General features: G+C 56.9%; 112 protein-coding genes, 3 tRNA genes and 2 pseudogenes (1 of these 117 running past the window's edge). 69 read left to right on the forward strand and 48 right to left on the reverse strand.

Annotated features, from left to right (window positions below):
* Positions 1-458: 458 nt before the first annotated feature.
* From trxB to B5F98_RS03980, 3 genes are all read right to left on the reverse strand, one after another.
* Positions 459-1388 carry a thioredoxin-disulfide reductase gene (gene trxB, locus B5F98_RS03970; RefSeq protein WP_087369734.1) on the reverse strand — a complete coding sequence of 310 codons (930 nt, stop codon included), beginning with the start codon at positions 1386-1388 and terminating at the stop codon, positions 459-461.
* 13 nt (positions 1389-1401) lie between these two features.
* Positions 1402-1725, reverse strand: a complete 324-nt coding sequence (gene trxA / locus B5F98_RS03975) for a thioredoxin (RefSeq protein ID WP_087369736.1) — start codon at positions 1723-1725, stop codon at positions 1402-1404.
* A gap of 168 nt (positions 1726-1893) precedes the next feature.
* On the reverse strand, positions 1894-2502 hold the full coding sequence (locus B5F98_RS03980; RefSeq protein ID WP_087232417.1) for an LPXTG cell wall anchor domain-containing protein: 609 nt from the start codon (positions 2500-2502) through the stop codon (positions 1894-1896).
* A gap of 122 nt (positions 2503-2624) precedes the next feature.
* On the opposite strand from B5F98_RS03980, the gene B5F98_RS03985 reads away from it, so the two are divergent.
* The 4 genes from B5F98_RS03985 (at position 2625) to B5F98_RS04000 (ending at position 5785) form a co-directional block, all read left to right on the forward strand.
* Positions 2625-3323 (forward strand): 4Fe-4S binding protein, encoded by a 699-nt coding sequence (locus B5F98_RS03985; protein WP_343219391.1) that lies wholly within the window; start codon positions 2625-2627, stop codon positions 3321-3323.
* A 169-nt stretch (positions 3324-3492) separates the two neighbouring features.
* Positions 3493-4029, forward strand: a complete 537-nt coding sequence (locus B5F98_RS03990; protein ID WP_087369740.1) for a flavodoxin family protein — start codon at positions 3493-3495, stop codon at positions 4027-4029.
* Positions 4030-4043: 14 nt separating this feature from the next.
* A complete protein-coding gene (locus tag B5F98_RS03995) occupies positions 4044-5018 on the forward strand; it encodes an alpha/beta hydrolase (RefSeq protein ID WP_087369742.1) in 975 nt (324 codons plus the stop codon).
* Positions 5019-5032: 14 nt separating this feature from the next.
* Positions 5033-5785 carry a carboxymuconolactone decarboxylase family protein gene (locus B5F98_RS04000; RefSeq protein ID WP_087369744.1) on the forward strand — a complete coding sequence of 251 codons (753 nt, stop codon included), beginning with the start codon at positions 5033-5035 and terminating at the stop codon, positions 5783-5785.
* 48 nt (positions 5786-5833) lie between these two features.
* Here B5F98_RS04000 and B5F98_RS04005 read toward each other — a convergent pair whose 3' ends face one another.
* Positions 5834-6349 (reverse strand): YcxB family protein, encoded by a 516-nt coding sequence (locus B5F98_RS04005; protein ID WP_087369746.1) that lies wholly within the window; start codon positions 6347-6349, stop codon positions 5834-5836.
* A 185-nt stretch (positions 6350-6534) separates the two neighbouring features.
* Between B5F98_RS04005 and B5F98_RS04010 the strand changes: the two genes are divergently transcribed.
* Positions 6535-6611: transfer RNA gene (locus B5F98_RS04010), tRNA-Pro, on the forward strand.
* Between the two features lie 230 nt (positions 6612-6841).
* Here B5F98_RS04010 and B5F98_RS04015 read toward each other — a convergent pair.
* Positions 6842-7648: a DUF4368 domain-containing protein gene (locus B5F98_RS04015; protein ID WP_242961591.1), complete on the reverse strand. Its 807-nt coding sequence runs from the start codon at positions 7646-7648 to the stop codon at positions 6842-6844.
* Between the two features lie 4 nt (positions 7649-7652).
* On the opposite strand from B5F98_RS04015, the gene B5F98_RS04020 reads away from it, so the two are divergent.
* The 4 genes from B5F98_RS04020 to B5F98_RS04030 all read left to right on the forward strand — a co-directional run bounded on the left by B5F98_RS04020 (position 7653) and on the right by B5F98_RS04030 (position 10261).
* On the forward strand, positions 7653-8375 hold the full coding sequence (locus B5F98_RS04020) for an alpha-amylase family glycosyl hydrolase (protein ID WP_242961592.1): 723 nt from the start codon (positions 7653-7655) through the stop codon (positions 8373-8375).
* Positions 8336-8536, forward strand: a complete 201-nt coding sequence (locus B5F98_RS13225) for a hypothetical protein (RefSeq protein WP_242961593.1) — start codon at positions 8336-8338, stop codon at positions 8534-8536. The genes B5F98_RS04020 and B5F98_RS13225 overlap by 40 nt, the downstream gene beginning before the upstream one ends.
* Positions 8537-8840: 304 nt before the next feature.
* Positions 8841-9761: a hypothetical protein gene (locus tag B5F98_RS04025; protein ID WP_143482732.1), complete on the forward strand. Its 921-nt coding sequence runs from the start codon at positions 8841-8843 to the stop codon at positions 9759-9761.
* A 113-nt stretch (positions 9762-9874) separates the two neighbouring features.
* On the forward strand, positions 9875-10261 hold the full coding sequence (locus B5F98_RS04030; RefSeq protein ID WP_087369750.1) for a hypothetical protein: 387 nt from the start codon (positions 9875-9877) through the stop codon (positions 10259-10261).
* Between the two features lie 51 nt (positions 10262-10312).
* Here B5F98_RS04030 and B5F98_RS04035 read toward each other — a convergent pair whose 3' ends face one another.
* The 8 genes and pseudogenes from B5F98_RS04035 to B5F98_RS04070 all read right to left on the reverse strand — a co-directional run.
* A complete protein-coding gene (locus B5F98_RS04035) occupies positions 10313-11044 on the reverse strand; it encodes an ATP-binding cassette domain-containing protein (RefSeq protein WP_087232452.1) in 732 nt (243 codons plus the stop codon).
* Positions 11037-11843, reverse strand: coding sequence for an ABC transporter ATP-binding protein (locus B5F98_RS04040; protein ID WP_087369753.1), 807 nt, complete (start codon positions 11841-11843; stop codon positions 11037-11039). Before B5F98_RS04040 ends, B5F98_RS04035 begins: the two co-directional genes overlap by 8 nt.
* Positions 11843-12643, reverse strand: a complete 801-nt coding sequence (locus B5F98_RS04045) for an ABC transporter permease (RefSeq protein WP_087369755.1) — start codon at positions 12641-12643, stop codon at positions 11843-11845. The genes B5F98_RS04040 and B5F98_RS04045 overlap by 1 nt, the downstream gene beginning before the upstream one ends.
* A gap of 6 nt (positions 12644-12649) precedes the next feature.
* On the reverse strand, positions 12650-13594 hold the full coding sequence (locus B5F98_RS04050; protein WP_343219392.1) for an ABC transporter permease: 945 nt from the start codon (positions 13592-13594) through the stop codon (positions 12650-12652).
* 57 nt (positions 13595-13651) lie between these two features.
* Positions 13652-15205: an ABC transporter substrate-binding protein gene (locus B5F98_RS04055; protein WP_087369757.1), complete on the reverse strand. Its 1554-nt coding sequence runs from the start codon at positions 15203-15205 to the stop codon at positions 13652-13654.
* Between the two features lie 142 nt (positions 15206-15347).
* Entirely contained in the window at positions 15348-16700 is a 1353-nt protein-coding gene (locus B5F98_RS04060; RefSeq protein WP_087369759.1) for a PH domain-containing protein, read from the reverse strand.
* 2 nt (positions 16701-16702) lie between these two features.
* Positions 16703-17071: a GntR family transcriptional regulator gene (locus tag B5F98_RS04065; protein WP_087369761.1), complete on the reverse strand. Its 369-nt coding sequence runs from the start codon at positions 17069-17071 to the stop codon at positions 16703-16705.
* A 171-nt stretch (positions 17072-17242) separates the two neighbouring features.
* Positions 17243-17758: pseudogene (locus B5F98_RS04070) on the reverse strand (recombinase family protein); the annotation flags it as partial.
* 148 nt (positions 17759-17906) lie between these two features.
* Here B5F98_RS04070 and B5F98_RS04075 point away from each other — a divergent pair.
* From B5F98_RS04075 to B5F98_RS04090, 4 genes are read left to right on the forward strand one after another with little or no spacing between them, the layout of a single operon-like run.
* Positions 17907-18860: an alpha/beta hydrolase gene (locus B5F98_RS04075; RefSeq protein WP_242955048.1), complete on the forward strand. Its 954-nt coding sequence runs from the start codon at positions 17907-17909 to the stop codon at positions 18858-18860.
* Positions 18861-18894: 34 nt separating this feature from the next.
* Positions 18895-19695: a helix-turn-helix transcriptional regulator gene (locus B5F98_RS04080; RefSeq protein ID WP_087369764.1), complete on the forward strand. Its 801-nt coding sequence runs from the start codon at positions 18895-18897 to the stop codon at positions 19693-19695.
* Between the two features lie 50 nt (positions 19696-19745).
* Complete coding sequence (locus B5F98_RS04085) at positions 19746-20477, forward strand: CPBP family intramembrane glutamic endopeptidase (RefSeq protein ID WP_087369766.1); 732 nt, start codon at positions 19746-19748, stop codon at positions 20475-20477.
* A 28-nt stretch (positions 20478-20505) separates the two neighbouring features.
* Positions 20506-21033, forward strand: a complete 528-nt coding sequence (locus tag B5F98_RS04090) for a hypothetical protein (protein WP_087172014.1) — start codon at positions 20506-20508, stop codon at positions 21031-21033.
* 632 nt (positions 21034-21665) lie between these two features.
* Here the strand turns inward: B5F98_RS04090 and B5F98_RS04105 are convergent.
* Both B5F98_RS04105 and ruvX read right to left on the reverse strand, forming a co-directional pair.
* A complete protein-coding gene (locus B5F98_RS04105; RefSeq protein ID WP_087369770.1) occupies positions 21666-22619 on the reverse strand; it encodes a TIR domain-containing protein in 954 nt (317 codons plus the stop codon).
* A 74-nt stretch (positions 22620-22693) separates the two neighbouring features.
* Positions 22694-23110, reverse strand: a complete 417-nt coding sequence (gene ruvX / locus B5F98_RS04110; protein WP_087369772.1) for a Holliday junction resolvase RuvX — start codon at positions 23108-23110, stop codon at positions 22694-22696.
* Between the two features lie 298 nt (positions 23111-23408).
* Here ruvX and rpmG point away from each other — a divergent pair, with 298 nt between their 5' ends.
* The 15 genes from rpmG (at position 23409) to B5F98_RS04185 (ending at position 38910) form a co-directional block, all read left to right on the forward strand.
* Positions 23409-23573 carry a 50S ribosomal protein L33 gene (gene rpmG / locus B5F98_RS04115; RefSeq protein WP_087232476.1) on the forward strand — a complete coding sequence of 55 codons (165 nt, stop codon included), beginning with the start codon at positions 23409-23411 and terminating at the stop codon, positions 23571-23573.
* 33 nt (positions 23574-23606) lie between these two features.
* Positions 23607-23900, forward strand: a complete 294-nt coding sequence (secE, locus tag B5F98_RS04120; RefSeq protein ID WP_087232479.1) for a preprotein translocase subunit SecE — start codon at positions 23607-23609, stop codon at positions 23898-23900.
* 12 nt (positions 23901-23912) lie between these two features.
* Positions 23913-24434 (forward strand): transcription termination/antitermination protein NusG, encoded by a 522-nt coding sequence (nusG, locus tag B5F98_RS04125; RefSeq protein ID WP_087232482.1) that lies wholly within the window; start codon positions 23913-23915, stop codon positions 24432-24434.
* Positions 24435-24517: 83 nt separating this feature from the next.
* A complete protein-coding gene (gene rplK / locus B5F98_RS04130) occupies positions 24518-24943 on the forward strand; it encodes a 50S ribosomal protein L11 (RefSeq protein ID WP_087232485.1) in 426 nt (141 codons plus the stop codon).
* Between the two features lie 20 nt (positions 24944-24963).
* Complete coding sequence (gene rplA / locus B5F98_RS04135; protein WP_087232488.1) at positions 24964-25662, forward strand: 50S ribosomal protein L1; 699 nt, start codon at positions 24964-24966, stop codon at positions 25660-25662.
* A 278-nt stretch (positions 25663-25940) separates the two neighbouring features.
* Positions 25941-26474 carry a 50S ribosomal protein L10 gene (gene rplJ / locus B5F98_RS04140; RefSeq protein WP_087232491.1) on the forward strand — a complete coding sequence of 178 codons (534 nt, stop codon included), beginning with the start codon at positions 25941-25943 and terminating at the stop codon, positions 26472-26474.
* 70 nt (positions 26475-26544) lie between these two features.
* Positions 26545-26916, forward strand: coding sequence for a 50S ribosomal protein L7/L12 (rplL, locus tag B5F98_RS04145; protein WP_087232494.1), 372 nt, complete (start codon positions 26545-26547; stop codon positions 26914-26916).
* A 198-nt stretch (positions 26917-27114) separates the two neighbouring features.
* Positions 27115-28293 carry a MalY/PatB family protein gene (locus tag B5F98_RS04150; protein ID WP_087369774.1) on the forward strand — a complete coding sequence of 393 codons (1179 nt, stop codon included), beginning with the start codon at positions 27115-27117 and terminating at the stop codon, positions 28291-28293.
* Positions 28294-28337: 44 nt separating this feature from the next.
* Positions 28338-29723: a Trk system potassium transporter TrkA gene (gene trkA / locus B5F98_RS04155; RefSeq protein WP_087369776.1), complete on the forward strand. Its 1386-nt coding sequence runs from the start codon at positions 28338-28340 to the stop codon at positions 29721-29723.
* Entirely contained in the window at positions 29720-31159 is a 1440-nt protein-coding gene (locus tag B5F98_RS04160) for a TrkH family potassium uptake protein (RefSeq protein ID WP_087369778.1), read from the forward strand. The genes trkA and B5F98_RS04160 overlap by 4 nt, the downstream gene beginning before the upstream one ends.
* A gap of 125 nt (positions 31160-31284) precedes the next feature.
* Positions 31285-33411, forward strand: coding sequence for a sodium-translocating pyrophosphatase (locus B5F98_RS04165; RefSeq protein ID WP_087369780.1), 2127 nt, complete (start codon positions 31285-31287; stop codon positions 33409-33411).
* 353 nt (positions 33412-33764) lie between these two features.
* Positions 33765-34256, forward strand: a complete 492-nt coding sequence (locus tag B5F98_RS04170) for a sigma-70 family RNA polymerase sigma factor (RefSeq protein ID WP_087369782.1) — start codon at positions 33765-33767, stop codon at positions 34254-34256.
* Complete coding sequence (locus B5F98_RS04175) at positions 34240-35532, forward strand: zf-HC2 domain-containing protein (protein ID WP_087369784.1); 1293 nt, start codon at positions 34240-34242, stop codon at positions 35530-35532. The genes B5F98_RS04170 and B5F98_RS04175 overlap by 17 nt, the downstream gene beginning before the upstream one ends.
* A 154-nt stretch (positions 35533-35686) precedes the next feature.
* Complete coding sequence (locus tag B5F98_RS04180) at positions 35687-37882, forward strand: hydratase (protein WP_242961597.1); 2196 nt, start codon at positions 35687-35689, stop codon at positions 37880-37882.
* Positions 37883-38121: 239 nt separating this feature from the next.
* Positions 38122-38910, forward strand: a complete 789-nt coding sequence (locus B5F98_RS04185; protein ID WP_087369788.1) for a class I SAM-dependent methyltransferase — start codon at positions 38122-38124, stop codon at positions 38908-38910.
* Between the two features lie 19 nt (positions 38911-38929).
* Here B5F98_RS04185 and B5F98_RS04190 read toward each other — a convergent pair whose 3' ends face one another.
* Entirely contained in the window at positions 38930-39781 is an 852-nt protein-coding gene (locus B5F98_RS04190) for a DMT family transporter (RefSeq protein ID WP_087369791.1), read from the reverse strand.
* A 162-nt stretch (positions 39782-39943) separates the two neighbouring features.
* Here B5F98_RS04190 and B5F98_RS04195 point away from each other — a divergent pair, with 162 nt between their 5' ends.
* Positions 39944-40498 (forward strand): TetR/AcrR family transcriptional regulator, encoded by a 555-nt coding sequence (locus B5F98_RS04195; RefSeq protein ID WP_087369792.1) that lies wholly within the window; start codon positions 39944-39946, stop codon positions 40496-40498.
* A gap of 14 nt (positions 40499-40512) precedes the next feature.
* On the opposite strand, the gene B5F98_RS04200 is transcribed toward B5F98_RS04195, so the two are convergent.
* A complete protein-coding gene (locus tag B5F98_RS04200; protein WP_087369794.1) occupies positions 40513-41070 on the reverse strand; it encodes a biotin transporter BioY in 558 nt (185 codons plus the stop codon).
* 137 nt (positions 41071-41207) lie between these two features.
* Here B5F98_RS04200 and B5F98_RS04205 point away from each other — a divergent pair, with 137 nt between their 5' ends.
* Positions 41208-41783: a sugar-transfer associated ATP-grasp domain-containing protein gene (locus B5F98_RS04205; RefSeq protein WP_158099774.1), complete on the forward strand. Its 576-nt coding sequence runs from the start codon at positions 41208-41210 to the stop codon at positions 41781-41783.
* Positions 41784-42074: 291 nt separating this feature from the next.
* Here B5F98_RS04205 and B5F98_RS04210 read toward each other — a convergent pair whose 3' ends face one another.
* Genes B5F98_RS04210 through B5F98_RS04220 form a run of 3 tightly spaced genes read right to left on the reverse strand, consistent with a single transcriptional unit; the run spans position 42075 to position 46485 of the window.
* Complete coding sequence (locus tag B5F98_RS04210) at positions 42075-42572, reverse strand: N-acetyltransferase (protein ID WP_242961594.1); 498 nt, start codon at positions 42570-42572, stop codon at positions 42075-42077.
* 2 nt (positions 42573-42574) lie between these two features.
* The gene (locus tag B5F98_RS04215; RefSeq protein ID WP_087232520.1) at positions 42575-45790 is read right to left on the reverse strand and encodes an ABC transporter permease; all 3216 of its coding nucleotides are present in this window, start codon (positions 45788-45790) and stop codon (positions 42575-42577) included.
* Positions 45784-46485, reverse strand: a complete 702-nt coding sequence (locus B5F98_RS04220) for an ABC transporter ATP-binding protein (protein ID WP_204210512.1) — start codon at positions 46483-46485, stop codon at positions 45784-45786. The genes B5F98_RS04215 and B5F98_RS04220 overlap by 7 nt, the downstream gene beginning before the upstream one ends.
* Before the next feature lie 327 nt (positions 46486-46812).
* On the opposite strand from B5F98_RS04220, the gene B5F98_RS04225 reads away from it, so the two are divergent.
* Together B5F98_RS04225 and B5F98_RS04230 are read left to right on the forward strand one after the other, a co-directional pair.
* Positions 46813-47379, forward strand: coding sequence for a manganese efflux pump MntP family protein (locus B5F98_RS04225; protein ID WP_087369911.1), 567 nt, complete (start codon positions 46813-46815; stop codon positions 47377-47379).
* Positions 47380-47446: 67 nt separating this feature from the next.
* Positions 47447-48484, forward strand: coding sequence for an aldose epimerase family protein (locus B5F98_RS04230; RefSeq protein WP_087232523.1), 1038 nt, complete (start codon positions 47447-47449; stop codon positions 48482-48484).
* Positions 48485-49215: 731 nt separating this feature from the next.
* Here the strand turns inward: B5F98_RS04230 and pgsA are convergent.
* The 9 genes from pgsA to B5F98_RS04275 all read right to left on the reverse strand — a co-directional run bounded on the left by pgsA (position 49216) and on the right by B5F98_RS04275 (position 58417).
* Positions 49216-49737 (reverse strand): CDP-diacylglycerol--glycerol-3-phosphate 3-phosphatidyltransferase, encoded by a 522-nt coding sequence (gene pgsA, locus B5F98_RS04235; protein ID WP_087232527.1) that lies wholly within the window; start codon positions 49735-49737, stop codon positions 49216-49218.
* Positions 49738-49742: 5 nt separating this feature from the next.
* The gene (gene rimO, locus B5F98_RS04240; RefSeq protein WP_087369798.1) at positions 49743-51068 is read right to left on the reverse strand and encodes a 30S ribosomal protein S12 methylthiotransferase RimO; all 1326 of its coding nucleotides are present in this window, start codon (positions 51066-51068) and stop codon (positions 49743-49745) included.
* 13 nt (positions 51069-51081) lie between these two features.
* Positions 51082-51738: a regulatory protein RecX gene (locus B5F98_RS04245; protein ID WP_087369800.1), complete on the reverse strand. Its 657-nt coding sequence runs from the start codon at positions 51736-51738 to the stop codon at positions 51082-51084.
* Positions 51735-52835 carry a recombinase RecA gene (gene recA, locus B5F98_RS04250; RefSeq protein ID WP_087232536.1) on the reverse strand — a complete coding sequence of 367 codons (1101 nt, stop codon included), beginning with the start codon at positions 52833-52835 and terminating at the stop codon, positions 51735-51737. The genes B5F98_RS04245 and recA overlap by 4 nt, the downstream gene beginning before the upstream one ends.
* 3 nt (positions 52836-52838) lie before the next feature.
* Positions 52839-53732, reverse strand: coding sequence for a peptide chain release factor N(5)-glutamine methyltransferase (prmC, locus tag B5F98_RS04255; protein ID WP_087369802.1), 894 nt, complete (start codon positions 53730-53732; stop codon positions 52839-52841).
* Between the two features lie 25 nt (positions 53733-53757).
* Positions 53758-54765, reverse strand: coding sequence for a DUF1385 domain-containing protein (locus B5F98_RS04260; RefSeq protein ID WP_242961595.1), 1008 nt, complete (start codon positions 54763-54765; stop codon positions 53758-53760).
* Between the two features lie 76 nt (positions 54766-54841).
* A complete protein-coding gene (locus B5F98_RS04265; RefSeq protein WP_087369806.1) occupies positions 54842-56311 on the reverse strand; it encodes a HAMP domain-containing sensor histidine kinase in 1470 nt (489 codons plus the stop codon).
* A gap of 31 nt (positions 56312-56342) precedes the next feature.
* On the reverse strand, positions 56343-57032 hold the full coding sequence (locus B5F98_RS04270) for a response regulator transcription factor (RefSeq protein ID WP_087232548.1): 690 nt from the start codon (positions 57030-57032) through the stop codon (positions 56343-56345).
* A gap of 14 nt (positions 57033-57046) precedes the next feature.
* The gene (locus B5F98_RS04275; protein ID WP_143482170.1) at positions 57047-58417 is read right to left on the reverse strand and encodes a VCBS repeat-containing protein; all 1371 of its coding nucleotides are present in this window, start codon (positions 58415-58417) and stop codon (positions 57047-57049) included.
* 194 nt (positions 58418-58611) lie between these two features.
* Between B5F98_RS04275 and B5F98_RS04280 the strand changes: the two genes are divergently transcribed.
* The 10 genes and pseudogenes from B5F98_RS04280 to B5F98_RS04325 form a co-directional block, all read left to right on the forward strand.
* A tRNA-Arg gene (locus tag B5F98_RS04280) sits at positions 58612-58688 on the forward strand.
* 551 nt (positions 58689-59239) lie between these two features.
* Positions 59240-59632 carry a transcriptional repressor gene (locus B5F98_RS04285; RefSeq protein ID WP_087369809.1) on the forward strand — a complete coding sequence of 131 codons (393 nt, stop codon included), beginning with the start codon at positions 59240-59242 and terminating at the stop codon, positions 59630-59632.
* Positions 59633-59646: 14 nt separating this feature from the next.
* Positions 59647-60234: an NADH peroxidase gene (locus B5F98_RS04290; RefSeq protein ID WP_087233982.1), complete on the forward strand. Its 588-nt coding sequence runs from the start codon at positions 59647-59649 to the stop codon at positions 60232-60234.
* Positions 60235-61391: 1157 nt separating this feature from the next.
* Positions 61392-62561 carry a cation diffusion facilitator family transporter gene (locus B5F98_RS04295; RefSeq protein WP_087369811.1) on the forward strand — a complete coding sequence of 390 codons (1170 nt, stop codon included), beginning with the start codon at positions 61392-61394 and terminating at the stop codon, positions 62559-62561.
* Positions 62562-62666: 105 nt separating this feature from the next.
* Positions 62667-63350 (forward strand): response regulator transcription factor, encoded by a 684-nt coding sequence (locus tag B5F98_RS04300; protein WP_087233978.1) that lies wholly within the window; start codon positions 62667-62669, stop codon positions 63348-63350.
* A 27-nt stretch (positions 63351-63377) separates the two neighbouring features.
* Positions 63378-64802 (forward strand): HAMP domain-containing sensor histidine kinase, encoded by a 1425-nt coding sequence (locus tag B5F98_RS04305; RefSeq protein WP_087369813.1) that lies wholly within the window; start codon positions 63378-63380, stop codon positions 64800-64802.
* Between the two features lie 23 nt (positions 64803-64825).
* Positions 64826-66037, forward strand: a complete 1212-nt coding sequence (locus B5F98_RS04310; RefSeq protein ID WP_206418084.1) for a trypsin-like peptidase domain-containing protein — start codon at positions 64826-64828, stop codon at positions 66035-66037.
* A gap of 14 nt (positions 66038-66051) precedes the next feature.
* Positions 66052-67038, forward strand: coding sequence for a biotin--[acetyl-CoA-carboxylase] ligase (locus B5F98_RS04315; RefSeq protein WP_087369817.1), 987 nt, complete (start codon positions 66052-66054; stop codon positions 67036-67038).
* A 14-nt stretch (positions 67039-67052) separates the two neighbouring features.
* Entirely contained in the window at positions 67053-67565 is a 513-nt protein-coding gene (locus B5F98_RS04320; RefSeq protein ID WP_087233970.1) for a transcription repressor NadR, read from the forward strand.
* Between the two features lie 53 nt (positions 67566-67618).
* Positions 67619-68218 (forward strand): annotated as a pseudogene (locus B5F98_RS04325) (zinc metallopeptidase); the annotation flags it as partial.
* Between the two features lie 66 nt (positions 68219-68284).
* On the opposite strand, the gene B5F98_RS04330 reads toward B5F98_RS04325, so the two are convergent.
* From B5F98_RS04330 to B5F98_RS04360, 8 genes are all read right to left on the reverse strand, one after another.
* A complete protein-coding gene (locus B5F98_RS04330) occupies positions 68285-68986 on the reverse strand; it encodes a response regulator transcription factor (RefSeq protein ID WP_087369819.1) in 702 nt (233 codons plus the stop codon).
* Positions 68979-71621, reverse strand: a complete 2643-nt coding sequence (locus tag B5F98_RS04335) for a sensor histidine kinase KdpD (protein ID WP_087369821.1) — start codon at positions 71619-71621, stop codon at positions 68979-68981. The genes B5F98_RS04330 and B5F98_RS04335 overlap by 8 nt, the downstream gene beginning before the upstream one ends.
* A 74-nt stretch (positions 71622-71695) precedes the next feature.
* Positions 71696-71818: a hypothetical protein gene (locus B5F98_RS13440; RefSeq protein WP_275532474.1), complete on the reverse strand. Its 123-nt coding sequence runs from the start codon at positions 71816-71818 to the stop codon at positions 71696-71698.
* 45 nt (positions 71819-71863) lie between these two features.
* Positions 71864-72514 carry a TrkA family potassium uptake protein gene (locus B5F98_RS04340; protein WP_087369823.1) on the reverse strand — a complete coding sequence of 217 codons (651 nt, stop codon included), beginning with the start codon at positions 72512-72514 and terminating at the stop codon, positions 71864-71866.
* 18 nt (positions 72515-72532) lie between these two features.
* Positions 72533-73867 carry a potassium transporter TrkG gene (locus B5F98_RS04345; protein ID WP_087369825.1) on the reverse strand — a complete coding sequence of 445 codons (1335 nt, stop codon included), beginning with the start codon at positions 73865-73867 and terminating at the stop codon, positions 72533-72535.
* 635 nt (positions 73868-74502) lie between these two features.
* On the reverse strand, positions 74503-76794 hold the full coding sequence (locus B5F98_RS04350; RefSeq protein WP_158099775.1) for an AAA family ATPase: 2292 nt from the start codon (positions 76792-76794) through the stop codon (positions 74503-74505).
* Positions 76795-76796: 2 nt separating this feature from the next.
* A complete protein-coding gene (locus tag B5F98_RS04355; RefSeq protein WP_087369829.1) occupies positions 76797-77525 on the reverse strand; it encodes an ABC-three component system middle component 1 in 729 nt (242 codons plus the stop codon).
* Complete coding sequence (locus B5F98_RS04360) at positions 77512-78780, reverse strand: dsDNA nuclease domain-containing protein (protein ID WP_087369831.1); 1269 nt, start codon at positions 78778-78780, stop codon at positions 77512-77514. Before B5F98_RS04360 ends, B5F98_RS04355 begins: the two co-directional genes overlap by 14 nt.
* A gap of 491 nt (positions 78781-79271) precedes the next feature.
* On the opposite strand from B5F98_RS04360, the gene B5F98_RS12915 reads away from it, so the two are divergent.
* Complete coding sequence (locus tag B5F98_RS12915; protein WP_158099776.1) at positions 79272-79436, forward strand: hypothetical protein; 165 nt, start codon at positions 79272-79274, stop codon at positions 79434-79436.
* An 11-nt stretch (positions 79437-79447) separates the two neighbouring features.
* Positions 79448-80491, forward strand: coding sequence for a virulence RhuM family protein (locus B5F98_RS04365; RefSeq protein ID WP_087369833.1), 1044 nt, complete (start codon positions 79448-79450; stop codon positions 80489-80491).
* Between the two features lie 181 nt (positions 80492-80672).
* Here the strand turns inward: B5F98_RS04365 and B5F98_RS04370 are convergent, their stop codons facing one another.
* On the reverse strand, positions 80673-81479 hold the full coding sequence (locus B5F98_RS04370; protein ID WP_143482733.1) for a hypothetical protein: 807 nt from the start codon (positions 81477-81479) through the stop codon (positions 80673-80675).
* 12 nt (positions 81480-81491) lie between these two features.
* Here B5F98_RS04370 and B5F98_RS04375 point away from each other — a divergent pair, with 12 nt between their 5' ends.
* A complete protein-coding gene (locus tag B5F98_RS04375; protein WP_206418089.1) occupies positions 81492-81812 on the forward strand; it encodes a hypothetical protein in 321 nt (106 codons plus the stop codon).
* A gap of 60 nt (positions 81813-81872) precedes the next feature.
* On the opposite strand, the gene B5F98_RS04380 is transcribed toward B5F98_RS04375, so the two are convergent.
* The 3 genes from B5F98_RS04380 to B5F98_RS04390 all read right to left on the reverse strand — a co-directional run bounded on the left by B5F98_RS04380 (position 81873) and on the right by B5F98_RS04390 (position 82745).
* On the reverse strand, positions 81873-82169 hold the full coding sequence (locus tag B5F98_RS04380) for a DUF2442 domain-containing protein (RefSeq protein WP_087257302.1): 297 nt from the start codon (positions 82167-82169) through the stop codon (positions 81873-81875).
* 14 nt (positions 82170-82183) lie between these two features.
* Complete coding sequence (locus B5F98_RS04385) at positions 82184-82444, reverse strand: DUF4160 domain-containing protein (RefSeq protein WP_087369837.1); 261 nt, start codon at positions 82442-82444, stop codon at positions 82184-82186.
* A 224-nt stretch (positions 82445-82668) separates the two neighbouring features.
* Positions 82669-82745 (reverse strand) — tRNA-Val (locus B5F98_RS04390).
* 100 nt (positions 82746-82845) lie between these two features.
* Between B5F98_RS04390 and fabG the strand changes: the two genes are divergently transcribed.
* The 10 genes from fabG (at position 82846) to B5F98_RS04440 (ending at position 92690) form a co-directional block, all read left to right on the forward strand.
* Positions 82846-83577 (forward strand): 3-oxoacyl-ACP reductase FabG, encoded by a 732-nt coding sequence (gene fabG / locus B5F98_RS04395; protein WP_087369839.1) that lies wholly within the window; start codon positions 82846-82848, stop codon positions 83575-83577.
* 158 nt (positions 83578-83735) lie between these two features.
* On the forward strand, positions 83736-84905 hold the full coding sequence (locus B5F98_RS04400) for an ABC transporter substrate-binding protein (protein WP_087369841.1): 1170 nt from the start codon (positions 83736-83738) through the stop codon (positions 84903-84905).
* A 142-nt stretch (positions 84906-85047) separates the two neighbouring features.
* Positions 85048-85968 (forward strand): branched-chain amino acid ABC transporter permease, encoded by a 921-nt coding sequence (locus tag B5F98_RS04405; RefSeq protein WP_087369842.1) that lies wholly within the window; start codon positions 85048-85050, stop codon positions 85966-85968.
* A gap of 10 nt (positions 85969-85978) precedes the next feature.
* Positions 85979-87058: a branched-chain amino acid ABC transporter permease gene (locus tag B5F98_RS04410; RefSeq protein ID WP_087369844.1), complete on the forward strand. Its 1080-nt coding sequence runs from the start codon at positions 85979-85981 to the stop codon at positions 87056-87058.
* Between the two features lie 22 nt (positions 87059-87080).
* Positions 87081-87902 carry an ABC transporter ATP-binding protein gene (locus tag B5F98_RS04415; RefSeq protein ID WP_242954919.1) on the forward strand — a complete coding sequence of 274 codons (822 nt, stop codon included), beginning with the start codon at positions 87081-87083 and terminating at the stop codon, positions 87900-87902.
* A gap of 4 nt (positions 87903-87906) precedes the next feature.
* Positions 87907-88608 (forward strand): ABC transporter ATP-binding protein, encoded by a 702-nt coding sequence (locus B5F98_RS04420; RefSeq protein WP_087369846.1) that lies wholly within the window; start codon positions 87907-87909, stop codon positions 88606-88608.
* Between the two features lie 634 nt (positions 88609-89242).
* Positions 89243-89827, forward strand: coding sequence for a hypothetical protein (locus B5F98_RS04425; protein WP_087369849.1), 585 nt, complete (start codon positions 89243-89245; stop codon positions 89825-89827).
* Between the two features lies 1 nt (position 89828).
* Positions 89829-90941: an ABC transporter permease gene (locus B5F98_RS04430; RefSeq protein ID WP_087369851.1), complete on the forward strand. Its 1113-nt coding sequence runs from the start codon at positions 89829-89831 to the stop codon at positions 90939-90941.
* A gap of 4 nt (positions 90942-90945) precedes the next feature.
* Entirely contained in the window at positions 90946-92007 is a 1062-nt protein-coding gene (locus B5F98_RS04435; RefSeq protein WP_087232650.1) for a hypothetical protein, read from the forward strand.
* Positions 91998-92690 carry an ABC transporter ATP-binding protein gene (locus B5F98_RS04440; protein ID WP_087232647.1) on the forward strand — a complete coding sequence of 231 codons (693 nt, stop codon included), beginning with the start codon at positions 91998-92000 and terminating at the stop codon, positions 92688-92690. The genes B5F98_RS04435 and B5F98_RS04440 overlap by 10 nt, the downstream gene beginning before the upstream one ends.
* Positions 92691-92766: 76 nt before the next feature.
* On the opposite strand, the gene B5F98_RS04445 is transcribed toward B5F98_RS04440, so the two are convergent.
* The 4 genes from B5F98_RS04445 to B5F98_RS04460 form a co-directional block, all read right to left on the reverse strand.
* Positions 92767-93036 (reverse strand): HAMP domain-containing histidine kinase, encoded by a 270-nt coding sequence (locus B5F98_RS04445; protein WP_206418091.1) that lies wholly within the window; start codon positions 93034-93036, stop codon positions 92767-92769.
* A gap of 105 nt (positions 93037-93141) precedes the next feature.
* A complete protein-coding gene (locus tag B5F98_RS04450; protein ID WP_087369855.1) occupies positions 93142-94257 on the reverse strand; it encodes a DHHW family protein in 1116 nt (371 codons plus the stop codon).
* A 14-nt stretch (positions 94258-94271) separates the two neighbouring features.
* Positions 94272-95672 (reverse strand): MBOAT family protein, encoded by a 1401-nt coding sequence (locus tag B5F98_RS04455; RefSeq protein WP_087369857.1) that lies wholly within the window; start codon positions 95670-95672, stop codon positions 94272-94274.
* Between the two features lie 151 nt (positions 95673-95823).
* Positions 95824-96324 carry a DUF4358 domain-containing protein gene (locus tag B5F98_RS04460; RefSeq protein WP_087369859.1) on the reverse strand — a complete coding sequence of 167 codons (501 nt, stop codon included), beginning with the start codon at positions 96322-96324 and terminating at the stop codon, positions 95824-95826.
* A gap of 348 nt (positions 96325-96672) precedes the next feature.
* On the opposite strand from B5F98_RS04460, the gene B5F98_RS04465 reads away from it, so the two are divergent.
* From B5F98_RS04465 to eno, 5 genes are all read left to right on the forward strand, one after another.
* Positions 96673-97161 (forward strand): tRNA (cytidine(34)-2'-O)-methyltransferase, encoded by a 489-nt coding sequence (locus tag B5F98_RS04465; RefSeq protein ID WP_204210533.1) that lies wholly within the window; start codon positions 96673-96675, stop codon positions 97159-97161.
* Positions 97162-97443: 282 nt separating this feature from the next.
* Positions 97444-98637: a phosphoglycerate kinase gene (locus B5F98_RS04470; RefSeq protein ID WP_087232633.1), complete on the forward strand. Its 1194-nt coding sequence runs from the start codon at positions 97444-97446 to the stop codon at positions 98635-98637.
* Positions 98638-98821: 184 nt separating this feature from the next.
* Positions 98822-99598: a triose-phosphate isomerase gene (tpiA, locus tag B5F98_RS04475; protein ID WP_087232630.1), complete on the forward strand. Its 777-nt coding sequence runs from the start codon at positions 98822-98824 to the stop codon at positions 99596-99598.
* A gap of 330 nt (positions 99599-99928) precedes the next feature.
* Complete coding sequence (gene gpmI, locus B5F98_RS04480) at positions 99929-101452, forward strand: 2,3-bisphosphoglycerate-independent phosphoglycerate mutase (RefSeq protein ID WP_087369861.1); 1524 nt, start codon at positions 99929-99931, stop codon at positions 101450-101452.
* Positions 101453-101545: 93 nt separating this feature from the next.
* Positions 101546-102847, forward strand: a complete 1302-nt coding sequence (eno, locus tag B5F98_RS04485) for a phosphopyruvate hydratase (protein ID WP_087369863.1) — start codon at positions 101546-101548, stop codon at positions 102845-102847.
* 476 nt (positions 102848-103323) lie between these two features.
* Here eno and B5F98_RS04490 read toward each other — a convergent pair whose 3' ends face one another.
* Positions 103324-104763 (reverse strand): trypsin-like peptidase domain-containing protein, encoded by a 1440-nt coding sequence (locus B5F98_RS04490; protein ID WP_087369865.1) that lies wholly within the window; start codon positions 104761-104763, stop codon positions 103324-103326.
* A 399-nt stretch (positions 104764-105162) separates the two neighbouring features.
* Here B5F98_RS04490 and B5F98_RS04495 point away from each other — a divergent pair, with 399 nt between their 5' ends.
* The gene (locus B5F98_RS04495; RefSeq protein WP_087369867.1) at positions 105163-105438 is read left to right on the forward strand and encodes a helix-turn-helix transcriptional regulator; all 276 of its coding nucleotides are present in this window, start codon (positions 105163-105165) and stop codon (positions 105436-105438) included.
* A gap of 63 nt (positions 105439-105501) precedes the next feature.
* On the opposite strand, the gene ytvI is transcribed toward B5F98_RS04495, so the two are convergent.
* The gene (gene ytvI, locus B5F98_RS04500; RefSeq protein WP_158099778.1) at positions 105502-106662 is read right to left on the reverse strand and encodes a sporulation integral membrane protein YtvI; all 1161 of its coding nucleotides are present in this window, start codon (positions 106660-106662) and stop codon (positions 105502-105504) included.
* Between the two features lie 174 nt (positions 106663-106836).
* Here ytvI and B5F98_RS04505 point away from each other — a divergent pair, with 174 nt between their 5' ends.
* From B5F98_RS04505 to B5F98_RS04525, 6 genes are all read left to right on the forward strand, one after another.
* On the forward strand, positions 106837-108576 hold the full coding sequence (locus tag B5F98_RS04505) for an ABC transporter ATP-binding protein (protein ID WP_087232688.1): 1740 nt from the start codon (positions 106837-106839) through the stop codon (positions 108574-108576).
* Positions 108573-109364, forward strand: coding sequence for a YlmH/Sll1252 family protein (locus tag B5F98_RS04510; protein ID WP_087369871.1), 792 nt, complete (start codon positions 108573-108575; stop codon positions 109362-109364). Before B5F98_RS04505 ends, B5F98_RS04510 begins: the two co-directional genes overlap by 4 nt.
* 21 nt (positions 109365-109385) lie before the next feature.
* Positions 109386-109592, forward strand: coding sequence for a DUF896 domain-containing protein (locus B5F98_RS04515; protein ID WP_087369873.1), 207 nt, complete (start codon positions 109386-109388; stop codon positions 109590-109592).
* Positions 109593-109751: 159 nt separating this feature from the next.
* Positions 109752-110291 (forward strand): hypothetical protein, encoded by a 540-nt coding sequence (locus B5F98_RS04520; protein ID WP_087369875.1) that lies wholly within the window; start codon positions 109752-109754, stop codon positions 110289-110291.
* Positions 110239-110490: a hypothetical protein gene (locus tag B5F98_RS12920; RefSeq protein WP_158099779.1), complete on the forward strand. Its 252-nt coding sequence runs from the start codon at positions 110239-110241 to the stop codon at positions 110488-110490. The genes B5F98_RS04520 and B5F98_RS12920 overlap by 53 nt, the downstream gene beginning before the upstream one ends.
* Before the next feature lie 14 nt (positions 110491-110504).
* The gene (locus tag B5F98_RS04525; RefSeq protein WP_158099780.1) at positions 110505-110924 is read left to right on the forward strand and encodes a protein-export chaperone SecB; all 420 of its coding nucleotides are present in this window, start codon (positions 110505-110507) and stop codon (positions 110922-110924) included.
* Positions 110925-111012: 88 nt separating this feature from the next.
* Here B5F98_RS04525 and B5F98_RS04530 read toward each other — a convergent pair whose 3' ends face one another.
* Complete coding sequence (locus B5F98_RS04530; RefSeq protein WP_087232605.1) at positions 111013-111228, reverse strand: cold-shock protein; 216 nt, start codon at positions 111226-111228, stop codon at positions 111013-111015.
* 276 nt (positions 111229-111504) lie between these two features.
* Here B5F98_RS04530 and B5F98_RS04535 point away from each other — a divergent pair, with 276 nt between their 5' ends.
* Together B5F98_RS04535 and B5F98_RS04540 are read left to right on the forward strand one after the other, a co-directional pair.
* A complete protein-coding gene (locus B5F98_RS04535) occupies positions 111505-112641 on the forward strand; it encodes a cysteine desulfurase family protein (RefSeq protein ID WP_087369879.1) in 1137 nt (378 codons plus the stop codon).
* A 24-nt stretch (positions 112642-112665) separates the two neighbouring features.
* Positions 112666-113309, forward strand: partial view of an MATE family efflux transporter gene (locus B5F98_RS04540; protein ID WP_087369881.1) — the 5' end (the start) only. 748 nt of this gene lie beyond the right edge of the window; 644 of the gene's 1392 nt are visible here — the first part of the coding sequence; its start codon is at positions 112666-112668; the stop codon falls past the right edge of the window.

Here is a 113309-nt window from a genome sequence, read left to right on the forward strand (position 1 = left end):
GCCCGCAATTCCTGTGTGGAAGTAAAACCGGTAGATCGTTCCACCTGGGCCTTTACTTTGGCCAGGTGCTTCTCCACGCTTTTGCGCCACACAAAGGTATAGCGGCCTGCACGGCTTTCAATCTTTGTTCCATGAACATCACCCGTGGTTCCACTGCCGATTTCCGTCCTCTGGACGAATAGGTGCGATACAGTTTCCTGTAATCCAGTTCCTCAAGCTGGGCACTTGCCAGTCGGACGGGTGCGTTCTCCGGTAATATTTTTTGTGAGTTCAATGCAAATACCAGTTGACCGTGGCACTCATATACGGTACACTGATCTTGCTTGTTATAATTTGTCTGCATAAACAAATTGTACAGCAAATGAAACGAGAGGCCAACCCCCAAAAAGGTTAGCCTCTCGTTTTGTTGTTCTGGCCTATTTTGCAACAGGCCCTTGTTTTTTGCACAAAACACACGTTTAGTTGGTGGCGGCCAAATATTCCTCGGCCATGTGCACGGCTACTGCGCCGTCTGCCACTGCCGTCACCACCTGGCGCAGCAGCTTGGTGCGCACATCGCCCACGGCAAACACCCCAGGGAGGTTGGTGGCGGTGGTCTCATCCGCCACCACATAGCCCCCGCGGTCCAGCTCCAGCTGTCCCTGCACCAATTCGGTGGCGGGCTTTCTGCCCACGCTGATAAATACCCCGTCGCAGGGCACCGTGGTCTCCGCTCCGGTGTTCACGTCCCGGAGCCGCACTCCGGTGACCTTGTCCTCGTGCAGCAACTCCACCACCGTGCTGTTCCACCGGAACTCCACGTTTTCCGCCTCCATCAGAGGCTGGTGGTACACCTTGGTGGCCCGCAGAGTGTCTCTGCGGTGCACCAAAATCACCTTCCGAGCCACTCGGCTGAGGAGAAGGGCGTCCTCGGCGGCGGAATTTCCGCCGCCCACCACAACCACCGTCTTATCCCGGTACCGCATGCCATCACAGGCGGCGCAGTAGGCCACGCCTTTCCCCACCAGAGCCGCCTCCTGGTCCAGGCCCAGCTCCCGGGGGTTGGCCCCGGTGGCCAGAACCACGGTTCTGGCGTAGAAGGTCCCCTCGTTGGTCTCCAGCTCCTTGGGCGCCCCGGTGAGATTCATGCGCAAAACCTGGGCGTACTCCGTCTTAGCTCCAAATCGCTCCGCCTGATGCTGCATATTCTCCGCCAGGGTAAAGCCGTCCACCCCGTCCTCAAAGCCGGGATAGTTGTCAATGTCCTGGGTCAGGGCCATCTGCCCCCCGGCGGACAGCTTTTCCAGCACCAGAGTATCCAGCCCAGCTCTGGCCCCGTACAGGGCGGCGGTGTAACCGGCCGGCCCGCCGCCCACGATGATCATATCATAGATGTGGTGTTCGCCCATGACCGTCCCCTCCTCACTGCTCCAACGCTTGGCGGATGAACTGGTCAATCATGGCCTTAGACTCGGGAGCCACGATGGAGGAGATGGCCTCCCCGTTTCGGTACAGCACCAGGGTGGGAATCACCTCAATCTGTTGCTCCTGGGCCAGCTGGGCCTCCTCGTCGATGTTCACCTTGGCCACCACCAGCTGCTGGCCATACTCTTCTGCAATCTTTTCAAATGCGGGGCCAATCCGGCGGCAGTAGCCGCACCAGGGTGCCCAAAAATCCACCAGCACGGGCTGATCGCCCTGGGTCAGTTGTTGAAATTGTTCCTTATTTATATTGATCGCCGCCATTTGGGTCAGCTCCTTTCCTTTGTCTGAGGTTAGTATACCCAAACTGTGAGATTTCTTCTGTGACCACATCACCAAACACGGCCCATCCTTGGACACTGAAAAGCAGGTCGCAGCCCAATGACTGCGACCTGCTTTGTTTCTACTCTGTGTGATGCTCTATGGATCCGCTTAGCCGTTGCGGCGCTTGCGGGCAATGGCCACGCCGCCCAAAGCGGTGGCACTGCTCATCAGCACGCCCACCATGGCAGCCAGCTGGCTGGCATCCCCCGTCTGGGGCACGTTGGTCTCGGGTTTCTCAGACACCACAGGCTTCTGAGTGGCCTCGGGGGTCTGGCTGGCCTCAGGGGTCTGAGTGGGCTGGGGAGTGGTCTCAGCAGTGAGTCCGTTCATGGCGGAGGCCAGCGCTTCCACAGCGGCGTCCACCGCGTCCTGATCCTCCACGCTGAGGGTCTCGTCCGCCATCACCGCCTGAGCCTCAGCCAATGCAGCCTGGAACACGGCCACGCTCTGGGCGGTATAACCGGAGAGGTCCACAGCCTGAGCCTGGTTCAGAATATCCTCCAGGTTCTCCTTGTTGGCCTTGTAGCGCTGGGCCAGAATGGCGTTCAACAGTGCTTCGCTGGCCTCTCCCACATCCCCTGCCAAAGCATTGCCGCTGTCTTCCAGCAGCTCCTGGGCCTGGGCCAAAGCGTCCACCAGCTGCTGCCAATCGGTCTGCACGTACTTGTCCTGCTCGGCCACCATGGCCTCGGCCTTTGCCACCAGCTGCTCCAGCATGCCTCTGCCTTGTATTTTTCCCACTGACGTGGTAGCATGAAGGAAAAGGAGATGGAACCATAAAACTTTACAAAATCACCTTCAGCCCCACAGGCGGCACCCAAAAGGCCGCTGACCTGCTGGTGGAGAACTGGAAGGCCCAGTCCATTTCGCTGGACCTCACTGACCCCAATGCCCACTTCTCAGATGTCTCCCTAACCGCAGAAGATGTGGCTGTCATTGCCGTGCCCTCCTACGCTGGCCGGGTCCCCGCCCCCGCCGTCCAGCGTCTAACCGCCATGCAGGGCAACGGCGCCCGGGCGGTGCTGGTGTGCGTGTATGGCAACCGGGCCTATGAGGACACTCTGGTGGAGTTGGAGGACGCCGCCGTCCAGGCGGGCTTCCAGGTGGTGGCCGGAGTGGCCGCCATTGCCGAACACTCCATCGCCCACCAGTATGCCGCCGGACGTCCAGACAGCCAGGACAAGCAGCAATTGCAGGACTTTGGACAAAAAATTTGGGATAAGCTGCAAGCCGGAGATCACTCCCAGCCCGCGCTGCCCGGCAACCGCCCCTACAAAAAGGCGGGCGGAGTCGGCATGGTGCCCAAGCCCTCCAAGGACTGCAACCGCTGCGGCCTGTGTGCCCAGCAGTGCCCCGTCCAGGCCATTGACCCCGCCGACCCCAGCCGCACCGACAAGGAGCTGTGTATTTCCTGCATGCGCTGTGTGGCCGTGTGCCCCAAGGGTGCCCGGAAGGTAAACCCCGTCATGCTCACCGCCGCACAGGTGGCCTTGAAGAAGGTTTGCTCGGATCGGAAAGAGGGAGAGCTGTTCCTGTAACCGTACCGCAAAGAGGTGTTGGCCCCCGTTGGATGGAGGCCAACACCTCTTTCCTTTCCTCAAGTATAGGTTTTAAGCATGGTGATGCATTCTGTATAAGTATTGGTGATTCTATCTCTGGAGTGTTAGAATCAGAATCAAAGATCCACTCACATAAGGAGGAACCCATATGAGGAAACACGTTTTGGTCATCTCCACCAGCCTGCGCTCCCGCAGCAATTCCCATCTGCTGGCCCAGCAGTTCGCCCAGGGCGCTCAGGAAGCCGGTCACCAGGTGGAGCTTGTCTCCCTGCAAGGGAAACAGCTGCACTTCTGCAACGGCTGCATGGCCTGTCTGGAGGCCCATCGGTGTGTCATTGAGGACGACGCCAACGCCATTGTGGAGAAGATGGGGGCGGCAGATGTCATCTGTTTTGCCACTCCGGTCTACTATTATGAGATGGCCGGTCAGATGAAGACCCTGCTGGACCGGGCCAACTCCCTGTATGACTCCGCCTACGCCTTCCGGGACATCTATCTGCTCACCGCCTCCGCCGAGGAGGAGGACAGCGCCTCGGATGGACCTGTTCACGGCCTCAACGGCTGGATTGCCTGCTTTGAACGGGCCCGACTGGCGGGCGTGGTCCGGGGCGGCGGCGCCAACGACCCCGGCGAGATGGGCCAGGACAAGCTGGCCGCTGCCTACCAGATGGGCAAGAACCTGTAAGGAGGGAATACGCCATGGAATCCAAGTACAACGGTTATTCCTTCCCCCTCCGGGACACCGTGCGCCGGGAGAAGGTGAAGTTCCACAACCGCTACGGCATTGAGCTGGCGGGAGACCTGTACCTGCCCCAGGATGCAACGGGTAAGCTGGCCGCTGTGGCGGTGTCCGGCCCCTTCGGAGCGGTAAAGGAGCAGTGCTCCGGGCTGTACGCCGAAGAGCTGGCCAGCCGTGGCTTTGCCGCTCTGGCCTTTGACCCCTCCTTTATCGGAGAGAGCGGCGGGGCGGTGCGCAACGTGGCCTCCCCCGACATCAACACCGAGGACTTCTCCGCCGCCGTGGACTTTTTGGCCACCCGAGACTTTGTGGATGGGGAGAAGATCGGCATTCTGGGTATCTGCGGCTTTGGCGGCATGGCCCTCAACGCCGCCGCCATGGACACCCGCATCAAGGCCACCGTCACCTCCACCATGTACGACATGAGCCGGGTCAACGCCAAGGGCTACTTTGACTCCACCGACAGCGCTGACGCCCGGTACGAGATGAAACAAGCCCTCAACGCCCAGCGCACCCAGGACTACCAGTCCGGCACCTACGCCCGGGCCGGGGGTGTGGTGGACCCGCTGCCCGAGGACGCCCCCTTCTTCCTCAAGGACTACTACGACTACTACAAGACCCAGCGGGGGTACACCGAGCGGTCCCTCAACTCCAATGACGGCTGGAACGTGACCTCTTCCCTGTCCTTTGTCAACATGCCCATTCTGCACTACACCAATGAGATTCGCAGTGCCGTTCTAATGCTCCACGGGGAAAAGGCCCACTCCTGCTATTTCAGCCGGGACGCCTTCGCCCACATGGTGGAAGGCAACCCCTACACCGCCAACAAGGAGTTGCTCATCATCCCCGACGCCGTCCACACCGATCTATATGACCGGAAGGACATCATTCCCTTTGACAAGATCACAAGTTTCTTCCACGCGTATTTGGTATAAAGGAGACCTTTAACATGGCAGTAAAGCAGACCGCAGGCCGGGACGCTCTGGGTAAGTTTGCCCCCAAGTTTGCCCAGTTGAATGACGATGTATTGTTCGGAGAGGTGTGGAGCCGGGAAGACAAACTCTCCCTTCGGGACCGCTCCCTGGTCACCGTGGTGGCCCTCATGGCCCAGGGGCTGGTGGACAGCTCCTTCCAGTATCACCTGACCACCGCCAAGCAAAACGGCATCACCCGACAGGAAATTTCCGAGATTCTCACCCACGCCGCCTTCTACGCTGGCTGGCCCAAAGCCTGGGCCGCCTTCCGCATGGCCAAAGAGGTGTGGGCGGAGGAAGATGACGCGGACGGCAAAGCCCAGCATCAGCAGGAGATGGTCTTCCCCATCGGCGCGCCCAACGATGGCTTTGCCCAGTATTTCGTGGGCCAAAGCTACCTGCACCCCCTGTCCACCAGCCAGGTGGGGGTGTTCAATGTGACCTTTGAGCCCGGTTGCCGCAACAACTGGCACATCCACCACGCCACCCAGGGCGGCGGTCAAATGCTGATCTGTGTGGCCGGGCGTGGCTACTATCAGGAGTGGGGCAAGGAGGCCCAGGAGCTGCACCCCGGGGATGTGGTAAACATCCCCACTGGGGTCAAGCACTGGCACGGGGCCGCCCCCGACAGCTGGTTCTCTCACTTGGCTCTGGAGGTTCCCGGTGAGAACAGCTCCAACGAATGGCTGGAGGCCGTCTCCGACAAGGAGTACAACAAACTCAAGTAAACAATGAGGGGGTGACGAAACCGTCACCCCCTTTTGTCATCTGTTTGGTTATCCGCCGATCTTTTCCACGGGTTTTCCCACCTTATGCTCCAGGAAGCTGCGGAAGGAGTCCACCGTGCCCCCCTTCAACTCTCGCTTGGCAAATGCCTGGGCGTGGTTTTTGCCCAGCACAAAGACAAGATAGTCCCGGGTCTCCGCGATGGCCAGGATGTTCCCATACTCCCAGCTGGTGGTGGCGCCGGAGATTTTGCACTCATAGTGGTCCCCATAGAAGCTGCTGCTGCACAGCTCACTCCCCGGCAACATGCGGCGTTGGGCCATCAGGGCGTTGAGGCCGTCGCCCCAGCCCTGCACCACAAACAGGCACACCACCGCCACCAGGATCACGGCTTTGAACCACAGCCGTTCGCCGGGCTCCAACAGGAGGGACAGCCCCAAAACCAGGAGCAGACATCCCGCCATCCACCACCGACGGGCGGTCTTCTTCCGAACGGTTTTCCGCAGCGCTCGGGACATGTCGGCCAGAGTGTGGCGGTCATAGATGGTATAGCAGCTATATTCCATAGAGATTCCCTCCTAACTTGGCGTGGTTGTTTCTTTTACAGTATAGCAAACCCGCAGTGGAAAATGCAAGATTTCCACTTACCAGATGGAGCCCTGGAAATGGCCGAAAATTTTTTCAACTTTTTTTGATTTCCCTCTTGCAATCTGAAAAACAATGTGCTATTATGTCATAGTTCGGTTCAGATCCGGGTGTGGCGAAGTTTGGTATCGCGCTTGACTGGGGGTCAAGAGGCCGCAGGTTCAAGTCCTGTCACTCGGACCAAAAGAGAAGAGCACTGTCAACATCAGTTGGCAGTGCTCTTCTCTTTTGATTTGTACGGGGTGGTGAACCTGCGGCCTCTTGGTGCCGTCAGGCACATAAAATCCGCCGCCCTATGGCCTCTAGAGCGTCAGCTCTGGGGGCCATAGGTTCAAGTCCTGTCACTCGGACCATGACGAGTGTTCTTATAGCATTTGAAAAGCTGTAAGAACACTCGTCTTTTTCTTTTGTTTTCATCCGGCGATGGTGGATGGGGCGTAGTTGACGACTACGCCCTTTCTTGTGTTTACGGACACCTCCGGGGCGGGCAGCGGGATGAGGTCGGGGATCTCGATGGCACCCACGCAGTTGTAGTGGATACGGAGCCGCTGCTCCCACACTCCGTCTACCTTCTCGGCGTTGAATACCTCGATCTTCTCGATGAGCTCGTTGAGCATCCGGGGCGTCAGCTTACGGGCGCGGGTGTATTTGCGGACCAGGGAGATGAACATATCCGTGGTCATGGACTGGCTGTTCTGCTTGTCGATCTCGGCGCGGAGCGCCTTGATCTTCTCCGCCAATTCCTTCTGCTCCTCCTCATACCGCCTCGACATTCTGGCGAAACGGTCATCGGAGAGTTTGCCGGAAGCATTGTCCTCATAGATCCTCTCGAACAGGCCATCCAGTTCCTCATCGCGGGCTTGCAGGGCTTTCAGCTCCTTCTCCTTCAGCTTTCGGTCGGTGGCCTCCGCCTGCTGGGAATGGCCGATCACAGCCTTCACGAACTCATCCTCAAACTGGCTGGCGAACTTGGTCAGCCGCCGGATCTCGCCCAGCACTACCTGCTCCAGGAAGTCCACGCGGACATAATGGGTGGAAGTGCAGCTCCCACGATTGCCCTTGTAGTTGGAGCAGTTGAAATACTTGATGTCGGGGTTGCCCTGATTGAAATGGAAGTGCAGGTTGTGTCCGCAATCGGCACAGACCAGAAGGCCGGAGAACATATTGCGCTCCCCCTCATGGGTGCGGCGCTTGCGGATCTTGCCCCGCTTGTCCTCCACCTCTATGGAGAACTGCTTCCGCTACGCCGGGGCAGACTGCGGCGAGCTGTCCATGGTCTTCTCCTTCCACCACCTGAAGGTGGACTTCATGGGCAACGACAAGTGGGTGCTGGTGCCCACCGACTTCGGCAAGCTCAAGGACATTCTCTTCTCCTGGCAGGAGGGCATGGCCGCCCACAACGCCTGGAACGCCGTGTTCTGGTGCAACCACGACCAGCCCCGGGTGGTGTCCCGGTTCGGCGACGAGGGGGCGTACTGGAAGGAGTCCGCCAAGATGCTGGCCAACATCGTCCACGCCATGCGGGGCACCCCCTACGTCTACCAGGGGGAGGAGCTGGGCATGACCAACGCCAACTTCACCAGTCTGGACCAGTACCGGGATGTGGAGAGCCTCAACCACTTCCAGATTCTCCGGGACAAGGGCATGAGCGAGGAGAGCGTGTACAACATCCTCAAGGTCCACTCCCGGGACAACAGCCGCACCCCCATGCAGTGGGACGCCACCGCCCAGGGCGGCTTTACCACCGGGGAGCCCTGGATTTCCGTCAATCCCAACACCGCCACCATTACCAGGTGGAGGACAAAGACTCCATCTTCGCCCACTATCAGGCCCTCATCCGCCTGCGCCACGAGTACGACGTGTTCGCTCAGGGGGACTTCACCCCCCTCACCCCGGGCCACCCCGCCGTGCTGGCCTATCAGCGCAAGTACCAGGGCCAGGAGCTGATCTGTGTCAGCAACTTCTACCGCAAAGAGTGCGTGTGGACGGCTCCCGTGGCGCTGGGTGGATACCGGGTCCTGCTGTCCAACTACTCGGACAGTGAGCCCAAAGCCCAGTGGACGCTGCGGCCCTATGAGTCGGTGCTGCTGCTGAAAGAGTCCCGCTGAGACCATCTTCCATATGACTTGATTTTAACCCCTTTCCTTGGTATCACAATGATTCTAAGGAAAGGGGTTAAAACCATCTAAGGCAATTTTAAACGAATATATTTTTGATAATAATCTCGTTTTTAAGAAGTGATTAAGACACTATTGACAATATCACGGTAAATAGCTTATATTATACATATATTTTTCCATAAATTACATACCGCTACTCTTCAAAATCAAAATATATCTTGCGCCAATAGCTTATAAATCGAAATATATGGTTAAAGGACAGTGATATGAATTGGAGATTACTAGAAAAGACTTGACGAAATATGTATCCACTATTTTGACATTGGAAACCCACAAGCGCACACTACGAACTACAGAATCCTATTTAAAGAGGGAAATAAATCGGCTGGCAAACACCAGCACAATCCCCCTTCCAGAGAAAGAACAGGTTAGAGTAGAGGTAGCCCCCAATAATCCGAGCAACTCTTTTGCAAACGTTTGCTATGGGTTTCTTATAGTGATGGGCGCATTGATTTTATTTCTCGGTTTCGATCAGCAGGAAGTAGCTCCGCTGGTCATCGGTCTGTTAATTGCAGGCGCAGGCGTAATGGGAACGCTTCATACATCTTCCAAAAAAGAACGCGAATATGATGAACGCTTGAAAAAAGCAAAGCAGGAAGCAGAACTTAAATTCTCCCAGGCGTGTGAAGAATATCAGAAAAAGCGAGACCTGGAACGGGAGATGTCAGAGCGTAGAATTGCCGAAATAGAACCTGATCTGGCAACAATACATCAACTTAGAGTGAAAACAGAGTCTTTACTTAAAAAATATTACGGATTAAATATTATTCATAAATCCTATCGTGATATCATTCCAATCGCCTCGTTCTATCATTATTTAAGCACAGGGATGTGCAGTGAACTAGAGGGTCCAGATGGATGTTACCGCCTTTACGAATGGGAAGTATTCCAAAAAATGATCATCGCAAAGTTGGATCAGGTTATCGAACAGCTAGAGATATTGAATGAACGGCAAGCTGAATTGAAGCAAGCGTTAATGGATTCCAACGCTGCGATCAAGGAGCTTACTAGTTATGTTTGCGGCATTGGAAATGAAAATCGCCAGCATCATGCAATTATGCAATACAACCAACAACGTATTGAAGAAGAGATACGTTTTCAAAATCAGTATAATCGCATGAAGGATTGGTTGGACTCCAGACCACATCGCTGAAAGAGACCCGCTAAAGACCACCTATCCCGTCCAGCCGTCCACCTATCCCATAGCTCTATACAGCCCCCTTTCCCTCTGGTATTCTAAAGATACCAAGGAAAGGGGGCATCGTTATGAAAACCTGGAATCCCAACACCAACCGCATATTGTTCCGGCTGCTCTGGGTGACGGCGGCGGTATATGCCGTGGTCTTTGTCGCCGCCTTTTGGCACTTACCCATCCATGTATACATCTGGCACCAGGGCCTGCTGTTCTATTTCCATTTCATCCCCATGTTTCTGTTGCAGCTGGTGCTGTGCCGCACCCGCTCCACCCCGGTGTGCATCCTCCTCCCCCTGGGCATCCTGGCCGGAGTGGGTCTGGTGTGGCTCTGTCTCACTGAATGGACGGTCATGGGCCTGGTCCTCTTTGGCTACTGGTGCATTGCCCCGGTGATGGGCTGCGCCCTGGCCTGGGTGGTCTACTTTGCAGGGTATCTGCTGGGGTACCGACGGGTCTAACCACACAAAACGCATGGGCGGACGGCCTCGAAAGGCCGTCCGCCCATGCGTTTATTCTTCCAGAGCCAGAGAGGCCTGGAGCAATTTCTTGGTGTAGTCGTGCTGGGGGTTGTCGTAGATGGTGTCCACGTCCCCCTGTTCCACAATCTCCCCCTGGTACATCACCGCCACCCGGTCGCAGATCTGATAGACCACCGCCAGGTCGTGGGAGATGAACAGGTAGGACAGGCGGAACTTGGCCTTCAAGTCCACCAGCAGCTGGAGGATTTGGGCCTGCATGGTCACGTCCAAAGCGGACACCGGCTCGTCCAGCACAATGAGGCGGCTGCCCCCGATGAGGGCGGCGGCGATGGCCACCCGCTGACGCTGACCGCCGGAGAGCTGGGAGGGGCGGCGGGAATAGTGCTCCTCCCCCAGGCCCACCTGCTGCAGCATGTCAATGGCCTGGGCCTTCCGCTCCTTCTTGTCCTTCACCCCTAGCACCCGCAGGGGCTCCTCCAGAAACCAGCCCACCGACTTGGCGGGGTTGAGGGAGCCGTAGGGGTCCTGGAACACCATCTGAGGCCGGAAGGCGTTGACCTCCAAGGTACCCTCGGTGTCCTTCACCACCCCCAACAGACACTTGGCCAGGGTGGATTTACCGGAGCCGGACTCTCCCACAATGCCCAGCACCTCGCCGGGGTCCAGGGTGAGGGAGACGTTGCGCAGCACCTGCTTGCGCTCCTTGCCCTTTCCATAGTAGCTGTTGAGGCCCTGGATGTTTACCATTGGTTTCTCAGCCATGGCTGCCACCTGCTTTCAGTTTGGTTCGGGTGGGGCGGGAGGCGATGAGCCGCTGAGTATACGCCTGCTGCGGGTGGTGGAACACCTGCTCCACGTCCCCTGCCTCCACGATCTCCCCCTGCTGCATCACCACCACGTGGTGGCACAGGGCCCGGATGACACCCAGGTCGTGGGAGATGAACAAAATGGCGATGCCCTCTTTCCGGTTGATCTCCTTGAGGGTGTCCAGAATCTGTGCCTGGATGGTGACATCCAGGGCGGTGGTGGGCTCATCGGCGATGAGCAGCTTGGGCCGCAGCACCAGGGCGGCGGCAATCATCACCCGCTGGCGCATACCGCCAGACAGCTGGTGGGGGTACTGGTGGTACAGCTGCTCCCCATTGGGCAGCCCGGCCAGGGCCATGGCCTCCAGAGCCCGCTGTTTGCGCTCCTTGGGAGGCATCTTGGTGTGAATGCGCAGGGCCTCCTCCACCTGGGGTCCAATCTTCATGGTGGGGTTGAGGCTGGTCATGGGCTCCTGGAAGATGATGGACAGGTCCTTGCCCTGATAGCTGCGCATCTGGCTTCGGGTGAGGTCCAGCAGTTCCACCCCCTCAAAGCGGATGGAGCCGGAGACCTGGACGCTCTTGCGGTCCAGCAGGCCCATAATGGCGTGGGCGGTCATGGACTTGCCTGAGCCGGACTCTCCCACAATGCCGATGACTTGGCCCTCCTCCACATGGAGGGAGAAGTCCTTCACCGCCTCGAAATGACCCTTGGGGTTGGGAAATGCAATTTTCAAATGTTCAATCTGTAACATCATGCCGCCATCCTTTCCCGCAGGCCCTCACCCAGCAAACTCACGCCCAGGATGGTGAGCACCACCACCAGGGCAGGACAGAGCATACACCAGGGGGCGGTGGACCACACCGCCTGGGCCTCGTTGAGCATCCGTCCCAGGCTCACGTCGGGGGCGGTGACGCCAATGCTCAGATAGCTCATGGACGCCTCGGAGAGCACCGCATTGTTAAAGCCGATGGTGAGCCCCGACAACAGGGTGGGCCAGGTGTTGGGCAGGATGTGGACAAAGAGGATGCGTCCATTGTACACCCCCATGAGCCGGGCCGAGCGCACAAAGTCCCGGTCCCGGACCTTGAGGAACTCCCCCCGCACCAGGCGGGCAAAGCTGGGGATGAAGAGAATGCCCAAAGCTCCGATGACGTTATACTTGCCCGGGCCAATCACCGCCAACACCACCAGAGCCAGCAGAATGCTGGGGAAGGCGGCCAGGGCGTCACAAATTCGCATGACCAGGGCGTCCACCACGCCTCCGAAGTAGCCGCAGAAGGCGCCGATGAGCAGTCCGGCCACAAAGCCGATGGCCAACACGGCCAGGGCAATCATCAGGGTGCTGCCCGCTCCCTCCATGGTGCGGGACAGGATGTCCCGGCCCAGCTGATCGCAGCCGAAGGGGTGGGCCAGAGAGGGGGCGGCATACCGGTCCGCTCCCACCATGGCGGTGGGCTCATAGGGGGTCCAGAACATACCCACCCCGGCAAAGCCCACCATGAGCACGGTGAGCACCAGGCCCAGCCGTCCATACCAGTTGCGTGTTGTCATCTCGCCTCACCGTCCTCTCAGTCTGGGGTCCATGACCCGGTAGAGCAAGTCGGCGGCGAAGTTGCACACCACCACCACTGTGGCGATGAGCACCACAATGGCCTGCACCACCGGATAGTCCCGGTTGCCGATGGAGGTCACCAGCATCTTGCCCAGGCCGGGGATGCCGAAGACCTGCTCCACCACAATGGAACCGGCCATAATGTCCGCCACCGTCATGGCCAGGAAGGTGACCACGGGAATCATGGCGTTGCGCAGCACATGCCGCCACAGGGCCGAGGTCTTGGAGTTGCCCTTGCTGTACGCCGTGCGGATGTAGTCCTGGCCCAGCTCGCTGAGGATGGAGCCCCGCAGCATTTTCACGGTCATGGCCGACCGGGGCAGGGCCACCGCCAGGGCGGGAAAGAGCATGTACCACAGATAGGGGCCCCAGCCGGCCTGGGGGGTGACAATGGCCCCGGGCTGGAACAGGCGCAGCACCAGTCCGAACACATACACCAGCAAGATACCCGCCACAAAGTTGGGCACCGACATGGTGATCTGGTTGAGGATGGTGAGCACCCGGTCCACCACGCCCCCCTCATACCGGGCAGCGATGATACCCAGGGGCAGAGAGATGGCCACAATGAGCACAAAGGCCAGCACCGCCAGGGTGAGGGTGTGGGTGACGCAGGTGGACAGCAGCTGAGCCACCGGCATGCCGTAGTTGTAGGACTCCCCCAGATTCCCGGTGAGCAGGCCCCCCAGCCAGTGGAGGTACCGCTGCCAGATGGGCAAATCCAGCCCCAGCCGCTCTCGGAGGGCTGCGATCTGTTCCGGGGTGGCCTCCACCCCCAGGATGGAGGAGGTGGGGTCGCCGGGAATGATGGAGAAGGCCACAAAGGCCAGGATGGTCACCAGCAGCAGGGTGGCAATCAGCAGCAGCACCCGCTTGACCAGGGTTTTCATCATACATCTCACCTCTTGCAATTTGGGGGCCGCAGGTGCGGCCCCCAAAGCGTTGGTCTCTTATTTATAGTGGATGGTGCTCATGTCCAACACATAGGTGGCATAGAAGGTCACGCCATCCAGGGCGGGATTCATCACCACCAGGTCGCACAGGTCCTGAATCCACAGGCTGGCGGCCTCCTCGTTGAGGATGGTCTGTGCCTGCTTGTAAAGCTGGGTCTGCTCGCCCTGGTCCAGAGTGGTCAGGGCCTTCTCCATCACCTGGTCATACTCCTCCGAGTTGAAGTTGATGAAGTTCTTCTGGTTGTCGCTGACGTAGCGCTCCAGCATCTCCCGGCCGGTCATGTCGCTGGCGGCGATGCCCACCACGGTGGACTCAAAGTCGCGGCCACGGTACACATCGCTGACCCAGCTCTCCCACTCGATGGGGTTGAGGTTGGCGGTGATGCCCACCTGAGCCAGCTGCTGGGAGACCACCTCAGCGGTCTCCACGTGCTGGGTGTAGTTGGAGGGCACAGTGATGGTCATGGTAAAGCCATCGGGATAACCGGCCTCAGCCAGCAGCTGCTTGGCCTTTTCCAGGTCCTGCTGGTAGTTTTCCGCCAGCTCGGGCATGAAATACTTGGTGTAGGCGGGGTACATGCTGGTACCAGTGGCCACGCCGTCCCCGTTACACACAAATTCGATGATCTCAGGGACATTGATGGCGTAGTACATGGCCTGACGCACCCGCACGTCGTCAAAGGGCTTGACGTCGTTGTTCAGGTACAGGGCCTGCACCAGCTTCATGGTGTCCTGAAGCACGGTGAACTGCTTCTCCACCTCCTTGCGCACCGAGTTGGGCAGGTGGATGACCATGTCCAGAGTGCCGCCCTGCAAGCCCATCACCAGGGTATTCACATCGGTGATGATGCGGAAGGTCACCTGGTCCAGCTGGGCGGGCTCGCCCCAGTAGCCGTCAAACTTCTTCATCTCCATGCTCTGCTGGGGGGTGTAGGAGGTGAAGGCGAAGGGACCGGTGCCGACGGGAGTGGTGGCAATGGTGTCGCTGGAATTTGCAGGGATGATGGCGGCAGTCATGGAGTTGATAAACTCCAGATTGGGCTCTTTGAGGGTGAGCACCACATGGGTGTCGTCGGTGGCCTCCATGCTGGTGACATTAGAAAACGCCGAAATCAGAGGCGTTCCATCGTTCTCTGACCCGGCGCAGCGTTCCAAGGAGTATAGTACATCTTCCATGGTGACTGCGTTGCCGTTGTGGAACTTCACGCCCTCCCGCAGGGTAAAGGTGTACTGAAGTCCGTCGTCGGAAACTGTGTAGTCACTGGCAACAGCGGGAATGACGCCGCCGTCGGGACTGGCTTTCATCAGTCCTTCGAAGATGTTGAACAGCACTTCACTGGTCCCCGCGGCTACCGCCTTGTGGGGGTCCAGGCTGTCCAAATCCTGTGCGATACCTACCGTGACTGAGTTTCCTTTGGATAACTCGCCCGTTTGTGCAGAGGCTGTGGGGGTGGCGCTATTGTTCGTGCCTCCTGTACATCCGTACAGTGAAGCCGAGAGCATGACCCCGGCCAGCAGCAGCAAAAGGGCCCGTTTCGTGAACTTGGGCATTTTGCTTCTTCCTTTCGTTTCTGCTTTTCTCGCAACTGTATTCAGTTGTCCGGTCTATTCTAACACACAGGAGCAGAATTGCAAGGTATTTCTTGCACAATTTGTGTGGCGCAGGGAGGCTCCCTGCGCCACACTTTGCCACTTATTTCAATTGCTCATACAGGCCCGCCATGTCCTCTGCCCCGTCCCCTACCAGATAGACGGTGCCGTCGTCCATGGTGATGAGCAGCCAGGGCCCCTCCTGGGGGTCCATGCACACGGTGATTTTGTCGTACTCGTCGCTCTGGTAGCGGCCCTTATATACGTTGTCCATGGCCGTACCAGCAATGCGCCGCAGCCCCTCCGGCTCCTCTTGCAGCAGCTGCACCTGGTCCACGTCCGCCAGGGGAATCTCATAGTGATCCCAGCCGTGCTCTGCCACCAGGGCGGTATCGGTGAGGGTGAGGGTCACAGGCGCCCGCTCCTCCGCCATCAGCCACACACCGAACAGGGGCATCAGGAGCATCAGAACCGCTGTAGCTCCCATGATGACCCGGCCGCTTTTCTTGGCCAGGTTCACGGTGGTGTTCATGCCGATGCGGTTGTTGACCACCAAGTGGGTGTCGTTGGGGTCATAGTAGAACATGCCCCAAATCCACTTTTCGTCCTCGTCCACATAGTAGGTCTGGCCGCTCTGGGCGGTGAGCCGCTCCTGCTGGTGGCGCAGGTGGAACTCCAGCCCCACCGCCAGCACCAGAAAGAGGACGGTGAGGGCCAACATCACCACCAGGCCCCAAACCGGGTGGGACAGGGACAACCACATGGCCAGGTTGACCCCCGCCATAAACCAGCTGCCCCACACCCAGCTCCGCCGCCAGGCTCTCCGGCGGATGCGGGTGAGGGTCTGGGTGAGGCTCTCATTTTCGTCCACCGTCTCCGCCCGCCGCCGCATGGCCCACTGATACAGGGCCCAGAACAGCAGCACACACACCGGCCCGGTGAGAAACAGGGCGGTCATCAGCCAATCCTGCTGCACGATGCCCCACACCAGAGGCGCCAAACTCACCACCAGGGGAAGCAAAAACTGAACGGGCGAGATGGGCTTCTCCGCCTGAGCCGCGGCGGTGAGGTTCACCACATGGGTGCGGGGCACCTCCGGGTACCAGCCCTGTTCCTGTTTCAGCGCCTTGAGCTTTTTGTGGTACTTCACATAGGGGATAAAGGGCAGCACCATGGCCACATCAATCCAAATCAGCCACACGGTCAGGGACAGCCCCGTGGACATGGGCAAAAGCACTAACACCACCACCGATACCAGCAAGCCCAGACAGATCCACCGCAGAATACGGCGGAACCGGTTCAGCAGCTCCACGGTCTGGGGGTGGGTGCGGCCCACATAGGGCAGCGTGACCCCTAGGGCAATGTTCTTTTTAAACTTGGTCTCGTTGTTGAGCTGCCAAAACATCAGCGGTATGATGATAATTCCACACGCCCAAAGAATCAACCGAACGATCATAGTCACCCCTCCTGTTCATATAGCTTCTGGCACAGTTCCAGCACCTGCTCCTTCTGCCACCCGGCCACCCGCAGCTCGGACACGGCCAGCTTCAACCGCCCAACCGTCTGCTCCGGCACGGTCTGGGCCCCCTCTCGGGCACTGACCACAGTCCCGCTTCTCCGGTCGGTGGTGATGTACCCCTCCTGTTTCAGAAGCTGGTAGGCCTTGCTCACCGTCATCATGTTCACCCCGGCCTCATCGGCCAGAGCCCGCACCGTGGGCAGCTTCTCCCCCGGGGATAAGACCCCCTGGGCAATGCCCACCACAATCTGGTCCCGAATCTGTTGGTAAATGGGTCGCTCACTGTTGAAATCCAATTGCAGCAGCATGAGGGTTCACCGTCCTCTCTTTGTCTTGTTTGTATTATGGATTATAATACAATAGATATAAAAAGTCAACCCCTCGCGGGGTTGACTTTTACGTTATTTCTTATATAGAGGCAAAGTACAGTTTACAAGGAACTACACAGGGTAATGGTCTGACGGGAGGTGTGCCGCCCGTCAGATTTTCCATGTAATGTTCAAGCTGTCGCTTGTGGCGGCAACGGTGGTAATCATCAAATCCACCACCCGCCGCTTGTCATCAAAGGATACATTGTCCCATGTGTCGAGGTAGCCGGAAATCTGATTGACCTGTTCCGGGCTGATGGCTCCCACCGTCAACTCGGCTATCTGCTTCACAAGTTCCTGTTTGCGTCCGTCCAGTTCCGCTATCTTCACATTCACATAGGAGAGCAGGACATTGTTTGCGCCCGTCAGACTGTCCACCAGCTTTTCAATCTCGCTGTCCACATGGAGAAGCTCCACTTGCAGGGCGGCGATTTTGGGATTGGCCTTTACCGCTTTCTTCCTGCCCGTCAGCGTCTTGTGCTTTTCCAGCTTCTTCACCATCTGCTGGTAAACCACCGCTTCCAGTTCGGAAGTGATGATTTTCCCACAGCCCGGACAGCTTTTATTGTCCAGCCGTTTTGTGCAGCGGAGATATTGCCTGCCGGACGGATTGAAGATACTCATAAGTCTACACCTAAATGACCGCCCGTCCCGTATATCCGAAAGGTGGGAAACCGGCTTAAAAAATAGGCTATTTCCACGCTCTCGGAATTGTGGTATAAGTACAAAGAGACAAAGCGGGATTTAGTGAAAGAAAGCAGAGATGAGGAATACTATGAGAAAGAGAAAAAGAGTTATGAAAATATTTTTTACTGTGATTGTTGCAATGCTTATATTGCTGCTTATTATATACATCAATCATCAAATCCATTTAAAAGGAGAAAATGAATTGCGTTTGCCGTTAGGAAAGATGGTTGAAGTTGATGGACACAATATGAGCGTCTATATTGAAGGCACAGGTGATACAACGCTTGTTTTTATGTCGGGTGGGGGGACTTGTTCTCCCATACTGGATTTCAAATCTCTCTATTCTCTTTTAAGTGATAAATATCAGATTGCCGTTGTAGAAAAATTTGGATATGGTTTCAGTGATGTTGTCGATAAAAACAGAGATATTGATTCCATACTTGAAGATACAAGGGCAGCGCTTACATCAGCGGGATTAACCGCACCTTATATCCTATGCCCGCACTCTATGTCAGGGCTTGAAGCATTATATTGGGCGCAAAAATATCCTGATGAGGTGTCTGCAATTATTGGGCTTGATATGGCAGTTCCAGAGTATTATGGAAGCATGAACATAAATATTCCGCTTATGCGTATTGCAAGTTGGGCGGCAAACATAGGTGCCACTCGTTTTATTCCTGGGCTTTCGGACAGCGATGCCGTAAAGTACGGCACATTATCGGAGAAAGAAAAAGAAATCTATAAAGCAGTTTTCTACAGTCGGACGGCAACTGTAACTATGATAAATGAAACTGAATGGGTGAAGGAAAACGCTGAAACAGTGCATAACATGGGAACCCCGCAGCTTCCAATGCTGTTATTTATTTCGGACGGTTCTGGCGGAACGGGATTCGATAAAGAAACATGGCGGGAAATCCCTATAGAATATATATCACAGATTGATGAAGGGGAATATATAGAATTAAACTGCCCGCATTATGTTCACGACTACGAATACAAAGCAATAAGTGAAAGTATCATTGAATTTCTATCGAAACATTAACTTCCCATTTATCGGGCAGACAAGGAGGGAGAGCATGGAACTATCCATACAAGAACGGCTGAAAGGCCTGCGTGTGGAGCGTGGCTTGACGCTGGAGCAGCTTGCGGAGCAGACCCATCTCTCCAAGTCTGCTTTGGGCAGTTATGAGGGGGACAAGTTCAAAGACATCAGCCACTATGCCCTTATCCAGCTCGCAAAGTTTTACGAAGTGACCGTTGATTATCTGCTGTGCCGTTCTGAGACAAAAAATCACCCAAACGCCGATTTTGCAGACCTGCGTTTGAGTGATGACACGATAGAACTATTGAAAAGCGGGCTGGTGGACAATTCTCTTTTGTGTGAGCTGGCGACACACCCGGATTTTCCCCGGCTCATGGCCGACCTTGAAATCTATGTGAACGGCATAGCGGGAAAGCAGGTGCAGAGCGCAAACGCCATTGTGGACGCTGTGAGCGCAACGATTATGAAACAGCACAATCCCGGCTTGACTGACCCGCAGTTAAGGCAGCTTATCGCCGCCCATATTGACGACGACAGCTTTGACCGCTATGTGATACAGCAGGACATAAACAAGATAGCCCTCGACCTGCGGGAAGCCCATAAGGACGATTTTTTCAGCGTCCCGGAGGACAACCCACTGGAAGATTTCTTGCAGACCGCAGAGGAAACCACCAGAGAGGACAGCGACCCGGAGCAGGCGGCGATGGCCTTTATCTGCAAGCGGCTCAAACTGAACTATGGGAAACTGCCAGAGGAAGAAAAGAAGTGGCTGAAAAAGATTGCGCAGAAGTCGGATTTGCTGAAAAATCCAAACCCGCAGCGGGGGAGAAAGTAAGAGAGCGACAAATTCTAATTTGTAGGACTCAATAGAAAAGGAAATTAATTATGAAATATAAAGTGTTGGCGATATGTAAATCATTATTATGGTGTTTTGTGGTTTTGTTATTTCCAATTGCATCAGGAACAATATCGGTAATTTTAGCTTTAGATACTGTTACAACACTATTTTTACAAGGAACTTTTATGGCATTAGCTTTAATTCCCCCTACTATTTTTGTTTTTAGAGGTAAGTGGCAATGGAGAGAGGTTGGATTTGCAAAGTTTGATTTTAAAGGTTGCAAAAGAGTGTTATTTTTTATCCCTCTTCTTGTTATTTTTCTTCCAGTAGCCATTAAAGGATTCTATGTAAAATCAATTGGATACGTGATAGGAAGTTTGTTTCTGTACCTGTTTGTAGGAATATCGGAGGAAGTATACTTCAGAGGGATAATACCCCGATATCTAAAAGAAGAATTTTCGACGAAAGGAATTGTGTTATGGTCTACGCTTATTTTTGGCATTGGGCATGTTGCTACCGCATTCACAGGAAGTAATGTATTTGAGATTGCTTTAACCGTACTGAATGCTTTTATTTTTGGTTGGCTTGCAATGGAGATGACTATAATATCCTCCAATATCATTCCTGTATTTCTGGTGCATTTTCTCTTTGATTTTGAAACTAAAATCGTAGTGATGAACGGCAAAGAATTGTTGATTGCGGAGATTGTTCGAGGAATAATGATGTTCATTATAGCCAGTTGGTTTGCTGTTGTTATATATAAGCAAAGAAAGCGTTAAATTTGAATTTGTGGAGGAAAAACGTGTTATGAATTTAGAGGATTTAAGAATAGATTGTGCTATCAAGCAAAAGAGAGGTATTCATTTTATTTCAGCTTCTATTGTGATTTGGCTTTTGGTGATGATGGTACAATTCTTAGATTTACCGATTCTTACCAAGAATTTGCTAACATTTTGTTGTACCGCACCACTATTGCCTTTAGCATTTTTGATGTCCAAATTATTAAAGATCCAATTTCAGGACAAAAGCAATCCACTGAATAATCTAGGTATATTATTTTCGATAAATCAAATCTTATATTTATTGATTGCAATGTGGATTTATCCAACAGTACCAGAAAAAATGCTAATGGTTATTGCTATGATTTTTGGGGCGCATTTGTTACCATATAGCTGGTTATATAAATCAAAAACTTACATGATTATGTCAGTTCTTATCCCTATAGCTTCATTGATTGTTGGATGTAATTCTACACGTTTGATATTAGCGTTAATGATGCTTGTTTTTGAAATTATATTTACAGCATTGCTCATAATAGAAAATAGAAAAATATAATGTCTTGCACAACAACTCCCAGTTTATCGGGGAAATAGCAAAGCCACAAAAGGGCTTCCCGCCCATTTCAATTTTGAGGAAAAGAATGCTCCAAAATGAAAGAGAGTGCGGCCAAGCACTTTGAGGGATTGGCCGCCTTGTCTGCTTGTTCAGCGGGACAGTGGGCAGCGGTCAAGGCCGGGTGTAAACCCGTTCATTTCAGCCTTGACGGTTGCCCGCTGTCCTGCTACTTTTCCGGGAGTGTGGCCACAACTTCGGGACACTTTGTCCACAAGTCGGAGCGTAGGACGAGGGGGGGCTTTCATATACCTGCCGCCGTTCTTTAAAAACAGCCCGGCTTTTCGCTCATTCCCATTCGCGAAAATTCAGCCTGTTTTCCTGCCGGAGCAAACGGGGCGCATAAAGCACCGCACCCCGTTTCCCCCGTCAGCCACGCCAGCAGGTATAACACACTACACTTTGCAAGCAAAGTCGTGTGCCAAAGGGAGAACCCCTTTGGAAACCCCAGACAACAAAACAGGCGGTATGCTGCCCTCTCCGGGAGCATACCGCCGTTTGTTGTCAGCAACCCGTTTCACGGTCTGCGTGTAGTTCCTTGTAAACTGAACTAAACTAAATGCGAAACTAGTTTTTCAAAAATGGGCATTCACCATAGATATCTCAACAATCTCAGATAAATATGCATCTTTTTTTATTAAATTCTTCAATGTTGCGCAAAAATTTCTTACTTCATTTTCCTTAGCCAATTGTGCTACTTCATCTTCTCCGAGATAATCTTGCCCCAATACCAAATCTACCGCTGCAAAAGAGGCACGGAGCGTCTGTGGAACATCCATAACTCTCAAAACTCCAGTTGCATCAAATGTATCTTTATCCATTAAAATACCCATTGTCCGTGTACTTCCATTAAATGACACCCTGCACAATCCATTGTGTTTGGCATATCTATCTGCCCAGCTCTGCCAGTCTACATAAACATCATCCGGAAGTACAACTTCAATGCGCAGATTTTTCTTCTTTTCATCATAACTCCACCCATCTATGAAGTTGTCTTTCCTATCGAGTACAGCATTTTTTATTTGACACAAAAAGTTAGTATAATATCCCATAGCTAAGCTTGTAGATGGAAGAAGCTGAATGCGGTTTTTCCGGCATTCTCTCTCAATTGAGCGATCCACCTGTTTACAGCAAGCCTGAATAGATTTTTTATCATGAAACAGAGCTACTGTTACTCCTAATAAATCTGTAGCAATTCTGCACTCCTTGTGAACTAAGAAAAAACTTCTAGCTGGGGAAAGAATCCCAGCATATAGGCCAAATTCCAGATAAACATTATCACGTGGTGCATACTTGGTGCTTCCATCTTGCTTGCGTATGACAAAGTCATCTTTTCCGCCAATATAAACTGCGTAATCGAAAATTATCGCCTTTCTAGCCAAGGTCTCATAGGTCGTTGCATTTAAGTCAAAGAAACAATTTGACCACACAACACACTCATATTTTCGACCTAAATAGCGAGAAACCACCTCTGCAAATTCCTTGCTTTCTGCAGAGGAACCAATAAAAATTCGTGGCTTCACATTCATTACATTTTCTCCCAAACCGCAAAATTAAATATTCAGAATAAACACTACTCTAACTTTACTTATTTCTTATCAAATCATTTGCGCCGCAGCTTATTGAGATACCCCTCTAATATTAAGGTAGCGGCCACGGCGTCCACATTCTTTTTGTGCTGTTTCATCTTCTTCCCCGAGGCGTGGAGAATCTGGTGGGCCTCAATGGTGGTGCGCCGCTCGTCCCACAGGTGTACCTCCATCCCCGTCACCTCCTGAAGCTGCTGGGCAAAGGCCCGGTACAGCTCTGCCCGGGGGCCCTCCGTGCCGTCCATGTTCCGGGGAAAGCCCATGACCAGCTCCTCCACCCGGTGCTCGCTTACCAGCTTGCCGATCTCCTGGGCCACCTGGTCCGCCTTCCGGCTGTGAATCACCGTGGTGAATCCCGCCAGCATCCCCAAGGCATCGGAAATGGCCACCCCGGTCCGGGCGTCTCCGTAGTCCACCGCCATCACTCGCATAGGTTCGTCCTCCTGATTGTTTGGTAAAACGATTATAAAGGATAAATTTTCTCTTGACAACCCCTCACCCCTGTGATATGCTGGATGCACCTGTGAGCAGGGCTTTCTTTTTGTGCGCATTTTTACGGGATGAACACAAAAACCCTCTCCCCTCACCGATAGGGTCACAGGGAGGCAAAGGCCGGTTTCCCGTAGCAGATGTAGGGTGCCCCGGCACCCTTTTGAAGCGCTGGAATTGGCCATGGCCGTTCCGGCGTTTTTTGTTGCCGGGCGGCAAATTCAAAAGGAGGTGCCGAGAATGGCGAAAGCCGGTAGCCGTGTGAAGATTACCCTGCGTTGTTCTGAGTGCAAGCAGCGTAACTACAACACCAACAAAAACAAGCGCAACACCACTGAGCGTCTGGAGCTCAACAAGTACTGCCCCTTCTGCAGAAAGCACACTCTGCACACCGAAACCAAGTAATGAGCCCTCGCTCAAAGAAAGAAGGGTACAAGAATGTCTGAACTGAACAAGCGTGATGAGGTCGTCGCTGGCAAGGAGTCCGTAAGCTCCGCCGACAAGAAGGCCAAGACTGCTGCGAAGAAGAAGGACAAAAAGCCGAACCGTCTCGCCCGTTGGGTGAAGGACTTGAAGGGTGAGCTGAAGAAGGTCACTTGGCCCTCCGGCAAGGATACCCTGAAGAACGTAGGCACCGTGATTGTCTGCGTGCTCCTGGTCGGCGTGTTCATCTGGGTCTTCGACTGGATTGCTCGCCAGGTGGTTGAAGCTCTGCTCAAGCTCTTCGCTTAAGAGGTCAACACAATGGCTGAGGAAATGAAATGGTATGTGGCCCACACCTACTCTGGCTATGAGAACACCGTAGCCGTCTCCATTGAGCAGGCCGTGGAAAACCGCAACATGCACGACGTCATTGCCGAGGTCTCCATCCCCATGGAGACCGTCACTGAGATCACCGACAACGGCCCCAAGACCGTGGAGCGCAAAGTGTTCCCCGGCTATGTGCTGGTCAAAATGGTCATGACCGATGAGACCTGGCACCTGGTGCGCAACATCCGTGGCGTCACCGGATTCGTGGGCTCTGCCAACAAGGCTATCCCCCTCACCGACGAGGAAATCGCCGCTCTGGGTGTGGAGAAGCGTGAGGTCATGGTGTCCTATGCCGTGGGTGACAACGTGAAAATTACCGATGGTGCCTTGGAATCCTTCATTGGCACCGTGGAGGAAATCGACACCGAGCGCAGCAAGGTTCGGGTGGTCGTGTCCATGTTCGGACGGGAGACTCCCGTGGAACTGGAACTGGATCAGGTCGAGCCTCTCAACTGACGGAACGCTTCCGTCGCAAACCGTGGGAGGAGCACAAAGCGGCTCCGTCACCACCACATTTTATGTAGGAGGTGCTGTTTCAAATGGCACAGAAAGTTACTGGATATGTAAAGCTTCAGATCCCCGCCGGTCAGGCAACTCCCGCCCCCCCTGTTGGTCCTGCTCTGGGTCAGCACGGCGTGAACATCGCCGCGTTCACCAAGGAGTTCAACGAGCGCACCAAGAAGGACATGGGCCTGATCATCCCCGTGGTCATCACCGTGTATGCCGACCGTTCCTTCACCTTCGTGACCAAGACCCCCCCCGCCCCCGTGCTCATCAAGAAGGCCTGTGGCATTGAGTCCGGCTCCGGCGTGCCCAACAAGACCAAGGTGGCTACCCTGAGCAAGGCCGATCTGCAGAAGATCGCCGAGACCAAGATGCCCGACCTGAACGCCTCCAGCCTGGAGAGCGCCATGAGCATGATCGCCGGCACTGCCCGTTCCATGGGCGTTCTGGTGGAAGAGTAAGGGAAAGGAGGACATAAGCAATGGCAACTAAGGGTAAGAAGTATGTGGACAGCGCCAAGCTCATCGACCGCGCTGCTCAGTATGATGTGAACGAGGCCATGGAGCTGGTCATCAAGACCGCCACCGCCAAGTTCGACGAGACCGTGGAGCTGCACGTGAAGTTGGGCGTTGACTCCCGTCACGCTGACCAGCAGGTGCGCGGCGCCATCGTTCTCCCCCACGGCACCGGCAAGACTGCCCGCGTGCTGGTCTTCGCCAAGGGCGACAAGGCCGAGGAGGCCCGTGCCGCTGGCGCCGACTTCGTGGGCGATATGGACATGGTGGAGAAGATCCAGAAGGAAAACTGGTTCGACTTCGACGTGGTCGTGGCTACCCCCGACATGATGGGCGTGGTTGGCCGTCTGGGTAAGGTTCTGGGCCCCAAGGGCCTGATGCCCTCCCCCAAGGCTGGCACCGTGACCCCCAACGTGACCCAGGCTGTCAACGAGATCAAGGCCGGTAAGGTGGAGTACCGTCTGGACAAGACCAACATCATCCACTGCCCCATCGGCAAGGTCTCCTTCGGCGCTGAGAAGCTCTCTGACAACCTCAACGCTCTGATGACCGCCATCGTCAAGGCTAAGCCCGCCGCCGCTAAGGGCCAGTACGTGAAGAGCTGTGTGGCTGCTTCCACCATGGGCCCCGGCGTGAAGGTCAGCGCCGCCAAGTTCGGCAACTAATGTTCGATCCCTGCCCCGTGTCCATACCAAGGTATGGGCACGGGCCGGGAATTTCCCCAAAATTATATCCAATTCGGGCGATTTTTGCTTGACAAATCCCTCCCGGGTTGATATAATATACTTCGTGTTCGGAGACAGTAGGTGGCGCAAGCCGTAAGCCCTACCGAGAATGCAGCTCATAACGATATGTTTGCGCTGTTTTCGTCTTGACACGAAAGCGGCGTTTTTGCTTATTTGGCAAAGACCGCTGCACTAAATTTTCCGGAGGTGAATTCCAAATGCCTAACGCAAAGGTTCTCAGTGAAAAGCAAGCCATCGTGGCCTCTCTGACCGAGACCCTGCAGAGCGCTTCTTCCGGTGTGCTGGTGGACTACAAGGGTATCACCGTGGCCGAGGACACTGCTCTGCGTGCTGAACTGAGAGAGAATGGTGTGGAATATTCCGTCGTGAAGAACACCCTGCTGCGCCGCGCTGCCGACAACGTCGGTCTCGGTGAGCTGGATGAAGTGCTCAACGGTACTACTTCCATCGCCATCTCTAAGGACGACCCCATCGCTCCCATGCGTATTGTCAACAAGTACGCCAAGCAGATGGGCGATCGTTTCAACATCAAGGCCGGCTTCATGGACGGCAAGGTGATCCCCCTGGAGGACATCGCCGCTCTGGCCGAGCTGCCCTCTAAGGATGGCCTGGTGGCTCAGCTGCTCGGCATGATGCTGGCTCCCATTACCAGCCTGGCTATCGTCCTGAAGGCCATCGCCGAGAAGGACGGCGAGCCCGCTGCTGCTGCTGAGGAGACTGCCGCTGAATAATTCAGCATCGGGTCAACCCTGACCCGCCCACATTCTACTTTATATTATTTATTTAAGGAGGTATTTCATCATGGCTAGCGAGAAGATTACTGCTATGATCGAAGAGGTTAAGTCCCTGACCGTTCTGGAGCTCAACGAGCTCGTCAAGGCCCTGGAGGAGGAGTTCGGCGTTTCCGCCGCCGCCATGGCCGCTCCCGCCGCTGGCGCTGCTGCTGCTCCCGCTGAGGAGAAGACCGAGTTCGACGTGGTGCTGACTGAGGTTGGCTCCGAGAAGATCAAGGTCATCAAGGTTGTCCGCGAGATCACCGGCCTGGGCCTGGCTGACGCCAAGGGTCTGGTTGAGTCCGCTCCCAAGGCTCTGAAGGAGGGCATCTCCAAGGAGGACGCCGAGGCTCTGAAGGCCAAGCTGGAAGAGGTTGGCGCCAAGGTGGAGCTGAAGTAAGTTACTTCCCCACAGTCTTTTTCAGAAGGGCTTGTCGCAGTTCACACTGCGGCAAGTCCTTCTGTGTTTTTTTACTTCCCTGTCACATTCTTCCTGTCTTGTGATTCTGCCAACATTTTGCAGGTCAGACCTTGCGACAGTTGTGCAGTTGTGATATGATTTTAGAAAATACCGCTATCATTGTGAGGAGTGTCTCCCGTGAATCAATTCTTCGACCTGCCCATTCCCCCCCGCGTCGGCGTGGAGGTGGAGAAGTGGGACCTGATGGGCCCCAATCCCCAGCCCGGTGTGGTGCCTCTGTCCGTGGCGGACATGGAATTCCGCTCTCCCCCTGCCATTGTCCAGGCCCTGGAGGAAATGGCCCGCTCTGGGCTGTGGGGCTATGCGGGCTGGAGCGACCGCTACTATAACGCCATCCGCTCCTGGGTGTCCCGCCGCTACGGCTGGGAGATCCAGCGGGACTGGATTATCCGCACCACCGGTGTGGTCCACGGCATCAACGCCGCCGTCCGGGCCTTCACCCAGCCCGGGGACGGCATCGTCATCCAGACTCCCGTCTATCCCCCCTTCTACCGGGCGGTGCGGGAGAACGGGCGCACCCTTCTGGAAAATCCCCTGAAGCTGGTGGACGGCCACTATGAGATGGACTTTGACGACCTGGAGGACAAGCTGTCCCGGCCCACCACCACCGCCATGATTCTCTGCTCCCCCCACAATCCCGTGGGGCGGGTGTGGACCCGAGCCGAGCTGCAGCGGGTGGGCGACCTGTGTCTGGCCCACGGGGTGTTCCTAATCAGCGACGAAATCCACTGTGACCTATGCCAGCCGGAGCACCCCCACACGGTGTATGCCTCTCTGGGGGAGGAGTACGCCAAGCACTGTGTCATCGGCATGGCCGCCAGCAAGACCTTCTCCCTGGCCGGACTGGCCTGCGGCAATATGATCGTGCCCGATGGGGACAACAAGGCCAAACTGGAAGCCGAGGTGGCCCGCTCTGGGGCCTACTCCAACTCCTCCTTTGGCACCTTGGCCCTGGAGGTAGGATATGAGCAGTGTGAGCCCTGGGTGGAGCAGCTGGTGGACTATCTCAAGGAGAATGACCGCTACCTCCGGGACTTCATGGCCCAGCATTTCCCCAAGGTCTGGATTGCCCCCCTGGAGGGCACCTATCTGTCCTGGATAGACTTCTCCAGCTTCGGGCTGGACGACAAGGCCCTGGCCGACTTCATGGAGCAGGAGGCCCAGCTGTACCTCAGCCACGGCATCAACTACGGCGGGTCCGGATTTATGCGCCTGAACTTGGCCTGTTCCCGGGACGTACTGGCCGCCGCCCTGGAGCGACTGCTGGCGGCTGCCCAGCGGCGCGGCCTGGTGTAAACCATCCCCAACCCATCTAGAAGAGAGAAACGAGAGGATTCATTTTGAATATTATCATAGCCGGAGCCGGAAAGGTGGGCGCCACCGTCGCCCACCACCTGGCCGCGGAGCACCACAACATCACCGTGGTGGACATCTCCGAAGATACCTTGACCCGCATCTCCAACCAGTTGGACGTGATGTGCATCAAGGGCAGTTGTGCCTCCCGCACCGTGCTGGAGGACGCAGGGGCTGAGGATGCGGACGTTGTCGTCGCCGCCACCAGCTCGGACGAAATCAACCTGCTGTGCGGTCACACCGCCAAGCGCCTGGGCGTGCCCTACACCGTGGCCCGGGTGCGCAACCGGGACTACCTGGCCGATCTGGACAACCTGCGCCGGGACCTGGGCATCACCAAGCTCATCAACCCTGAGTCCGCCGCCGCCATGGACATCTCCCGGATGATTCGCCTGCCCAATGCCGCTGACGTGGACACCTTTGCCAAGGGCAAGGCGGAGATCATCTCCTTCCACGTCCAGCCCGGGGACCATATGGCCGATCAGCCCCTGTCCCACCTGGCCACCAAAATCAAGAATCTGCCCATCCTCTTCTGTGCCGTGGAGCGCGGTGCAGAGGTGATGATTCCCAACGGCTCCTTCGTCCCTCAGGTGGGGGACAAGGTCTATGTGGCGGGCACCCCCAGCGGGGTGAGCCAGTTCTTCAAGGTGCTGGGCCGTCACAGCCACCGGGTCCGCTCCGCTTTCATCATCGGCGGCGGACGGGTCACCTACTACCTGCTCCAGCAGCTGGAGAAGCTGGGCATCCAGTGCAAGGTGGTGGAGAAAAACGAGGCCCGGTGCAGACAGCTGGCCGAGTGGTTCCCCAACGCCCTCATTCTCCACGGAGACGGCACCGACCCGGAGCTGCTCACGGAGGAGTGTATGCCCGCCAGTGACGTGTTCATCGCCCTCACCGACCGGGACGAGGACAACCTGATTATCTCCCTCTACGCCCACCAGTGCGGCGTACACAAGATCATTGCCAAGTCCAACCGGCAGAACTACTCCCTTATCGCCCGCTCCGCCGGGGTGGAGTCGGTGGTGTCTCCCAAACTCACCACCGCCTACCAGATTCTCCGCATGGTGCGTGGCATTCAAAACTCCAAGGGCAGCCGTATGACCGCCCTGCACCACATCGCCAACGGACAGGCAGAGGCCATGGAGTTTGTGGTCTGCTCTTCCACCCGCAACCTGGGCACCCCCCTGAAGGATTTGAAGCTGAAAAACGGTGTCCTCATTGCCGGCATTGTCCGGGGCGACCAGGTCATCATCCCCGAGGGCAACAGCTACCTCCAGGTGGATGACATTGTCATCGTCATTGCCAAGGACAGCGGCATTGTAGACCTCAACGACATCTATGCCGACTCCTTCGGCCTGCGAGGCGCCCTATGAATTTTAAAACCGTATTTCGCGTGGCAGGGTTCACCCTGCTGGTGGAGGCGGCGGCCATGCTGCTGCCCATGGGCGTGGCCCTGTACTACGGGGAGGACCCCTCTCCCTTCCTGAAAACCATCGGTATCATGGTGGTGCTGGGGATGTTGTCCGTGTTCGCCCTGCGGGGGCAGCGGAAGTTCTTTGCCCGGGAGGGATTCTTCTCTGTGGGTCTCATCTGGGTGCTGTCCGGCGTGTTCGGCGCCCTGCCCTTCTGGTTCTCCGGCCAGTTTGGCTCCTATGTGGACTGCTTCTTTGAGACCATCTCGGGCTTTACCACCACCGGCTCCTCCATTCTCACTGCGGTGGAGGGCCTGCCCCTGGGCCTGGTGTTCTGGCGCTCCTTCACCCACTGGCTGGGCGGCATGGGCGTGCTCATTCTCACCACCGCCCTGCTCCCCTTCCTGGGCATCAACTCCACCCACCTCATCCGGGCGGAGAGCCCCGGCCCAGTGAAGAGCAAGCTGGTGCCCCGGGCCTCCCAGTCCTCCAAAATTCTCTACGCCATCTACCTGGCGCTGACTGTCATCCAGGTGTTCTGCCTGCGGATCGCGGGAATGCCCTGGTATGACTCCTTCATCCACGCCTTTGGCACCGCCGGTACCGGTGGCTTCTCCAACCGCAATCTGTCGGTGGGCGCCTACGGCAACCCCACCTTTGAGATCATCATCACCATTTTCATGATCCTGTTCTCTCTGAACTTTGCTTTGTACTTCCTGGTCCTCACGGGCAAGATCAAACAGGCACTGAAAAGCGATGAGCTGCGGTTCTTCCTGGCGGTCACTGCCATTGCCACCGCCATCATTTCCATAAACATAGCGGCCAGCATGCCCACATATGCTGATGCTGTACGCACCGCCGCCTTCCAGGTGGCCTCGGTGACCTCCACCACCGGCTTTGCCACGGCGGACTTCAACCGATGGCCGGAACTGTCCCGGATGCTGCTGGTGATTTTGATGTTCATTGGCGCCTGCGCCGGGTCCACCGGCGGTGGTATGAAATGCTCCCGCATTCTGGTCATTCTGCGCACCATCAAGGCCCAGGTACGCTCCATCATCCACCCCCGGGCGGTGTCCGTGGTGAAACTGGACGGAGCGCCTCTGTCCGACTCCACCGTGCGCACCATCTACACCTACTTCGCCACCTATATTTTCATCACCTTTCTCTCCGCTCTGGTGGTGGGATTGGACAACTTCTCCTTCGGCACCACCCTCACCGCCGTCATCACCTGCATCAGCAACGTGGGACCTGGTTTGGAGGCCGTGGGACCCATGGGCAACTTTGCCGCCTTCTCCCCCCTGAGCAAAATTATTCTCAGCTTTGATATGATTATCGGGCGTCTGGAGATCTTCCCCATTCTGGTGCTCTTCAGCCGCAGCGCCTGGAAGCGCTCGTAAGTTCCCTTTCACAATCGAATACAAGTCCCCTCAGCTCTTTGCTCTTGAAGTCCCTGCCACCCCTGGGAGGGGTGTTATGAGTGTTCACCCATTGGCAAAATTCAGAAAAAGGAGTTGTAGTTCTCATGACGGAAAACCTGTTTTGGCTGGGCATTTTAGGTGCCATTCTGGCTCTGCTCTTTGCCTTTGCGCAAAGCCGCAAGGTGCTGGCCTACTCAGAAGGCAGCGACACCATGCAGAAAATTGCGTCAGCCATTCGCAAGGGCGCAAATGCCTATCTGCGACATCAGTACGCCACCGTGTTCAAGGTCTTCGCAGTGGTCTTTGTCATCCTGCTGGTGTTATGCAAGTTTGGGCTTCTGGACAACTGGTTTATCCCCTTTGCCTTCCTCACCGGCGGCATCTACTCCGCCATTTCCGGGTTTGTGGGCATGAGAATCGCCACCTCCTCCAACGCCCGCACGGCGCAGGCGGCCTCGGAGAGTCTGAACAAGGGACTGAACGTGGCCTTCTCCTCCGGTGCCGTCATGGGCTTCACCGTGGTGGGTCTGGGCCTGTTTGACATCTCGGTGTGGTTCCACATCCTCAGGTACATCGCCCACTATGACGCCGCTCGCATCGCCCAGACCATGGTGATGTTCGGCATGGGCGCCTCCTTCATGGCCCTCTTCGCCCGTGTGGGCGGCGGCATCTTCACCAAGGCCGCCGACGTGGGTGCGGACCTAGTGGGCAAGGTGGAGGCGGGCATCCCCGAGGATGACCCCCGCAACCCCGCCACCATCGCCGACAACGTGGGCGACAACGTGGGTGACGTGGCCGGTATGGGCGCCGACCTGTACGAGTCCTACGTGGGCTCCATCCTGGCCACCTTTGCTCTGGGCGTCACCGCCTATTCGTCTCAGGGCAAATCCTGGGAGGCCATGCTGCTGCCCATCGCCCTGGCCGTGGTAGGCATTCTGTGCTCCATCATCGGCTCCTTCCTCATCCGCACCAAAGAGGGCGCCACCCAGCGGGAGCTGCTGGCCACCCTGCGCCGGGGCACCTACACCGCCGCCGTGCTGGCCGCCGTCATCGCCGCCCCCCTCACCTACTTCCTGTTGGGCAGCTGGGGCGTGTACGTGGCCATCCTCTGTGGTCTGGTAGGCGGCTGTGCCATCGGCTATTTCACCGAATATTACACCTCGGATACCTACAAGCCCACCCGTGAGTTGGCTGAGGCCACCGAGACCGGGGCCGGCACCACCATCATCGGCGGTCTGTCCCTGGGTATGCTCTCCACCATCGCCCCCATCCTCATTGTGGGTGTAGCGGTCATCGTCTCCTTCGTGGCCGCTGGCGGCACTCTGACCACCAGCGCCGACAACTACACCGAACTGTTCTCCAAGGGCCTCTACGGCATCGGCATCGCCGCTGTGGGTATGCTCTCCACCCTGGGCATCACCCTGGCCACCGACGCCTACGGCCCCGTGGCGGACAACGCCGGCGGTATCGCCGAGATGTCCGGCCTGGGCGAGGAAGTGCGCAACCGCACCGACGCCCTGGACTCCCTGGGCAATACCACCGCCGCCACCGGCAAGGGCTTTGCCATTGGCTCCGCCGCCCTCACCGCTCTGGCTCTGCTGGTGTCCTATGTGGACATTGTGTCCGTGAAGCTGGAGGCCAAGGGCCTGGCCATTGACCTGTCCCTCACCAACCCCGCCGTACTGGTGGGCCTGTTTGTGGGCGCCATGCTCACCTTCGTCTTTGCCGCTCTCACCATGAGCGCCGTGCAGCGGGCAGCCCAATCCATCGTCATGGAAGTGCGCCGCCAGTTCCGGGAAATCCGGGGCATCATGGAAGGCACCGCTGACCCCGACTACGCCGCATGCGTGGGTCTGTGCACCAAGGGCGCTCTGAAAGAGATGGTGGCTCCCTCCCTGCTGGCCATCGTAATCCCCATCCTCACCGGCCTGATTCTGGGCCCTGAGGGCGTGGTGGGTCTGCTGGGCGGCGTGTCCGTCACCGGCTTTGCCATGGCCGTGTTCATGTCCAACGCCGGCGGCGCCTGGGACAACGCCAAGAAGTACATCGAGGCCGGACACCACGGCGGCAAGGGCTCCGACTGCCACAAGGCCGCTGTCATCGGCGACACCGTGGGCGACCCCTTCAAGGACACCTCCGGCCCCTCTCTGAACATTTTGATCAAGCTGGTGTCCACCGTGTCCATCGTGTTCTCTGGCCTCATCGTGGCCGTCCAGGCGTTTATGAGCTAACGCTTCTCAAAAATGCCAGCATTTTTGAGAGGATTGCAGCCCGCTGCATGCATCCTTGGGTCAAAGGGCAACCCAAGGCCACACTAGCGGGCTGAGAAGTGTTTTTCCCGATGCGCATGTCCCCGGGAAAAACGGATTTCAATTTATTTTCCCGCCCTTGGCGGGAAAACTCTGCCGAGGGCTTTCCTTCCGGGAAATTTTCACATATCTTTAGGCTCTTATCATTGTCTCAGCCTCCCTGAACTTCGGTTCGGGGAGGTCTTTTTCTCCCTTGGCATTCGTGGTACAATTTTTTTAAATTCTTTGCAACGTTTTCCAAGCTTCCCAGTCTTATGGGTGAAGGGGGTGATGGTGTGGCAGATTTTGAGCGGATATACACCGACCATTTTCCCAGCGTGTATAAATACATCTTTTCCCTGTGTCGGAACCCGGCGATTGCCGAAGAAGTGACCCAAGAGGCCTTCTACAAGGCCATGATGCACATGGACCAATTTGACGGCACCTGTCAGCTGTATGTCTGGCTGTGTCAAATCGCGAAAAACACCTATTTCACCTACCACCAAAAGCAAAAACGCCATGTGCCGGAGACGGAATCCAACTTATCCCACCAGCCTGCCCCAGATTTTGAACGGGATTTGATGGATCAGGAGACTGCCCGCAAGCTCCATGTACTGCTGCACCAGCTCCCGGAGCCCTACAAGGAGGTCTTTTCCCTGCGGGTCTTTGGCGAGCTGCCCTTTGCCCAAATCGGGGAACTGTTTGGCAAGACGGACAGCTGGGCCAGAGTCATCTTCTACCGGGCCAAAACCAAGCTGAGGAGGGATTTCGATGAAAACACCGTGTAACGTCATCCGGGACCTGCTCCCCCTGTACCAGGACAGCGTGTGCAGCCCAGAGAGCCGTCAGCTGGTGGCCGAGCACCTGGAGGAATGTGAGACCTGCCGGGCAGAGTGGGAGCGTATGAGTGCCCCCATTCCCACCGCTCACCCTCAAGTGGAGGAGCGCACCGTGGCCCAGGCGGCCTCCTCTGCCTGGAAGCGGGGGCGGCGGCGGGCCTTTTCCAAGGGCTTTGTCATTGCCGCTGTGCTGGTGGCGGTGATCAGCAGCCTCATCGGCCTGTGGTTTTTGTTCCACACCCCTCCCCGAGAGTTGACCGGAAGAATCGTGGAGACCCATGTAAACAACACCACCGGAGAGGTGTCCTATGTGGTGTATACTTCCCGAGGAGAGCAGTTTGGGCTGATCATGGAGGAGTACACCAAAGTTATATCCTTCTTTGATGCCTATACCGACCAGGACTTCCTGGATGGAGCCATCTACGACGGTCTGCGCATTTACGCCGAACTGGGCAACTCCAAAGAGTCCATCAGCAACCGGGATGGGAAGAAACTCCCCACTTATTCCGCCCAACTGGTGGAAATCAACGCCTATCAAAAGCCTGACCCCATTCTCTTGCAGGATGGCACCCAGGTGGAGGTGTGGCAGAAAAACGGAGGCGTGTTGTACGCTCTTCCCAAAGGCCCAGAGCTGCTGGACGTGCATACCCCCTATCCTCCCGACATCGCTTTGGACGGTGTCCAGGGTCTGGAGGAACTATCCCAGGAGGCTCAGGACAATATTGTAGCGTACTACGAAACACAGGGTCTTCTGTATGACGAACTGGAAGAGCTGGAAGCCGTCTACCAGTCCTATCTCGAGGCAGGCTCCCCTGCATCCTTCTCCACCTGTCTCATTCTCCAAGATACCTGCCTCTCTGCATCCAGTCCCAGGGTAATCTATTTCACCACATCCCTCCAAGCACCTTCCAAGTATCTGGAGGTGGGCACGGCGTTCTACCGAGACACTGGAGAACGGGTGGACATGGAAGACCTGTTCACCTGCACCTCGGAGGAGTTGGAGCAGGCCCTTTTGGATGAGGCCGAAATCACCGACCCCACCCTGCGTCAGGAGATGGAGGAGGCCTTTGACCTGGATCGACTGATCCTATACCCCGACCTTCTGAAAGTAGGGTTTGAAGCAGGCTCCCTTCCCAGCCAGGACGCCACCTATTTCCTCTCCTTCGATTATGACGACACCATTCTGGAGCGCATGCACGCCTGGGCCGTCCCCTATGCCCAATAACCTCCCCAAAATCCCCGAACTTCGGTTCGGGGATTTTTTTGCAATTTCCACCCCTCAGCCCTTGCAAAGCGTGGGATTGTTTGCTACACTAAAGCAAATGCGTCATATTACTCCCAAGGAGGTAACCCATATGATTACCATTCACAACCAGGGCATGCGCTGGCAGAAGGGCCAGCTGGTCCCGGCAGAAAAGACCCAGGCTGGCGTGGAGTCCACCATGGCCTACTCCATTCTGAAAGCCCATAACACCTCTGGCTCCATGGAGCGGCTCTCCATCCGCTTTGACGCCATGGCCTCCCACGACATCACCTATGTGGGCATCATCCAGACCGCCCGGGCCTCCGGCCTGAAGGAGTTCCCCCTGCCCTACGTGCTCACCAACTGCCACAACTCTCTGTGCGCCGTGGGCGGCACCATCAACGAGGATGACCACAACTTCGGCCTGTCTGCTGCCAAGAAGTACGGCGGCGAGTTTGTCCCCGCCCACCAGGCCGTCATCCACTCCTACATGCGGGAGCGGTACGCCGCCCCCGGCAAGATGATTCTGGGTTCGGACTCCCACACCCGGTACGGCGCTTACGGCTGTATGGCCATCGGCGAGGGCGGCCCCGAGCTGGCCCGTCAGCTGCTGTGCAAGACCTATGACATCGCCTATCCCCAGGTGGTGGGCATCTACCTCACCGGAGCTCCCCGCCCCGGCGTGGGCCCCCAGGACGTGGCCCTGGCTCTGGTCAAGGCCACCTTCCAGTCCGGCGCGGTGAAGAACGCCGTCATGGAGTTCTTCGGCCCCGGCGTGGCCAACCTGTCCATGGACTACCGGTCCGGCATCGACGTGATGACCACCGAGACCACCTGTCTGTCCTCGGTGTGGCAGACCGACACCAACACCCAGACCGCCCTCACCCTCCTGGGCCGTGGCGCGGAATATCACCCCATGCAGCCCAAAGAGGGAGCCTACTATGACCGGGTGGTGTGCGTGGAGCTGGACAAGGTGCAGCCCATGATCGCCCTGCCCTTCCACCCCTCCAACGCCTTCCCCATCGCCGAGTTCCAGGAGAACATGGAGGACATGCTCCACATGGTGGAGCAGAACACCCGGGACCAGCTGGGCATCGAGCCCCCCGCTCCCCTGTCCGCCAAGATCCGCGACGGCAAGTTCCACGTGGACCAGGCCGTCATCGCCGGATGCTCCGGCGGCACCTATCAGAACCTGCGCCGGGCCGCTGAGATTCTGGGCACCACCGCCACCGGGTCCGACCACTTCTGGCTGTCCTGCTACCCCGGCTCCATGCCCGTGATGCAGGAGCTGACCCGCCAGGGTTACATCACCACCCTCATGGCCGCCGGCGCCTCGGTGCGCTCCTGCTTCTGCGGCCCCTGCTTCGGCGCCGGAGACGTGCCTGCCAACGGAGCCTTCTCCATCCGCCACTCCACCCGCAACTTCCCCAACCGGGAGGGCTCCAAGCCCGGCGAGGGCCAGGTGTCCTACGTGGCCCTGATGGACGCCCGCTCCATCGCCGCCACCGCCAAGATGGGCGGCGTGCTCACTGCCGCCGACCAGCTGCCTGACGTGCCCGCCGACCGGGCCGATGAGCAGTGGACCTATGACGGCTCCTCCTACCAGGCCCGGGTCTACTACGGCGTGGGCAAGGCCAACCCCGACGAGGAGTTGGTGTTTGGCCCCAACATCGCCGACTGGCCGGAGCAGATTGCCCTGCCGGAAAACCTGATGCTCACCGTGGCCTGCGCCATCTACGATCCCGTCACCACCACCGACGAGCTCATCCCCTCCGGTGAGACCTCCTCTTACCGCTCCAACCCCCTGCGCCTGTCGGAGTTCGCCCTCAGCCGCAAGGACCCCCAGTATGTGCCCCGGGCCAAGGAGATTCAGAAGGTGGAGCAGCTGCGCCGCTCCAATCCCCAGGACCCCCAGGTGGTGGCCGCTCTGGAGGGCTATGACCCCTCCAACACCGGTCTGGGCTCCCTGGTGATGGCCCTGAAGCCCGGCGACGGCTCTGCCCGGGAGCAGGCCGCCTCCTGCCAGCGGGTGCTGGGCGGCTGCGCCAACATCGCCCAGGAGTACGCCACCAAGCGCTATCGCTCCAACGTGGTCAACTGGGGCATGCTCCCCTTCATCGCCAGCGAGCTGGAGCAGCTGAACCTCCAGCCCGGTGACCGGGTGTACATCCCCGGCATCCGCGCCCTCCTCCAGGGCGACGGCGAAACCGTGGAAGCCCAGGTGCTGCGGGATGGTACCTCTACCCCCGTCACCCTCTCCCTCCCCGGACTGACCCGGGAAGAGCGGGACATCATCCTGGCGGGCTGCCTCATCAACTACTACGCACAGTAACAGAAATACTCCATTCTTCAGGAGGTTAGGCAATGGTAAACCGCATCCACCGCTTTCATCATGCAGTCGTGATGCAGCCCGTAGTCCCTGCTGATCCAGCAGAACAACGGGCTTACATTGCCATACACTTTTTCAGGTGATTTGAGTATATTTCGAATCTGATAAAGCAAAACGCAGTGCAGGCTATGAGCAACTCTTAGCCTGCACTGCGTTTTATACTTTGTATAGGAGGTTTCGATATGGAAACGAAGGACTCTTTAACCAATTATTATGAGTCATACGATGAAGAAGGTCGTCTTCTCTCAAAACATGGAATGGTGGAGTATATCACCACCATGAAATACATTGAAAGGTATCTCCAGCCTAATATGCGGGTCTTGGAGATTGGGGCCGGAACGGGGCGATACAGCCACGCTTTGGCACAAAAAGGCTATCGAGTGGATGCCGTGGAATTAGTGGAGCATAACATCGAACTCTTCCAGCAAAACACCCTGGAAGGCGAACCGGTGACCATCACCCAAGGCAATGCTATGGATTTGTCTGATTTTGAGAGCGATACGTATGATATCACTCTGCTGCTCGGTCCCATGTATCATCTATTCACAAGAGAAGATCAGCTAAAAGCCTTATCAGAAGCCATCCGAGTGACAAAGAAAGGCGGTATCATTTTTACCGCCTATTGTATGGGGGATGCAAGCGTTTTGTCATACGGTTTTGTTCGTGGCGAAATCTACAACATTATTGAGAAATGTGAGGTCAACCCGGAAACATTTGATACTTTCTCAAAGCCGTGGGACATATTTGAGTTGTACCGAAAGGAAGATATTGATCGGCTCCGTTCCCAGTTTCCTGTTACGCAGCTTCACTTTGTTGCCTCCGATGGCTACACCAATCATATGAGGGAAACCGTAGACCAAATGGATGACCGAATGTATGACCTGTACCTAACATATCACCTTGCAACCTGCGAAAGACAAGATATGATTGGTTACTCGCATCACACACTTGATATATTCCGAAAGGAGTAGAGAAATGGTGCACGTTTTGTCATAGGGAGAAGTAGGAGCCCAGCAGCATGACCGCCAGGGCCACCCAAAAGAGGGGGGCAGGTACCACGCCAAAGAGCACCAGGGACAGCGCCGCCCCGATGAAGGGGGCCAGGGCATAAAAGGCGCTGGTGCGGGCCGCTCCCAGCTCCCGCTGGGCGTAGACATAGAAGTAAATGCTCAACCCGTAGGCCACAAACCCCAGAACCAGAGCCAGCAGAATATAGCTTAGCTGGAAAAACCGCTCTCCCATCACCATGGCCACCACCAGCGCCCCCAGCCCCGACCCAAAGCCCTTGATGGTGACGATCTGCACCGGGTTTTTGGCGGACATCATGCGGGTACAGTTGTTCTCCAGACCCCAGCACAGACAGGCCCCCAGCACCAGCAGGGAGCCGGGAGAGAACTCCCATCCGCCCCCGCCTGGCTCCAGGGAGAGCAGCACGCTGGCCAAGGTCACCAACCCAATGCCAAGCCACAGCCGAGGGGTGATGCGCTCGTGGAAGATAAGCCACGCCAACAGGCTGGTGGCCACGATCTCAAAGTTGTTCAGCAGGGACACATGGGCCGCGGAACACTGGCGTAGCCCCACCAGGAGGAGAATGGGGGCCGCTATGTCCAGTACCACCATGGCCACCGTGTAGGGCAGCTCCCGGGCCGTGAGAGGCTGCTCTTTTTCCCCCTTTCCCCATCGCCCCAACAGCCACATGCCCAGTCCTGCTCCCAGGTACAAAAAGCCCGCCAACATAGTGGCGGGAATCTGCCCCATGAGCAGCTTGGACAGGGGCGTACTCAGAGCATACAGCGCCGCAGCCAGCACCGCATAGCCCGTGGCCCTCCGCTTCTTTCCCATGCACAACCTCTCCTCTTGACCTCTGGTCTCGTTTCTCTTACAATAGATACCGTACACTGTGTACGATAACAGTATAGAAGTCCGGTGGGAGAGGTTGCAACAGGCAAACCGCCCCAAATGCCCGTTACGGAACAGTTTCCCATTTTTGTTCAGGAGGCGCCTATGGACCGCAGACAACAAAAGACCCGGGCCGCCATTGTGCAGGCCTTTACCCTGCTGGTGCAGAAAAAGCCCTTTGAGCGCATCACCGTCCAGGAGATCATCGACCAGGCCAACGTAGGCCGCAGCACCTTCTATGCCCACTTTGAGACCAAGGATGAGCTGCTGCGCTCCATGTGCACAGACATCTTCCACCATGTGTTCCACCACGCCCTGCCCCAGGAGCAGGAGGCGGGGTGTGACACCGGGCTGCAAAACCTCCAGGTGAAGCTGGGACACGTGCTCTACCACCTGGGAGAGCACAAATCGGTCTTGAAGGGCATCCTGTCCAGCCAGAGCAGCCCCCTGTTTCTGGGCTATCTGAGTGAGTACCTGTACCAGCTCTTCCAGGGATATACCGATGAATTCGACCCCCGCATTCCCCGGGACTTTCTCCTCCACCACCTCACGGGCTCCTTCTGCGAGGCGGTAAAGTGGTGGGTCAACGGTCCCCAGCCCCAGCCGCCGGAGACGGTGGCCTCCTATTTCATGATGACCTTGGGCCACTTTGCCCCATAAAAAACGGGTTGCACTCAACGTGCAACCCGTTTCTCTTTATAAAAGCCCGCCTGATCCAGTCGGCGGCGCAGCAGGCTGCCCAGACCGATGGCAATGACGATCTTCCCCAGGTCAAAGGGAATGAAGGGGGTCACGCACAGCCCCAGGGCCGCCCCCACGGTGTAGCCCCCCTGCCAGCAGAACCAGGCGGTGCCCAACAGATAACACAGGGCCGTGCCCAACACAAGCCCCAGGGCGTGGAGCCACTTGGAGCGGGTGTGGTCAATGATCCAGCCCCCCACCAGGGCCATGGGCAAATAGCCCAGCAAATAGCCCCCGGTGGGCCCCAGCAGCTTGGCCGCTCCACTGCCAAACCCGGAAAACACCGGGAGACCGGCCAGACCCACCAGCAAATACACCAGGCAGCTCACCGTTCCCCACTTCCACCCCAGCAGATACACCGCCAGAAAGATGGCCAGGTTGGCAAAGGCCACGGGCACTGGGCCAATGGGCACCGAAAAGGGGCTGAGGACACAGATCACCGCCGCCAGTACCCCGCAGCTACACAACTTTTGTATGGTCTCATGCTTCATATGCTCGCCCTCCGATTGTATACTAAATTCGATTGTAAGTATACAATATAACTTTTCCCCTGTCAACCGCTTGCCTTTGCCCCCAATGTGTGATACTTTAGATGGGATTACTCTATGAAAAATGTGAGGGACGAACCGTGGCAAACGTGAAGTATCTATTCCAGCGCGTGATGAATATGAACTACAAGGCCATGTGGGAGAAAATCAGCTCCATCCACAAGAAGACCGGGCGGTCCCGGCTGGCCATTTTCCGGGACATGAAGGACTGTGCCGTGAAGTACGGAGCGGGGTATATGGACTACGACCTGTTTGAGATGTACAATCTCACACCAGAGCAGCGGGACACCTACCTCACCCGAGGCCGCAACAACGCCCTGGTGGTGAAGTACAACGACAAGGCCTACACGGGCCAATTTGACGACAAGGTGCAGTTCAACACTCTCTTTGGCAAGTACCTGCACCGGGACTGGGTGCCAGTGACCGGGGACAACCGGGAACAGGTGATGGCATTTTTGGCCGCCCAGGTCATCCCCCAGGTGGGGTATGTGGGCTGGGACGTGTGCTTTACCCCCAACGGCCCCTGTCTGGTGGAGGGCAACCCCTTCCCCGGCCACGACATCTATCAGCTGCCTGTGCACACCCCGGACAAGATCGGCATCATGCCCCGGTTCCGGGAGATTGAGGCCGAAGAAAAAATGATGAATGAAGAATGATTGTGTGCCGCCTCCTTGCGGCACGGATTCCGATTTGTCAGAGACATGATGAAATAAAAGCCCTCGGCAGAGTTTTCCCGCCCGCAGGCGGGAAAATAAACTAAAATCACGTTTTTTCCGGGGACATGCGCATCGGAAAAAACACTTCTCAGCCCGCCAGTGTGGCCTTGGGTCGCCCTTTGACCCAAGGGTGCATGCAGCGGGCTGCATCCCCTCGAAAAAATGCTTGCATTTTTGAGAATCATGTAAGAAGCCCTCGGTTCCTTGCGGAACCGAGGGCTTCTTACATGATCAAAGATAATAGGCCAATCTAGGGCTGCCATCCTCCAAATAGATGGTGCCGCAGGGGGTGAACCCCATCTTCTCCAGCAGCTGCTGCATGGGGATGTTCTTCTCATGGGTGTCGATGCGCAGCTGGCGGCAGTGGGCCCGGCACCAGGCCAGGCAGTGGGCCGCCGCCCCGGTGCGGGAGGCTCCGGTGGCCAGGCGGTGCACCACGCCATAGTCCCCGTTGTCCGGCCACCCCTCCCCTTCAATGTGGGCGTAGGTGGGCTCTCCCTTGGTGTGGAAGGAGAAGGCTGCGGCCAAGCGGCCATTTTCCATACACACAAAGCTGTACCCCAGGTTGATATCCTGCTGGATCTGCTCCAGGGTGGGCTTATCCTCCCCCCACTGGTCCGGGTTGCCGGACTCCCGCATAAAGGCCCGGGCCTGGGCGTAGAGCTGCTCCAGGGCAGGCAGATCCCGGATATTGCCCCGACGAATCAAAAAATTGGTTCCACTGTTCATGTTCATTCCACCGTTTTCAAACTTTCTACCATATCAATTTTCTTTAACCTAAAGTGTGCCGCCACATTGACAATGAGGGAGAACAGGGCGGTCAAGGCCGCGGCCAGCACATAGGCGTAGGGGGGTGCCGTGCGGCCAAACATCACCAGGTCCACCTCCACCGTCAGCACCATCCAGCTGTGGAGGAACCGGCCCAACACCAGTCCCAGAATCACGCCAAAGATGGTGAGGAACACGTTCTCCCGCAATACATATGCGGTGGTCTCTCCGTCATAGAACCCCAGCACCTTCAAGGTGGCCAGCTCGCTTCTGCGCTCGGTGATGTTGATGTTGGTCAGGTTGTACAGCACCACAAAGGCCAGCGCGGCGGCGGCCACAATGATGATGACCACGGCGTAGTTGATGGCGTCCATGCTGTCCTCAAAGCTGTCCCGGATGGTGGCAATGTAGGAGTAGGAGGCCACCCCATCCATCTTCATCAGGGTCTCCGAGGTCTGGTTGGACACGTCCACCCCCATGCCGTCCTGATAGGCCAGGAGCATCACATTGTTCTGGTAGTCCTCCCCAAACAGCTGGGTATACAGGTCCCGGGTGAGGTATACGTAGTGGTAGACGTAGTTTTCCGTGATGTCCGCCACCACGGCCTCCACCCGCTGGTCTCCCCCCAGGGTGATGGTGTCCCCGACCGACACACCCAGCAGCTCAGAGAGCTTCTCGTCAATGACCACGCCGGAGCCGTCCAGCTCCACCGGGGAGTGGTCCGAACGGTGGCGCAAATCCACAAAGCGCCCGAACTCCTCCACGTCGTCCACCGCAAAGAGGTACACGTCGTAGGAGATGCCTGTGGTGGAAGCGTCCATCATCTGCTGATAGGTGAACATGTAGTCCGCCACAGCCTCTTCCCCGTCCAGATAGTCCTCAATCCCCTGCTTCTGCTCCTCCGTCAGGTCCTCGTCCAGGCCTACGGTGGCGTCATACAGGGATATCTCATCAAACTGCTTATCCAGCACGTCAAAAATGGACTCATGGAGGCCAAAGCCCGTGACAATCAGGGCGGTACAGCCGCCAATGCCGATGACCGTCATCCAAAACCGCTTTTGATAGCGGAACAGGTTGCGCATGGTCACCTTCCAGGTAAAGCTTAGCCTGCGCCAAATGGGCTTGATGTATTCCAAGAAGACCCGCTTGCCCGCCTTGGGGGCCCGAGGCCGCATGAGGTTGGCTGGGGTATCAATCAGCGTGGACAGGCAGGCCCACAGGGCGGCCCCGGTGGTGCACGCCACTGCCGCCAGCACCGCCAACACAAACAGGGGCAGCTGCATCTTATAGTCCAGCCCGGGGATGGCGTACATGATCTGGAAGGCGTTGGCGATGACCGCCGGGATGAGGGTAGCCCCTACCCCTAAGCCAATGAGGCCGCCCACCAGGCTGGCCACAAAGGCGTATCCAATGTACTTTTGGGAGATGGCCAGCCGGGAGAAGCCCAGGGCCTTCAAAGAGCCAATCTGGGTGCGCTGCTCTTCCACCATACGGGTCATGGTGGTCAGGCAGGCCAGCGCGGCCACCACAAAGAAGATGACCGGGAAGATGCTGGACAGATTATCCACCCGCTCGGCGTCTTGGGAGTAGCTGACAAAGCCGGAATTGGTGTCCCGGCCCAGCACATACCACTCACAGGTAGCCATCTCGTCTAAATCCTTCTGGCCCTGGTCGATGTCCGCCTGGGCCTGCTCCAGCTCCGGCTGGGCGTCGGCCTTGGCCTGCTGGTACTCCTCCAGGCCCTTCTGGTACTCCGCCTCGCCGTCGTCCAGCTCTGCCTTGGCTTCGGCCAGCTGGCTGCGGCCACGGGCCTCTTCCTGGTCCAGGGTCTGCTGCCCGGACTGGTACTCTGCCCATCCGGTATCCAACTGCTGGGCGGCATCTTGCAACTGGGCCTGGGCGGCATCCAGCTCCGCCTTGGATTCCTCCAACTGAGTCTTTACCTGGGCCAGCTGCTGATACCCCGCCTGTATCTGGGCGGCAGCTTCGTCCAGCTTTGCCTTCTGGGGAGCCAGCTGCTCCACCATCTGGTCATACATAGGGGTGCCCTCAAAGGGCTTCAGAGCGTCGTAATACTCCTCATAGCCCTTGGCCACCTCTTCCTGCTGGGCGTCCAGTTGGGCCAGGTTCTCCTCATAGGCGGTCTGGCCCTCCTGATACTGAGCCAGACCCTCCTGATAGTCCACTTTGCCCTGCTCATACCGGGTCTGGGACTCCTCCAGCTGGGACCGGGCGGCGTTCAGCTTGGCCTGGCCGTCCTTGATCTCCTGTTCCAGGGTGGCCAAACCACTCTCATAGTCCGCCCAGCCGCTGTCCAGCTCCGCCCGGGCATCGTCCAGCTTCTTCTTGGCATCGTCCAGTTCCTTTTGGGCGTCTGCCAGCTCGCTTCGGGCATCGTCCAGCTCCTTCTGGGCCTCGCTGCGCACCTCTTTGTCCCGCAGGCTGGCCCGCTCCTGGGCCAAGGGGTCCAGGCTGTCCACCAGGGCGCTGAGCTGGTCGGCGTAGGCCTGGCTGTAGCTGTTGAGGGCTTCCATTCCATCGCCAGTGAAATAGGCGGTGGTGTATACGTCCAGGTCGAAATTCTCCCCGGGGATGTAGACAAAGGCATCGATGCTGCCGCTGCCCAGGGTGGTACTGCCTCGGTCTGTACCCACATACAGCGGGCTTTGCACCGTGCCCACAATGGTGTAGCTGGTACGGGTGAGGCTGTCCTGGTCCGCCTCGTCCAACGTGACGGTGAGGGTGTCCCCAATCTCCAGCCCCAGAGCGGTGAGGAGCATCTGCTCGGTGACGCACTCGTCCGCCTGCTGGGGCAGGCGGCCCTCCACCACGTTGAGCAGATTCAAGTTCTCCGGCATGGAGCGCATGGAGACGATGGAGTCCACCGCGGTGGCGTCCACGCTCCACGCCCCTTCCACCTGATCTACGCCGTCGGCCTGGGCTAAGGCCTGCAAGTCCTCCTGGGTGAGCCCCATGGTGGACATAACATAGCCGTCCATGAGGTGGTGGGAGTCGTAGTAGTTGTCCGCCGTATACTCCATATCCGGGGCCGTGGCCCGCAGGCCCACCAAAAAGGCCACGGCCAGAGCGGAGAGGAGGAGAATGGATAGAAAGCGGCTGTAGGTATGGCGGACTTCCCGAATAAAATCGGTGAGCAGCCTGTTTTTCCTCTTTACCATTCAATCGCCTCCACCGGGGTGGGGTGAGGATTGCAGGTCATCTCCTCCACACGCCCGTTTTTGATGTGAATGACCCGGTCTGCCATGGGGGTGAGGGCGGTATTGTGGGTGATGACCACCACTGTCATCCCCTGCAGGCGGCAGGTATCCTGCAAGAGCTTCAAAATGGCCTTGCCCGTGACGTAGTCCAGCGCGCCGGTGGGCTCATCGCACAGCAGCAGCTTGGGGTTTTTGGCCAGGGCACGGGCGATGGCCACCCGCTGCTGCTCGCCGCCGGAGAGCTGGGCGGGGAAGTTGTTGAGGCGATGCCCCAGCCCCACGTGCTCCAGCACGTCCTTGGCGTCCAGGGGCTCTTTGCAGATCTGGGCGGCCAGCTCCACATTCTCCAGGGCGGTGAGGTTCTGCACCAGGTTGTAGAACTGGAAGACAAATCCGATGTCGTTGCGGCGGTACTGGGTGAGTTGACGGGCGTTGAAACCGCTGACCTGGGTGCCATCCACCAGGATCTCTCCGCTGGTACAGGCGTCCATGCCCCCCAGCATATTCAGCACCGTGGTCTTACCTGCGCCGGATGGCCCCACAATGATGGCAAATTCCCCTTTTTCGATGTGGAAATCCACCCCATCCACCGCTTTGATGGTCACCTCTCCCATGACGTATTCCTTGCGTACTTGTTTGAAAGAGATATAACTCATAATTACCACCATCCCGCTATATTGTTATCTTAACTATATAGTACACGTTCTCCCTGCCACCTGCAATCCTTCCTTACCATTGTTTAAAGAAAGTTTATGAATCCCCGAGGTCTCCTGTGTTATCGTTGACTAACTCCTCTTGCCGCTGGTACAATACCCACACGATAAGGGAGTAATTGGCGGCGTGTTTGCGCCGTGGCCTGGTCAACATACTGGCGGCGTGTCCGTCTGGCTGGGTCTGAAACAGTGAGACTTATCCGCTATACAGGGCGGGTAGTCTCTTTTTTTATGCCCGCCCAACACCTGAAACAGAAAGGCGAGAAGAATATGGGAATTTGGGAACTTTTGATTTTAGCTGTTGGCCTGGCCATGGATGCCTTTGCCGTGTCCATCTGCAAGGGCCTGTCCATCCGCAAGCTCAATCTGCGCCACATGGTCATTGTAGGCCTGTGGTTCGGGGCCTTCCAGGCCCTCATGCCCCTGCTGGGGTACTTTTTGGGCTCCGCTTTTACCCAGCTGGTCCAGGCACTGGATCACTGGATTGCCTTTGTGCTGCTGCTCATCATCGGCGGCAACATGATTCGGGAGGCCTTTAGCGGCGACGAGGAGGAAGTCTCCCCCTCCCTGGCCGTCCCCGGTATGTTCCTGCTGGCGGTGGCCACCTCCATTGACGCTCTGGCGGTGGGCATCACCTTCGCCTTCCTGCGGGTGAACATCTGGCTGGCGGTGGCCCTCATCGGGGTGTGCACCTTTGTCATCTCGGCGGCGGGGGTAAAGATCGGCAATGTCTTCGGCGCCCGCTTCAAATCCAAGGCGGAGCTGCTGGGCGGCGTGGTGCTGGTGCTCATCGGCGCCAAAATTTTGCTGGAGCACCTGGGGCTGCTGGCCCTGTAAGGGGTAGTTGACGCAGGGGCCCTTCCAGTGCTACAATCGAAGAAAAGCACATAAGGAGGTTTTTCCCATGTCTGACAATCGCACCCTCTTTGCCACCATGCCCAACGGTGACCTGGTGGAAGAACTCACCCTCCGCTGCGGCGCTCTGCGCTGCTCCATCCTCACCTATGGCGGCGCCATCCGCTCCCTGGTGGTCCCCGACAAGGACGGCAACCCCGTGGACGTGGCCCTGGGCTTCGACACCATCGAGGACTACATGACCCAGACCTGCTACATCGGCGCCCTCATCGGCCGCTTCGGCAACCGTATCAACCAGGGCAAATTTACCCTCAACGGGGTGGACTACACTCTGGCCACCAACAATGGCCCCAACCACCTTCACGGCGGCGACATCGGCTTTGACAAGCAGATCTGGACCGTAGAGGACCAGACCGAGAACCAGGTGGTGCTCTCCCTGGTCAGCCCCGATGGCCAGGAGAACTATCCCGGCACCCTCACCGTCATCGTCACCTACACCCTCACCGAGGATGGGCTGTCCATCTCCTACCACGCCAACACCGACGCGGACACCCTGTGCAACCTCACCAACCACTGCTACTTCAACCTCTCCGGCCACGACAGCGGCCCGGTGGATAACCAGACCATCTGCATCAAGGCCCAGGCCTATACTCCCACCGACGCCGGGTCCATCCCCACCGGGGAGATCGCCAGCGTGGAGGGCACTCCCATGGACCTGCGTACCCCCGTGGCCATGGGGGCCCACTGGGACGACGACTTTGAGCAGCTGACCATGGCCCGAGGCTACGACCACAACTGGGTGCTGGATGGTGAGGCTGGACAGCTGCGCCACGTGGCCACCGCCCACTCCCCCGCCACCGGCATCACCATGGAGGTGCACACCACCACCCCCGGCGTGCAGTTCTACTCCGGCAACTACATGGACGGCTGCCCTGTGGGCAAGGACGGCGCCCCCTACGACAAGCGCTGGGGCTTCTGCCTGGAGACCCAGAACTTCCCCGACGCCCCCAACCACGCCAACTTCCCCTCCGCCGTGCTCAAGCCCGGCCAGGAGTACAAAGAAGAGACCGTGTACAAGTTTGTGTAATTCATAAAATGAGAAATGGCCTGTTGCGGCAACGCAGCAGGTCATTTTCTTATGGGAATGCCTCCCTTGTGTAAAGGGAGGTGGCCCGGCGTAAGCCGGGTCGGAGGGATTGACCTCCTCCAATGCCTCAGGCGCAACCCTCCGCCCCCGCCGGGGACGCTCCGCTGGGGTGACTTTTGTTCGGGCAAAAGTCACCAAAACCCGCTTAGGGCGTTCCCCCCTAAGGACCTCCCTGGGGTACGAGGCTGTCCATGCGTCAAGGCTATGGTTGGCCCGTGACCCTTGCTGTGGCCCCTGATACTGCCACCACACCAGGCCTCCCTGGGCAGCTGGCCCTATGGCTGGGTGATTTCTATGTCCGGGCCTACCCTGGCCAAGCGGCGTTCCCGCCGCCGGGAGCCAGGCTGCCCATCGCTGGGAACAGCGACTCACCAGGGTAAGGCCCTGGCGGTAGAAGCACAAGGTTCCACAGAAGCAGGTACATTCTGTGGAAGTTCCAGGCCATCTATGTGACCCCACTGAGCCAAGGGCCGAACAGAGGAAGGCGCACCCTCCAACCAGTACCGCGGGGTGGATTCCACAAGGCGGGGGAAGGCCCCGCCTTTGGCGGTCTTTGGTGACTTTCTGGCGGCAGAAAGTCACCCCAGCGGAGCGTCCCCACCGCACTGGCAAGTGCACAGAAGAGAAAAAGAACGTGGAAGCAGCCACAACGGCCACTTCCACTTTCGTACTTATTTCATCACGTCTTTGTTTTTCCAGAAGTACTCAATGCCAGAGTACACGGTGGTGATCACGATCACCCACACGCACACCTGCACCAAAATCTCAGGAATGGGCAAGTGCATCAGGCACAGGCACACCATGGTGGAGAAAGTCTTCACCTTGCCAGACCAGGCGGCGGCGATCACTCGGCCATTGTCCACGGCGATGAGCCGCAGGCCGGACACGGCAAACTCCCGGGCTACCACGATAACCAGGGCCCACACGGGGAGCAGACCCACGGAGACAAACCAGATCATGGCGGTGATCACCAGAATCTTGTCTGCCAGGGGGTCCATGAACTTGCCGAAGGTGGTCACCTGGTTGTAGTGCCGGGCCACATAGCCGTCCAGGAAGTCGGTGACGCTGGCGATGACAAACACGGCCAGGGCCAGCAGAGCGCTGTATTTCAGGTTCAGGTACCACACCACCAGGTACACGGGAATCAAAATCACCCGGAGCATGGTCAGTTTATTGGCGGTATTCCATTCCATGTCGCTCACTCCTCAATCTCGCCCGTGAGGTCCCCGTCGGCAGTGCCGGTGATGCGGACCCACACAAATTCTCCTGCTTTCACGTCGCCTGCGGCGGTGAACAGCACCCGACCGTCAATGTCCACCGAGTCGGCGTAGGTACGGCCCACAAAGCAACCTTCCGCAGCGTCAAAGCCCTCGCACAACACTTCCATGCAGGTGCCCAAACGCTCCTGGTTGTACTCGTCCATGATACGGGACTGGAGGTCTACCACCAGCTCCACCCGGCGGGCAGCCACCTCGGGGTCCACCTGGTTTTCCATGGCGGCAGCCAGGGTGCCCTCCTCGGGGGAGAACTGGAACACACCCGCCCGCTGAATCTTCTGCTCTTTCAGGAACTCGCACAGCTCCTCAAACTCCTCCTCGCCCTCGCCGGGCAGGCCGCAGATAAGGGAAGTGCGGATGACCACCTTGGGCATGGCGGCCCGCAGCTTGGCAAAGAGGGTCTCAATCTCTGCCTTGGTGCTGCGGCGGCGCATGGCCTTCAAAATGCCGTCGTTGGCGTGCTGGATGGGAATGTCCAGGTACTTGACGATCTTCCGCTCCTTGGCAATCACCTCGATGAGTTCGTCGGTCACCGCCTCAGGGTAGAGGTAGTGGAGCCGAATCCAGTGGAAGGGCAGCTTGCACAGCTCGCGGAGCAGCGCTGCCAGGGTGGTGGGCTGCTCCAGGTCCTGGCCGTAGCGGGTGATGTCCTGGGCGATGACGATGAGCTCCTGCACCCCGTTGTCCGCCAGCTTCTGGGCCTCCTCCAGGATGTGCTCCATGGAGCGGCTGCGGTAGCGGCCCCGAAGCTTGGGGATGATGCAGAAGGCGCAGCCGTTGCTACACCCCTCCGCAATTTTCAGATATGCGGTATAGGGGGGTGTGGTGACCATCCGCTCCCCGTCCTCATAGGTGCGGTGGATGTCCCCGAAGTGCTGGGCCTGTTCCCCGGCCATGAGCTCCTCAATGGCGGACACCACGTCGGTGTAGCTGCCGGTGCCCAGCAGGCCGTCCACCTCGGGCAGCTCGGTGCGGATGTCCTGGGGATAGCGCTGGGACAGGCACCCGGTGACCAGCAGCTTTTTCAGCTGCCCCTCTTTCTTCAGCTGGGCCAGCTCCAAAATGCAGTCGATGGCCTCGCTCTTGGCCGCCTCAATAAACCCGCAGGTGTTGAGGACCGCCACGTCCGCCCCCCGGGGCTCCCCGGTGACGTTGTAGCCAGCAGCCCGGCACAGGGCCATCATCTGCTCGGTGTTCACCAGGTTTTTAGAGCAGCCCAGAGACTGGAATGCCACGGTATAACTCATTGGTTCCATCCTTTCACTCCGCCTCTTGCTCCACCTGGCTCAGCACCCGGGAGATCTCCTCCCAGCCGAAGCCACGGCGGGCCAGATAGGCGGACACTTTTTTCAGTTCTTCCCGGGTGGGCGCTGCCCCCCGGAGCTTCTTTTCCACCAGGGCCCGGAGCTTGTCGTCCCCCTGGTCCCGCTCCTCCATGGCCTCGTCCCAGTACTCTCTGGGCACGCCACGGCGGTACAGTTCATCCCGGATTTTGGCCGGGCCGTAGCCCTTGCGGCTGTAGTGGCGCACCACCGTGGAGGCGTACTCCCGGTCGTCCACCAGCCCCACCTGGGCCATGCGCTGGGCCACCTCTTGGGCCAGCTCCCGGCGCTGCTGCCGCTGCTCCTCCCCCTCCTGAGGGTCTCTCGTTCTGGGGGACTTGGCGGACAGCTTGCGCTCCAGCTCCCGCTGGGACATGGGCCGGGCAGAGAGCAGGGTGAGGGCCTTGTTGTTCAGCTTGGCCTTCTCCTGGGCCTGTTTGAGCCCTTCCAGCTGCTCCTCACTCAGTTCCATCCCGGCGTAGAGGGAAAAGGACACCACATCCCCCTCCCCTACCCGCAGCAGAGAGCCGTCCTCCAGCCAGACAAGCCACCGCCCCTCAACCCGGGACGAGGGCTCCAGCTTTAACAGTTTCATCCTTCAAAGTCGTCCGCCGACACGTCCACGGCCCGCCCGGCGGCCCGGGCGGCGATCTGGGACTGGCGGCTCATGAGCTTGAAGGAGTTGGCCCGAATCTGGTCCTCGATCTCCTGGGCGATCTCGGGGTTGTCGGTGAGATACTTCTTCACGGCGTCCTTGCCCTGGCCCAGGCGGGTGTCGCCCATGGAGAACCAGGAGCCGGACTTCTGGATGAGGTCCAGCTTCACGCCCAGGTCCACCAGCTCGCCCAGCTTGGAGATGCCCTCGCCGTACATGATCTCAAACTCTGCCTCCCGGAAGGGGGGAGAGACTTTGTTCTTCACGATCTTCACCCGGGTGCGGTTTCCCACCACCTCGGTGCCGTTTTTCAGGGCCTCCACCCGGCGCACCTCCATGCGCACCGAGGCGTAGAACTTCAGGGCACGGCCACCGGTGGTGACCTCGGGGTTGCCGTACACCACGCCCACCTTTTCACGGAGCTGGTTAATGAAGATGACCACACAGTTGGTCTTGGCGATGGAGCCAGCCAGCTTGCGCAGGGCCTGGCTCATGAGGCGGGCCAGCAGGCCCACATGGGAGTCACCCATGTCGCCCTCAATTTCCGCCCGGGGGGTGAGGGCGGCCACCGAGTCCACCACCACCACGTCAATGGCGCCGGAGCGCACCAGGGCCTCGCAGATCTCCAGGCCCTGCTCGCCGGTGTCCGGCTGGGAGATGAGCATGGAGTCAATGTCCACGCCCAGGGCACGGGCATAGGTGGGGTCCAGGGCGTGCTCGGCGTCGATGAAGGCCACCTCGCCGCCCCGCTTCTGGGCCTCGGCCACCACGTGAAGGGCCAGGGTGGTCTTACCGGAGGATTCCGGGCCGTAGATCTCAATGATACGTCCCTTGGGCACGCCGCCGATACCCAGGGCGATGTCCAAGGACAGAGAGCCGGTGGGGATGGCCTCCACCATCACGTCGGCGTTCTCTCCCAGGCGCATGATGGAGCCCTTGCCGTAATCCCGCTCGATCTGGGCAATGGCGGTCTCCAGCGCCTTCTTCTTATCCGATGCAGGCCCAACAGGGTCCACGGGCCGTTTCTTATCTGCCATGCGTCATTCTTCCTTTCCTGCCGGCTCGTCCGGCTGTATGGGTTCTAGTATGCCCTCCACGACCCGCCAGTGGCCGCCAGGGTCTTGAAAACTGCGGACCTGCTGGAAGCCTCGGTCCACCATCAGCTTTTTCACCGCTTCCTCCTGGTCGTAGCCGATCTCAAAGATCAGCTTGCCGCCGGGACGCAGGGCCCAGTTCCAGTGCAGGGTGATGGCCCGGTAGAAGTCCAGGCCGTCCTCGCCCCCGTCCAGAGCCAGGTGGGGCTCGTAGTCCCGCACCGAGTGGTCCAGCTCCTCCTCCACCACCTGGCGGGGGATGTAGGGGGGATTGCACACAATGAGGTCAAACTCGCCCAACTCCCGGGGGGGCGGCTGGAGGGCGTTGGCCTGGACCAGCTCCACCTGGTCGGCCAGCTGGCAGCGCATCAGGTTCTGCCGGGCCACCTCCAGGGCGTCCTGAGACCAGTCGGCCAGCACCACCTGGGCGTTGGGGCAGTTGTAGGCCAGAGCCAGCCCCACACAGCCGCTGCCGGTGCACAGGTCCAGCACCCGGGCCTGGGGCAAATCCCGCACCGCCAAAATCCCCCGCTCCACCAGCAGTTCGGTGTCGGGGCGGGGAATCAGCACCTGGGGGGTGACAGTGAGGGTGAGGCCGTAGAACTCCCACTCTCCAAGGATATAGGCGATGGGCTCCCCAGCCAGTCTGCGCTGGAGCAGGGCATCCACCTGCCCCTCGATGGCCTCGCTGGCATAGAGAGACAGGTCCCGGAGCACCTCTTCCCGGCGCTTGCCCAGGGCGGCGCACATCAGCTCCATGGCCTCCAGCTGGGCTTGCTCCACGCCGGACTCCTTGAGGGTGCGCCGTACCGCTAAGTAAATATCGTTATACGTCTGCATGTCTGCCGCCTTTCTCTGTCTTCCATTACCAGGCGTCGGCGCCCTTTTCCCGGGGCAGCACCAGCTTCAAAGCGGTAATGGCCACCTCGATCATGCTCTCATCCGGCTCAAAGGTGGTGAAATTCTGCATCCACATCCCCGGAGCCCGCAGGGCCCGACACAGGGCGTTGTCATGGCCGCCCACGTAGCGGTTGAACTCGTAGGTCACCCCCACAATGATGGGCAGCAGCACCAGGTGGAGCACCATGCGCAGCAGGGTGTTTTTGATCTGCAAGGGGGTGAAAATCACAATGGAGAGGAAAATGGACACCACAATCACCACAAAGAGAAAGCTGGTGCCGCAGCGGGGATGGTGGCGGGGCTGCTTTTTCACGTTCTCCACGGTGAGCTCCAGGCCATTCTCATAGCAGTAAATGGCCTTGTGCTCCGCCCCGTGGTAGGAGAACACCCGGCGCATCTCCTTGGTGCGGGAGCACAGCCACAGGTAGCACAGGAAAATGGCCACCTTCATCACGCCTTCCACCACCGCCTGGACCCACAGAGGCATCTGGGGCCACACCAGGCGGATGAGTCCGGTGAGGGCGGTGGGCAGCAGGATGAACAGGCCCACCGAGAAGGCGATCCCCAGGGCCGCCGCTATGGTGATGAAAATGGAGGCGGCCTTCTCCTGGGTGAAGTGGGCGTCCAGCCACTTCTCCAGCCAGCCGGGCTCCTCGTCCTCCTCCTGCTCCAGCCCCTCCTCGGACACCTCGGCGGAGTGCATCAGGGCCTGGACTCCGTGAACCATGGCCGAGCCGAAGACGAACACCCCTCGCACCAGGGGCAGCTTGGCAAACCGGCTCCGGGGTTGAATCTTTTTGGTGGTGATATCCAGCTCCCCATTGGGCTTGCGCACCACGATGGCCCGCTTCTCCGGGCCCTGCATCATAATGCCCTCAATGAGGGCCTGACCACCGCAGGTGGTCTTGTAAGGCGTCCCACAGGGGGACGCAGACTGATTGGACATGGGATTGAACTCCTTTATCTCGTGCATACTCCCCCCTGTCCTTCCACGGAACATCTTAGCAGATGGCGGGAAAAATGACAAGGGTTTTCGTACATTTGTTTCATTATTCCAGGGTCATGGGCAGGCGCAGGGTGACCACGCAGCCGCCGCCCATGGCGTTTTCAATATCCAGGGTGCCGCCGTGGCAGGTGACGATCTCCTCACACACGGCCAGGCCGATGCCGGAGCCACGGGCCTTGGAAGAGCCCTTGTAGAACTTGTACTTGACGTAGGGCAGCTCCTCCTCGGGGACGCCGGGGCCGAAGTCCCGCACCCGGATGGCCACCATGTTCCCCTCGGGGTGGATGGACACATCCACTTCGCCGCCGGACCCGCCGTGCTTGTCGGCGTTGTCCAGCAGGTTGCAAAACACCTGGCGCAGCCGCTCCGGGTCGCCGCTGATGGGGGGGAACTCCTCTTCGCACTCGATATACTCCAGCTTCAAGCCCTTGCGGCGGAAGAACTCCCGGTAGGTGTACACAGCGTCCTCCAGCTCCGCCTTGATATCAATGGGCTCCACGGACAGGTTGAACCGCCCGGTCTCAATGCGGGAGAACTCCAGCAGCTCCTCCACCATGTTGGTCAGGCGTCGGGCCTCGGAGACGATGATGCCCATGCCCTTTTTCACGTCCTCTGCGTCCCGCACCTCGCCGTTGTACAGGGTCTCCGCCCAGCCGTTGATGGCGGTGAGAGGAGTACGCAGCTCGTGGGACACCGAGGAGATAAACTCCGACTGAGTCTTCTCCGCCTGGTCAATCTTCATGGACATGTCGTTGATGGCGTCCACCAGCTGGCCCATCTCGTCGTCGCCCCGCACCTCCATCTGCACGCCGTAGCTGCCGGCGGCGATGCGCTTGGCGGTCTCGGTGACCCGGGTCACCGGCTCCAGAATCATGCGGATGAAGTAGGAGGCGTAGAGCACCATCAGGGCGATGATGACCATGCCCACCAGCACGCTGATGCCCACCACCTTCAACATCTGGGCCTGGAGCAGGCGCAGAGAGGTGACCAGGCGCACCACACCCACCACCGAGCCGTTGTACACGATGGGAGCGGAGGCGGCCATGAGGTAGTCCTGGGTGGAGGTATCCTCCCCCCGCCAGGTGGACAGCTCTTGGGTCTGGATGGCCTCTTCAATGTCATCCCCCTGGGGGGTGGCACCGGAGATATCCATGAGGGAGGTCATGCGTACCTCGCCGTCGGGGGTGAGAAACTGCACCTCGATGGTGTTTTTCTCCTCAAACTGGTTGATGAACTGCCGGGCCGCATAGAGGTAGGTGGTCTCGGTGTAGTTCTGAAACATCCCGGCCGCCGTCTGGGCCTTGCTCTCCAGGGTGGCGGCGATGGTGGCCAGGTAGTAGTTGTAAATGGCCAGGGAGAAGGCGGACACGGCAATGGCCACAATGGCAAAGGTGGTCACCAGGGTATTCACCAGCCAGCGGCGACGCAGCACGCCCCGGCGCACCGCCTTTTTCTTCTGCTCCTGTCCCTCCTTCTTCCGCTTGCCGGGAAGGGGGATCTTCTTCCAAATCATCTTATATCCTCTCCATGCTCTTCACGCCGCATTAGCAGCCCCATTTATAGCCAAAGCCCCAGACGGTGTTGATGTAGGTGGGATTCTGGGGGTCATCCTCCAGCTTGATGCGCAGGCGGCGAATGTTCACGTCCACGATCTTCAGCTCTCCAATGTAGTCCTTGCCCCACACCGCGTCCAGAATCTCCTCCCGGGCCAGGGCCTTCCCCGGGTTGTCCATAAACAGCTTGACGATGGAGTATTCCACCTGGGTCAGCTTCACCCGCTGGCCGTTTTTCTCCAGGGTGCGGTTGCGGGTGTTGAGGAGGAAGGGGGGCTGATGAATCTCGTCGGTCTCCCGGGTGGTCTCTCCGCCGGTGCGGCGGTACAAAGCGTCCACTCGGGCGGTGAGCTCGGCGGGCGAGAAGGGCTTGGTGACATAGTCGTCCGCCCCGGTCATCAGGCCGGTGACCTTGTCCATCTCCTGGGTGAGGGCGGTGAGCATGATGATGCCGATCTGGGAATTGCCCGCCCGGATGCGGCGGCACACCTCAAAGCCGTCCATCTCGCCGGGGAGCATAATGTCCAGCAGCGCCACCCGAATGTCCGGGTGCCGGGCGATCTGCTCCAGGGCCTCTTCCCCGGTGCCCGCCTCGATGGTCTCATATCCCGCACGCTTGAGGTTGATGACCACAAAGCTGCGGATGTTGGACTCGTCCTCCAATACCAATACTTTTTTCATGGTGGCTCACTCCTTTAAGATTCACTGTCCCAGGCCACGGTGATGAGGAAGAACCGCTGGGCCAGTTCGTTGGCTTTCAGTTTGCAATCCCACACGCCCTCTTCCAGGGAGGCGGCGTAGATGGTGGTGCTGTCGCTGTACAGGGTCACGCGGCCAGGCAGCATGGCCCGGGCCTGACGGTTGCTGCCGGTCAGGCGGTAGATGGTCAAGAAGGGCTTGGGCTCCTGGCCCTCTTCCCCGGAGTTATAGTAGAACACCACCGAACGCTCGCCCCGGTGGCTGAGAGAGTCGTCCCGGGCCACGGCGATGTTCTCCGGCCAGTTGTCCGGCAACACCAGGTACCAGCCGTCAGCCTGACAGTGGTAGGTGACACAGCTGATGGCCAGGCTGCCGTTGGCGTTGACCTGGCACCAGTAAATCACCGACTCTTCGGACTCCTCCCCCTCCTTGACGCTGGGCAGCTTCACAGGGATGGGAATTTCCAGCACGCCGTCCTTGTTGATGTCGGACAGAGACACCCCGGTGTCCACCCGAGAGGTCACCTCGCTGTAGCCCGCCTGCTTGTTTAATGTGACATTGTGCAGGCGTCCGTCCGCCACCGTCATCACGTCGGTGAGGGTCCCGCCGGAGAACAGCGAGGAGGCAAACACCGCCGGGGTGCCGTCGGCCAGCTTGCCCGGCACCATGGAGTACACCCCATAGATGCCATTGGACAGGGGGGCGGAGGAGGTCATGGTCATCACGCCGCCGTTATAGTCGTAAAATTCCGCCAGGTTGGCCCCGTCCCCGGTGCTGTCCTGGTGGCAGACCACGATCTCCTTGGCGCCGTCCTGGTCCAGGTCGGTGACCAGATAGCTCTCATTATAGGTGGTGCTCATCAGCTCGCTGACCCCTGCGTCCAACAGGGCATAGGCGGAGAGGATGTGCACCTTGGTGCTCATCTGCCAGGAGACGATGAGGTCCAGGGTCCCGTCCCCCGTCACGTCCTCATAGGTCACGGAGTTGATGGAGGTGCCGTCCCCTTCCACCACGTAGGTCAGGCGGTAGTCGTTGTCCGCACCCTTGCGGAACAGGCACACCCGCAGAGGCTTCTCCTCTGCCGAGGTGACTCGGAGAAACACCGCCGCCATCTCTTGCTCTCCATCTCCGTTGAGGTCCAGCAGCTGCACCGTGGAGGTGTTGCTGCCCGAGCTGATGGTGGCGTACTCCGCCCCCTGCTGGTCCATCACGTCCTGGATGGTGCTCTGGAGCTGGGAATATGCCTCGGGCAGGATGGGCAGGGCGTACATCCCCTCGGACTGCTCAAACATACAACCGCATAAGCTCAACGATAGGCACAGCAGCATGGCACACAGCCCCACACCGCGAAACACTCGTTTTTTCACCGTTCTAACCTCATTTCTTTTGCTGGGCTTGACCCCTCCGGCTGTCTGAGGGGAATTTCGTAGCTTACCATTATGATATGATACCACAATCCCCCGCCCTTGCCTATGCTTATTTCCGTCTCTGGGAGTTATTTTTTATTTTCTTCTTTACAAACGGAAATTTTCCTGCTATACTATTCAAGCATCATAAAGATGCGCCCGTAGTTCAATTGGATAGAGCGTCAGATTCCGGTTCTGAATGTTGGGGGTTCGAGTCCCTTCGGGCGTACCAAGCTAGGATAGATCGTAAGGTCTACCCTAGCTTTTTTCTTTTTCCACCTTCTGCGTCTACCGCCAATCAGGCTTCGTCCACAGGACTCGCCTTCTTGGGAAGGGACCCGCAGCGGGAAAACGTGCCACAGGCACCTTTTCCTCGCTTCGGCTTCGGGCGTACCAAAAATCGATAAGTTCCGCAAGGAGCTTGTCGATTTTTACTTATTCACTATTCTCTATTCACTCTTCACTAAATCTGATGGGTCGATTTTTGGAAGTGAATAAGTGATAGTGAATAGGGAAGAAGTATGGTGTGCCGCATAGCGGCACCGATTATATATAAGGAGCACTTGCAGCGGCAAGTGCTCTTTTCATTTTAGAAGGTATCATCTGTGAAGGCTGAATATGAGTACGCCATGGGCCAGAACATCTGCACTATGAAGAGCTGTTTGTATAGCCCGCCACTCCCCTGAAAAAATTTTTTGAAAAATCTCAATTTGCCTCTTTACAAACAGGCACCCCTGTGGTATTCTCTTAACAAGAACAGTTCCTGTTAGCGAGGTGACAGCAATGATCTGCAGACGCAGCGTAAAGCGCGACGCCATGCTGGACTTGCTGCGAAGCACCGACTGCCACCCCTCGGCAGACTGGATCTTTCAGCAGCTCCGGCCCTTGTATCCAGACCTGAGTCTGGGCACAGTGTACCGCAATCTCAACCAGCTGTGTGAGCATGGACTCATCAAGCGGGTGGGAACGGTGAATGGCCAAGAGCGGTATGACGGGGATGTGAGTCCCCACGCACACTTTGTGTGCAACTGCTGCGGTTCCGTTCTGGACCTGCCTCCCAGTCCCCCCACCCAGGGGTATGTGGAGGAATGCAGCAAACAATTTGGGTTCGAAGCAACAAGCTATGAGGTTCATGTCTTTGGCCTGTGTCAGGCCTGCAAAAAATTAAAACAGTGAAGGAGATTATTATCATGAAGAAATGGATTTGCCCCGTCTGCGGTTACATTCACGAGGGAGAGACCGCTCCCGCCGAGTGCCCCGTCTGCCACGTCCCCGGCTCCAAGTTCATTGAGCAGAGCGGCGAGCTGAAGCTGGCTGCCGAGCACGAGTACGGCATCTACGGCAAGACCGTCAAGAACAACGAGAACATCAGCGACGAGGACAAGGCTTACATCCGTGAGCAGCTGATGGCCAACTTCACCGGCGAGTGCTCCGAGGTTGGTATGTACCTGTGCATGGCCCGCATCGCTCACCGTGAGGGTTACCCCGAGATCGGTCTGTACTGGGAGAAGGCCGCCTTTGAGGAGGCTGAGCACGCCGCTAAGTTCGCCGAGCTGCTGGGCGAGGAGCTGGAGCCCAACATGAAGGCCTCCACCAAGGACAACCTGGCCTGGCGTGTGGACTGCGAGTTCGGCGCTACCCAGGGCAAGATGGACCTGGCTCTGTGCGCCAAGAAGAACGGCCTGGACGCCATCCACGACACCGTCCACGAGATGGCTCGCGACGAGGCCCGCCACGGCAAGGCTCTGAAGGGTCTGCTGGAGCGTTACTTCAAGTAAGAAACTTCCCCACTTCCCTGGACTTCGGTCCAGGGAAGTGCTTTTTCTTTTTCGTGGCGGGCCTCGTCTTACAAGCGTTTTCGCTCCCAGCGAAAACCTTGGCACAGGCGGAATCCACTTTCGCCTGTGCTTTGAAATCCTGGGGCCCCCACGGGGCTAGACCCGTGGGGCGGCTCGTCACGGCAAAGGCTCTGAAGGGTCTGCTGGAGCGTTACTTCAAGTAAGAGACTTCCCTACTTCCCTGGACTTCGGTCCAGGGAAGTGCTTTTTCTTTTTCGTGGCGGGCCTCGTCAAATCAAAATCAGCTCGCCATGGCAAGGCTCTAGCAACACCCCCAAATCAAAGCCCAACGCAGTGGGTTTGATTTGGAGAGGAGGAATAACGGAGCGTAGCGAATGTTTCTCCTGGGAGAAACGCAGCGGATGCGCAGTTTATTCCGACGAGCTGGAGCGTTACTTCAAGTAAGAAACTTCCCCACTTCCCTGGACTTCGGTCCAGGGAAGTGCTTTTTCTATTCATCCCCGGGCTTCGGCTCGGGATTTTTTCTTCCATCCAGACCTGCCAGTCTGGCGGGGACGCTCCCCGCTGGGGGTTCCTTTTGCTCGGTCAAAAGGAACCAAAATCCGCTTAGGGCGTTCCCCCCTAAGAACCTCCCTTGGGGTACGAGGCTGGAACTGCGTCAAGGCTATTCCGGCCCGTCACCCTTGCTGTGGCTCCTGTTTGTGCCACCACACCAGGCCACCTTGGGCAGCTGGCCCTATCGCCAGGTGGTTTCCACAGCCGGGCCTACCCTGGCCAAGCGGCGTTCCCGCCGCCGGGAGCCATTCCATCGATAGCTGGGAACAGCGGCTCACCAGGGTAAGGCCCTGGAAGTAGAAGTTTTACTTGCCGTAGAAGCTGGCACTTACAAAAGAATTGCCATGCCATCTATGTGACCCCGCCGAACCAAGGGCCGAAAAGAGGAGAACGCAGATACACCCAGTACCGCAGGGTGGATTCCACAAGGCGGGGGAAGGCCCCGCCTTTGGCGATTCTTTCGTCTATTTCTCATCGCTGAGAAATAGACCCCCAGCGGAGCGTCCCTGGTTTGCGTTGCCTTCCCTGCCATATTTGTGTATAATAAAATGCTAACTATTTCATAAGGGAGGTCCTTACCATTGTTGGACATCGTCCTTCGTCGTTTCATTCCCAACTACACCCAGACCCGTGACCCCGAGGTGCGGCGTCAATACGGCGTCTTTGCCGGCGGAGTGGGAATTCTCTTAAACCTGCTGCTCTTTGCGGGAAAACTCACCGCCGGACTCATCACCGGCGCCATCTCCGTCACCGCCGACGCCTTCAACAACCTCTCCGATGCCGCCTCCTCTGTGGTCACTCTGGTGGGCTTCCGTCTGGCCGGTCAGAAGCCGGACGCCGACCACCCCTTCGGCCATGGCCGCATGGAGTACCTCTCCGGGCTTTTGGTGTCCCTGCTCATCCTCCTGGTGGGTGTGGAGCTGGGCAAGAGCTCCATGGAGAAGATCTTACATCCCGAGGCCACCCAACTCACCGCCCTCAGCGGCACCATTCTGGTGATCTCCATTCTGGTGAAGCTGTGGATGGGCTGGTTTAACAGCAAGCTGGGCAATCGCATCCAGTCCGAGACCCTCCGGGCCACCGCCATCGACTCCCGCTCCGACGCCCTGGCCACCTCCACCGTACTGCTGGGCCTGGGCATCACCCACGTCACCAGCTTGCAGCTGGACGGCTGGCTGGGTCTGCTGGTGGCAGCCTTCATCCTCAAGGCCGGCTGGTCCGCCGCCAAGGACACCATCGACCCCCTGCTGGGCACCAACCCTGACCCGGAGATGGTGAAGGATATCCAGTCTGTCATCATGGAACACCCCCAGGTGGTGGGCATTCATGACCTCATCATCCACGACTACGGCCCCGGGCGACGGATGATGAGCGTCCACGCCGAGGTGTCCGATCAGACCGACGTGATGGAGGCCCACGATATCATCGACCACATCGAGCGGGAGCTGGGAGAGCGGTTCCAGATCGAGGCCGTCATCCACATGGACCCCATTCAGACCGGCAACCCCCAGGTGGAACAGCTGCGGGCCCGCACCGCCCAGCTGGCCCGGGATATCCACCCCGACCTGTCCATCCATGACTTCCGCATGACCACGGGGCCTATGTACACCAATCTGATTTTTGATCTGGTGGTTCCCTACAGCGTCACCATGCCCCCGGCCCAGGTGAAGGACGCCCTGGTCCAGGCATTGCAGGCGGAAAACCCCAATTATCACGCGGTCATTCACATTGATCGCTCTTACGTGGTGTGAATTTACAAAAACTTCTCCACTTCGCCAAAAAAGCAGGATACAATACTGGTATCATAAAAAATTTAGGGAGAGCCCCTCTCCGCAGAAAAAGAAAGGGTGACACGTATGCCCCGTAAGGTATTGATCGTGGAAGATGACAAGAACATTGCCGACCTGATGCGTCTGTATCTGGAAAAGGAGTCCATGGACTGTCAGGTGGCCAACGACGGACTGGTGGGTTTGGAGAAGTTCCAACAGTTCCAGCCCGACCTGGTGATGCTGGACATCATGCTGCCCGGCATGGACGGCTGGTCCATCTGCCGCAAAATCCGGGAGACCTCCAAAGTGCCCATCATCATGCTCACCGCCAAGGGTGAGCTGGAGGACAAGGTCAACGGCCTGGAGCTGGGCGCCGACGACTATATCACCAAGCCCTTTGAGATGAAGGAAGTGCTGGCCCGAGTCCACGCCGTGCTGCGCCGGTACGGCGAAGAGGAGCAGAAGGAGAAAAAGCTGGTGTTTGACAAGCTGGTCATCAACCTGGACTCCTACGAGCTGCTGGTGGATGGCAAGCGGGTGGACACCCCGCCCAAAGAGCTGGAACTTCTCTACCATCTGGCCTCCTCCCCCAACCGGGTCTTCACCCGCAACCAGCTGCTGGACGAGGTGTGGGGCTTTGACTACTTCGGCGACAGCCGCACTGTGGACGTGCACATCAAGCGTCTGCGGGAAAAGCTGGAGGGCGTCAGCGACAAGTGGAGCCTGAAAACCGTGTGGGGCGTGGGCTACAAGTTTGAGTCCAACAGCTAACCCCACAGAGCAGGAGGTGCCTCATCCATGAAATCCATGTATGGACGGCAATTTGCCACCATGGCCGGAATGGTCCTGCTGTCCTTTCTCCTGTTGGGCGCATCCTTCGCCGCCCTGAGCTACCAGTACACCCTCCAGGAAAAGCAGGACACCCTCATGCGCAATGCCAAGTACATTGCAGAATATACGTCCTACGCCGCCAACAACAATGGCAGCACCGTGTGGACCACCGACGAGTTTCAGCAATACATCTCCACGGTGGCCCAGGTGGCCGACTCCCACATCATCGTGGCCACCAACGACGGCACCATTCTCTTTGCCACCGACGGCAAACATGTGCTGTATAACATGACCTCTCGGAATATGCCCAATGACATCGTCAACGCTGTCATCAACGACAAGGTCTATGAGGGCATGACCACCCTAAATGGGATGTACTCCAGCGCCCGGTTCATGGTGGGCCTGCCCGTCTCCAGTTCCAGCGGATATCTGCAAGGCCTGGTGTTCTTCTCCACCAACACCTCGGACATCACCGCCATGTGGCGGGACCTGTCCGCCATCTTTGTGGTGGTGGCCTGCGCAGTCATCCTGGTGGCCGCCATTCTCAGCTCAGTCACCAGTATGCATCAGTCCAAGCCCATGAAGGAGATTGCCGCCGCTGCCCGTCAGTTCGGACTGGGCAAGCTGGATGTGCGAGTGGACGTAGGCAACCGCCGGGACGAGATTGGCGAGCTGGCCGAGGCCTTCAACGCCATGGCCGAGTCCCTGTCCAAGAGCGAACAGCGGCGCAGCGAGTTCATTGCCAACGTCTCCCACGAGCTGAAAACCCCCATGACCACCATTGCTGGCTTTGCCGACGGCATTCTGGACGGCACCATTCCCCACGACCGGGAGCGGGAGTACCTGAGCATCATCTCCTCGGAGACCCGGCGGCTGTCCCGGCTGGTGCGGTCCATGCTGGACCTGTCCCGGCTCCAGTCCGACGAGCGGGCCCCCCAGCAGCAGTTTGACCTGGGCGAGACCATGCTGCGCACCCTGGTGAGTCTGGAGGGCAAGATCAACCAGAAGCATCTGGAGGTGGCCACCAACCTGCCGGAAGAGCCGGTAATGGTGTGGGGCGACCAGGATGCCATCACCCAGGTGTGCTACAACCTGCTGGACAACGCCATCAAGTTCTCCCAGGAGGAGGGCACCCTGTCCCTGTCCATTGTCCCCAAGGGCTCCAAGGCCACGGTGTCGGTGAGCAACCAGGGCAAGACCATTCCCCCGGAGGAATTGGACCTCATCTTCGACCGCTTCCACAAGGCCGACCACTCCCGCAGTGAAAACCGGGACGGCGTGGGACTGGGTCTGTATATCGTCAAAACCATTCTCAACAGCCACAAAGAGACCATCACCTGCACCAGTCAGGACGGTCTGACCACCTTTACCTTCAGTCTGCCCCGGGCATGAATCTGATTCAGGAGGCGTTTGCCGTGTCCAACCATCTTTCCCATCGCTGGCCCCAAGGGGAACCCCGCCCCATCCACTACCACTACACCTCAGACCGTCGCCCCCGCCGCCTGGGTAAGGCGCTGCTGGTGGTGTCCCTGTGCCTGGTGGCCGCAGCGGCCCTGGTGTTCGGCGGATACCTGGGCATGGTCCACCTGGCCAACTCCCTGGCGGATGCCCAGAGGGGCTCCTTTGCCCCCCGCCCCTCCAACCATGTGGAGGTCAACGCCAACTGGGACCCCGCCGACCTGCCCTGGGCTCAGCCCGACCCCAACGTGTCCATCTTCGTACACGACCAGGACACCCAGCTCCTGACCAGCAACCAGATCTATGACCAGGTGCTCCCCTCGGTGGTGTGCGTCACCGCCGACCAGGGCAACGGCTCGGCCAGCGTGGGCTCCGGGGTGGTGCTCACCCAGTCGGGGTACATCGTCACCAACTTCCACATCATCCAGGGCGGTGTGTCCCTGAACGTCTCCATGCTCTCCAGCACGGCCAATTATGACGCCAAGCTGGTGGGCTACGACGAGGAGCTGGACCTGGCGGTACTGAAAATCGAGGCCCAGGGCCTCGTCCCTGCCCGTCTGGGCAGCTCGGACCAGCTGTCGGTGGGCGACTCGGTGTACGCCATCGGCAACCCCATGGGCTACCTCCACGGCACCATGACCGAGGGCATCATCTCCTCCCCCACCCGTACCATCCAGGTGGACGGCAAGGACATGAACCTTTTACAGACCAGCGCCGCCCTCAACTCCGGCAACTCCGGCGGCGCTCTGACCAACGCCTATGGACAGGTGGTGGGCATCACCTCCGCCAAGATCACCGGCGTGGAAAATGACACCGTCATCGAAGGCTTGGGCCTGGTCATCCCCATCAACGACACCATTCCCTTCCTCAATCAGATGATTCACACCGGACAGAGCTTCCGCCCCTCCCTGGGCATCCTGTGCCAGGAGGTGCAGATGGACGACACCTCCGGTGTGTACGTGGTGAGCACTACCGCTGACACCCCCGCCCACGAGGCGCTGCTGGAGGGCGACGTGATTCTCGCCGCCAACGGAGTGGACACCCCCACCCTCTACGCCCTGACCCGGGTGCTCAATGACACCGGGGTGGGCAACCAGGTGGAGCTGTCCGTGCTGCGGGACGGCGGTGTCCTCTCCATTTCCATCACCCTCTACGACCGTCTCACCTGACGGGAGGCCAAACCATGAATCAAGATCAACTCATTGCCCTGCTGGCCCAGAGCCCCGGCTATGTCTCCGGCCAGGAGATGAGCCAGACGCTGGGGGTCACCCGGGGCGCCATCTGGAAGGAGCTGTCCCAACTGCGGGAGCAGGGCTGGCCCATCTCCTCCTCCACCCGTTTGGGCTACCGCCTGGACGGCCCACCCCCTCAGCTCTCCGCCCCCTATCTGGAGGGGCGGCTGTCCGGCACCATCTCCTCGGGCCACATTCACGTCTTTGATCGGCTGGACTCCACCAATACCCAGCTCAAGGCCATGGCCGCCCAGGGAGCGCCCCACGGCACCGTGGTGGCCGCTCTGGAGCAGACCTCCGGCCGGGGCACCCGGGGCCGCACCTTCGCCTCTCCCCCCGGCGGGCTGTACTTGTCCCTGCTGCTGCGCCCCCAGGTTCAGCTGTCTGAGCTGTTTTCCCTCACGGGATGGGTGGCGGTGGCGGTGCGCCAGGCGGTGGAGACCGCCTGCGGCGCACCCGCCCGCATCAAGTGGCTCAACGATATCTACTTAAATAACCGCAAGCTGTGCGGCATCCTCACCGAGCTGTCCCTGCTGGGAGAGAGCAGCGAGCCGGACTATGTGGTCATTGGGGTAGGGCTAAACCTCAGCCAGACCGCCCAGACCTTCCACGACTTGGGGCTGGAGGGTATCGCCACCTCCCTGGCCCTGGAGGGGTACGAGGTGGAGCCCAACCACATGGCCCTCACCCTGCTCCAAGAGCTCCACACCATGGCCCAGCACTTCCCCAGCCACCACGAGGAATACCTGCACCAGTACCGCTCCCACTGTCTCACCCTCCATCAGCCGGTGGAGGTGGAGACCGGAAAGGAGACCTATCAGGCCATGGCCCAGGCCATTCTCCCCGACTTCTCCCTGGAGGTCACCGACCAACAGGGCTTCACCCATCCGGTGTCCTCGGGCCGGGTCACCCCCCACTTTCTCCGCGCCAATTCCTGACAGGAGGATTTCCCATGAACAGCCAACTGCGCCGCACCCACATCTTAGAATATCTCGCCCAGGCCGACGGCCCCCTGTCCGCCACCGCTCTGGCCCACACCCTCCAGGTCAGCCGCCAGATCATTGTGGGGGACGTGGCCCTGCTGCGGGCCTCGGGGGCCAACATCACCGCCACCCCCCGGGGGTATGTGCTGGACCATCCTGCCCCCGGCCGCACCTACACGGTGGCCTGCCGCCACAGCGAGAGCGAGATGGAGCAGGAGCTGAACCTGATGGTGGACCACGGCTGCACTGTGGAGTCGGTGGTGGTGGAACACCCGGTGTACGGCCAGCTGGTGGGACAGCTGAATCTGTCCTCCCGCTATGATGTGTCCCAGTTCATCCAGAAGGCCCAGGCCCATGACATGCGCCCCCTGTCTGAACTCACCGACGGCATCCACCTGCACACCTTACAATGTCGGGACGAGCAGGCGTTCCAGCGCCTGGTGGAGGCGCTGCGGGACGCAGGATTTTTGGTGGAAGAATAAAGACATATCCCCGAGGCAATCGCCTCGGGGATTTCTCTTGAAAATATGCCCAGCAACTCTCCATGCGCCGCCTCACCGGAGCAGATGCCGCCCGCATGGTGTTGGACGCCAACGGCCTGCACCAGGTCCGTATCGAACGGGTGGCAGGCAATCTCACCGATCACTATGACCCACGCACCAACGTCATCCGCCTGTCCGACTCGGTGTACGACAACGCCTCCACCGCCGCCATCGGTGTGGCCGCCCACGAGGCGGGCCACGCCATTCAGTATGCCACCCACTACCTGCCCATCAAGCTGCGGGCTGCCATCATCCCCATCACCAACATCGGCTCCAAGCTGGCCATGCCGCTCATCCTCATTGGCCTGCTGTTTGTCTCCGGCGACCTGGGGGTACAGCTGGCCTATGCGGGCATTGCCTGCTTCGGCCTGTCTACGGTGTTCCAGCTGGTGACCCTGCCCACGGAGTTCAACGCCAGCCACCGGGCCCTGGCCGCCCTGGAGCAAGGCCATCTGCTGAACGAAGACGAGATGGTGGGAGCCCGCAAGACCCTGTGGGCTGCGGCTATGACCTATGTGGCCGCCCTGGCCGTGTCCCTGGCCCAGCTGTTCCGGCTGCTGCTCATCGTGGGCAATCGGCGCAGAAACGATTGATCCTCAGGACAAGCAAACAAGCCGCCCTCCGGAAGGACACTTCTGGAGGGCGGCTTTCTGCACCAACTATTCCACTTTCATCATGCGATACCCCACGCCAATGTGGGTTTGAATATACTGGGGCGAACCAGGCTCTTTTTCCAACTTCTTGCGCAGGGTGGCCATAAACACCCGCAGGGAAGCCACGTCGTTGTCCCAGCTTCTCCCCCAAATTTGCTGGGTGATAAAGGTGTGGGTCAGCACCTTGCCCACGTTTTTACACAGCAAACACAAAAGCTTGTACTCGCTGGGGGTCAAATGCAGCTCCTGGCCATCCAGAAACGCACAGCCCGCGGCATAGTCCACTTTTAACTTTCCGTTGGTGAACACCGCCTCGGTACTCACGTTCCCCAGCTGCAACGCAGCCAGCCGTCGCTGCGTCACCCGCAGGCGGGCCAGCAGTTCCTCCACCGAAAAGGGTTTGGTCAGGTAATCGTCTGCACCAGCATCCAGGGCATCAATTTTATCGGTATCCTCACTGCGGGCGCTGATGACGATGATGGGCACGTTGGACCAGGTACGAATTCTGTGAATGACCTCCACCCCGTCGATGTCGGGCAGGCCCAAATCCAACAGGATGATCTCCGGGTTGTGGGAGGATGCCTCCAAAATCGCTGTCTCTCCGTTGGATGCCGTGAGAAAGCGATAGTCATGGGCTCTCAAGGTGGTAGTGATGAGGTTGCGCACCGGCGTATCGTCCTCCACCACCAGAATCAATGGTTTATTCATGTAGTTCTACCTCCCCGGCTGGTACCGAAAATGTAAAGATGGAGCCATGGGGCTTATGATCGCTCACCATGATTTCTCCTCCATGTGCATTCACGATGGATTTGCACAGCGCCAGACCCAATCCCATACTGCGGCGGCTGTCGGCAATCTGATTGGATGCACTGTAAAACATGTCAAAAATATGGGGCTTTGCCTGGTCGGGAATTCCGGGGCCATTGTCTGCCACCGAGATGTAAATAAACTTCCCCTCTTGCTTCCACCCAATTTCAATATCCGACCCGGGCGGGGTGTACTTCATGGCATTGTCAAGGATATTGATGAGGACCTGGACAATCAGCTTTGCATCTATTTGTGCCAGGAGATAATCGTCACTGCTCTGCACATGAAAGTGGTATTCCGCACGCTTCCGATTGATGTGCCGAAGCGCCTCTGCTACCACCTCGTCGATGAGCTCAGTGCTCAGGTGCAGGTTCATCCGCCCCTGCTCCAATCGGCTGACCGAGAGCAGATTTTCCACCAGATTGATCAGCCACATGGCATCGTCATAGATGTCGGCGTACATCTGCTCCTTGGTCTTTGCATCAAACAGCGGTCCATTGGAGAGCAGATTGCTGGCATTTCCCGAAATGGAGGTCAAGGGTGTGCGCAAATCGTGAGAAATGGAGCGGAGCAGATTGGCTCGCAGCTGCTCATTCTTGGCCAGCACGGCAGCGGCTTCCTTTTCCTCTACGTTCTTTTGGTTTTCCAAGGCCAAGGCACATTCTCCCAACACGGAGAGGAGAATACTGGACTCAAAGGAATCCAGCGGCTTATCCGAGGCGGCAATGCCTACCACGCTGTACACCCGCTCCCCGGTGCGGATGGAGAGATAGGTGCACCGGGCATCGGGAAGGGTTTCTGTCCCAGCTCCCGCCCGCTTGTTGTTGGACAGCACCCACTGGGCCACCTCCCGCTCCTTGGCGGTGGTGTAGCGCTGGGGAGATGCTGCCTCGTCCACCAGAAAGATTTCCGGCTCCAGAAGCCCGCTCTCATCTATGGAATAGACCACAATATCCCGCTGGAAGATTTTTAACAGCTGTTTGGCAGTCACGGAAATGATTTCTTCTTGGGTGTGGGCTCGTTGCAGATTTTGGCTGGTCTCAAACAGCAATTTGGTCCTCCACGCCACTTGAGCCGACCGTTTGGCATGGGACTTTAGCTTGGATGCCAAGGATCCGGTGAGCAGAGAGGCCAGAAACATCACGAGAAAGGTGATGGGGTATTCGCTGTCGTAGGCTTGCAGGGTAAATCTGGGTACCGTGAACAGGAAATTGAAGGTCAGGACACTGGCAATGGAGGCAACGAAGCTGCAAATGGAGCTTCTGGTGTAAACTGAGATCAACATGACGCCCAGGATATAAAGCGTAATGATATTGGCCTCTGTAAAGCCGAAGTTATAAAATAACAGGCCAATGAGTGTGACAAGGATGAGAATCCCTGCACTTTTCAACAGATCCAGCACGGAAATGGATGGCATATGCATCACTTCCCGGTGTTTGGTATCCAGCAGGCGATTCACTCCATTGTCCGGAATGATATGGATGTCCAGTTCTGGCGTCAGCTCAATGAGCCGTTCCGTCAGCGATGTCTTTCTCAGCAACAGCCGACGGGGTATCCCACTACGGCCCAGCACAATTTTCGTCACGCCAGACAGGCGGGAAAACTCCGCAATTTGATAGGCCACATCATCGCCATACACCGTCTCAATGGAGGCCCCCAATTGCTGTGCCAGACGCATATTGCCCTGAAGTCGCTGCTTATCCCGAGCATTCATCCACTGAAATGCCTTGGTCTCCACAAACAACGCGGTAAATCCACACCGAAACGCCCCTGCCATCCGGGCCGCTGTGCGTATGATTTTCTCATTGGAGGGGGCGGAAGACAGGCACACCAGAATGTGCTCATGGGTCCGATACTCCGTTTGCATCTTCTCATGGGTGTACAGAGCCGCCCGATCCGCACAGCGGCGCAGGCCCACCTCTCGCAGGGCGCTGAGCTGTGACAGGGAGCAGCCTTCCAGCAGCGCCTCCTTGTGTCCATCCATCAGCCGCTGTCGGAGCCGCTGGGGCTCCAGGTCGATGAACTCCACCTGATCTGCCTGGTCAAATACCCGGTCCGGAATGCGCTCAGGCACCGAAGTGCCCAGGATGGAAAAGACCGTGTCCTGAATGCTCTCAATGTGGTAAATGTCCAAGGTCGTATAGACGTCAATTCCCGCCTTCCGCAGCTCCTCAATGTCCTGATAGCGCTTCATATGGCGGCAGGCATCCGCATTCCAGTGGGACAGATCCTCAATCACAATCAGCTGAGGGTGCCGTTGGAGGCAGGCATCCAAGTCGATTTCATCCGCTATGTGCCCATCCCTGGCCACTTTTTTACATGGCAATACCTCAAACGTCTCTGCCAATGCCGTAGTCTTAGGCCACTGGGTATCGGAGAGTATGCCAATGGCCACGTCCAGCCCTGCCTGTTTGGCCTCTCTGGCAGATTCCAGCATGGCATAGCTCTTCCCAGCGCCGGAGAAATAGCTGGCAAAAATCGTGAGTTTCCCCTGTTTTCTTCCGGTGGCATGCCCCGCCGATGCAACCGCATCCATGGCATTCCCTCCTCTCAAACAGGTGTATTATAGCACAAATCCCTTGAGGTTGTGGGCAAAGTTGTGGAGGGCAGTTACTCCATGCGCTTGATCTTATCCTTACGGACTTTGTCCAGAAACTTGTACAATCCATCAATGGCAAAATACACACCCACACAAAAAAGAAGGATGACACCCAATAAAAGCAGTTCTTTCATCTTCTCCCCTCCTCTCGACCTATGGCTTTCTCTACATATCGCTCCTTAAATGTGAAAGCACTTCTGGATATCCCGCTGGGTTCCCAAAACCAAAATGGTACTGTTGACAGGCAGGCTGATATCCGGTGTGATGACGGTCATGGAGAACTTTCCATTTTGTTTGATGGCCATGATATTCACATGGTAGCGTTTTCTCACATCCAATTGGCCGATGCTCTTCCCCACCCAGCTATTGGGCACTTCCACTTCGAAAATAGCGTGGTCATCCCCCAGGGCGATGTAATCGGCAATGTGATCGGAGGTATACCGAATGGCGGTCCAATTTGCCATCTGCTTCTCTGGATACACCACCTCATCGGCGCCATTGCGCAGCAAGAACTTGGCCTGAATGTCCCGGCCTGCTCGGGCCACCACTTTTTTCGCCCCAAGCTCCTTGAGCAGGGACGCCGTTTCCAGAGAACTTTGAAAATTGTCTCCGATGGCTACAATGCACAGGTCATAGTTTCGCACCCCAAGGGAGATCAGGAAGTCTTCGCTGGTGCTGTCTCCAATCTGGGCGTTGGTCACAAAGGGCAGAATGGCGTTGACCCTTTCTTCGTCCTTGTCCACCGCCATAACTTGCTGGTTCAGTTCGTTGAGCTTCATGGCAATGTGCCGTCCGAAACGGCCTAATCCAATTAACAAAACGGTTTTCATATGTTCTCCCTCATCTCTTTATCCTATGGTAATTCGTTCCTGGGGCAGCCGGGCCACGTTCCCCTGGGTCCGGGACAGGGCGGCGAAAATCAGGGTCAGCCCGCCCACACGTCCAAAAAACATCAGCGCAATGAGAATCAGATGGGACACCCAGCTCAGTTGCGGCGTAATGCCCAAGGAGAGCCCCACCGTTCCAATGGCGGACGCTGTCTCAAACAGACAGGTGAGGATGGGCAAGCCCTCCATCCTGCTGATGATAAGCCCTCCAGTCAAAAATAAGGTCAGGTACATCATCAAAATCGTTGACGCCTGCACCACGGTTTCCTGGGACACACGTCGGTTGAAAAAGTGGGGATTCTCCCTGCGCCGAAACACAGCAATGGCACCGGCCAACAATACCGCCAGGGTCGTGGTCTTCATGCCGCCTGCGGTGGACCCGGGGGAACCTCCGATCAGCATGAGCATGGTAATCATGGACTGACCCGTCTCGCTCATGGCGGTCAGATCCGCGGTGTTGAATCCGGCGGTCCTGGGGGTGATGGCCTGGAACACCGACAAGAGCACCCGCTCGCCCAGCGGCTTTCCGGCAAATTCAAAGAAGAAAAAGTAAACAGTGGGGAGCAAAATCAACATTCCCGTCACCGTCAAGATCACTTTGCTCTGCATCCGATACTTGTGAACATGCCAGCGGTTGGTTCGGATGTCCTCCCATGTCAAAAAGCCGATGCCGCCCACCACAATCAGCAGGGCAATCACCAAGGACACCACTGGCTGGCCTGCATAGTCCACCAAAGAGGAAAACGGAGCCTTTACCCCCATCAGGTCAAATCCGGCATTGCAAAATGCCGAGATGGAGTGAAACAGGGCGTACCACGCCCCTTGGAGTAGGCCAAACTCCCGGCTGAACACCAAATACAACAGCGCGGCTCCCAAAAGTTCCACTGCAAATGCCGTCCGCAGGATAAATCCGGTCAGGCGGACAATACCGCCCACATTGGGAGCTGCAATGGCCTCCTGCATGGTGCTGCGCTGCATCAGACCGATTTTTCGTCCCGAGAGAATGGCAAAGGCCCCCGCCACGGTGACCACACCCAGCCCTCCAATTTGAATTAGCAGGATAATGATCACCTGCCCGAACTGGGACCAGTAGGTGGCTGTATCATGAATGACCAATCCCGTGACACACACCGCAGATGTGGAGGTAAACAGAGCGTCCAAAAACGGGGTCACCACCCCCTGTTGCGAGGAAATGGGAAGCATAAGAAGGAGGCTTCCCGCCAAAATTACCAGAAAAAATCCAAAAATAATAACCCGGAACGGGGACTTATTGTTTTTATGCAACCGCCGCCACATAAGTCTCCTCTCTTTCTTCGTCTTAATACGTCTTTATGGTTCCTTTATACCTTCATTATCCACATCCGGTCTAAAGAGAGTGTTAACATGTAAAGCCGCACATTAAGATGGTATAAAGATGTGCCGTTTGGGAGTGGTGGGAACTTAGGATAGGGCGATGGCTATGATTCAGAAGCCGTGTAAAAGAAGAAAGCAGCCCTCCGAAGGAACACTTCTGGAGGGCGGCACTTGGTCTCACGGTGTCTGAACTATGGTGAAAGACAATATGACAGCAAAAGAAAAAAACCGCTGTTTTCTCTCGAAACAGCGGTTTTTGTGGTGGACGATACAGGACTCGAACCTGTGACCCCCTGCACGTCAAGCGTCATGGGTACTTTTTTCTAATAATTTCGGCTTATTTCCAGTGCTTTTTATTTCATTCCATTTGCTTTTCAGCACTTTCCGCTCACAAGGTTTCCACGTGTTCCACGGCTGTCTGTGACTGGTTGTGTGGTCAATTTCTTCGGCCAGCCAAGGAGCAACCGCAATGGCTTTTCTCTCCTCTGTGGTTTTTAGTACGCTGTTAACAAAGAAGAATATATCCCTGTCCGAAGGCTAGGTCCCTGTAGCAGAACAAGCCATTAGCTAAAATCGCTCTATTGCGCCAAATAAATGCTTTGCATATTTATGGTTTTTACGTCGTATCCGCTTTGCAGGAATTTATATTGGAACAACTTTGCCTTCTGATCCTCGTGGGTGGATATCATTACCTGCCCTTGGTTAAGTTGTTCTGTCAATAGATCTGTAAGCGATATTGCACTCACTTCATCAATGGTTTGTAAAGGATCATCGATTAACAGCATATTTAATCCCGACGATTTACCGTATACGGTGTGTACAGCCAGTAGAACGGAAAGGGCAAGCCCATTCAATTGGCCAGCACTTAAAACATTGTACACATCATCGACCTTGTTTTCTGGCTTAAGAATAATTTTAGCGCTGCTAATCTCCGCATAAATTCCAAGCCCCAGCGGGTAGTTCTGAATGATTTTCCCGCTAAAAATAAAAATTGGGACTTTTAACGCTTGCTGTATTGCATTGTTATATGTTTTCTGTGCCTTTTTATGCTTCTCTAAAATAACTTCCAGTGTGCGAATTTTTTCACTATAAAAGCGCTCCGCCCGATCGTACTTTTTCTTGATTTCGCACAACAAATCCTCGGAATTTTTAATTTTTGTGCGGCTTTTTTGAGTGTATTGATAGCCAATATACTCAATTTTGCGTTGAAAAGAGTCAGGTGAGTGGGGCCTTATTTTTCCCTCATAAAACCGATTGTGTAAATCGCCAAAACTAATCATATCTTGGCGAGACAAATTGGTCGTACATCTTCGGCGCATTTTTGATAATTGGGCCAGCAATTCTTGCAAAGATCGAGTAAATTCGTCCATAGAACATGCGTCGCTTCCACATTCAAAAGAACCAACTCCGACCTGTTTCAGTTCATACTCTAGTTTTATAGTATCCAAGTCTTTTACTCTGCTAAGGATGTTTTGAAGTTGAATTAACGACTGATTTTCTTGTAATGTATTTTCAAAACACTTTAGTATATTGTTCCCGGCTTCAATTTGCTCTTGCTTAAGGAGAAGGAGCATTTGTTGTAAGTCGGATGTACCCTGACTTAGTTCTCTTTCTGCAATATTGATAGCGGACAAAAGATCATCGACCTTTGTTCCACATAACGGACAGACATTCTTTTCTAAATCAGCTTTTTCCTGTTGCTTTGTGTAAGTGGATATAAACTTCACTCGAGAATCAATAATTTTTTGCAGAGCAGACTCACGATTGCCTAATTGCTTTTCGATTGCCTGAACTTGTGATGTTAAATTTTGCAACTTTGTTATCATTGTGTTGCTAATACCAAAACTTTCATAAACCGAACAATCTGGTGAAAACTCACCTTTTTGTAGACTATTTGCCGCTTTTTGTATTAGATTTAGCTTGTCAAGTTGTTTTGCATTCTCTTTCAAAAATTTAATAAATTTTCGATAATAAAGAGCGAGATAGTCGTTTTGGTTCCACTTTACTAGTTTATCAATTCGCAGATTAAACCGCATGTTTTGATAATTCTCGTAATTTTCAGAAAACCTTTTAAGGAGCTCTACAGGCTCGATGAGCGAATCGAAAGACGCACTTACGTCAATTTCTTGTTTATCAAAGTCATACTCATCGTTATAGAATAATCTTTCATATGTAGGTTGTATCCCGCTTTGGCCTTGCATTTGAATTTGCTGTTTTAGTCTGTCAATATCTTCATTTAGTTGTTTTTCTCGCTGAGAAAAATCGCTTTTTATATTATCTAATCGGTAATTTAAGCATTTTTTCGTCTCTTGCAATACATCGATTTTCCTCTGTATAAACGAAATGTCTAGTATTTCGGCAACTTCTTGTCCACGAGTTTTATACTTGTTTTGGAGAAAAGAAAGCGATTCTCTTTGAGAAATGTAAATTCCCAAGTCAAACAAGTTTCGAGTGAAATGCAATAAATTCTGTAATTCGATCGTGTTAGATGGCTCACCATTTATTGTGAGTGTATTTATTTCATCTGGTGTACCATTTGATCCGTAATCCAGCTGACGCTCCACATGAATGATCTTGCCACCACTATCCTGAAAATCAATCGCGAATTTCATTGGCTTTTTAGGATCATTTGCTAAAATACTATAGTTATCACTTCCACGACTTTTTAAATCTTCTCTGAAAGATTTGATTTCTCCGGTCAGTAGCAATTCAATTGCATCAAACAGAGTTGTTTTCCCGTATCCGTTAGGGCCATCGAGAATTGTTAAACTTCCTCTGCCGGGAGTTGAAAAATCAAAAACAGCAGGTGAATCAGCTGTTACATATTTAAAGTTACTGTATGAGAGCTTTTTGATATTATAATAGGTCATTTTCATTCCTCAAAATCGTCGATGATTCTATTTGCTATTTCCTCAGGCGATAAATTTTCATCCCAACACTGCAAAAGAAGTTGGTTTAAATCCTTTGCCCTGTTTTTTTGTTCATTATCTTGAATCCCTAGTATATTCTGCACCACCAATTCATCATAGTCGGGCAGCTCATTTGCTTGAAAAGATAATGGAATGCAAGGTATTTTGATTAAAAGCCTCAACAAAAAAGACATTGCAGCGCTCTCTATATTCTCGCCTTTAATTGTACGGAGAATATTCTGGTTGAGTTTATTGTCTGTTTTATTTCCGAGCCATTTACAAAAAGCTTCGTATTCTGACAGCGTATAATAAAAAACATATTTTTTATATGTAAATTCATTTTCTTCTAACTTTATAATCTCTTTACTCACATTTTCGGTAAAGTCAGGAATTTCCCAAAAATATATAATATATGAGTCACTGGGGTGTGGGCCCTCCCCGGCGATCCACTCGCTGCGTTTATGAATGGTAATACTTTCGATATCAGCAATAGCTTCCTCTATGTTCTGGGTATCGCCTAGGTCAGCAAAGAAAAAATACTTTGCACCTTTGGCTAAAGGTTGGAAATAGAGGGCAACATTTTTGCTTGGCAACGAAATTTCACTTTTCTCATCAGGGATTTCAGGCACTATGTTGCCACCATTTATTTGGCGTATCCAATCTAAAAACGAACTTAAATTAATGTCGTTCATTCTTTAACTCCTTTAAAAATCTTTGCTCTGAAACAATTTCTGTTCCTGCATAAGGGTTGCCAATTGCCTGGACATCAGCAATAGTCCATCGACTACAAATGCAGTCTTTTTGCAAATCTACCATAATGTCGGTATCCATTGCAGCTAAGAGCGTATTTCCAGCAATTGAAGGTTGAATGTCAATATTATTTTTAATATTTTGTAGTGTAGTTTCCAAGGATCGCTGTGTATTTGCCCCAATAGATAAAAGGGTAGGGAGAACCAACTTGTTTTTCGCTTGTGACAGATGAGATTCGAAGATGATACCATCATGCTGTCTTCTTATTCCATCAGCGTTGCGGCTACAATGAAACGGGTACACAATATGTTTGCGAAGAGCATCGATTGATGCGTGTGATACATAATCGAATTCTGACCATTTATTAACTCCAGGATTGATAACCTCGATATATTTCCGAATGTCGTTTAGTCGTGAAAACTCCTCTTCAAGGCGGTGTATAACGCACTCGGGGTTACAAGAACGATTCTCTGGACAGTCATTTTCGCAATAATTAGGCACCAGATGACTGAGGATTTCTCCCAGATACCTGTATATTTCTTCCCTTTTACAGAATTCCATTTGCTCATACCCAGAAATCACTGTATCCTTCATGACGTTAACAAAATCAGTCAATAGGATTCGATAGTTTCTGTCACGGGAATTCTGATTGTGCATCATCGCAACCTTGCTTTCTAAAAAAACACAAAGCTTGGCGTATATAGTATATACGGTTTCGTCATTTACCACGAAAGGTGTTTCTTTGCATTTGGTCAGATATAGTTTAATTTCTTCGCGAATACAATTTGAACAGTTAACAATAGAAACCGTTTCCCCATTATATTGATATAATTTAATATGGTTACGATATGTGTTGTCTTTATTGTTCCAATCAACTATGTCAATCGCAGAGACTAAAAAACATTGAGCCATATAATTTCCACATTCAGCTTTGTGTCTGATAAGTTTTTGCGCAACACTTTCTTCTGATGAAGAAACTGTGTAATAACGATGCTTCTTTTGAGAGAGTACAGCCTTCACCTGATACAGAGCAAGTGTTGTGTCATTGTGCAAAATGGCGAAATCTTCTTGCCTTTCAAGCTCGATACTATATTCATCTACGCTATTGTTTTTGTTGATTTCTTGCAATGCACATAAAATCGCCATTTTCCCCTGATAGTTAAATCCACTCCAAGAAGGAATAGCATCATTTCCCATTGTTGTCGCTCCTTGTGTTGTTTGGGTATAAATATGTAGAATACTTAGAGCGGAAATAATGGGGTCCGATTGATCTAATGTGGTGTTTACCTAACTATATCACATGGGATGACCAATAATTTGGACCTTATCTTATTGTACCAGAAATTTATACCGCTCAAATACACAAATATTAAATTGCTATGTCGATTTTAACACACTTGTCGAATAAATGCAATTTTTGGAAGAGTTTTATGTTCTGGAGGGGGCTTTCTGCTGCATCCAGCGGCAACTTCGTCATCTGGACTTCAACCTCGCTCAATAAGACAGCCAACCACTAAATCAGCCCTATTTATAGGACCATTACGGACACAAAACTGCCCCTTGTGCAACACCAAAGTACATAATATAATAATAAATTGTAGAAAATCCAAAACTGACCATGGGAAAAGTCAAACGACCACTTCCCCACCGTGATAATAGAGAAAACAAGAGGAACCGACTGTGGAGATGTGAAGAAAGAGCAGGAGCGGGACGAGCTGCACCATGCCATCTGGACCATCGCCAACAAACTATGGAAGCTGTGGACGAGTGTGACCTTAAAATGTGCTGGTCACCATGTTCTATCGCTATATTTCGGAAAACCTTTGCAATTACATCCACAGCAGCGAAATTGAGGTGTAACTCCATGCAGGACAAAGAAAATAAGTTGATTCGTTCTTCTGCTGCAGAGTACCTGACCTTTGTAGCCGCCACCGGTGATACACAGCAGAGCTTTGAAATGCGGTATGAGGATGAAAATATCTGGCTGACGCAAAAAATGATGGCCACACTGTATGATGTGGATGTCAGAACGGTCAACGACCATATCAAAAAAATCTATTCTGATGCTGAATTGGAAGAATCGGCAACTATCCGGAAATTCCGGATAGTTCAAACAGAAGGCACCCGTCAGGTGAATCGTGAAGTAAATCACTATAATCTACCCATGATTATTTCCGTGGGCTTCAAGGTCAACAATGAAAGAGCCGTACAATTCCGCAAATGGGCAAACGGAATCGTCAAGGATTATACCATCCAGGGCTGGGTGATGGATGAGGAACGCCTGAAAAACGGTGGAACGGTTCTGACCGAGAAATACTTTGAGAAACAGCTGGAGAAAATTCGGGAGATCCGTCTTTCTGAGCGAAAGTTTTATCAAAAAATCACCGATATCTATGCCACTGCGCTGGACTATGACCCCAGCGCCAAAGCCACCCGCAGATTTTTTGCAGCGATACAAAACAAGCTGCATTACAGCGTCCATGGGCAGACAGCGGCAGAGGTGGTCTACAACCGTGCGGATGCCGAGAAAGAGCATATGGGGCTGACAAACTGGGACGGATACCCCGATGGAAAAATTCATAAATCCGATGTGGTAGTGGCAAAAAACTACCTGACAGAAGAAGAGCTGCACCAGCTGTCACGGCTGGTATCCGCTTATCTGGATTTGGCGGAAATTCAGGCGGAACGGAAAATCCCCATGACCATGGCGGACTGGGAACAGCGTCTAAATGGGTTTTTGACCATGTGGGATCGGGACGTGTTGCAGGATGCAGGGAAAATCTCGGCGGAAATGGCGAAAATCCACGCAGAAACAGAGTTTGAGAAATACCGCATTGTGCAGGATCAGCTCTATACCAGTGATTTTGACCGCTTCATGCTGGAGCACGGTGAGGGAATCATGGAATAAGACGGTTGAAGGAACTGATTCAGCAGCTTTGCCCGGATGGGCGCAGTTCGTGCATATCGGCAGAGTTGTACCTTATCGCCGTTTACAGAACGATTTTAGTACACTGTTATCAAAGATAAGAAAACCTCGCAAAAAGCAGGAAGGCCCGGCCCGTGAATTGACACAGGCCGGGTTATTCCATTTAGTCAAATCCTTCGAAATAGCGATTTTGAGTCAAAAGAGAATAGAGATGTTTTTTCAGCTCTGCTTCCCCAAACCAGTCACACGCATCCAACAAATCTTCCTGAATATCCCCTACATAGGCGCTCTGAAATAGCTGGCGGGCCAGACGGTCATCATGTTTCAGTTGTTTCAAAAGAGGAACCTGAACAAACTGATTTCGGCACAGATCGCACATATCCCATCTCAACAGCTGCTCGGCCACCTCCGGTTCCTGGAGGTGGCTTCCTGCTGTGTCCAACAGCAGCTTCATCATCTGAACTGCGGTCTGGGGGTCGCTGTCACCGACTTCACATAGGAGATCCTGGGCGTCCATATCCTCCAGCTCCTCCGCCGTCCATCGCCGGACAGCATCGGGGAAGTCCGCAATCAGCAGATCCCGGCAGGCCCACTCGTTTTCGGAGAAGTCCCAGCGGCGCACCATATCCACCAATTCTGTGCGGGTAAAATGGCGTGGCGGAGGCGTAGTGTCCTCCACAGAGACGGTGAAACTCAACGTAATTTTGGGTGTACTTTTTTTGGTGGCCAGCTTGGCCTGTTCAGATGGAAACAGAGAGGAAATGTTCCCAAAATCCCCACACCAGCCACACTCCCAGCGGTTTCCCCGCACCGTGACAGGACTGCCGCAGTGCGGACATCGGATTGTTGCCATACACAAGCCCCCTTTCTTTACCACCATTGTAACCGTTATCTCCCGACGTGGCAAGTGTGGTGCCGACAGACGAAAAAGAAATTTACCTTGATGTAGTTGCAATACGTCTACGCTCATGTCAGCGATGAAATGCGTCAGAGAGCCGCAGACCGCATCGACCGGGGCATTGCCGGGGTGGAGCCACCCCCCAATCCAAAGCCCAGCAGACCAGCCACAGCCGTCCCCTTCCAGGCGGTGAAGGGCAAATACCGCAAGCCGGGAACCGGCTGTGTGACCCAGATCAACGACCACCTCTGGGAGGGACGCTACTCCCCCAAGGTCAACGGCAAGCGCATGGCCCGGAACATCTACGCCCCCACGGAGGCGGAGTGTGAGGAGAAGCTGGCAACACTGATCACAGAGATGAAACAGGAACTGGCCCTCCTCCGAGCTAAGAAACCAGCAAGCTGAGAAAAAGCCACCCTCCAGATAAAATACTCCTGGAGGGTGGCTCTTGTATCAATATTTAACTTAAATCGCTTCTCTGAGGGGATCCTCTACAATGGGACAGGCCTCATACAGCTGGCATGGGTCAAGATCAATACAGGTACAAGGATCTCGGTTTCCGTCCACATCCCACGCCACCGTATCGTTTAAGACGGTCAGCCGATCCCGGAAGAAGTCGGCATCCTGCAAGGGTGCAAACACGCCACCCTTTTGCACCAGTGGGGATGCGTCCAGAAGCCGCACGGTGCCATCGTGAAAATAGACGTAGACAGAGTAATTTTGTCCAGCCACAGCCTGGACAACCTTTGGGATCAACTCCATAGCGGCCTCCTTTCTCAGATCAGGGGGTTAATTCGATTCAGAGGCTTGGCATCCTTGGCCAATTCCCAGTTCTGCATCAGTTCGTCCCGATGCAGCTCACACCACGCCAGGACCAGCTTCAACTGCCGAGATGGAAGTGCGCCCCGAATCACACAAGCAGACTGAATGTCCACCAATGCTTTGTTCCTGGCGTATTCCGCATGAAAATGGGGAGGATTGTGGTCACTGTAAAACATGGTGACCCTGATTCCATAGAACAGACTGATTTCCGGCATCGTCAGCGCCTCCTCTCTTCATTCAGTATAGCAAACCAGAGGCATTTTTACAACCAAAATCGCCCCATCAATTTGAATTTCTCTCTGATCTGGAATCAAAGCGTTATTTTTCCTGTCTGTGACTAAACTGTGGTCAAAACGAATATGTGGTCAGGGCTCACCCTGTAAACACCTCGAAAAAGTAAAGAAAAACCGCCGTTTTCTCTCGAAAACAGCGGTTTTTATGGTGGACGATACAGGACTCGAACCTGTGACCCCCTGCACGTCAAGCAGGTGCTCATACCAGCTGAGCTAATCGTCCATTGCTCACGGGAACGAATGCTATTATACATAATACTCCCTTTCTTGTCAACACCTTTTTTTCATGTTATACTTTTTTTATTCTATCCCGAGGTGATCGTATGAAATACGCCCTGATAACCGGCGCCTCCGGCGGCATCGGCGCCGCCACCGCCCGCGCCTTCGCCCAGGCCGGGTACGGCGTGGCCATCCACGCCCACCGCAACGTGGACAAGCTCCACGCCCTGGCCCAGGAGCTCTCCGCCCTCTCCGTGCCCGTGTTGGAGGTGTGCGCCGACCTGTCCGATCCCGTCCAGGCCAAAACCATGGTTGACAATGTGTCAGAAAAATTTTGTCAACTTGACATTTTGGTTTGTTGCTCTGGCCTGTCCCATGTGGGTCTGGTGACGGACATTGACCCCCAGCAGTGGAGGACCCTCTTCGGGGTCAACGTGGACGGCATGCACTACTGCTGCCAGGCCGTACTCCCCCACATGGTCCACCGCAAAGAGGGGTGCATCCTCACCGTTTCCTCCATGTGGGGCCAGGTGGGGGCCTCCTGTGAGGTGGCCTATTCCGCCACAAAAGGTGCCGTCATTGCCTATACTAAGGCCTTAGCACAGGAAGTTGGCCCTTCAAACATTCGGGTCAACTGCATTGCCCCCGGCGTCATCGCCACCGAGATGAACGCCCATTTATCCCCCGAAGACCTGGACGCTCTAGCTGACGAGACCCCCTTGGGCCGCATCGGAACGCCGGAGGAATGCGCCGCCTGCGCCCTGTTTTTGGCCTCGGATGGGGCCTCCTTTGTCACCGGTCAGGTGCTGGCTCCCAACGGCGGCCTGGTAATCTAAGACATTTTGTCGTCAGTATGCAATACAATGACCGTCCCACGTGGACGGTCATTGTTTATTTTATAGGTTGACAATCTTGTGACCCAGGTCTATAATTGTCAACAATCTTACCGATTCTCTTGCAGCGTGTTAAATCGGTAAAATGGGAGGTTGTTACAATGAAAAAGAAGCAGATTGCAGCGATGCTCATGGCAGGCGCCATGTGTATGGGTATGCTGGCCGGCTGCGGCAGCAAGGACAATACAGGCAGCAGCGACTCCAACGTGTTCACCGTGGGTGTGGTGGGCCCCCTCACCGGAGACGCCGCCATTTACGGTACCAACGTGGTCAACGCCGCTCAGATTGCTGTGGATGAGATCAACGCCCTGGGCGGTGACATCCAGTTCCAGCTCATCTCCGCCGATGACGTCAACGACCCCGAGACCTCGGTCAACGCCTACAACCAGCTGATGGATAAGGGCATGCAGATGCTGGTGGGCACTGTCACCTCCAAGCCCGCCCTGTCCGTGTCTCCTCTGTCCAATGAGGACCGGGTGTTTACCCTCACCCCCTCCGCCTCCGGTGACGACGTCATTGAGGGTAACGACAACACCTATCAAGTGTGCTTCACCGACTCCAACCAGGGCAGCCGCTCCGCCCAGTACATCGACGAGCACTTTGACGACGCCAAGATCGCCATCATCTATAAAAATGACGATCCCTATTCCCAGGGCATCCGGGACACCTTCGCCGCCGAGGCCAAGACCCGCGGCATGGACGTGGTCTATGAGGGCACCTTCGACAGCTCCAGCCAGACCGACTTCAACGTGCAGCTCACCGGCGCCCAGTCCGCCGGAGCTGACCTGCTGTTCCTGCCCATCTACTACACCCCCGCCTCCGTCATTCTGACCCAGGCCAACGCCATGGGCTACGCCCCCACCTTCTTCGGTGTGGACGGTATGGACGGCATTTTGACCGCTGACGGCTTCGATGCCTCTCTGGCTGAGGGCGTGTATCTGCTGACTCCCTTCTCCGCCGACGCCCAGGACGAGGCCACCCAGAACTTCGTGAACGAGTACAAAGAGCGTCACAACGGCGAGACCCCCAACCAGTTCGCCGCCGATGCCTATGACGCCGTGTACATCCTCTACGAAGCCATCAAGGCCTCCGGTGTCACCCCCGACATGTCCAACGAGGAGATCTGCGACGGCCTCATCCAGGCCATGGGCGATCTGTCTGTGGTGGGTCTGACCAGCGCCGGGTCTGAGATGACTTGGGACGACAACGGCGCCGTGTCCAAGGACCCCGCCGCCGTCATCATCAAGGACGGCACCTACGTCACTCCCTGACGCAACCATCCAATCCGAATAAAACACAGGGCAGGCTGCCGGGCTCCGGCAGCCACTCTGTATTTCTATCCCAGAAGCCGGCACGGAACCCCTTCCGTTCTGGCTCCTGGAATAGAGGAGAAAAAGAGAGGATCGAGAGCTTATGGAATTTCTATCATACCTGATCACCGGTATCAGTCTGGGCAGCATCTACGCCATCATCGCCCTGGGCTATACCATGGTGTATGGCATCGCCAAGATGCTCAACTTCGCCCACGGCGACGTCATCATGGTAGGCGGCTATGTGGCCTTCTACTCCATGACCTATGCCAGCGGCTCCCTGTTGGGGGATTCTCCCTCGGCAGTGGCTACCGGGCTGTCCACGCTGGTATGCGTGCTGCTGGCCATGGCCGTGTGCACCGTGCTGGGCATTGTCATTGAGGGCCTGGCCTACCGCCCCCTGCGAGAGGCGGGCAGCCTGGCGGTGCTCATCACCGCCATCGGCGTGAGCTACTTTTTGCAAAACGCCGCCCAGCTGCTCTTTGGGGCTAACCCCAAAAACTTCACCCCCGTCATCAGCGGACAGCTGACCTTGTTCGGCGGCCAGCTGCGCATCTCCTATGTGGCTCTGCTCACCGTAGTCGCCTGTATCGTCATCATGGTGTGTCTGACCCTGTTTACCAACCGCAGCAAGATGGGTAAAGCCATGCGGGCCTGCTCCGAGGACAAGGGCGCGGCTCAGCTCATGGGCATCCACGTCAACCGCACCATCTCCATGACCTTTGCCATCGGCTCTGCTCTGGCCGCCATCGCCGGGGTGCTGCTGTGCTCCTACTCCCCGGTGCTGCTGCCCACCACCGGCTCTATGCCCGGCATCAAGGCCTTTACCGCCGCCGTGTTCGGCGGCATCGGCTCCATCCCCGGGGCCTTCCTGGGCGGCATTCTGTTGGGCATCATTGAGTCCATGGCCCAGGCGTACATCTCCACCCAGCTGTCCAACGCCATCCTCTTCGCCGTGCTCATCGTGGTGCTGCTGGTGAAGCCCTCCGGTCTGCTGGGCAAGTACGTGCCTGAGAAAGTGTGAGGTGGCGGATATGAAAAACTACTTCAAAAACATGAAAACCATCACCAAGGTGGACTACGCCACCTATCTGGGCGTCATCGCCGCCTTTGTGATTGTGACCCTGCTCCAGTCCGCTGGAATGCTCACCCGCTCCATGACGGGTATGCTGGTCCCCATCTGCTGCTACATCTGTATGGCGGTGTCGCTGAACCTCACCGTAGGCATTCTGGGTGAGCTGTCCCTTGGCCATGCAGGCTTTATGAGTGTGGGCGCTTTCTCCGGCGTCATCGTGTCCATGAGCCTCCAGAGCTCTGTACCCAATGAGCTGGTCCGGCTGGTGCTGGCCCTGGTAGTGGGCGCCATTCTGGCCGCTGTGGTGGGCTTTGTGGTGGGTATCCCGGTGCTGCGTCTCCGGGGCGACTACCTGGCCATCGTCACCCTGGCCTTTGGCGAGATCATCAAGGGCATCATCAACTGCCTGCTGGTGGGCTGGGATGAAAACGGGCTCCACATCGCCCTGAACATTGACGGCACCAAGACCATGGACAGTCTGCACCTGGAGGAAGGCGCCATTCAGATCATCAAGGGCGCCCAGGGTGCCGCTGGCAACCACCGCATTGCCACCTTTACCGCCGGGTTTGTGCTGGTGATGATCACCCTCATCATCGTGCTCAACCTGGTGCGCAGCCGCACCGGACGGGCGGTTATGGCCATCCGGGACAACCGCATTGCCGCCGAGAGCGTGGGCATCAACGTCACCAAATACAAGCTCATCGCCTTTGTCACCTCAGCCGCCCTGGCGGGTGCGGCCGGCGCGCTGTTCGGCCTGAACTACTCCAGCGTCAGCGCCGACCAGTTCGACTTCAACACCTCCATCCTGGTGCTGGTGTACGTGGTGCTGGGCGGTCTGGGCAACATCTGGGGCTCCATCATCGCCACCGTGGTGCTGTACGTCCTGCCCGAGGCACTGCGTGAATTCTCCGACTACCGCATGTTGGCCTACGCCGTGGTCCTCATCCTGGTGATGCTGGCCACCAACAACGAACGCTTCAAGGCGGCTCTGAGCCGTGTGATTCCCAAGAGAAGAAAGGGGGCCGCCGTCAATGGCTAAAAAGGTATTTGAAAAAGGGAAAATGGTCCCCGTCCCCAGCCACTCCATCATCCCTGAGCGTGACCTGTACAAGTCCCCCATTCTGGAGTGCAGCCACTTGGGCATCGACTTCGGCGGTCTGGCGGCGGTGAAGGACTTCAACATCACCGTGGGCCGCACCGAGATCGCCGGACTCATCGGCCCCAACGGCGCCGGTAAGACCACCGTGTTCAACCTGCTCACCAAGGTCTACCACCCCACCCGGGGCACCATCCTGGTGGACGGCATGGACACCGCCGGAAAGACTCCCGCCCAGGTCAACCGCATGGGCATCGCCCGTACCTTCCAGAACATCCGGCTGTTTAACAACCTGTCCGTGGAGGACAACGTGAAGATTGGCCTCCACAACCAGACCCGATACAATGCCCTGTCCGGCATCCTCCGCCTGCCCAACTACTGGAAACAGGAGAAAATGGCCCACGAGAGCGCCATGGAGCTGCTGTCCATCTTCGACATGCAGGACCTGGCGGGTCACAAGGCTGGCTCCCTCCCCTACGGTGCCCAGCGGCGGCTGGAGATCGTCCGGGCCCTGGCCACCAACCCCTCCCTGCTGCTGCTGGACGAGCCGGCGGCGGGCATGAACCCCTCCGAGACGGTGGAGCTGATGGAAAACATCGTGAAAATTCGTGACACCTTCCACATTGCCATCATGCTCATTGAGCACGACATGAACCTGGTCATGGGTATCTGCGAGGGCATCTGCGTGCTCAACTTCGGCCAGATCATCGCCAAGGGCACCGCCGAGGAGATTCAGAACAACCCGGTGGTCATCGAGGCCTATCTGGGCAAACAGAAGGAGGGCTAAGACCATGCTGAAGGTCAACGACATCAACGTCTATTACGGCGCCATCCACGCCATCAAGGGAGTGTCCTTTGAGGTCAATGACGGCGAGATCGTCACCCTCATTGGCGCCAACGGGGCGGGTAAAACCACCACCTTGCAGACCGTCTCCGGCCTGCTCCACTCCCGCACCGGCTCCATCGAGTTTATGGGGGAGAATGTCATGGGCCACCCCGCCCACAAGCTGGTGGGCAAGGGCCTGGCCCAGGTCCCCGAGGGACGCCGGGTCTTCCTCCAGATGACGGTGGAGGAGAACCTGGAGATGGGCGCTTACAGCCAACCCAAGTCCACCGTGGCAGGTGGTCTGGAACGGGCCTATGAGCTGTTCCCCCGCCTGAGCGAACGCCGCCGTCAGGTGGCGGGCACCCTGTCCGGCGGCGAGCAGCAGATGCTGGCCATGGGTCGAGCCCTCATGTCCAACCCCAAGCTGCTGATGCTGGACGAGCCGTCCATGGGTCTGGCCCCCATCCTGGTGGAACAGATCTTTGACATCATCCGCTCTCTCCACAAGGCGGGCACCACCATTTTGCTGGTGGAGCAGAACGCCCAGATGGCCCTGTCCGTGGCCGACCGGGCCTACGTGCTGGAGACGGGCAAGATTGTCTCCACTGGCACGGGCGCCCAGCTGCTCAATGATGAATCCGTAAAGAAGGCTTACTTGGGCGGATAGCCCTCCGAAATATGCAAGCATATTTCGGAAAAAGTTGCAGCCCGCTGCATGCACCCTTGGGTCAAAGGACGACCCAAGGCCACACTGGCGGGCTGAGAGGTGTTTTTTCCGATGCACATGTCCCCGAAAAAAACGGATTTCAATTTATTTTCCCGCCCCCGGGCGGGAAAACTCTGCCGAGGGCTTTTTACCCATAAAAGATCATTTATTTTTCTTGGTAAACTTGTGTTTTTTCCCCATCTGAGACGATGCAGAACCGAACTGAAGTGACCCCCAAAAGTTAGACAATATTTTCTATCAAAAATTGCCCTTTACTTCCTCTCTGCTCCATGGTATAATTTGTTAAAGCATCCAAATTTATAGGGCATATGAGGTGATTCCCATGTACAATTCCTACAGACACTTTTTAGAGCAGTTTGGAGTCATTTACAATCACAGCAAGGAGCACATTTACGAATAAAAGAGCATCCGTCGCAAGTAAAGTGATCGCCAGCCTTCTCTTGGCAGGAATGTTGGCCTCTCACGCCTTCGCCTACTCCACTCGGTCTATCAATACCGGAAGCTACACATACCGAGGTAACATCCATCTCTTTGCTCAAGCTGGCTGATTTTTGTCATAAGGGGGTCTTTTCTCATGCCTGTCACCTATACATATTTGGGCCGTGGGCTGATTACCCACATGATCTGCGGGGTATTTCTCCTGTTCTTCTGTATACGAGAATATAAAAGAACCCAGAATCGGCTGCGGGTGGTCGGCATGGCCGCCTTAGTGTTAACTATGTACCAGGCTAGCTGTTCTGCGCTTCTTGACTTCCCCCTTGGAATGGAGGATCCCCTGGCTCAATTCCCTAATTATTCCCAGGTCTTTTTCCCATACTTTAAGGAAAACCTACTCACCCTCCTCGAGCATCCCAGTTATATGTTGGAAATTCAGGAGGCCAATCGGTTCTTCCTCCCTGCCCTTTTGCCCGGAGTTCTGCTGACCCTGATGTTACGACCTCCTAGAAGGATCACTCGTTTTCTCCTGTATACTGGAATATTCGTGGCCTACTACCTGGTACACTGGACCATCATCATTCTTCTTACCCGGACTTGGCACACGATTACCGGAATCGATTTGATTTATTTTGTCGTTGCTATGCTCATCGGTTGGTGTGTGGGGCGGCTCATTCTTCGCCTTTGGCCCGCTTTCGGTGAGCGTTTGGAGATTGGGTGCTGATATGACTCAAAGCATTCGTTGGACTTTGTACTTTTTCCGCCGAGAATGGCGCTTTCTTCTCCTTCTTCTGGTGACCCTCGCTGTCACCGTAACATCCATGCTGTTGCTGTTAACAGCTCTGGAAAATGCCATCCAGGACTCCTCCTCTCTGGCCAAAGCGGAGCGGGTATGGAACTTGAATCTACTCCCCATCCCCCAACCCAGTCAGAGAAATCAGAAGTTGGACGAAGTGCTCTTTCATCAATCCTTTGGGACGGTAACATCCGTGTCCGATCTCTCTTTGTCCTCCCAGGCAACGATCGACCTCAGCCCGGAGACCTCCACCGCCTTCCAAGCTGTAGCCATTCTAGACAATACCCGTAGCGATATACTTACGGTGGATTCGGAACCTGCAACGCCAGAACTGGTCCAGGGTCGCTGGTTTTCCCAGGAGGAACTGGAGCACGGCGCCGCTGTGGTGGTACTGGGGGAGAACAGTTCTCTGGGCAAAGTCTATCCCCCGGATTCCACTATGTTCCTGGGCGGAGAATCTCTCCGGGTGGTGGGCCTCTGCCGCGGAACAGACCTCTATGCCCCCTATGCTTTGGCATTGCACAGCTCAGTTTTGGCCCTGAATGTCTCCACAGTCACCTTCTCGCATCCCCTATCCCATTCGGATCGACAAGCCTGGGTGAGTCTTCTGGTTTCTCTCGACGCAGCTCCCCAATGTCAGGCTGACGCCTTCTCCCAGATGGATATGAATACACTGCTCACCGATTTCATCCTGTGTATACTACTTCTGTCCTGTTGTTTGCTGGTGTCCCATGAGCTGTTTGGTGAGTTGTTGCGGCGGAGAAGCTACGAGTTCATCATTTACCGCATCTGCGGCATTCCACCAGGCATGCTCCGCGTGAATTTTTGGCTACCTATCATCCTTCTGATCTTTGCCGGATATGGCGTGGGGGCCATTCTGTACCATGCCGCATACCCTCTGCGGGCGTGGCTGCATTTCTTCCAGCCCATAAGCCCGGTGTACGTTATCGCTGCCACTGCCGTGTATGTTCTGTCTCTGTCCATACTGGCATGGTTTTGGGGCCGTATCCTGCGCTGCGCAGCAGTGCTTCACAGGGGGTGAATGTATGTTTGGACAAATGTGGGCCAGCCTCATGGACCATCCTAGACATGCCCTAAAACTGATGATACAAATGGCACTGGTACTTGTCTCCTGCAATATTTTGATGGTGCGGCTGCTTCCCACGCTGCAAACGGCTTATTGGGCACAACGTATGGGAGTAAGCAACTTGATGTGGACCGATACGCCCGCAGCCGAGCCTCTAGAGAGCTTTCTTGACTGCGGCCAAGTGTTACAGTCCGACAGTTGCTACGACCCGGTCCTGGATCAGTCCGTCCTGTGTCAGCCCATATCTCAGGAAACGCTGGATTCCCTGTCACTCCCCTTTGTCTCTCAACTCCCGGCCACCCCCCAGAAAACGCAGGCCTATATTTCCCGTAGTTTGGCCCAGCAGTACCCCCTAGGCAGTCAGTTAGAGCTGGAGTTATGGGGTGTATCGGCCCAAACGCTGGAGGTGACAGTGGCCGGGGTTTTGGAGGGAGACTGGATGCCGGTACTCCCCTTCGCCATGGGGACGATCACCCCTGTGGAGCGTCAGCCAACCTCCATGCTGTTGGTATGTACCCCGGAGTCGGCATCCTGGTTTCAGCCTACGGGTATATACCTGTATCTGTCCCAAGAGGGGGGCGATGCTGCGCTGAACACCACAGGTACCGTCTTCACCGCCCAAGCTAGTCTGGACGAATATTTGCTGTCCTCCATGTTAGCTATGCACCGATCCATACTCATGTGTGGAGCCATGCTGTTGCTGTGTATCATCGGCTTTTCCGTGCAAATCTACCTTTCCATACACCGACAGCTCCGCACCTATGCCTTGTATTACCTCTGTGGGGCGAACTGGCGAAGCTGCATGCTCATACAGGCAGGAAGCGACCTGATCCTTGTCGCGGGTGCAGTTGCCGTATCCTGCCTCTTTCTCTCTTGGCGTCGTGCACTGCAAGGAACGACTATGGTAACATCCACGCTTTTGCTGCTCGCCCTGTTTGGCCTCCCCATGACACTGACATGGAGAAGCATGCATCGGCAGCAGCCCATCGATATCATCAGAAGGTGGCAAGAATGGCGCTGATACATCTGGAATCATTGACTAAAACATATGCTCCGAATACACAGGCCCAGGTGGAAGCTCTTCGGGGAATTTGTCTGGACATTTCGGAAGGAGAGTTCTGTGCCATCGTTGGAACCTCCGGCTCCGGAAAAAGTACGCTGCTGCATATTCTCGGCTGTTTGGATGTCCCCACCAGCGGCCGATACTATCTGGACAGTCAAGAGGTCTCCACCCTCAACGAACGCAAGCGGGCCAGGATTCGAAACCAGTACATCGGCATTGTCCTTCAGGAATTCGGACTTCTGCCCCAGCGGACCGTCATAGAAAATGTAGCCTTACCTCTATATTTCGACCAATCTGCCCACCTCTCTTATTCCCAGCGCAAACAACGGGTTCAGGAGGTACTAACCCAAGTAGGTTTGGAGTCCAAGCTCAACACGCTGGTCTCCCAGCTCTCCGGCGGACAGAAGCAGCGGGTGGCCATTGCCAGGGCCATCATCAATCACCCAAAGCTTCTCTTAGCCGATGAGCCCACCGGAGCCCTAGACCAGAAAACAGCAGGAGAGATTATGGAGTTGTTTTCCGCCCTGTCACACACCGGGGTCACCATTCTCTTGGTCACTCATGACAAGAACATTGCGCAGCAGTGCCGCCGGGTACTTCACATCGAAGACGGGCTGCTGGCAGATGCCGGACAACCATGAAAGAAGCCCATGCAGACCATGTCTATGGCCTGCATGGGCTTTGATTCTTTTCTCTCAAGCTGTAGCAACTACACTCCTACGCCATGGGCAGTTCCACCACCGTCTTGCCTCCGGGATTGGAGTATTTTCTGGCGTTATCCAGGAGGATGTCCACCACCTGGCGCAGCTCCACCTGATTGCCCCGCACGGTGACGTGCTCCTCCCCCCGGCTGTCCAGGGCCAAGCCCTGTTCAAAAAAGACCACCTCATAGCTCATGGTCTCCTGGTCCACCAGCTCGCCCAGGTCCACGTCCTCATAAGGTCGTGCACAGCGATGATGCCGTGGCAGCTGCTGCGGATGTGCCAACACCAGCTGTGACCGCCGCCCTGACCCGGGGTGTTCTCTCATATATCAAAACACTGACGCACAGTCCAAAGCGGTGGACTGTGCGTCAGGCAATTCTATGAAGTTTTAGCGGCTCATGACAAAGAGGTTGGACTCGGTGGAGAAGTTGGAGACAGAATAGAGCACCAACACCTGGTCGATGCCGTTTTCCTCCACATATTCCTTGACCGAGTTCAGGTTGTAGCGCACATCGAACAGGTGCACCTCCTGGTAGCTCTGGGCCAGGAAGGGAGCCAGGGAATCCGCGTAGGAGTCCCGGATCACCAGCAGCTTGCCGCCCTGGGCCTGGGGATTTTCCAACACGGCCAGAGGCTTGTTGCCCCCCAGGAACATGGAGTACTTGTCCTTTTTCTCCAAATAACTCTTGTCGTACAGCACCCCGGGCTCAGGCTGGCCCTTGGGATAGGCCGTCACGGTGATGCCCTCTTCGCTGACCCAGGTGTAGAGCTCGTCGGGTTTCACCCAGCCCGCTCCGCTGGAGGAGTAGGTGGTGCCGTAGAAGGAGTCGCTCACTCGGGTGGGCTCCCCTTCCGGGGTCACCGTCTCCACACCCATGGCCTGGTTCAGGGCCTCATAGCCCTGGAAGGCTCCGAAGAGGCTCCAGTGGTGGTCGGTGCGGTAGAACACATCGTCCCCGCTGAAGGCATCCCGCAGGTCAATGTCCGTCACGTCCTCCCCGGTGAGGTCCATGGACTCCTGAATGGTGGCCCCGTCGTCCACCAGGGGTGCCCGGTGGGGCAGGCGGTCGGCCCACACGTAGCTCTTGTCCGGGATGAGGGCGAAGTACACAGGTACCTCCACATTGGCCCCCAGCTGGTTGACGTAGCCCACCCGACGGGCCAGGTCGTCCTCCGATGGCTTGGTGTACTGGGCAAAGAGGGTCTGGCCATCGGTGCCCAGGTAGACCCCGTTGTTCTCCTGCTTGCCCACCAGCCGCTCGCACCAGGCCTTGAGCTGAATCCAGCCGTCCCGCAGGGGGAACTGGTCGATGACGTACTGCTCAAAGTCCTTCATAAACTCGCCGGACTTCAAGGTGGACAGCGTGGGGGCCTCGAACTTGGCCAGATAGCGGTTCTCCTGCTGGGAGAAGTCCCGGTCGGGGGAGATCAGAAGCGCCGCCCCAAAGCCAAAGATGAACACGCAGAAGAGAGCGGTAATGAATGCAGCATACTTTTTACTCACAGCGGTTCACCTCCTTAGAATCGGAAATAGAGGAAGGGGTTGTAGGTGCCGTCCACCAGATAGGCGGTGGCCACCACAAGGGCCAGGCACACCAGCACCGGCAGGGCGGGCTTCCACACCTTGGCGGGAATCTTGTACCACACCTTGGCCGCCAAGGGAGTGGCGGCCACACAGGCGACCACCAGCATGGGCAGGTAGTTGAAGAGGTAGTACAGGGCATCCCCATTCACCAGACTCACGCCAATGCCGAACATGGCCTTGAGGTAGAGGCCCATGGCGGTGAAGTCCTCCACGGCGAAGATGGCCCAGCCCACCACCACGATGAAGATCCCGTAGAGGTGCGCCAGTGCGGCGGGGGCTTTTTTCAGGTACTTGCCCAGCCACAGCTTTTCCAGCATGATGAAGACGAAATAGTACAGACCCCAGATGAGGAAGTTCCAGCTGGCCCCGTGCCAGATGCCGGTGGCGGCCCACACGATGAGCAGGTTGAACATCAATCGGCCCTTGCCCACCCGGTTGCCGCCCAGGGGGATATACAGATAATCCCGGAACCAGTTGCCCAGGGAAATGTGCCACCGCCGCCAGAACTCGGTGGCGGATTTGGAGATATAGGGGTAGTTGAAGTTCTCCATAAACTCAAAGCCCAGCATCCGACCCATGCCGATGGCCATGTCCGAATAACCGGAGAAGTCAAAGTACAGCTGGAGAGAGAAGGCAACAATGCCCAGCCATGCTCCCAGGGTGGTCAGCTCCGCCCCCGGTGTGGCCAGATACACGTCCCACAGCTTGCCCAGGTTGTTGGCCAGCAGCACCTTTTTGGCCAGACCCACGCAAAACCGCTGCACACCCAGGGCAAACCGCTCTACCGTGTGGTCCCGGTGCTCCAGCTGGGCATCCAGGTCCTTATACTGAAGGATGGGGCCGGCAATGAGCTGTGGAAACAAGGTGACGAAGGTACCGAAGGTGATGAGGTTCTTCTGCACCCGGGAGTCCCCCCGGTACACGTCAATGGTATAGCTCATGGTCTGGAAGGTGTAGAAGGAGATGCCGATGGGCAGCTCCAGCCCAAACTGGGGCATGATGTCCAGGCCCAATCCCGCCAGCGACTTGGCCAGGAAGTCCCAGTACTTGAAAAAGCCCAGCAGCGCCAGGTTGAACACCACCGACAGAGCCACAGCGATCTTGGCCCCCCGCTGGTTTTCCCTTTGTTTGCATCGGGTCACCACCAGGCCAAATACATAGTTGGCGGTGATGTTGACCAGCATGATGATGATATACACCGGCTCGCCCCAGCCGTAAAAAATCAGGTTTACCACCATCAGCACCAGATTTCTCCACTTCAAAGGAGAAATGTAGTACAAAAGCAGCACCATGGGCAGATATAAGAACAAAAAATAAGGGGTAGAGAATACCACGGCAGTCACCTCAGTTGACAAAATCGCTCTTTATAAGGTAACACGGGGTGCTGCCAAATGCAACACCCCGTGTGGGCCTGTTGGGTAGCCTGGCTAAATTTCTGCCAAATGCTCAAATTGTGAGGGCGCAACAGGCGGTTGACCGGAACAATTAGGCAAACAGGCCGTTGAAGGCCTCCACGATGGCGTCCTTGTCCTCGCTGACGATCACGGCCACGTAGTTGCCCTTCTCCACGATCTCGGCGTTGTTGGTCCAGATCTCAGCGGTCTCAGGATAGAAGGCGCCACCGCCCACCATGGCATCCATGCGAGCCTGGAAAATCTCCTTGACCTTGGCCACGTCATCGGCGTTCTTGGTCTGCACCAGCACCATCTCGGTGTTTTTAATGCCCATCATGGACACGTAGGGCAGGCACTGCTCCAGGTCCAGGTCGCTCAGGCCAACATAGCTGGTGTCCAGAATCTGCTTGCCCATGTCCTCGTTGGTGTCCAGCAGGGGGGGCATCAGCTGCTCGGAGACGTACTTCTCCGCAAAGGCGGCCAGGTCCACGGGCTCGGGAGTGGCGGTGGGCTTAGCGGCGGTGTTGCCGCAGGCAACCAGGGCGACGGCCATCATGGCGGCCATGGCAAGCGTCACGATCTTCTTCAACATGTTGCAGTTCTCCTTACTTTATATGTTTTCTAAATTTCTCTGGCGGGTCAGTCCTCCCTGTCCTCGCCGTACACTTGGACGCATGAGGCGGGCAAAAAGTTCCCTATCTGCACAAAATTTTTCACTTTCCATTTTCAGTAAGTATCTTGCAAGATGTAAAATCTATATTTTTGTTAAATTTTATCAATAGTTAAAATATGTATTGTTAAAAAATCCACTATTTTATGCGATTTTCATAGTTTTTTCTTTGGCTCGAAAAAAAGTTATTTTTTTTGCTGTTTTCCCCATTTTTTCTCTTGTAATTTGGTTCATAAACGAATATAATGTCCATGGTTGAAGGAGGAGATTATGGTCAATATTGTTTTGGTGGAACCTGAAATTCCACAGAATTGCGGAAATATCGCTCGCACTTGTGCAGCCACCCGCTGCCATTTGCATTTGATCGAACCTCTGGGATTCGACATCAGTGAAAAAGCCGTGCGCCGGGCCGGACTGGATTACTGGCCTATGGTGGAGTTGACGGTATACCGCGATTTGGACGACTTTTTCTCCCAACATCCCCAGCCCGAGCTGTGGCTGGCCACCACAAAAGCGCCCCGGGACTACTCCGATGTGTCCTTTTCCGACGGTTGTTGGCTGTTTTTCGGCAAAGAGACCGCCGGACTGCCCCAGTGGCTGCGGGAGCGCTACCGGGACCGCTGCATCCGCATCCCCATGCGGGAGGATGCCCGGAGCCTGAACCTGTCCAACTCGGTGGCCATCCTCACCTACGAGGCCTTGAAACAGCAAGGCTTTCCCGGCTTGTCCGGGAAAGGCTCGATGGCCAAGGCCGAGTAAGCCCGCCCCCGGCGGGCCGCCGCTGGTGCGGCGGAGCAGGACGGAATTCACTTCCGGCCTGCGCATATAAAATCCTCGGGGGTCCCCACAAAACAGGTTTTGTGGGGGTAGCCTGAAACAGCAAGGCTTCCCTGGTCTGTCTGGGACAGGCAGTATGGCTGAGGACGGATGATTTTTGTTCGCAATGGGATTGCGAAAGCGCAGGGTGTTCCCCACCCTGCAACCCAATTTTATATACCATTAAGGTAATATTTTCCCTGTTACTTTGAAAGGAGCCTGAACATGAACTACAACAAAAAGACTGTCAAGGATCTGGATGTAAAGGGCAAAAAGGTGCTGTGCCGCTGCGACTTCAACGTCCCCCAGGACAAGGCCACCGGTGCCATTACTGACGACAAGCGTATCGTGGCTGCTCTGCCCACTCTGAAGTACCTGCTGGAGCAGGGCGCTGCTGTCATCGCCTGCTCTCACCTGGGCAAGCCCAAGGGCGAGCGGAAGGAGTCCCTGACTCTGGCTCCTGTTGCCAAGCGCCTGAGCGAGCTGCTGGGCTGCGAGGTCATCTTCGCCAACGACACCATCGGTGAGGACGCCAAGGCCAAGGCCGCTGCTCTCCAGCCCGGTCAGATCATGCTGCTGGAGAACCTCCGCTTCGACATCCGCGAGGAGAAGAACGATCCTGAGTTCGCTAAGGCTCTGGCTGATATGGCCGAGGTGTACGTGTCCGACGCCTTCGGCACCGTGCACCGCGCTCACGCCTCCACCGCCGGCGTGGCCGCTTACCTGCCCGCCGTGTCCGGCTTCCTGATCGAGAAGGAGCTGGAGATCATGGGCGGCGCTCTGGCCAACCCCAAGCGTCCTCTGGTTGCCATTCTGGGCGGCGCTAAGGTCTCTTCCAAGATCGGCGTCATCAACAACCTGCTGGACATCGCTGACACCATCATCATCGGCGGCGGCATGGCCTACACCTTCATCAAGGCTATGGGCGGCACCGTGGGCACCTCCCTGCTGGAGGAGGACCGTCTGGACTACTGCAAGGAGATGATGGCCAAGGCCAAGGAGAAGGGCGTGAAGTTCCTGCTGCCCGTGGACACTCTGTGTGCTGCTGAGTTCTCCGCTGACGCCACTCCCGAGCTGGTGGACACCATGGCCATTCCCGACGACCGCATGGGCATGGACATCGGCCCCAAGACCATCGCTCTGTTCTCCGACGCCGTGAAGGACGCCGGCACCGTGATCTGGAACGGCCCCATGGGCGTGTTCGAGTTCCCCGCTTTCGCTGAGGGCACCCGCGCTCTGGCCAAGGCTCTGGCCGAGACCAACGCCATCACCATCGTGGGCGGCGGCGACTCCGCTGCTGCTGTGGCTCAGCTGGGCTTCGCCGACAAGATGACCCACATCTCCACCGGCGGCGGCGCCTCTCTGGAGTTCCTGGAGGGCAAGGAGCTGCCCGGCGTTGCCTGCCTGCTGGACAAGTAATTAACGAAGCGTTGAGGATAGACGCATAGGGGAGCTAAACCCAAAGCGGATGGGCAAAGCCCAGGGGTGGCGCACTTACCGCCCCGGGTTTGCCCGAAGTCGGCGGGTTTAGTGACCCGGCCATGCGTCCAATCCGAGCGTGACAATATGCTCGACCCCTATACAGAAAGGACGACTCAATCTTATGAACCTGAAATATCGTAAGACCATCATCGCCGGCAACTGGAAGATGAACAAGACCCTGTCCGAGACCCGCGCCTACGCCGAGGCCATCAAGCCCCAGCTGGGCAAGCACAAGTGGTGCGAAGTGGTGCTGTGTGTTCCCGCTGTGAACATCCCCGGCGCCGTGAAGCTGTTCAAGGACACCCGTCTGGCCATCGGCGGCGAGAACTGCCACTACGAGGCCTCCGGTGCTTTCACCGGTGAGGTCACCGTGGAGATGCTCAAGGAAGTGGGCGCCAAGTACGTCATCATCGGCCACTCCGAGCGCCGTCAGTACTACAACGAGACCGACCTGACCGTCAACAAGAAGGTCCACGCCGCCCTGGAGGCCGGTCTGCGTCCCATCGTGTGCGTGGGCGAGAGCCTGGAGCAGCGCGAGCTGGACGTCACCGAGGAGCTGATCACCTATCAGGTGAAGATCGCTCTGGCTGGCCTGACTGAGAGCCAGGTGCGCCGCGTGGTCATCGCCTACGAGCCCATCTGGGCCATCGGCACCGGCAAGACCGCCACTGCCGAGCAGGCTGGCGCTGTGTGCTCCCACATCCGCGGCGTGATCCGCAAGCTGTACGGCGCCCGCGTGGCCCGTGCCGTCACCATCCAGTACGGTGGCTCCATGAACGCCAAGAATGCCGCTGAGCTGCTGGCTCAGCCCGACATCGACGGCGGCCTCATCGGCGGCGCTGCCCTGAAGCCCGACGACTTCATGGCTATCATCAACGCCGCTAACCAGGAAGCGTAAGGATAGACGCATAGGGTCGCTAAGCCCAGAGCGGATGGGCAAAGCCCAGGGGCGGCGCACTGACCGCACCGGGTTTGCCCGGAGTCGGTGGGCTTAGAGGCCCGGCCATGCGTCCAATCCGAGCGTGACAACAGGAAGCGTAAGGATAGACGCATAGGGCCGCTAAGGACAGAGCGGATGGGCAAAGCCCAAGAACGGTGTACCTTCCGTTCTGGGTTTGCCCGGAGTCGCCGGACTTAGGGGCCCGGCTATGCGTCCAATCCGAGCGTGACAACAGGAAGCGTAAGGAACGACGCATAGCCAAACACTTTGATATTGTGAGGCTTAGTCATGAAAACTCCTACTACTCTCATCATCATGGACGGCTTCGGCATCTCCTCCTGCCAGAACAAGCCCGGCGACAACGCCATTGCCGCTGCCAAGACCCCCAATCTGGACAAGATTTTCGCTGAGAATCCCCGTTGCTGCCTGTCCGCCTCCGGCCTGGACGTGGGTCTGCCCGACGGCCAGATGGGTAACAGCGAGGTGGGCCACACCAACATCGGCGCTGGCCGCGTGGTGTTCCAGGACCTGCCCCGCATCTCTCTGGACATTGAGAAGGGTACCTTCTTCCAGAACGCTGCCTACGTGGGTGCCATGGACGCCTGCAAGGAGAAGGGCACTGCCCTGCACCTGTACGGCCTGCTCAGCGACGGCGGCGTGCACTCCCACATCACCCACCTCTTCGCTCTGCTGAAGATGGCCAAGGAGCGTGGCCTGACCAAGGTCTACGTCCACTGCTTCCTGGACGGCCGTGACGTGCCCCCCTCCTCCGGCAAGAGCTACGTCGAGCAGCTCCAGGCCAAGATGAAGGAACTGGGCGTGGGCCAGATCGCCACCGTCATGGGCCGCTTCTACGCCATGGACCGTGACAACCGCTGGGAGCGCGTGGAGCGCGCCTATCAGGCCATGGTCTACGGTGAGGCTCCCTTCTGCGCCGATGCCGCTCAGGCTGTGCAGGAGTCCTATGACAAGGGCGTCACCGACGAGTTCATGGAGCCCGTGGTGTGCACCAAGGGCGCCGAGATCGGCGAGGGCGACTCCATCATCTTCTACAACTACCGTCCTGACCGCGCTCGCGAGATCACCCGCAGCTTCGTGGACCCCGAGTTCACCGGCTTCGAGCGCAAGAAGGGCTTCTTCCACGTGCAGTACGTGTGCACCACCGAGTATGACGCCACCATGCCCAACGTGGTGGTGGCCTACCCCCGTGAGAAGCTGTCCAACATCTTCGGCGAGTATATCTCCCGCATGGGCCGCACCCAGCTGCGCATTGCTGAGACCGAGAAGTACGCTCACGTCACCTTCTTCTTCAACGGCGGCGTGGAGCAGACCTTCCCCGGCGAGGATCGCTGCCTGATCCCCTCCCCCAAGGTTGCTACCTATGACCTGCAGCCCGAGATGAGCGCTGCCGAGGTCACCGAGGAGTGCGTCAAGCGCATCGAGAGCGGCAAGTATGATGTCATCATCCTCAACTACGCCAACTGCGACATGGTGGGCCACACCGGTGTGTTTGACGCCGCTGTGAAGGCCGCCGAGGCCGTGGACACTGGCGTGGCCAAGGTTGTGGCTGCCACTGCTGCCATGGGCGGCGTGTCCATCATCACCGCCGACCACGGCAACGCCGAGCACATGCTGTCCGAGGACGGCACCCCCTTCACCGCCCACACCACCAACCTGGTGCCCTGCTGCCTGGTGGGTGCGGACGTGAAGCTGCGTGACGGCCGCCTGGCCGACCTGGCTCCCACTATGCTGGATCTCATGGGCCTTGAGAAGCCTGCTGAGATGACTGGTGAGACCCTGATCGTCCACTGAGCACCACTTTTGTGGTTATCCGGCGGACAGGCCCGCCTGGACCTGTCCGCCTGAAGATAACATTCTCTACGATTTGAAAGGAGATTGATTCCCATGAAAAACATGATCGAAATCGTTGACGTCGTCGCTCGCGAAATTCTGGACTCCCGCGGCAACCCCACCGTTGAGGTTGAGGTGACCCTGGACGACGGCACCGTGGGCCGTGCTGCTGTGCCCTCCGGCGCTTCCACTGGTATCTACGAGGCCTGCGAGCTGCGTGACGGCGACAAGAGCCGCTACATGGGCAAGGGTGTGGAGAAGGCTGTTGCCAACGTCAACACCGAGATCGCTGAGGCTCTGATCGGCATGAACGTTCTGGATCAGCCCGCCATTGATAAGACCATGATCGACCTGGACGGCACCCCCAACAAGACCCGTCTGGGCGCCAACGCCATCCTGGGCGCTTCTCTGGCCTGCGCTAAGGCCGCTGCTCAGTCCCTGGGCACCAGCCTGTACAACTACATTGGCGGCGTGAACGCTAAGATCCTGCCCATGCCCATGATGAACATCCTCAACGGCGGCGCTCACGCCACCAACAACGTGGACATCCAGGAGTTCATGATCATGCCCGTCTCCGCTCCCTCCTTCCGTGAGGCTCTGCGCCGCTGCGCCGAGGTGTTCCACACCCTGAAGACCGTTCTGAAGGAGAATGGCACTCCCGCCGCTGGCGTGGGTGACGAGGGCGGCTACGCTCCCAACCTGAAGAAGGACGAGGACGCTCTGAAGGTGATCGTCCAGGCCATCGAGAAGGCCGGCTACAAGCCCGGCGAGGACTTCATGATCGCCATCGACGCCGCCGTGTCCGAGTGGTACAACGAGGAGACCGGCTGCTACGACCTGCCCAAGGCCAAGAAGACCATGACCAAGCAGCAGATGGTCAACATGTGGAAGAAGTTTGCCGACAACTACCCCATCATCTCCCTGGAGGACGGCATGGGCGAGAACGACTGGGAAGGCTGGGGCATGCTCACCAAGGCCATCGGCGACCGCGTCCAGCTGGTTGGCGACGACCTGTTCGTGACCAACGTGTCCCGTCTGTCCACCGGCATTGAGAAGAAGGTTGCCAACGCCATCCTGATCAAGGTCAACCAGATCGGCACCCTGACCGAGACCCTGGACGCCATCCAGATGGCTAACCGCGCTGGCTACACCGCCGTCGTCTCTCACCGTTCCGGCGAGACCGAGGACACCACCATCGCTGACATCTCCGTGGCTCTCAACGCTGGCCAGATCAAGACCGGCGCTCCCAGCCGCACCGACCGTGTTGCCAAGTACAATCAGCTGCTCCGCATCGAGGAGGAGCTGGGCGATGCCGCTCAGTACCTGGGCCGCGACGCTTTCTTCAACCTGCGCTAATCGGTCATTTCCAATGACGCAAACCCCCCGGCTCTCATGTGAGAGCCGGGGGTTTTTAGCATGTCGAAAAAATGCCAGCATTTTTTCGAGGAAATGCAGCGGGCTGAGAAGTGTTTTTTTCGATGCGCATGTCCTCGAAAAAAACAGGATTTCAATTTATTTTCCCATCTACGGATGGGAAAACTCTGCCGAGGGCTAGTGACAGAGGGAACGCCCTCTTTTAAAGTCCCATTTATCGGACTTCCTCTGTGGTACACTTTCATCATCAAAGAAGAACGCCTGAACCCAGGCTTGAAAGGAAGTGTCCCGCCATGTATGAGCTGGAGTATGTCAGAGGTCATGTAGAAGTGTTTTTCAACGGAGAATTCTGCTTCTCCGCCGACAATCGGCGGGAAGCGGAAGCAGAGCTGGCCATGTTACAGAGATAAAAAAACAGCAGCGAGAGGTTCCTCTCGCTGCTGTTTTGATGTGTCGGATTAGTGGCCGAAGTAGTAGTCCCAGGGATCGAAGTAGCCGTCCTGCATGCTGGTAGTCTGCTGGGGGGCGGGGTCCTGCTGGGTCTGGCTGTTCTGGGTGTTATTCTTCTCCTCGTCGAAGGTGATGTTGAGGGTCAGGGTCTCGCCGGCCCGGTACACCTCCAGAGTGGTGCTCTCGCCGGCCTTGAACTGGTTCTTGGCGGCGTTGAGCTCGGCCACGGTGGTGACGGCGGTGTCGCCCAGCTTGGTGATGATATCGCCCTGCTTCAGGCCTGCGGTCTCGGAGCAGGAACCCTCATTGACGGCATTGACGTACACACCGGAGGGCCAGCCGAAGGCCTTGGCGTAGTCCTCGGTGACTTCCACGGCGGTGATGCCCATGGAGGGACGTCCGGTGACATAGCCGTACTGGATGAAGTCCTGGATCATATCAATGACATCGTTGATGGGGATGGCAAAGCCGATGCCCTCAATGGAGGCGGAGCTGGTGTCGCCGTTGTTAGAGTACTTGGCAGAGGTGATGCCCACCACACGGCCATACTGGTCAAACAGGGGGCCACCGGAGTTACCGGAGTTGATGACACAGTCAGTCTGAATCATGTTGATGATGGTACCGTCGCTCATAGTCACGGAACGGCCCACACCGGAGACATGACCGGAAGTCTGAGAGAAGGACAGGGTGCCCAGAGCGTTGCCGATGGTGGACACCTGCTGGCCCACCACCAGGGAGTCGGAGTCGCCCAGCACCACAGGCTTCAGGCCGCTGATGCCGTCGATCTTCAGCACGGCCACATCGTTGGTCTCCTCGCCGCCGATGAGGGTGGCGTCGTACTCCTCGCCGTTATTCAGGGTCACCTTGATGGCGTTGGCCCCGTCAATGACGTGGTAGTTGGTGACAATGTAGCCGTCCTCGGAGAGGATGAAGCCGGAGCCGCTGGAGGTGCCGGTGTACTGCTGCCAGCCCTGCTGCACCGTCACTTGGCAGGTGACGTTGACGCAGGAGTCGGCGTAGGAGGCGTAGAGCTCCTCCAGGGTCATCTCCTTGACCCCGTCCGCCTGCTGCACATTCACCTGGGTGCCCTGGGTGGTGTTCTGGTAGATGGTGGTGCCATCGGAGCTGCCGCCGCCCAGTCTGTCATAGAGGGCAGCGCCACCCAGGCCTGCGCCGCCGCCCACCAGGGCACAGCACAGGACCAGAGCCACCGCCCGGCTGGCACCCTTCTTCTTGGGGGGCTTGGGGGCGGGGTTGACGTGGAAGTTGGAACCGGTATCGTTGTTCTCGCCGTTGGGCGTCCAGCTATATCTGTAAGCTCCGTCGTCATTGGGGCCGCTGCCCTGAACGAACTTGGGGTTCTGATTCTCACCGTTAAAGCCGTTGGAATCCAAAGGCTGGAACCCGTTGTCGAAGCCGTTCTGATTGTTATTATTTTCTTCAAACATATGGATCGCTCCTTGTTTTTTGATCTGAACAAAGGGTACTAAATAATTATGTCCAGATTATGACATGAATTCAAATTGATTATAAACAAACGCAAAAATTTGGCAAGGGCCTGTTGCAGCAATGCTACTTCTCAAAAATGCAAGCATTTTTTCGAGGGGATGCAGCCCGCTGCATGCATAATCGGGTCAAAGGGCGACCCGATTCCACACTGGCGGGCTGAGAAGTGTTTTTTTCGATGCGCATGTCCCCGAAAAAAACAGATTTCAATTTATTTTTCCATCTGCGGATGGAAAAACTCTGCCGAGGGCTTTTTTAACGTTGCAAGATAATCTGTCCTTCTTCCATTGACATATGGGTTTTTGAGCGTCTAAAGGGCCTGTTGCAGCGAGGCCGTCACCATCCAGGACCTGGCCAACTGGCTGGGCCTGGAGCGCACCTATCTGTATCGGCTGTTCAAGTCCATGGTGGGCATGTCCCCCCAGGCCTATCTGCTGGACGTGCGCATCCGCCAGGCCTGCACCCTGCTGACCCACTCGGATTTGACCATCACCAACATCGCCCGCTCGGTGGGGTATGAGGACTCCCTGTACTTCTCCCGCCTGTTCCACCGCAAGAAGGGCCAGACCCCCAGCCAATACCGGAGCACCCACCAGAGCCCCGAATCAAATGCCTAAAAAGGGCAAAAAATACTGCAACCCTCCTCCGAACTCGGGAGTCTGGTTGCAGTATTTGTTCTCTTATTTCCGGTGTCCGCTTTTCAGGATGGCGGCCACGTCGGAGGCGGCGGCGGACAGGTCTGCCATGACGGGAGAGAAGATGCCCAGCTTGGTCAGGTTGATAAACACCAACAGCAGCAGCGGGCCCACGATCATGCCCAGCACGCCCCCCAGGAGCATACCCACATAGATGCCCACCAGGGAGAGGATGGGGGACAGACCCGTCTGATCGCCCAGAATCTTGGGCTCGCCCAGGCGACGGAACAGGGCGATGATGCCCCAGATGATCATGAGCTGGGCGGCGTGGGTGTAGTTCCCGGTGATGATATCCACCACCGCCCAGGGCACCATGATGGTGCCGGAGCCGATGATGGGGATGAAGTCCAACACCGCAAAGCCCAGGGCCAGCAACAGGCCGTAGGACTGCCCGATGAAGAAAAAGCCCAGGGAGAGGATGAGAAACACCACAAAGGAGATAATCAGCTGGCTCTTCAGATAGCCGCCGAAGGCCTCCATGAAGATGCGCCGCACCTCACCGCAGAAGCTGCGGGCGGGGGCGGGCACCCGGTCGGTGATGAAAAACCGCAGCCGGGGATAGTCGGCGGTGATGAAGTAGGTGGCCATCAAAAACACGATGGTGGCCACCACAAAGGAGGACACCTGGCCCACCAGGGAGGGGGCCCGGTCCGCCACCACCTTCAGCCAGCCGGACACGTCAATGTCCCGCACCCAGGTCTCCACCAGCTGGGCCAGCCGCTCTCCGGCGTTGTAGGCTCCCCCGGGGAGCAGCTCCCCGAAGCCACCCAGCCAGTCCACCACCTCGTCCAGGTTGGTGAGCACGCTGTCCACAATGCCGCCCCAGTTCTGGAACAGGGCCTGCACCTGGTCCACAGCCATCCAGGTCAGCGCCCACAGCGCACCGCCCACCAGGCCGAATACCACTATGAGCAGCGTCATGGTGATGATACCCCGGGAGATGGACAGCTTCTTTTGCAGCCAGCGCACCAGGGGATTGAGCATCCAAGACAGCACCAGGGCCAGCACAAAGGGGCTCAGCCACGACAGCAGCGGCAGCACGCCAAAGCGCAGGGCCAGCAGAGCCAGCACCAGCAGCACAGCCCGCACGCCCAAACGCAGCCACAGTTCCCCCCGCTGCTTCCAGGTCAGTTGAATGGGTTCCAAACACACCACTCCTCTCCACAGGCCCGCCGTCCGTCAGAGCCCATTTGATCACGGTTGCACAAATTTTACCTTGCAAGTCATGATTATACTCCCAGTCCGCCGCATTGACAACCCCAAACCCCTCAGGTATACTAATTTAATATGATTTTAATGGGAGGAATGATCGTGGATCGTATGAAATTTCAGAGAAGCCATGTGTCTATCTTTTTGTCCTACTACAAGCCACACCTGCACCTGTTTTTGCTGGATATGGCCTGTGCGTTGGGCATCGCCCTGATCGACCTGGCTTTCCCCTACCTGTCCCGGCTGTCCATGCAGGAACTGCTGCCCCAGAACCTATTTGGGGCCTTCTTCGGGGTCATGGGCTGTCTGCTGGCGGCCTATCTGCTGCGGGCGGGGATGTACTACATCGTCACCTATCTGGGCCACATGATGGGGGTGCTCATTGAGGCGGACATCCGCCGGGACCTGTTTGGACACATGCAAAACCTGTCCTTCTCCTTCTATGACAAAAACCGCACGGGCCAGCTGATGAGCCGGGCCACCACCGACCTCTTTGAAATCACCGAGCTGGCCCACCACGGTCCCGAGGACCTGTTCATCTCAGTGATTACCCTGGGCGGCGCCTTCTGCCTGATGCTCACCATCCAGTGGAAGCTGGCCCTCATCGTCTTTGCCGTGGTGCCCCTGTTTGTGATCTTCACCATCTTCCAGCGTCGGCGGATGATGAAGGCCTCGGTGCAGGTCAAGCAGAACATGGCGGGCATCAACGGCCAGCTGGAGTCCTCCATCTCCGGCATGCGCACCGCCAAGGCCTTCGCCAACGAGGAGCAGGAGAATCGGAAGTTCCAGCAGTCCAACAACCAGTTCAAGGGAGCCAAGCGGGACTACTACAAGGCCATGGCCACCTATATGGCGGGGCTGGAGTTCGCCCTGCCCGCCATGAACGTGCTCACCATCACCGCTGGCGGCTGGTTCATCCTCCAGGGTGAGATGAACTACATTGACCTCATTACCTTCGCTCTGTATATCTCCACCTTCCTCACCCCCGTGCGCAAACTGGCCGCCTTTGTGGAGCAGTTCCTCAACGGCATGGCAGGCTTCAAGCGGTTTGTGGAACTGATGCGGGTGGAGCCTGCGGTGCAGGACGCCCCCGACGCCGTGGACATGGACACCGCCAAGGGAGACATTCTGGTGGACGACGTGTCCTTCTCCTACGAGGACGGGGAGACCGTGCTGGACCACGTGTCCATCCACATCCCCCAGGGGGAGACCGTGGCGGTGGTGGGCCCCTCCGGAGGCGGCAAGTCCACCCTGTGCCAGCTCATCCCCCGCTTCTATGACGTCACCGGGGGCCGCATTCTGGTGGACGGCATGGATGTGCGCCACCTCACCCAGCAGTCCCTGCGCCAGAACATCGGCATCGTCCAGCAGGACGTATTCCTCTTTGCCGGCACCATCTACGACAACATCCGCTACGGCAAGCCCGACGCCACCCAGGAAGAGATCATGGAGGCGGCAAAGCGGGCGGAAATCTACGACGATATCATGGCCATGCCCGACGGCTTCCAGACCTATGTGGGCGAGCGGGGCGTCATGCTCTCCGGCGGCCAGAAACAGCGGGTGTCCATCGCCCGGATTTTCCTGAAAAATCCCCCCATCCTCATCCTGGATGAGGCCACCTCCGCCCTGGACTCGGTAACCGAGGCCCGCATCCAAAGCGCCTTTGACGAGTTGGCCAAGGGCCGCACCACCCTCATCATCGCCCACCGGCTGTCCACCATCCGAAACGCCCACCGCATCATTGTGGTGGACGACAACCGGATTGTGGAGGAGGGCACCCACCAGGAGCTGCTCCAGAGCGGCGGGGAGTACGCCCAGCTGTACAACGCCCAGAAGAGTGTATCCGTATGAATAAAACCGAACTGTTAAACAAATTCGCCAAGGACGGGGAGCAGCGCACCCAGCTGGCCCGGGTCCTGGACCAGATGCAGCGGGCCGACACCCGGTCCATCCCCTGCGCCACCCAGTTTCTCTCCCCCGCCCTGCGGGCCAGCGTGGAGCTGCTGCTGGACGCCTGCGGCCACCCCAAGCACCGGTTCTGCGGGGGCTACGAGGACGCCGAGCGCACCGTGTGTGTCTTTCTCCCCCACTGGCAGGAGACGGAGGACTACGTGGCCGAGGAGGAGCTGGCGGCGGTGTCCGCCGCCTTCCCCCGCCAAGCAGACCTCACCCACCGGGACATTCTGGGCGGCCTCATGGGCATCGGCATCACCCGGGAGAAGCTGGGGGACATCCTCATGGGAGACCATGAGGCCCAGATCGTGTGCCTGCGGGAGGCCCTGCCCATTGTGCTCTCCCAGTTCAGCCAGGCGGGGCGGTATCCCCTGAAGCTCCAGGAGATCCCCCTGTCCCAGCTCTCCCCCGCCCCCCAGACTGTGAAGGAGATCCACGACACCGTGGCCACCCTGCGGCTGGACGCCGTGGTGGCCTCCGGGTTCTCCCTGTCCCGGTCCAAGGCGTCCCAGCTCATCACCACCGGACGGGTGTCGGTGAACCACCTGGAGTGCCTGAAAACCGACCGCCTGGTGGAGGAGGGAGACGTGCTCACCTGCCGGGGGCTGGGTAAATGTGTGTTAGCTCAGGTGGGAGGCCAGTCCCGGAAGGGGCGGGTCATCCTCACCTTGCACCGCTATGTATAAAAGGACAGGAGGAACACCCCCATGACCGAAGAGAAAATTGCCCGCATCAACGAGCTGGCCCGCCGGGTCAAGGCCGGAGAGACCCTGTCTCCCGAAGAGCTGGAGGAACGGGCCGCCCTGCGGAAAGAGTACATCGACAGCGTGAAGGCCAGCCTGGTGGGAAACCTGGAGAACACCTATCTGGTGGACGAGAAGGGCAACAAAGTGAAGCTGCCTAAGAAAAAGTGAGCTATGACGACACCCCTCTGTGCATTTCCTTTGTTGCATTTTTCCCTAATTATGCTATAATCGACTTAGTAAGTTATCACTCTGTTTTAAGATTGTGTGGGAGATACTGTGACAAGGAATAGGATAGAAGGGTATCACGGCACAACCAAGGCCAATGCCATGGACATCTTATCTCAAAACCACTTTCGCAACAGCACAAAGAACAATGAATGGCTAGGTACTGGTGTATATTTTTTCGCCTACGCCGGGCACGCTAAGTGGTGGTGTTCCCACGCTCGTTTTGCAAATTGCGAGACAGTTATTTTACAGGCAATTCTGGAATATCGTCAGGAGCAACTGCTGGATTTAGATGACCCCTCTACCCTAGCAAAAGTGAATCTGTTTGTGAAAACAGCGTTAGAACATGCAAATGAGCTGGGCCTTTCTCTGGGGATTGTGGAGTTTTCCTCCTATTCCAAAGAGAAACGATGGAATTTCACCTGTAACCTAGTGCGTAAATTGATGCCTGAAATCGGAATGATTACAAAAACCTTTTTCCCAAATCACTCCACCCCCGAGCCAACTCGCTTTCCCTGCGCACAACGACAAATTTGTGTCTCTGACCATGGTATTATTATGTCTGTATCAGAATATAAGGAGGTGTCGTGTGATGAATCTGGATTTGGCCTTATCCCGCCTGAAATCTATGAGTTCACATGATTTGGAAGCCGCTATTCGCTCGGCTATGGAGGAATCCGGGATTCCTGTTGATCCAACTCCGTGTGCATTTCATTTTGTCCCCCTTTCCATGTCCGATTGCGAAGAGGTTACACATGCTTTGGCAGTTGAGCACTTATGTTCCAGCACTCAAAATTATCCCTATCAACAGCATGCGGACATGCTCTGGATTGCTGCGTAAAGCGAGGAGCTTATATGAATCACGAGACGTCAATTCAAAATTCTCAAAGTGTGTTGCATTTGAAACAGGTCTTTTTTGATCACCTGGAGTTTGTACGCACCGGATTTCCCCATGCTTCCCAACAGGATGTAAAGGTCAAAGTAGGGACGGCAATCAATAAGCAATCTGACAATCAATACCAGGTCTCTCTAAGCGTACACGCTGATCGGCCAGGTGAGTTTCAGTCCCATGTGCAAATCAGCGCACTGTGTGAGATTCAGGACGATGATATCCGGACTGAGACGATTCTAAAGAAAAATACCGTTGCCATCCTGTTCCCCTACGTGCGCTCTGCCTTCACATTGCTCACCGCACAGCCCGGGATGGAACCTGTGGTCCTCCCCGCTTTGAACATTAACGCTCTGATCGATGAGCTGGAGCAAAAAGAATCTTGATGTTCATTTATTTCTCTTCAAAATTTTGTTTGCAAACTAAAAATTGCCGTCTGCTCGGCGTGAGCAGACGGCAATTTTTTGGGTTTTATTACTCGGCCACGGCCACCACGTTGGTAGCACGCACGCCCTTAGCGCCGCGGGGATCGGGCTCGGTCTCGAAAGTGACCTTCTGGCCCTCCAGCAGCTTCTTGTAGCCCTCAGCCACGATGGCGGAGAAGTGCACGAACACGTCCTCGCTGCCGTCGTCGGGGGTGATGAAGCCATAGCCCTTCTCAGCGTTGAACCATTTGACAATACCGGTCATGTGGGATTCCTCCTGAATCAAAAATTGCGGTTTTGAGGCAAAAGAGAAGCCCAACCCTTTCATGTACGAAAAGGGTGGGCGCAACAGTTCATACATCAAAACAACGTGATTATTATAGCATTGCCTCCCCAGAGGTGTCAAGAATTTTCCTGTCGCACCCTGTCTGCTCCACCCCAACATTCTCCCCCTCTGGGGTGTTGACATTTCCCCTGTCCATCAGTAGAATGTTATCTGCTCGTTTGCAAATATTATATTAATGTAAGAAGGTCTGTATCTATGTCCGTCACTTACTTCGATTATGCCGCCACCACCCCCGTCTCCCCCCAGGCCATGGAGGCCGTGATGGAGGCCCTGCAACACTTTGGCAACCCCTCCTCCCGCTACCCTCTGGGCCGGGAGGCCGCCCAGGGGGTGAAGACCCACCGGGAGACGGTGGCCCGTGCTCTGGGCTGCACGCCCCAGGAGGTGTACTTCACCTCCTGCGGCACCGAGGGCAACAACTGGGCCATCCGCCGAGGGGTGGAGCTGAACCGCCGGAAGGGCAAGCACATCATCACCACCGCCATTGAGCACGCCGCCGTGCTGGAGACCTGCCGGGACCTGGAGCGCCAGGGCTATGAGGTGACCTACCTCAAGCCGGATCGGGAGGGCCGCATCAACCCCCAGGACCTGGCCGCCGCCCTGCGCCCGGACACCGCCCTGGTGTCCATGATGCTGGTGAACAACGAGGTTGGTTCCGTGCTCCCGGTGGCCCAGTGTGTGAAGCTGGTGAAGGCCTATGACAAGACCATTCTGTTCCACTGCGACGCCGTCCAGGGCTTTTTGAAGGTACCCTACACCATGGCCTCCCTGGGGGCGGACTTTGTGTCGGTGAGCGGCCACAAGATTGGCGCCCCCAAGGGCATTGGCGCCCTGCTGGTGAAAAAGGGGGTCCGTCTCACCCCCTACCTCACCGGAGGCGGGCAGGAAAACGGCATGCGCTCGGGCACCGAGCCCACCGCCCAGATCGCCGGGTTTGCCGCCGCCTGTCAGGCCACCATGGCCCAGACCGACCGCCTCCCCCGCACCGCCGCCATCAAGGCCTACACCCTCCAGAAGCTGCACGAGGCGCTGCCCCAGCTGGAGGTCATCACCCAGGGGGACGCCCCCCACATCTGCGCCGTCACCCTGCCCGGGTATAAGAGCGAGGTGGTGGTGCGGGTGCTGGGGGATGCGGGCATCTGCATCTCCTCCGGCTCCGCCTGCCACAAAGGCAAGCCCAGCCACGTCTTTGCCGCCCTGGGGCTGCCCAAGCCCTGGCTGGACGGGGCGCTGCGCCTGTCCTTCTCCCCCGCCTCCACCCAGGAGGAGGCGGACCGACTGGTGGCCGCTCTCAAAGAGGCCGCCGCCACCCTGTTTACCACCCTGTCCTAATCTTATCGTACTGCGAGGTCTGTTATGCGTTCCTTCTTCCGACGGGAGCCGGGCTTTTACCGCCATCTGGTGGCCCTGGCCCTCCCCATCCTCATTCAAAACCTCATCACCAACTCCCTCGGCCTGGTGGACACCTTCATGGTGGGCACCCTGGGCGAAGGCCCTCTGGCGGGCGTCACCCTGGCCAACATCCCGGTGTTTGTCATCCAGCTGATGATGTTCGGCATCCAGAGCGGCTCGGCGGTGCTCATCAGCCAATACCGGGGCAAGGGAGACTATGCCTCCATCAACCGGGTCATTGGCATCGGCATGTATGTGGCCGGGGCCATCACCCTGGTCTTTGCCCTCATCACGGGCTTTGCCACCCAGCCCTTCATGAGCCTGTTCGGCAACGACCCCGACGTCATCGCCACCGCCGCCCGCTATGCCCGCATTGTGGGCTGGTCCTACTTCTTTGACAGCTTTGTCCAGGTGTATATCGGGGCACACCGGGCCATGGGCAAGCCCAACCGAGGCATGTATATCCTGGCGGTGTCCATGCTGGGCAACACCTTCCTCAACTGGGTGTTCATCTTCGGCAACCTGGGCGCTCCCCGCATGGCTGAGGAGGGCGCAGCCCTGGCCACCCTGCTGGCCCGTATTCTCTCCTGCTCCATTGCCGTGGTGTG

This window comes from Pseudoflavonifractor sp. An44, assembly GCF_002161675.1.
Classification (GTDB): domain Bacteria; phylum Bacillota; class Clostridia; order Oscillospirales; family Oscillospiraceae; genus Enterenecus; species Enterenecus faecium.

Excerpts from the sequence above, each read along its gene's own strand:
- B5F98_RS04220 (WP_204210512.1), bottom strand. The coding sequence starts at position 46,485 with ATGAGTTATATCTCTTTCAAACAAGTACGCAAGGAATACGTCATGGGA.
- B5F98_RS04515 (WP_087369873.1), top strand. The coding sequence starts at position 109,386 with ATGACCGAAGAGAAAATTGCCCGCATCAACGAGCTGGCCCGCCGGGTC.
- B5F98_RS04215 (WP_087232520.1), bottom strand. The coding sequence starts at position 45,790 with ATGGTAAAGAGGAAAAACAGGCTGCTCACCGATTTTATTCGGGAAGTC.
- B5F98_RS04190 (WP_087369791.1), bottom strand. The coding sequence starts at position 39,781 with ATGGGAAAGAAGCGGAGGGCCACGGGCTATGCGGTGCTGGCTGCGGCG.
- B5F98_RS04465 (WP_204210533.1), top strand. The coding sequence starts at position 96,673 with ATGGTCAATATTGTTTTGGTGGAACCTGAAATTCCACAGAATTGCGGA.
- B5F98_RS04430 (WP_087369851.1), top strand. The coding sequence starts at position 89,829 with ATGACTCAAAGCATTCGTTGGACTTTGTACTTTTTCCGCCGAGAATGG.
- B5F98_RS04035 (WP_087232452.1), bottom strand. The coding sequence starts at position 11,044 with ATGGCTGAGAAACCAATGGTAAACATCCAGGGCCTCAACAGCTACTAT.
- B5F98_RS04090 (WP_087172014.1), top strand. The coding sequence starts at position 20,506 with ATGAATTTAGAGGATTTAAGAATAGATTGTGCTATCAAGCAAAAGAGA.
- B5F98_RS03990 (WP_087369740.1), top strand. The coding sequence starts at position 3,493 with ATGAGGAAACACGTTTTGGTCATCTCCACCAGCCTGCGCTCCCGCAGC.
- B5F98_RS04365 (WP_087369833.1), top strand. The coding sequence starts at position 79,448 with ATGCAGGACAAAGAAAATAAGTTGATTCGTTCTTCTGCTGCAGAGTAC.
- B5F98_RS04300 (WP_087233978.1), top strand. The coding sequence starts at position 62,667 with ATGCCCCGTAAGGTATTGATCGTGGAAGATGACAAGAACATTGCCGAC.
- B5F98_RS04020 (WP_242961592.1), top strand. The coding sequence starts at position 7,653 with ATGGAGAACTGCTTCCGCTACGCCGGGGCAGACTGCGGCGAGCTGTCC.
- B5F98_RS04505 (WP_087232688.1), top strand. The coding sequence starts at position 106,837 with ATGAAATTTCAGAGAAGCCATGTGTCTATCTTTTTGTCCTACTACAAG.
- B5F98_RS04195 (WP_087369792.1), top strand. The coding sequence starts at position 39,944 with ATGGACCGCAGACAACAAAAGACCCGGGCCGCCATTGTGCAGGCCTTT.
- B5F98_RS04415 (WP_242954919.1), top strand. The coding sequence starts at position 87,081 with ATGGTCCCCGTCCCCAGCCACTCCATCATCCCTGAGCGTGACCTGTAC.
- B5F98_RS04055 (WP_087369757.1), bottom strand. The coding sequence starts at position 15,205 with ATGCCCAAGTTCACGAAACGGGCCCTTTTGCTGCTGCTGGCCGGGGTC.
- B5F98_RS04265 (WP_087369806.1), bottom strand. The coding sequence starts at position 56,311 with ATGATTTGGAAGAAGATCCCCCTTCCCGGCAAGCGGAAGAAGGAGGGA.
- B5F98_RS04350 (WP_158099775.1), bottom strand. The coding sequence starts at position 76,794 with ATGACCTATTATAATATCAAAAAGCTCTCATACAGTAACTTTAAATAT.
- B5F98_RS04400 (WP_087369841.1), top strand. The coding sequence starts at position 83,736 with ATGAAAAAGAAGCAGATTGCAGCGATGCTCATGGCAGGCGCCATGTGT.
- rimO (WP_087369798.1), bottom strand. The coding sequence starts at position 51,068 with ATGAGTTATACCGTGGCATTCCAGTCTCTGGGCTGCTCTAAAAACCTG.
- fabG (WP_087369839.1), top strand. The coding sequence starts at position 82,846 with ATGAAATACGCCCTGATAACCGGCGCCTCCGGCGGCATCGGCGCCGCC.
- B5F98_RS04065 (WP_087369761.1), bottom strand. The coding sequence starts at position 17,071 with ATGCTGCTGCAATTGGATTTCAACAGTGAGCGACCCATTTACCAACAG.
- B5F98_RS13440 (WP_275532474.1), bottom strand. The coding sequence starts at position 71,818 with ATGAAAGAACTGCTTTTATTGGGTGTCATCCTTCTTTTTTGTGTGGGT.
- B5F98_RS04330 (WP_087369819.1), bottom strand. The coding sequence starts at position 68,986 with ATGAATAAACCATTGATTCTGGTGGTGGAGGACGATACGCCGGTGCGC.
- B5F98_RS04525 (WP_158099780.1), top strand. The coding sequence starts at position 110,505 with ATGAATCACGAGACGTCAATTCAAAATTCTCAAAGTGTGTTGCATTTG.
- B5F98_RS04380 (WP_087257302.1), bottom strand. The coding sequence starts at position 82,169 with ATGGAGTTGATCCCAAAGGTTGTCCAGGCTGTGGCTGGACAAAATTAC.
- B5F98_RS04345 (WP_087369825.1), bottom strand. The coding sequence starts at position 73,867 with ATGTGGCGGCGGTTGCATAAAAACAATAAGTCCCCGTTCCGGGTTATT.
- B5F98_RS04530 (WP_087232605.1), bottom strand. The coding sequence starts at position 111,228 with ATGACCGGTATTGTCAAATGGTTCAACGCTGAGAAGGGCTATGGCTTC.
- gpmI (WP_087369861.1), top strand. The coding sequence starts at position 99,929 with ATGAAAACTCCTACTACTCTCATCATCATGGACGGCTTCGGCATCTCC.
- B5F98_RS04370 (WP_143482733.1), bottom strand. The coding sequence starts at position 81,479 with ATGAGCGTAGACGTATTGCAACTACATCAAGGTAAATTTCTTTTTCGT.
- B5F98_RS04385 (WP_087369837.1), bottom strand. The coding sequence starts at position 82,444 with ATGCCGGAAATCAGTCTGTTCTATGGAATCAGGGTCACCATGTTTTAC.
- B5F98_RS04210 (WP_242961594.1), bottom strand. The coding sequence starts at position 42,572 with ATGAACAGTGGAACCAATTTTTTGATTCGTCGGGGCAATATCCGGGAT.
- B5F98_RS04000 (WP_087369744.1), top strand. The coding sequence starts at position 5,033 with ATGGCAGTAAAGCAGACCGCAGGCCGGGACGCTCTGGGTAAGTTTGCC.
- B5F98_RS04225 (WP_087369911.1), top strand. The coding sequence starts at position 46,813 with ATGGGAATTTGGGAACTTTTGATTTTAGCTGTTGGCCTGGCCATGGAT.
- B5F98_RS04230 (WP_087232523.1), top strand. The coding sequence starts at position 47,447 with ATGTCTGACAATCGCACCCTCTTTGCCACCATGCCCAACGGTGACCTG.
- B5F98_RS04405 (WP_087369842.1), top strand. The coding sequence starts at position 85,048 with ATGGAATTTCTATCATACCTGATCACCGGTATCAGTCTGGGCAGCATC.
- B5F98_RS04245 (WP_087369800.1), bottom strand. The coding sequence starts at position 51,738 with ATGAAACTGTTAAAGCTGGAGCCCTCGTCCCGGGTTGAGGGGCGGTGG.
- B5F98_RS04050 (WP_343219392.1), bottom strand. The coding sequence starts at position 13,594 with ATGATGAAAACCCTGGTCAAGCGGGTGCTGCTGCTGATTGCCACCCTG.
- rplK (WP_087232485.1), top strand. The coding sequence starts at position 24,518 with ATGGCACAGAAAGTTACTGGATATGTAAAGCTTCAGATCCCCGCCGGT.
- trxB (WP_087369734.1), bottom strand. The coding sequence starts at position 1,388 with ATGGGCGAACACCACATCTATGATATGATCATCGTGGGCGGCGGGCCG.
- ruvX (WP_087369772.1), bottom strand. The coding sequence starts at position 23,110 with ATGCGAGTGATGGCGGTGGACTACGGAGACGCCCGGACCGGGGTGGCC.
- nusG (WP_087232482.1), top strand. The coding sequence starts at position 23,913 with ATGGCTGAGGAAATGAAATGGTATGTGGCCCACACCTACTCTGGCTAT.
- B5F98_RS04030 (WP_087369750.1), top strand. The coding sequence starts at position 9,875 with ATGAAAACCTGGAATCCCAACACCAACCGCATATTGTTCCGGCTGCTC.
- B5F98_RS04305 (WP_087369813.1), top strand. The coding sequence starts at position 63,378 with ATGAAATCCATGTATGGACGGCAATTTGCCACCATGGCCGGAATGGTC.
- B5F98_RS04060 (WP_087369759.1), bottom strand. The coding sequence starts at position 16,700 with ATGATCGTTCGGTTGATTCTTTGGGCGTGTGGAATTATCATCATACCG.
- tpiA (WP_087232630.1), top strand. The coding sequence starts at position 98,822 with ATGAACCTGAAATATCGTAAGACCATCATCGCCGGCAACTGGAAGATG.
- B5F98_RS04180 (WP_242961597.1), top strand. The coding sequence starts at position 35,687 with ATGCGCTGGCAGAAGGGCCAGCTGGTCCCGGCAGAAAAGACCCAGGCT.
- B5F98_RS04270 (WP_087232548.1), bottom strand. The coding sequence starts at position 57,032 with ATGAAAAAAGTATTGGTATTGGAGGACGAGTCCAACATCCGCAGCTTT.
- B5F98_RS04075 (WP_242955048.1), top strand. The coding sequence starts at position 17,907 with ATGAGAAAGAGAAAAAGAGTTATGAAAATATTTTTTACTGTGATTGTT.
- B5F98_RS04200 (WP_087369794.1), bottom strand. The coding sequence starts at position 41,070 with ATGAAGCATGAGACCATACAAAAGTTGTGTAGCTGCGGGGTACTGGCG.
- rplA (WP_087232488.1), top strand. The coding sequence starts at position 24,964 with ATGGCAACTAAGGGTAAGAAGTATGTGGACAGCGCCAAGCTCATCGAC.
- B5F98_RS04535 (WP_087369879.1), top strand. The coding sequence starts at position 111,505 with ATGTCCGTCACTTACTTCGATTATGCCGCCACCACCCCCGTCTCCCCC.
- B5F98_RS04490 (WP_087369865.1), bottom strand. The coding sequence starts at position 104,763 with ATGTTTGAAGAAAATAATAACAATCAGAACGGCTTCGACAACGGGTTC.
- rplJ (WP_087232491.1), top strand. The coding sequence starts at position 25,941 with ATGCCTAACGCAAAGGTTCTCAGTGAAAAGCAAGCCATCGTGGCCTCT.
- B5F98_RS04040 (WP_087369753.1), bottom strand. The coding sequence starts at position 11,843 with ATGTTACAGATTGAACATTTGAAAATTGCATTTCCCAACCCCAAGGGT.
- rpmG (WP_087232476.1), top strand. The coding sequence starts at position 23,409 with ATGGCGAAAGCCGGTAGCCGTGTGAAGATTACCCTGCGTTGTTCTGAG.
- rplL (WP_087232494.1), top strand. The coding sequence starts at position 26,545 with ATGGCTAGCGAGAAGATTACTGCTATGATCGAAGAGGTTAAGTCCCTG.
- B5F98_RS04420 (WP_087369846.1), top strand. The coding sequence starts at position 87,907 with ATGCTGAAGGTCAACGACATCAACGTCTATTACGGCGCCATCCACGCC.
- B5F98_RS04520 (WP_087369875.1), top strand. The coding sequence starts at position 109,752 with ATGGACATCTTATCTCAAAACCACTTTCGCAACAGCACAAAGAACAAT.
- B5F98_RS04105 (WP_087369770.1), bottom strand. The coding sequence starts at position 22,619 with ATGAATGTGAAGCCACGAATTTTTATTGGTTCCTCTGCAGAAAGCAAG.
- B5F98_RS04315 (WP_087369817.1), top strand. The coding sequence starts at position 66,052 with ATGAATCAAGATCAACTCATTGCCCTGCTGGCCCAGAGCCCCGGCTAT.
- pgsA (WP_087232527.1), bottom strand. The coding sequence starts at position 49,737 with ATGGAATGGAATACCGCCAATAAACTGACCATGCTCCGGGTGATTTTG.
- B5F98_RS03995 (WP_087369742.1), top strand. The coding sequence starts at position 4,044 with ATGGAATCCAAGTACAACGGTTATTCCTTCCCCCTCCGGGACACCGTG.
- B5F98_RS04375 (WP_206418089.1), top strand. The coding sequence starts at position 81,492 with ATGCGTCAGAGAGCCGCAGACCGCATCGACCGGGGCATTGCCGGGGTG.
- recA (WP_087232536.1), bottom strand. The coding sequence starts at position 52,835 with ATGGCAGATAAGAAACGGCCCGTGGACCCTGTTGGGCCTGCATCGGAT.
- B5F98_RS04175 (WP_087369784.1), top strand. The coding sequence starts at position 34,240 with ATGAAAACACCGTGTAACGTCATCCGGGACCTGCTCCCCCTGTACCAG.
- B5F98_RS04005 (WP_087369746.1), bottom strand. The coding sequence starts at position 6,349 with ATGGAATATAGCTGCTATACCATCTATGACCGCCACACTCTGGCCGAC.
- secE (WP_087232479.1), top strand. The coding sequence starts at position 23,607 with ATGTCTGAACTGAACAAGCGTGATGAGGTCGTCGCTGGCAAGGAGTCC.
- B5F98_RS04260 (WP_242961595.1), bottom strand. The coding sequence starts at position 54,765 with ATGCACGAGATAAAGGAGTTCAATCCCATGTCCAATCAGTCTGCGTCC.
- B5F98_RS04185 (WP_087369788.1), top strand. The coding sequence starts at position 38,122 with ATGGAAACGAAGGACTCTTTAACCAATTATTATGAGTCATACGATGAA.
- eno (WP_087369863.1), top strand. The coding sequence starts at position 101,546 with ATGAAAAACATGATCGAAATCGTTGACGTCGTCGCTCGCGAAATTCTG.
- B5F98_RS03980 (WP_087232417.1), bottom strand. The coding sequence starts at position 2,502 with ATGCTGGAGCAGCTGGTGGCAAAGGCCGAGGCCATGGTGGCCGAGCAG.
- B5F98_RS04335 (WP_087369821.1), bottom strand. The coding sequence starts at position 71,621 with ATGGATGCGGTTGCATCGGCGGGGCATGCCACCGGAAGAAAACAGGGG.
- B5F98_RS04355 (WP_087369829.1), bottom strand. The coding sequence starts at position 77,525 with ATGAACGACATTAATTTAAGTTCGTTTTTAGATTGGATACGCCAAATA.
- B5F98_RS04460 (WP_087369859.1), bottom strand. The coding sequence starts at position 96,324 with ATGTTGAAGAAGATCGTGACGCTTGCCATGGCCGCCATGATGGCCGTC.
- prmC (WP_087369802.1), bottom strand. The coding sequence starts at position 53,732 with ATGCAGACGTATAACGATATTTACTTAGCGGTACGGCGCACCCTCAAG.
- B5F98_RS04360 (WP_087369831.1), bottom strand. The coding sequence starts at position 78,780 with ATGGGAAATGATGCTATTCCTTCTTGGAGTGGATTTAACTATCAGGGG.
- B5F98_RS04425 (WP_087369849.1), top strand. The coding sequence starts at position 89,243 with ATGCCTGTCACCTATACATATTTGGGCCGTGGGCTGATTACCCACATG.
- B5F98_RS04510 (WP_087369871.1), top strand. The coding sequence starts at position 108,573 with ATGAATAAAACCGAACTGTTAAACAAATTCGCCAAGGACGGGGAGCAG.
- B5F98_RS04285 (WP_087369809.1), top strand. The coding sequence starts at position 59,240 with ATGATCTGCAGACGCAGCGTAAAGCGCGACGCCATGCTGGACTTGCTG.
- B5F98_RS04080 (WP_087369764.1), top strand. The coding sequence starts at position 18,895 with ATGGAACTATCCATACAAGAACGGCTGAAAGGCCTGCGTGTGGAGCGT.
- B5F98_RS04340 (WP_087369823.1), bottom strand. The coding sequence starts at position 72,514 with ATGAAAACCGTTTTGTTAATTGGATTAGGCCGTTTCGGACGGCACATT.
- B5F98_RS04435 (WP_087232650.1), top strand. The coding sequence starts at position 90,946 with ATGTTTGGACAAATGTGGGCCAGCCTCATGGACCATCCTAGACATGCC.
- trxA (WP_087369736.1), bottom strand. The coding sequence starts at position 1,725 with ATGGCGGCGATCAATATAAATAAGGAACAATTTCAACAACTGACCCAG.
- B5F98_RS04470 (WP_087232633.1), top strand. The coding sequence starts at position 97,444 with ATGAACTACAACAAAAAGACTGTCAAGGATCTGGATGTAAAGGGCAAA.
- B5F98_RS04320 (WP_087233970.1), top strand. The coding sequence starts at position 67,053 with ATGAACAGCCAACTGCGCCGCACCCACATCTTAGAATATCTCGCCCAG.
- B5F98_RS04290 (WP_087233982.1), top strand. The coding sequence starts at position 59,647 with ATGAAGAAATGGATTTGCCCCGTCTGCGGTTACATTCACGAGGGAGAG.
- B5F98_RS04440 (WP_087232647.1), top strand. The coding sequence starts at position 91,998 with ATGGCGCTGATACATCTGGAATCATTGACTAAAACATATGCTCCGAAT.
- B5F98_RS04165 (WP_087369780.1), top strand. The coding sequence starts at position 31,285 with ATGACGGAAAACCTGTTTTGGCTGGGCATTTTAGGTGCCATTCTGGCT.
- B5F98_RS04085 (WP_087369766.1), top strand. The coding sequence starts at position 19,746 with ATGAAATATAAAGTGTTGGCGATATGTAAATCATTATTATGGTGTTTT.
- B5F98_RS04045 (WP_087369755.1), bottom strand. The coding sequence starts at position 12,643 with ATGACAACACGCAACTGGTATGGACGGCTGGGCCTGGTGCTCACCGTG.
- B5F98_RS04160 (WP_087369778.1), top strand. The coding sequence starts at position 29,720 with ATGAATTTTAAAACCGTATTTCGCGTGGCAGGGTTCACCCTGCTGGTG.
- B5F98_RS04410 (WP_087369844.1), top strand. The coding sequence starts at position 85,979 with ATGAAAAACTACTTCAAAAACATGAAAACCATCACCAAGGTGGACTAC.